We start from the raw sequence: 110968 nt of genomic DNA, 5'->3' as shown, positions 1-110968 counted from the left end.
GGCGGATGGAACTGCACGAGCTGAGCATGGAGGCCGTCGCGCAGGAGGCCGGCGTCGGCAAGCCGGTGCTCTACACCGTGTTCAAGACCCGCGCCGAGCTCGTCGAGGCGCTGCTGGAACGGGAGCGGGAACGCGGCCTGGAACAGATCGCCGACACCCTGCCCGCGGACCTGCTCGACACCGAGCCGCTCGCCGCCGCCTCGGCGACGGTGGAGGCGTTCGTCGGTGTGGCACTGGCGAATCCGACCCGCTGGCGGCTGATCCTGGCGACTCCGGCGAGCGCGCCGGACGAATACCGCGACGCGCTGCGGACGGCGCGCGCCGATATCCTCGCCCGCGCGGAATCGCTGGTCCGCGTCGGTATCGCGATGTCGCCGCGCTGGTCGTCGATGGACGCGGGACTGCTCGCGAACTCGACCCTCACCGTCGCCGAGATGCTCGGCAGGCTCGCGGTCAGCGAGCCCGAGGAGTATCCGCGCGAACGGCTCCAGGACTACGTGCGATCGATCATGACGCTGCTGGCCGGGACGACGAGGGACTGAGAAAGCCTGGGTGTCAGCGGTTCTCGCGGGCCAGCCGCATGGTTTCGGTGAGCAGCTTGGACACCGCGGCGGCCTCGGTGAGGAAGCCGTCGTGCCCGTCGCGCGAGTGCACGATCTCGAGCCCGGCGCAGCCCGGCAGTCCCTCGGCCAGCTCGGCCTGGGTGTGCAGCGGGTAGAGCCGATCGGAATCGACGCCGCCCACCACGACCGGCACCGTCGTCGCGGCCAGCGCCGCGGCGACCCCGCCCCGGCCGCGGCCGATGTCGTGGCGGTTCATGGCCTCGCTGAGCAGCACATAGGTGGCCGGATCGAAGCGCTGACACAGCTTCTCGGCCTGGTGCTCGAGGTAGCTCTGCACCGCGTAGCGCCCGCCCGTCCACGGATCCTCGTCGCCCTGGGGACGGTTGGTGAAGCGGTGGTCGAGCTCGCCCTCGGTGCGGTAGGTCAGGTGCGCGATGCGCCGGGCCAGGCCCATGCCGGTCATCGGCGCGCGGCCGGTGCCGTGGTAGTCGCCGTCCTGCCAGTCGGGGTCGGCCTTGATGACGGCCATCTGGGTGGTCTGGGTGCCGATCTGGTCGGCGGTGGCGCGGGCGCCGACGGCCAGCACCAGCGCGGCCGCGGCCCGGCCCGGCTGCCCGATGATCCACTCCAGCACCCGCATGCCGCCCATCGATCCGCCGACGACGGCGGCCAGCCGCTCGATCCCGAACAGATCGAGCAGCCGCGCCTCGGCGGTGACCTGGTCACGGATGGTCAGGTCGGGAAAACGGGAACCCCACGGCGCGCCGTCGGGCGCGAGTGAGGACGGTCCGGTGCTGCCCTTGCAGCCGCCGAGCACGTTCGTCGCGATCACACACCACTCGTCGGTGTCGATCGGCGCGCCGGGGCCGACCATGCCCTCCCACCAGCCGGGCTGGGCGTTGTCGGCGCTGGCGATGACGTGCGAGTCGCCGGTGAGGGCGTGCTCGACGAGCACCACGTTGTCGAGCGTGGGCGAGAGCTCACCCCAGCGCTGCACCGCCAGCCGCACATCGGGGACGACGGCGCCGTTCTCCAGCGCCACCTCCCCGATGGCGACCACGCCGAGTCGCCCGTCCGGCGGTGGCAGCAGGGCCACCCCGGTTGCGGGACGGGCGATCGGCGATTCGGTGCTCACAGTCACGTGTTCGCCGCCGCGAAACCGGCGCGCAGATCCGCCAGGATGTCGTCGATTCCCTCGATGCCCACGGCGAGCCGGACCAGCCCCGGAGTGACGCCGGAAGCCAGCTGCTCCTCGGGCGTCAGCTGCGAGTGCGTGGTGGACGCCGGGTGAATCACGAGAGAACGCACATCACCGATGTTAGCGACATGGCTGTGGAGGCTGAGCGCGTCCACGAACTTCTTGCCCGCGTCGACACCGCCGCGCAGCTCGAACGCGACGATCGCGCCCGCGCCCTTGGGCGCCAGCTGCTTGGCCCGCGCGTGCCACGGCGAGGTCTCCAGACCCGCGTAGTGGACCGCCTCGACGCCCGGCTGCTCGGCGACGAACTTCGCCACGGCCTCGGCGTTGGCCACGTGCCGCTCGACCCGCAGGCTCAGCGTCTCGATGCCCTGGGCGATGAGGAACGCGTTGAACGGCGACACCGCCGCGCCCAGGTCGCGCAGCAACTGCACGCGGGCCTTGAGCGCGAACGCGGGCGCGCCCAGGTCGGCGAAGACCGCGCCGTGGTAGCTGGGGTCGGGCTCGGTGAAACCGGGGAAGCGGGCGTTGCCGTCGGCGTCGCGCACGGTCCAGTCGAAGGTGCCGCCGTCGACGATCACGCCGGCCACCGCCGCGCCGTGGCCGCCCAGGTACTTGGTCGCCGAGTGCACGACGATGTCGGCGCCGTGGGCCAGCGGCTGGATCAGGTACGGAGTCGCGACGGTGTTGTCGACGATCAGCGGGATGCCCGCCTTGTGCGCGATCTCGGCGATGCCGGGGATGTCGAACACGGCGCTGCTCGGATTGGCGATGGTCTCGCCGTAGAACGCCTTGGTGTTGGGCCGGATGGCGGCCTGCCACTGCGCCAGGTCGTCGGGATCCTCGACGAAGGAGACCTCGATGCCGAGCTTGGGCAGCGAGTAGTGGAACAGGTTGTACGTGCCGCCGTAGAGGTGCGGGCTGGACACGATGTGGTCGCCCGCGTTGGCCAGGTTCAGGATCGCGAAGGTCTCGGCGGCCTGGCCCGAGGCCAGCAGCAGCGCCGCGACGCCACCCTCGAGCGCGGCGACGCGCTGCTCGACCGCGTCCTGGGTGGGGTTCATGATCCGGGTGTAGATGTTGCCCGGCTCGGCGAGCCCGAACAGCGCGGCGGCGTGATCGGTGTCGCGGAAGGTGTAGGAGGTGGTCTGGTAGATCGGCAGGGCCCGCGCGTTGGTGGCCGCGTCGGGGGCCTGGCCCGCGTGGATCTGCTTGGTCTCGAAGGACCAGTTCTCGGGCAGGGCAGAGTCGGTCATGAAAAGCTCCAGGGTTGTTCGCCGGGGTATCGCGTCAGATGGGTTGGATCGACGGACAACAACACATGGGGGCCTCCTGCGATGCGCGCTTGCTCCCGACCGTCGGGAGCCCGGTCATCACCCGGAGCACCCCACCGCAGCTGGAGGGTTGCCGACCAGCGAGCCGGGGCTTGGCGCTGGTACTCATGACCTTGCCGTCATGTTAACCGGCCGTTGCGTCCGCGCGGAAACTTCCCCCGGTTTCGTCGCCTGGATCACTCCGCCGCCGGTGTGCCGAGCCCTGGCGTGTCGGCCTCGGGCCTGGCGCCGCAGATGCGGCGGAGCTCGTGGTAGGCGCGCAGGATGGCGGCCTTGGTGACCTGCGCGGCGGCCTCCGGCGTCGCGCTCAGCAGCCCGTCCTCGACCGCGGCGATCGAGAGGTGACACAGCATCTGCCAGGTGCCCGCCACCAGCCGGACCGAGAAGTCGTCGGGCGTGGTGGACATCCGCTCGGCCAGCTGGGCGCAGACCGCCACGTTCTTCTTCTCGGCGTACTCGAGGGCGCGCGCGTTCACGGCCTGGCTGGACCGCATGATCCGCTGCATCTGCAGGAACTGGCGCAGGAACCGCACGCCGTCGGCGTCGGCCTCGGAATCGACGACCTGCAGGTAGGCGCCGCACAGCGCGCCGAGTTCGTCGCCGGTGCGCGGCTGCTCGCCCAGCGCCTCGGCCACGGTGAGCCCGAAATCGTCGATCGGGGCGAGCACGATGTCTTCCTTCATCGGGAAGTACCGGTTGACCGTGCGCGGGGAGACGTCGGCGCCCGCGGCGATCTGCTCGACCGTCGTTGCGTCGAATCCCTGCGCGTCGCACAGGCTCAGCCCGATCTCGACGATCGCGGCCCTGGTCTGGCGCTTCTTGCGCTCGCGCAGGCCGGTCGGGGCGTGGCGGGCCGCGAGCGGGCCTGCCGGTTCGGTCATCCGGTCGCCGGTGATCGGAGTGGTCGAGTCCAGCATCTCTCCAGCCTACCGTCCCGTCCGATTCGTCTGTCTTTTCACGACAAATGGCGCAGTCAGACATTTTGCTCTTGACGCCAATTGTCCCACGGTGCCAGGATTGAGCGCGAGCCTTCGAGTGACTAGGAGTCCGTGGTGACCGGCATCGAAACAGCAGCGAAACAGACTGATCCGCAATCGAATTCGAGACGCTGGTGGGCGCTGGCCGTGCTCGCCTCCGCACAGCTGATGGTGATCCTCGACGCCACCGTCGTGACGATCGCGCTCCCGTTCGCCCAGAAAGACCTCGGCATCAGCGAGGGCGACAAACAGTGGGCGCTCACCGCCTACACGCTGATCTTCGGCGGCCTGCTGCTGCTCGGCGGCCGGATGGCCGACTACCTCGGGCGCAGGCGGATCTTCCTGATCGGCCTGGTCGGGTTCGCCGCCGCGTCGGCCCTGGCCGGACTCGCCCAGGACGGGTTGCAGCTGTTCCTCGGCCGCGGTCTGCAGGGCGCCTTCGCCGCGCTGCTCGCGCCCTCGGCGCTGTCGCTGCTGTCGGTGACCTTCACCGACGTGAAGGAGCGAGCCCGCGCGTTCGCGGTGTTCGCCGGCATCTCGGCAGGCGGGGTCGCGTTCGGGCTGATCGTGGGCGGTGCGCTCACCGAGTACGTGTCGTGGCGCTGGACGCTGCTGATGAACACCCCGGTCGCGATCGTGGCGCTGCTCGGCGCGCTGGCGGTCATCGTGCGCGATGTGCCCGCGCCGCGCCTCGGCGGCTACGACCTGCCCGGCGCCGTCACGGTGACGCTCGGGCTGGTGTCGATCGTCTACGGATTCAGCCGGGCCGCCGAGGACGGCTGGCTCGCCGGCAGCACGCTCGGCCTGCTCGGGGCGGGCTTCGCGCTGCTGATCGCCTTCGTCGTCATCGAGGCGCGGTCGTCGAATCCGCTCCTGCCGCTGCGGATTCCGGGGGAGGTCAACCGGGGCGGCGCGCTGCTGGCCGCGCTGCTCATCCCGATCGCCATGTTCGCGATGTTCCTGTTCCTGAGCTTCTACTACCAGAACACGCTCGGCTACTCGCCCCTGAAAGCGGGCGTCGCGTTCCTGCCGTTCCCGGTGGGCATCGCGGTCTCGGCCGGCGTCACCAGCGCGCTGATGCCCAAGCTCGGCCCGCGTCCGCTGATGGTCGTCGGCGCGCTGCTCGGCACCGTCGGCCTGCTGTGGCTGGCCCAGCTCGGTTACGGCGACGGCTACGCGCTGAGCGTGCTGCCCGCGCAGCTGCTGATCGCGCTCGGCATGGGCCCGCTGTTCGTCGGCATGCAGGCCGTCGCGCTGCATCAGGTCGACGCCGAGGACTCCGGGGTGGCCAGCGCCCTGCTCAACGCCGCCCAGCAGGTCGGCGGCGCGGTCGGCACGGCGCTGCTGACGACGCTGTCGGTGCAGGCCGCGAAGAACTACGCGACCGACAATCCGACCGTCGACCACCTCGTCGAGCGTGCCTCGATCTACAGCTACGACGTCGCGTTCTACGTCGGCGCCGGCTTCTTCCTCGTCGCCGCCGTGGTGATCGCGGTGATGATCAGGGACAAGCCGGAGAACCTGATCGAAGGCGACGAGCACGCCGCCCGGGTGCCGATCGCGGTCTGAGTCCGGCGCACCGAGCCCCGCGGGCCTTTCCGGTCCGCGGGGTTTCGGCCGTCCACCGGTCGAGGCGATCGCAATTCGTTCGCAAGTGGGCGCCAATCGGTCGTGCGCACGCTCTGTTCATGACTATCGAGACCGCCGCTGAGGCGAACAACACGCATCCGGTCGACCGCGCGTCGAGCCCCGTCCCGCCGGGGAGTCGGGACCGGGGCCGGGCCCTGGTCCTGGCCGTCGGCGCGCTCCTGTGGGCCGTGGGCAACCTGATGCACCCGCTGGAACATGTCGAGTCCGCCGAGCAGGCGCCGACCTGGGCGGCCGCGCATCTCACCTTCGCCGTCGGCGCGGTGCTGATGGCGGTCGGGCTACCCGCGCTGATCCGGGCCGTCCGCGGACCGGGTGACGAGTGGCCGAGCAAGATGCTCACGCTCGCGCACGGCTTGCTGTTCGCCGGGCTGGCGGTGGTGATCCCGATCGGGGCCTATCACGAGGTGTTCGTCAGCACCCAGCTCGACCACCACGCCGCCACCGAGATCTCCGACGCCTCGGCCGCGGTGCTCGCGCCGCTGTCGCTGGCGCTGCTGCTCGGGTTCGTCCTGCTCGCGGTGTACGCGCTGATCCGGCCCGCCGCGGTGTTCGGTCGCTGGTCGGGCGTGCTGATCATCCTGGGCACGCTGGCCATGACGCTCGCGGCGATGCTGCCCGGGGTGCTGCCGGGCGCCGAAGGGTGGTGGATCATCCCGGGAACCGTCGCCCAGGGTATGGCGATCGGCATCGCGGGGGTGCGTATCGCCAGGTAAATTGACCGCATCGAACACGAGGGACCGTACGGCGGCACGCCCGCCGTACGCATCGAAGTACTCGGCCCGTTGCGGGTCGAGGTGGGGGACCGGCCCGCCGATCTGGGTGGACCGCGTCAGCGCGCGCTCCTGGCCCGCCTGGTCCTCGCCGGCGGCGAGGTGGTGTCGACCGATCGCCTGATCGACGACCTCTGGGCGGGCGACCCGCCGCCCAAGGCCCTCGGCGCCCTCCAGGCCCACATCTCCTACCTGCGCCGCGCCCTCGAGCCCGATCGCCCGCCCCGCGCCCCGGCCACCGTGCTGATCTCCGAGGCCCCCGGTTACGCCCTGCGCCTCGACCGGTCCGCGGTCGACGCGTGGCAGTTCGAACGCCTGCTGGCCGACAGCGATCGCGTCGACCCGGCGCGGCGCTACGGGGTGCTCGGCGACGCGCTGTCGTGCTGGCACGGCGAGCCGTACGCCGCCTTCGCCACGGCCCACTGGGTGCTCCCGGAAGCCGCCCGCCTGCACGAACTCCACCGTGTCGCCGTCGAACGCCGCGCCGAAGCGGCACTGGCCCTCGGCCACCCCGACGAGGCATTGGCGCTGCTGCATCCCCACGTCACCGACCACCCCGACCGCGAGCACGCCGCCCGCCTCCTGGCGCTCACCCAGTACCGCCTCGGCCGCCAGCTCGACGCCCTCGCCACTCTCCGCCGGGTCCGCGCCTACCTCGACACCGAGTTCGGCGTCCGCCCCGGCCCGGCCCTGGCCGCCCTCGAAACCGCGATCCTCACCCACGCCCCGGAACTGGACCTGCCACCGACCGCCGAGCCGCCCCACTCGACCGGCGCGAGGCACCCCGCCGATCCGGAGAAGGCGTCGACCGGCCCTGATCACCCGGCCGACCCGGTGCGACGATCGGCTGGATCAGCGCAGTCCGATCCGGCACGACCAGCGCCGGCACTGGCGCAGGCCGATGAGGTGCGGCCCTGGGCGGGACCGGTGCAGGCCGATGAGGTGCGACCCTGGGCCGGATCAGCGCAGCCCGATCCGGCGCGACCATCGGCCGGACTGGTCCAGCCCGATCCGGCGCAACCGCCTGTTGGACGAGCACAGCCCGCCGATGGTGGAGATTCGAGGGGCTCGGCGATCAATTCGGCCGAAGCCGTGCGGCCCGCCGACGACGCGGACCCGGTGACGTCGACGAGTGCACTCGCGAAGGCCGGATCGCTCACCGACCACCTCGCGGGACAGCCCACGCGACTCGTCGGCGACGCCCCGGAGGCATCGGCGAGTGCGGGAGCGGGCGCGGCGAATGCCGCCCGGGTCGGCAGCGGTTCGGATCAGCCGGGCACGCGCACGCGGTTCGGCGGGGTCGCGGTCGGCTACGACGCCGAACGGGCGGCGCTGCTCGCCGAGGCCACCGAGGTGGTGGCGCACGGGCGGGCCAGGGTGGTGTGGCTGGAAGGGGAAGCGGGCGCGGGCAAGACCACCCAGGCCGAATCGCTGGCCTGGGCACTCGCCGCCGACGGATGGACCGTCGTGAGCGCGGCGTGTCCCGAAGTCGACGGCGCGCCCGCCGCCTGGGCTTGGATACATCTGCTCGATGGGCTCGGCGCGCGGGCGTCGGCAGGTCCGGTGCCGGATGGGCTCGGCGCGCAGGCGGGGCCGTTCGCCATCGCGCAGGCGGTGGCCCTGGCGTGTGGGCAGCGACTGGCCGACGGGCCTGTGCTGGTGGTTCTCGAAGATGTCCATCGCGCCGACAGCGCTACCTTGCAGATCCTGCGGCAGCTGGTGGCCTGGCTCGCACATCGGCCGGTGCTGGTCCTGGTCACCGCTCGTGGGTCCGAGGCGGACGCGGGGGTGCGGGCTACGGCCGCGGCGCTGGCGGCCACGACCGGTCGCCGGTTGGAGCTGGGTGGTCTGGATACCGCGGCCGTGCGCGCGGTCGCGGCCCGTGCCGGGTTGGGGTCCATCGATGACGACACCGCCGAGCGGTTGCGCGAGCGGACCGGTGGAAACCCGCTGTTCGTCCGCGAGGTCGCCAAACTCGCTGCGGCGGTGGGCGACCTGCATGCCGTGCCGGATGGCGTGCGCGATGTGCTGAGCCGCCGAATCGCCCGGCTGCCCGCGGGCGCGGCCCGCGCCCTGCGCCTGGCCGCCGTCTGGGGCGACGACATCGACTTCGACACCCTGCTCGAGCTGACCGCCGAGCCGGAGGACACCCTGATCGACCTGGTCGACACCGTCACCGTCGCCGGGCTCGTCCGCATCACCGGCACCGACCGGATCACCTTCGCCCACGCCCTGATCCGCGACGCCGTCTACGGCGACATCCCCGCCCTGCGCCGCGCGAGGCTGCACTGGTCGGCCCTGGAACTCCTCGAACGCCGCACCGGCGCGACCCCGGCCGACCTCGAATCCGATACCGCCACAGTCGACCTCGACGCCATGGCGCACCACGCCATCGCCGGCGCGGGCACCGCGAACGCGACCCGTGCGCTGCGCTACGTCCGCGCCGCCGCCCGCAGGCGCACCGCCCGCCGCGCCCACCAGGACGCCGAGCCACTGTGGCGCTCCGCTCTCGAATTGCACACGCGCGCAGGACACGTCGACGCCACGGCGCCGCGTGCGGATCGCCTCGCGGCCCTGTCGACCACCTGCGCACTGGTCAACGCCCTCGCCTACGGCGGAAACGACGAACAGGCCCGCATCCTGCGCGCCGAAGCCCTGGCGACCGCCCGCACTCTCGCGCCCGGCACCGACGCGCAGCCCGTCACCGGGGACGATGCCCAGATCACCACCGATCCCGTCGTCGCGGTCCTCACCTGCTGGCGCGCCCCCACGATCTGGACCAGCCGGGAACGCGGTGCTCCCGACCGTGCCATGCGGGCCGATCTGGCCGCCGCGCTGACCCGCACGACAGCGCCGGACCTGCGAATCCGGCTGCTCGTCGCCACCGCCTTCGAAGTCGTCGGCTTCGACAACCCGCACGCCTTCGCCTGCTCCGCCGAGGCCCTGCGCGCGGCGCGCGAGCTCGGCGATCCCGAATCGCTGTGCGCCGCACTCAATGCCAGGGCGTTCGTCGCGCTCGGTCCCGATCTGTGGCCGGAACGCGGCGACCTGGCCGACGAGCTGCTGCGCGTGTCGACCGAGGCGGGTCTGCCGGAGTACCAGGCGGTCGCGCATTTCGTGCGCTTCCTCGTCGCCTCGGGTGCGGGCAGGCTCGTCGCCGCGCGGGCCGAGATCGCCAAGGCGCTCGACTGCGCCGAGGGCGGCCAGCTCGGCCCGCTGCTGGTCGTCTCCACCGCGCATCTGGCGGTGCTCGCCGCACTGCGCGGCGACTTCGCGACCGCCGGGGCCATCGATGCCGACCTCAGCGCGCAGATGATCGCGGCGGGTCACGCCAACGGCGCCGAACTGGTCCTGCTGGCCGAGATGATGACCGGCTGGGCGCGCGGCGACCTCGCACCCGGCCTCGACGGTTACGCCGCGCTGAACGCGGCCGCACCGCACGCGCTCAGGCCCGCGTACATGCTGGCCCTGCTCGACGCGGGAGACACCGAGCGAGCGGCCGCGCTGCTCGGCGAGGGTGTTCCGGTCCTGCGTGACTACTACTGGTGCGCGATGTCGGTGTTCGAGGCCAGGGTGGTCGCCCGGATCGGCACGGTCGAGGCGGCCCGGCGGCTCTATCAGGACCTGCTGCCGCGAGCGGGCACCATCGCGGGCATGGACTCCGGGTCGGTCGCCTTCGGTCCGGTCGACATCGTCCTGGCCGAACTGGCCGACCGGCTGGGCAACCACGCCGCCGCTGTCCGGCACCGCGTCGCGGCCGAGGAAGTCCTCGCCGCCGTCGCCGGAGAACTGGCCGCACTCGACAACGCGGGCGCCGCCACAGACCAGGCGGGCGACGGTTCGTCGGCGACCGCGTAGCCACACCTCGGCGACCCGCCCGCGCACGGCTGCCACCGGACCTGGCAGCGGCACTCACTCGCCCGCCAGCACCCGCTCGCGCCGCCGGTACCGAACCCCGAACACCCTCAGCATCACCCGTAACGGCAACCCGCCGTCCCCGGTCACCTCGGCCAACTCCTCGGGCGTGCAGACCGCCGCCATCCGCGGCACCTCGAAACTCAGCACCGCGCCCTTGCGGGCCGCCGCCTCGACCTGGGCCCACTGCGCGGTGGTCAGGTACTCGGTGACGACCGGGAAGACCGTCCGCTCCTCGTCGGCGATGTGCTCGTCGAGCACGGTGTGCAGCCGGGTCAGCCGCTCGGCCAGCGCGGCGGCGGCCCCCGGGCGCCGGGCGACCAGGTCGGCGCTGAGCGTCCTGATCTCGGCCAGCGCCGGGTCGAGCTGGGCGTGGTCGTCGGTGAGCTCCCTGAGCTCGATCGCGTCGCCCGCAGCGGCGGTCAGCGCGGGCCAGAGCACCTCGTCCTCGATGCGATGGTGATGGTGGATGGAGTCGCACAGCAGGCCGAGATAGTCCGCGATCGCGCGGGCACGGCGGGGTGGACACGGTGTCCGGATCGCGCCGAGCTCCCCGGCCAGAACGGCGAACCGGGCGGTATCGGCGAGCATTGCGCGATGGGCCAGGCGCATGCCGAGTAGGTTGGGAGTCGAGCGTATGTCGGTCATCACCCGACAGTGCCCGCGGTCACTTGCGACCCGTTTGCCGTCCGCTGCGCAGGCGGAGTCCCGCACAGCGGGCCCTCCCATCGCGGTGAGGTAGGGGGCAGCAGTACGCTCGTCTTGTTTGCACCACACGTCCCGCAGACAACGCGGGGCATATACGTTGTCTGTTGGAACAGCTGGGGTCCGCTCACAAGCGTGTTCGCCTGGCCGTGCAATGAGGGCACCATCCTAGGAGGACACGAAGATCCATGTCCAAGATCAAGGTTGAAGGTACCGTCGTAGAACTCGACGGCGACGAGATGACCCGGATCATCTGGCAGTTCATCAAGGACAAGCTGATCCACCCGTATCTCGACGTGAACCTCGAGTACTACGACCTCGGCATCGAGTACCGCGACAAGACAGACGACCAGGTCACCGTCGATGCCGCGAACGCCATCAAGAAGTACGGCGTCGGCGTGAAGTGCGCCACCATCACCCCCGACGAAGCGCGGGTGAAGGAGTTCGGCCTCAAGAAGATGTGGCGCTCGCCCAACGGCACCATCCGTAACATTCTGGGTGGCACCATCTTCCGCGCGCCGATCATCATCTCCAACGTGCCCCGCCTGGTGCCCGGCTGGACCAAGCCGATCATCATCGGCCGCCACGCCTTCGGCGACCAGTACCGCGCCACCGACTTCAAGGTCTACGAGGCGGGCACCGTCACGCTGACCTTCACGCCGGAGGACGGCAGCGAGCCGATCGTGCACGAGGTCGTGAAGATGCCCGAGGACGGCGGCGTCGTCATGGGCATGTACAACTTCAAGAAGTCCATCGAGGACTTCGCGCGGGCCTCGTTCAACTACGGCCTGCAGCAGAACTACCCGGTGTACCTCTCCACGAAGAACACCATCCTCAAGGCCTACGACGGCATGTTCAAGGACACCTTCCAGGAAGTCTTCGACGCCGAGTTCAAGGCCGAGTTCGACGCGGCGGGCCTTACCTACGAGCACCGCCTGATCGACGACATGGTCGCCTCCTCCATGAAGTGGGAGGGCGGCTACGTCTGGGCCTGCAAGAACTACGACGGCGACGTGCAGTCCGACACCGTGGCCCAGGGCTTCGGCTCGCTGGGCCTGATGACCTCGGTGCTGCTCACCCCGGACGGCAAGACCTGTGAGGCCGAGGCCGCGCACGGCACCGTCACCCGGCACTACCGCCAGCACCAGCAGGGCAAGCCGACCTCGACCAACCCGATCGCGTCGATCTTCGCCTGGACCCGTGGCCTGGAGCACCGGGGCAAGCTGGACAACACCCCCGAGGTGATCGGCTTCGCGCAGGCGCTCGAGGACGTCGTCATCAAGACCGTCGAAGGCGGCCAGATGACCAAGGACCTGGCGCTGCTCGTCGGCGGCGACCAGGGCTACCTGAGCACCGAGGAATTCCTCGGCGCCCTGGACGTCAACCTGGCCCGCGCGCTGAAGTGAGATAGCCGAGGCTCCGCGCCGAACCGCGGAACCCGCACGGCTGAGAAAGGCGCTCGCATCGAACCCGATGCGAGCGCCTTTTCCGTCGTGATCAACTCATCGGGTCGTTCGTTGTCGAGGGGGGATCGTGGATCGTGATCTGTTGCCATGGCCTGCGGGCTTCGGGTCCGAGCGGCCCGGTTATCCGATGGTCGCCGTGATCGCGGGGTTCTTCGTACCGGGGACTTTGCTGTTCCTGTCGGGCGTCTTCTCGGCGGTCGGCGAGTCCGATCCGCTGCTGGCCGTGTTCTGTGGGGCGGGAGCCCTGATGTGTGGGTCCGGGTTGTTCGTGCTGCCCGTGTTCCTGCGGGTGCGGCGGCGTCGCGTGCCTCGCATGACCATCACGCAGGAACCGGCGATGTACCTCCCCGCTCGGCGGAGCGCCCTGATCGCCCCGCTCGGCCTCGTGCTCGGTGGAAGCCTGTGGACATCCTGCGTGCTCGTGCTCGTGCTGACCGTTCAGGAACCGAACCGTGAACTCGACCACGTGTGGAACTACTGCGTGCTGCTCGCCGGGCTGGCCCTGAGCGGGCTCGGTGTCTACGGCGGATGGACGATCGCGCGATGGCTGCGCTATCGGCTCGGGGTACGCCTCGGACCCGAGGGTCTCGCCGTCGAGTCCGGATTCACCCACCAGACCACCAGCTGGGACGACATCGCCGCCATCGTGCCCACCGAGGAGAACCGCCATCGGGTGGTCGTGGTCCACTCGCGCGACCTCGTCACGGTCCGGCGCACCCGACTGGTGCGGCGCGGCGGCGCCACGGCCGGGCAGATCCGGGTGAACGCGACCGCGCACCGGATCGACCCGGCGCTGCTCTACCACCTGCTCCAGTTCTATCGCGCCGATGCCGATCGTCGCCGCGAACTCGGTACCGAGACCGGCCTCGACCGGGTCCAGGCGGGCGAGCTCGGCGGTGCCTGAGCCGTGGGTGGGATAACTCACGTTCGGCTCGGGTAGCGATCGGGGAGTGGGGCCCGTTGCATGGAGGCGTGACTTCTTCCGTTTCCGCGCCCGGTCTCGTCGAGACGCCGCGTACGAGCTGGCATGTGCCCGCGATGCTGGCGCTCGCGCTGGGTGGGTTCGGGATCGGGACGACCGAGTTCGTGACCATGGGGCTGCTGCCGAATATCGCGGCCGACTTCGACATCTCCGAGCCGGCGGCCGGGCACGCGGTGTCGGCCTACGCGCTGGGGGTGGTGGTCGGGGCGCCGCTGATCGCGGCGCTGTGCGCCCGGGTGCCGCGCAAGAAGCTGCTCATCGCACTGATGGCCGCGTTCACCGTGGGCAATGCGGCGACGGTGCTCGCCCCGACCTTCGGCACGCTGGTGGCGGCCCGGTTCGTCTCCGGTCTGCCGCACGGCGCCTACTTCGGTGTCGCTTCGCTGGCGGCGGCCACCCTCGCGCCGGTCGGGCAGCGGGCCAAGGCGGTGGCGGCGGTGATGCTCGGGCTGAGCGTGGCGAATGTGATCGGGGTGCCGGGCGCGACCTGGCTCGGTCAGCATCTGGGCTGGCGGGACGCCTACGTCGTGGTCGCCGTGATCGGCGTGGCCACGGTGGCCGCGCTGTGGCGGTTCGTGCCCAGCCTGACCGGCATGAAGGTCACCAACCCGCTGACCGAACTCGGCGCGCTGCGCCGCCCGCAGGTGCTGCTCACCCTGGCCGTCGGCGCGATCGGCTTCGGCGGCATGTTCGCCGTCTACACCTACATCGCCACCACGATGACCGACGTGGCGGGCATGGCGATCGGCACCGTCCCGATCGTGCTGGCCCTGTTCGGCCTCGGCATGGTGGCGGGCAACATCCTCGGCGGCGTGCTGGCCGATCGCGGCGTCGACCGCTCGATCTTCGTCGGGATGATCGCGATGGTGGTCATCCTGGCCGGCTTCGTCCTGGCCGCGCACAACCCGATCACCGCCTCGATCGGCGCCTTCCTGGTCGGCGCGTCCGGCGCGGCCCTGGCCCCCGGCCTGCAGACCCGCCTGATGGACGTCGCCGCCGACGCCCAGACCCTCGCCGCCGCCCTCAACCACGCCGCCCTCAACATCGCCAACGCCGCGGGCGCCTGGCTAGGCGGCCTCGTCATCGCAGCAGGCCTCGGCTACACCGCCCCCGCCGCCGTCGGCGCCCTCCTGGCAATCCTCGGCGTCGCCCTCTTCACCATCACCGTCTGGGCGGCTCGCCGCTCGGCCTGACCACCCGGCTGGAGGTCCCACTCCGGCGTCGTGCACAACACGCCGTACCGATTTCGGACCTCCGCTCCTCGGCTATACGGTGCGCTGCATGCCGAGCTACCTGCACGAAGGCTTGCTTGACCTCTTCCGCACAGACATCACCCTGGCTCCGTCGCTGCTGGTCGAACAATTCGGAATGCGGCTGCCCGAGCAAGCCGAGATGCGGGCGGAGCCGTGCGACTTCACCGACATCGGGCCCAAGGAGTATCGCGGCGATTTCGCGCTCAGCACCTGCGATGACCGAAATCGGCCGGTACTCGGCGTATGCGTCGAGGTCCAGCTGAGTTGCAAGGACGATCGGCGCTGGAAATGGCCCGTCTACGTCACCACGCTGCGATCGCGCTTGCGCTGCCAAGCCGTGTTGCTGGTGGTGACGCCCAGCCGACAGGTCGCGAAGTGGGCCTCGAATCCGATCGAACTCGATCCCAACGGGTCGGTCATCCACCCGCGGGTGCTCGGACCCGACCGGTTTCCCATCGTGACCGATCCCGACGAAGCCCGGCGGAGTCCAGAACGCGCGACGCTGTCGGCGATCGCGCACGGGGCCGGTCCGCAGATGGACGAGGTGCTCTCGGCCTTTCTCGCCGGGCTGATGAAAACCGACGATGAACGTGTGAAAATGTACCTTGATCTGGTCGACGACGAGTTGACCGTTGCGGCGAGCCGACGTCTGGAGGAACTTGTGAAGAGCTCTCCCGAATACCGTGGCCGCATCGCCACCAAATATGTGGCCAAAGGTCGTGAAGAAGGGCGCGAAGAAGGCCGAGAGGAAGGGCGCGCGGAGGAAGCCGCCCACGCCGTTCGCACCGTGCTGACCGCCCGCGGGCTCGAGCTGTCCGTGGCGCAACGCACCACGCTCGCCGAATGCACCGATATCGATCAGCTCAACGCCTGGTTGGTGCAGGCCGTAACCGCCACGCGGGCAGAAGAACTCTTCGACTGACGCCCCCACGGGCGCGGTGTCACACTTCGGCCCGCCACATCGTCTTCTCGGTGCGCAACATTCGGCAAGAGGAGAAGGTGTCATGTCAGTAGTGATCAGCAACCCGTCCGAGCTGCACGATCCGACGGGGTTCGGGTACAGCCATGTCGCGCGGGTGACCGGTGAACTGGTCGTCATCGCGGGGCAGTACGACTCCGACGCCGAAGGGCACACCACCAGTACCGATTTCGGTGAGCAGGTGGATCGGGCGTTCGTGAATCTGGGGATCGCCCTGCGGTCCGCGGGCGCGGACTACGCCGACGTCGCGCAGTTGCGCACGTTCATCGTCGACCACGACCTGGACAAGCTGCAGGTGCTCGGCGCCAAGATCGCCGAGATCTGGGGTGATCGTCCACCCGCGCAGACCCTGCTCGGGGTCGCCGCGCTCGCGCTGCCGGGCATGCTGTTCGAGGTAGACGCCCTCGCGGCACTGGGCTGACGCGCGTCGCGCACTCGCCGACCGCCCCGGCGGCGAGTGCGCGCACGAACCCGCCGCGGACAGGCAGTGCGGGACTCGCAGTCTCGCATACTTGACCAATCGGTCGCAATAGACGTTGGTATGCTCGGAAAGTGGCGCGTACCAAAGAATTCGACCCCGATGTGGTCCTGGACCGCGCGCTGGAGCTGTTCTGGCAGCGCGGCTACGAGACGACCTCGATCGCGGATCTGATCGAGCATCTCGGGATCGCCAGGGGCTGTATCTACGCCACGTTCGGCAGCAAACACGAACTTTTCATGATGGCGCTGCAACGCCATCTGGAACGCGTCGACGAGATGATCACCGCGGTCCTGGCCCAGCCCGGACCGGCGCTGCCCGCGATCCGCGAGCTGGTCGACCAGGTCGTGCGCGAGTCCTGCGCGCCGGACAGATTCCTCGGCTGCCTGGTGACGACCGCCGCGGTCGAGCTCGCCGCCCGCGACGCCGACGTCGCCAGGCTGGTCGAATCCAGCTGGGCGCGCACCGAAACGGCGCTGTTCTCCGCGCTGTCGCGCGCCCGCGCGCAGGAGGAACTGCCACCCGACGCGGACGCCAGGGCCATGGCCCGCTTCCTGGTCGTCTTCTTCCAGGGCGTCTGGGTGCTCGAGCGCGCGCCCAATTCCGCCACCCGCCTGCGCGACGCGGGCCGGGTGGCCGTCTCGATCCTGGGCTGAGTCCACGTCCGTATTCGTGAACGACCGGTCGGGATCGTGCGGGGCTATCGCTCGGCCGACGTACTGCCCGCCGGTCGGGCCCAGCCGACGCTGAGCTGCACCGCCCGCTGCCACCGCTCGTACTCCTCGTCGCGCACGGCGCGCTCGGCCTGCGGCACCCACTGCGCCGCCACCCGCCAATTGCGCCGCAGCCCTTGCAGATCCGGCCAGTACCCGACGGCGAGTCCGGCCGCGTAGGCCGCGCCGAGCGAGACCGTCTCGGTCACCAGCGGGCGCATCACCGGAACGCCCAGGACGTCGGCGATGATCTGCATGAGCAGATTGTTGGCCGCCATCCCGCCCGCCACCCGCAGCGATGTCGCCCGCAGTCCGGCGTCGGCGTTCATCGCCTCGACGACATCGCGGGTCTGCCAGGCCGTGGCCTCGAGCACCGCGCGCGCCAGATGGCCCTTGGTGACGTAGGAGGTCAGCCCGATCAGCAGCCCGCGCGCGTCGCTGCGCCAGTGCGGTGCGTAGAGCCCGGAGAAGGCGGGGACCAGGTAGCAGCCGCCGTTGTCGTCGACGGTGCTCGCGAGGGTCTCGATCTCGGGCGCGGTGGCGATCAGGCCGACGATGTCGCGCAGCCACTGCACCAGCGATCCGGTGACCGCGATCGGGCCCTCCAGCGCGTACACCGGGTCGGGTCCGACCTGGTAGCCGATGGTGGTGAGCAGTCCGTGCCGGGAGCGGATCAGTTCGGCGCCGGTGTTCATCATCAGGAATCCGCCGGTGCCGTAGGTGCATTCGGTCTCGCCGGGCGCGAAGCAGGTCTGGCCGAACAGCGCGGCGTGCTGGTCGCCGAGGGCGGCGCCGATCCGGACGCCGGGCGCGACCGTGCGGGCGGTCCCGAAATCGCCGGTCGATGGTTCGATGCGGGGGAGCATGGCGCGCGGAATGTCGAAGAAACGCAACAGTTCCGCGTCCCACTGCCGGGTCGCCAGGTTCATCAGCAGCGTGCGCCCGGCATTGGTGACATCGGTGACGTGCGCGCCGGTGAGGTTCCAGATCAGCCAGGACTCCATGGTCCCGAACAGCACCTCGCCGCGTTCGGCCCGCGCCCGCAGTCCGTCGACGTGGTCGAGCAGCCAGCGCAGCCGGGGCGCGGCGAAGTAGGTGGCCAGCGGCAGCCCGCTCAGCTCCGTGATCCGGTGCGCGCCGGGCATTTCCCGGAACCGCTCGACGAGTTCCTCGGTGCGGATGTCCTGCCAGACGATGGCGGGCCGCACCGGTATCCCGGTCGCGCGATCCCACACCACGGTGGTCTCGCGCTGATTGGCGATCCCGATCGCCGCCACCTGCTCGACGGTGATCCCGGCATCGCGCAGCGCCGCGGGCACGATCTTCTCGACCGTCCGCCAGATCTCCAGCGCGTCCTGCTCGACCCACCCCGAGCGCGGATAGCGCTGACGGTGGGCCCGCTGGGCCAGCCCGGCCAGCCTGGCGTGCCGATCGAAGACGATGCAGCGGGTGGAGGTGGTGCCCTGGTCGAGGGCGAGCACATACCGTTGCGTCACCGGAGCCTCCCGTTCATCGTGCCGCCCCGAGATCGCGATGCACGGCCTGGGCGGCGGCGCGCACCAGCTCCACGGGTGCGGGCCGGATCCGCAACCGGTTGTCGCACAGCCGATCCGTCGGTCCCGAGATCCCGATGGCGGCGACCACCAGTCCTCCTCGAGCCCGGATCGGTGCGGCGATGCCCGCCTCGCCGGAGCGGTATTCCTCGACCTCGCCTGCCCAGCCGGTCCGCCTGACCTCGCCGATCGCGCGGTCCAGCGCTGTCGGGTCGACGATAGTGCGGTGCGTGAATGATTGCAGTGCACCGGGATTCGTCGCGGCATCGTAGGCGAGCAGCACCTTGCCCAGTGCGGTGGCGTGCGCGGGTAGCACCTCGCCGACCGCGAGCACCTGCTCGGTGTTGTCCGGCCGGAACACGTGGTGCACCACCGTCACCCCGGCGGGCCGAGCGACCGCCATCCGCACCGACTCGCCGGTGCGCGACGCGAGCGCGTCGGCGCGGTGGATCGCTCGCGAGCGCAGTTCGTTGACATCGAGGTGATCGGTCCCGAGTTCACCCAGCGCCGGCCCGAGCAGATACCGGCCCGTCGCCGGATCCTGGTCGACGAACCCCACCCCGAGCAGGGTCCGCAGAATGCCGTGCGCGGTGGGTTTGGCCAGGTCGAGGGCGGCGGCGACCTCACCGACCGCCATCGGTCCCGATCCGCGCGCGAGCAGCCGCAGCACGGCGGCGGCTCGCTCGATCGACTGGATCGGACCCGGCACCGCCCGAACCTATCAGCCCGAGCGTTCGGCATTGTCGAACGGCAGCCGTGGCGGCGCGGTCGGGCCGTTCCTAGCGTGGTGTCGGGCTCGACGGTGAGCCCGCGCGAAAGGACCACGATGAATCGGTATGTGGGCGCGATCGACCAGGGCACGACCTCGACGCGTTTCATGGTTTTCGACCACGGCGGCGCCGTCGTCGCCCGGCATCAGCTCGAACACGAGCAGATCATGCCGCGACCCGGCTGGGTCGAACACAACCCCGACGAGATCTGGGAACGCACCCGCACCGTCGTCAAGACCGCGCTCGCCGCGGCCGATCTCACCGCCGCCGACCTGGCCGCGATCGGCGTCACCAACCAGCGCGAGACCACGGTCGTGTGGAACCGCCACACCGGCCGCCCGTACTACAACGCCATCGTCTGGCAGGACACTCGCACCGACCGGATCATCGCCGCGCTCGACGCCGCCGGTCACACCGACCTGATCCGCCGGCGCACCGGACTCCCGCCCGCGCCCTACTTCTCCGGCGGCAAGCTGCGCTGGATCCTCGACAATGTCGAGGGCGTGCGCGCCGACGCCGAACGCGGCGACGCCCTGTTCGGCACCCTCGACACCTGGCTGATCTGGAACCTCACCGGCGGTATCCGCGGCGGCGTGCACGTCACCGACCCCACCAACGCCTCGCGCACCATGCTGATGGACCTCGAGACGCTGGCCTGGGACGACGAACTGCTGCGCGTCTTCGACATCCCGCGCGGGATGCTGCCCGCCATCGCGCCGTCGTCGAACCCGGCGGGCTTCGGCACCACCGACCCCGACGGACCGTTCCAGGGCGCGGTCCCGATCGCCGGGGTGCTCGGCGACCAGCAGGCCGCGAGCGTCGGGCAGGTGTGTTTCCAGCCGGGCGAGGCCAAGAACACCTACGGCACCGGCAATTTCCTGATGCTCAACACCGGTACCGACATCGTGCGCTCGGCGCACGGCCTGCTCACCACCGTCGCCTACCGGTTCGGCGACGACAAACCCGTCTACGCGCTGGAGGGCTCGATCGCGGTCACCGGCTCGGCCGTGCAGTGGCTGCGCGACCAGCTCGGCATCATCGCGGGCGCCGCGCAGATCGAGGACCTGGCCGGCCAGGTCGAGGACGCGGGTGGGGTGTACTTCGTGCCCGCGTTCTCCGGGCTGTTCGCGCCGTACTGGCGACCCGACGCGCGCGGCGCGGTGGTCGGCCTCTCCCGCTACAGCAACAATGCCCACCTGGCCAGGGCGACCCTGGAATCCATCGCCTACCAGACCCGCGACGTGGTCGAGGCAATGCAGCGCGATTCCGGCGTGCGGCTGGCGACGCTGCGCGTAGACGGCGGCGTGACCATGAACAAGCTGGCCATGCAGATCCAGGCCGACCTGCTCGGCGTCCCGGTCTCGCGGCCGGTCGTCGCCGAGACCACCGCGCTCGGCGCCGCCTACGCGGCCGGCCTCGCGGTCGGCGTCTGGGACTCCACCGACGAACTGCTCGCGAACTGGCACGAAGACGTCCGCTGGTTCCCCTCCTGGTCCGACGAGCAGCGCGAGCGCGGCTACCGCCGCTGGCTCAAGGCCGTCGAACGCACCCTCGACTGGGCCGAACTCGACTGATGAACGATCACCTCGACAAGGAGCAAGCCGTGTCCGTTCCCCTGGACTCCCTCTACCGCGACAAGGCGATCGCGGCGCTCGGCGACCACGAGGTCGACGTGCTGGTGATCGGCGGTGGCGTGACCGGTGCCGGCGCCGCGCTCGACGCCGCCTCGCGCGGTCTCTCGGTGACCCTCGTGGAGGCCCGCGACTTCGCCGCGGGCACCTCGAGCCGGTCGTCCAAGCTCATCCACGGTGGCCTGCGCTACCTGGAACAGCTGGACTTCGCGCTGGTCCGCGAGGCGCTCAAAGAGCGTGGGCTGCTGCTGAACTCGCTCGCGCCGCACCTGGTGCGTCCGGTGCCGTTCCTGTTCCCGCTCCAGCACCGGGTCTGGGAGCGCGCCTACATCGGCGCGGGCGTCGCCCTCTACGACACCCTCGGTGGCGCGCGGGCCGTCCCCATGCACAAGCACCTGACCCGCTCCGGCGCACTGGAACTCGCGCCCGCGCTGCGCCCCGACGCGATGACCGGCGCGATCCGCTACTACGACGCCCAGGTCGACGACGCCAGGCACACCATGATGATCGCCAGGACCGCCGCCGACCACGGCGCGACCGTGCTGACCCGCACCAGGGTCACCGGCCTGGTGCGCGACGGTGTGCAAGTCGTCGGCGCGCACGTGGTCGACCTGGAAACCGGTGTCGCTCACACGATCCGGGCCCGCAGCGTGATCAGCGCGACCGGCGTGTGGACCGACGACATGATCAAGATGACCGGCGTCGACTTCCCGTTCCACGTGCGGATGTCCAAGGGCGTGCACATCCTGGTCCCGCGCGACCGGCTCGACCTGCACACCGGCCTGATCATGCGCACCGAGAAGTCCGTGCTGTTCGTGATCCCGTGGGCTGAGCACTGGATCATCGGCACCACCGACACCGCGTGGTCGCTGGACAAGAACCACCCCACCGCCACCGCCGCCGACGTGCAGTACATCCTCGACCACGTCAATGCGCTGCTGCGCGAGCCGCTGACCAGGGCCGACATCGTCGGCACCTACGCCGGGCTGCGGCCGTTGATGACCGGCGCGTCGAAGGAGACGGCCAAGCTCTCGCGCGAGCACGCCGTCGCCGAGCCCGCGCCCGGCCTGTTCGTGATCGCGGGCGGCAAGTACACCACCTACCGGGTGATGGCCGCCGACGTCGTCGACGCCGTCACCGCGCGCCTCGGCGGTGACATCCCCGCCTCGGGAACCGCGCAGTTGCCGATCGTCGGTGCGCACGGCTACCGCGAAATGCTCGCCGAGACAGCCGAACTGGCGGCCACGGTGGGGCTGCCGATCGAGGTCGTCGAGCACCTGCTCGGCCGCTACGGCTCGCTCGCCACCGATATCTTCGACCTCGTCGCCAGTGATCCCGCACTGCGGCAGCCGCTGCCGGGCGCGCCCGACTACCTGGCCGCCGAGGCCGTCTACGCGGTGACCCACGAGGGCGCGCTGCACCTGGACGACCTGCTCACCCGCCGCACCCGCATCTCCATCGAGGTTCCGGATCGCGGGCTCGCGGCCGCGCCGGAGATCGCGCGGCTGATCGCGCCGCTGCTCGGCTGGGACGACGAGACGGCCAACGCCGAGATCAACCGCTACTTCGACCGGGTGCACGCCGAGCTGGCCGCCAACCAGGCGGGCGACGACATCGCCGCGAACACCGCGCGCTTGGTCGCTGTGCGGTGACGCGGGGTGCCGCTCGTGGCGTCGCCGCACACGCGTGGCGTCGCCACGGCGGTATTCCGGTGCGACCGCGGCCTGCCGCTTACCAACAGGTCTGTATGTAAGCGGTAGGATCGGCCGATGACCAGCACCGCAGCCGACAAGCCGCCGCGCCGGACGCAGGAGCAGCGCAGCACCGAGATGCGTGTCCGCCTGCTCGACGCGACCATCGACTGCCTGGTCGAGTACGGCTACGCGGGCACCACCACGCCCCGGGTCGCCGAGCGCGCCGGCGTCACCAGGGGCGCGCAGGTGCACCACTTCGGCTCCAAGCACGACCTGGTCGTCGCCGCGATCAAGCACCTGGCCGAGCTCCGGGTGGCCGCGGCCATGAGCGAGATGGCACAGGTCAGGGTGGGCGACGACCCGGTCGGCGCCGCCCTCGAGTTCCTGTGGGACCTGCATCAGGGCCCGCTGTTCATCGCGACGGTGGAACTGTGGGTGGCGGGCCGGACCGATCCGGTGCTGGCCGCGGCGATGGAAGAGGTCGAACCGCTGGTCAACGCCGCGGTGCTGCGGGCGGTCGCGGAGGTGATCCCGGACGACCTGCGCCGCAAGGGCGCCCGCGATTTCGCCTACACGGCGATGGACGCGCTGCGCGGCATCCTCGTCGCCAATTTCGTCGTCCCCGACCCGGAACGCGCACACCGCCGCTGGCGTCGCGCCATGGTCGACCTGCGCGCGGCGGCGGCCGCCGTGATCGCCGCCGATTCCCGCTGATCCCGGGGCACGGCGAGAGGTTCCGTCGACGGGCACCGGATGACTAGCGTGAGCGCATGGAATCGCACATCGAGCCCCTGTGGGCACCGGCGGTAGCGTCGTGAGCCGGGGCACCATCGTGATCACCGGCGCCAGCTCCGGCCTCGGCGCGGAGATGGCCCGCCAGTTCGCGGCCCTCGGCTACGACCTGGGCCTGTGTGCCCGGCGCACCGAACGTCTCGACGAATTGCGCGCCGAGATCCTGGCCGCGCATCCCGACCGCGCCGTCTCGGTGAAGCGGCTCGACGTCACCGACGACGCCGCCGTGTTCACTGTCTTCGACGAGTTCGCCGCGGAATTCGGCGCGATCGACCGCGTCGTCGTCAACGCGGGACTCGGCAAGGGCGCGCCGCTGGGCACCGGCAAGCACGCCGCCAACCGCGAGACCGCCGTGGTGAACTTCCTCGCCGCGCTGGCCCAGACCGAGGCCGCGATGGCGATCTTCCGCGCCCAGGGCCGCGGCCACCTGGTGATGATCTCCTCGATCTCCGGCCTGCGCGGCATGCCCAAGACCCTGACCACCTACGCCGCCACCAAGGCGGGCGTCGCGGCCCTGGCCGAGGGCCTGCGCGCCGAAGCCGTCCCCGGCGTGGACATCTCGGTGATCTACCCCGGCTACATCCGCTCGGAGATGAACGACCGCATCAAGCACGCCCCGAAGTTCATGGTGGACACCGCGACCGGCGTCCGCGCCATGGTCGCCGCCATCGAGAAGCGCCGCGCCAAGGCCTACGTCCCCGACTGGCCCTGGATTCCCATCGCCTTCGCCCTGCGCACCCTGCCGCTCCCGGTGGTCCGCAAGCTGCTCTGAGCACGACGAAGGCCGTGCCGGGCGAAAGATGTTCGCCCGGCACGGCCTTCGTTCGCTCAGTGCTGGCGGGGCAGTAGGTGCTTGCCCTCGCGGTCGGTGGACAGGGCCAGCGAGCTGATGTACTGGATCTCGCCCTCGGGGCCGGGGATCGCCGAGGCGATCATGTCCGGACGCTCGAACTCCATGCCGGTGACGTGGCACGGCAGCAGGTCGCCCGACGGGTTGCCGTGCTCGTCGAACATCGGCAGCTCGATGCCGTCGTCGGCGCGGCGCAGGTAGTACTTGCCCTTGGTGGCGATCGCGGTGAGCGGCGTCGCCACGAAGGCCACCAGCACCGCGACCAGCGGCGAGTACGGCTTCAGCAGCTCACCGAAGAGGCCGAAGAAGGTCATGATCGACAGCACCGCGGACAGGCCGAAGCCGACCAGGCCGACCGGGTTGAAGTCGTAGAGCATGCCGCGCCGGAACTCCGGCACCTTCGGCGAGATCTTCAGCAGGTACTTGTTCACCGCGATGTCGGTGGCCACGGTGACGATCCAGGCGATGCCGCAGTTGGCGTAGAAGCCCAGGATGTTGTTGAGGAAGTCGAACATGTTCGCTTCCATCAGCACCAGCGCCACACCGAGGTTCACCACCAGGAACACCAGGCGACCGGGGTAGGTCTTGGTCACCCGGGTGTAGGAGTTGGTCCAGGCCAGCGAGCCGGAGTACGCGTTGGTGACATTGATCTTGATCTGGCTGATGACCACCAGCACCACCGCCAGCGTCATGGCCAGCCAGCCCGGCACCATATCGCGGTAGATCTCCAGGAACTGGTGCACCGGCTGGTTCGCGATCCCCTGCGCGGCAGGCAGATTGGCGATCAGGTAGACCGCGAGGAACAGGCCGACGACCTGCTTGGCCGCGCCGAAGAGCACCCAGCCCGGACCCGCGAGCAGCATCCAGCCCCACCACTTGGCCCGGTTCTCCGGCGTGCGCGGCGGCATGAACCGCAGGTAGTCGATCTGCTCGGCGATCTGGGCGATCAGCGACAGGCAGACGCCCGCGGCCAGCAGCGCGCCGGACACGCTCACGCCGCCCCCGTTCTCGCCGCCGTAGGCGAAGAACGAGCCCACCGAATCGGGGTGGCGCACCAGCAGGAAGCCGAACGGCGCCACCATCAGCAGCAGCCACAGCGGCGTGGTCCACACCTGCAGCTTGGCCAGGGTGTTCATGCCGTAGATGACCAGCGGGAAGATGATCACCGTCGACGCCAGATAGCCCATCCAGAGCGGAATTCCGAGGCCCAATTCCAGGCCCTGGGCCATGATCGACCCTTCCAGCGCGAAGAAGATGAAGGTGAACGAGGCGAACACGATATTGGTGATCACCGAGCCGTAGTAGCCGAATCCGCTACCGCGCGTGATCAAATCCAGATCGATGTTGTAGCGCGCCGCGTAATAGGCGAGCGGAAATCCGGTCAGCATCACGACGACGGCGAAGATACCGATGCCGATCAGCGCGTTTCCGGTGCCGTGCGCGATGCCGATATTGGCGCCGATCGCGAAATCGGCGAGATAGGCGATGCCGCCGAGAGCGGAGATGCCGACCACCGCCGGGCTCCATTTGCGGTAGCTCCGCGGGGCGAAACGCAGCGTGTAGTCCTCGAGTGTTTCTTTGGCAGCGGTGTCCGCTCCGGCCATTTTTCCCTCTCCCTCATCCACGCGGCCGTCGAATTCGGCGGCTCACCGACGGTGCTCGATGGATGTAGACACCAATTTTCCGAACCGTTACGCCGCTGTTACGCGGGCGGATGGTGACCGGGGTCACGGAAACCGTTGTGAAGATACATGCAGAGCTGTATGTTTGTGCGCAAGCCTGAGGATGGGAGTTCGATGACGAACAAGGTCTATGTGGTCGGCGTAGGGATGACGAAGTTCGAGAAGCCGGGCCGCAAGCTGGTCGAGGAGGCCGACGGAACCACCCGGGCCTGGGACTATCCGGACATGGCGCGGGAGTCGGGCACCATGGCCCTGGCCGACGCGGGCATCGACTACCGCGAGGTCGAGCAGGCCTACGTCGGCTACGTCTACGGCGAGTCGACCTCCGGGCAGCGCGCGGTCTACGAGCTCGGGATGACCGGCATCCCGGTGGTCAATGTCAACAACAACTGTTCGACCGGCTCCACCGCGCTCTACCTGGCGGCGCAGGCGATCCGGGGCGGGCTGGCCGAGTGCACGCTGGCGCTGGGCTTCGAGAAGATGCAGCCCGGTTCACTCGGCTCCACCTGGGACGACCGCGAACAGCCGATGGCCAAGCACGTGCTGGCGCTGGCGGAGATCTCCGAGGTGCTGTTCCCGGTGGCGCCGTGGATGTTCGGCGCGGCCGGGCGCGAGCACATGAAGCGCTACGGCACCACCGCCGAGCACTTCGCCAAGATCGGCCACAAGAACCACAAGCACTCGGTCAACAACCCGTATTCGCAGTTCCAGGACGAGTATTCGCTCGACGACATCCTGGCCTCGCGGATGATCTACGACCCGCTCACCAAGCTCCAGTGCTCGCCGACCTCGGACGGTTCCGGTGCGGCGATCCTGGCGAGCGAGGACTTCGTCGACCGGCACGATCTGTCGGAGCGCGCGGTCGAGATCGTCGGGCAGGCGATGACCACCGACTACGCCTCGACCTTCGACGGCACCGCCAAGAACCTCATCGGCTACGACATGAATGTCGCCGCCGCGCGGAAGGTCTACGAGCAGGCGGGCCTGGGCGCCGACGACTTCCAGGTGATCGAGCTGCACGACTGCTTCTCCGCCAACGAGCTGCTGCTCTACGAGGCGCTCGGACTCTGCGGCGAGGGCGAGGCCGGGAAGCTGATCGACGCGGGTCAGACCACCTACGGCGGCAAGTGGGTGGTGAACCCCTCCGGCGGCCTGATCTCCAAGGGGCACCCGCTCGGCGCGACCGGCCTGGCCCAGTGCTCCGAGCTCACCTGGCAGCTGCGCGGCACCGCGGGCAAACGCCAGGTCGGCGACGTCACCGCCGCCCTGCAGCACAACATCGGCCTCGGCGGCGCCGCCGTGGTCACCGCCTACCAGCGCGCGGTGCGCTGACCAGCACGAGGAGTACCGCAATGGGACACATCGAAGCCACCAAGACCGTCACCGCCACCCCGGAAGCGCTGTGGGCGGTCGTCTCCGACCCGCAGACCTGGGACAAGTGGTTCACCATCCACGAGAAGTTCATGGAGGAACCGCCCGCCGTGCTGGCCGAGGGCGCCGCGCTGGTCGCCAAGATCGTCATGCTCGGCATGGCCAACAAGATGGAATGGACGGTCAAGGCGGTCGAGGTGCCGAACCGGCTGACCCTCACCGGCGCCGGAATGGCCGGTGTCCGTACCGAATTCACCTTCGACATCCAGCCGTCGGGAGCGGGCAGCACCATCCTGGTCTCCGGCGACTTCGAAGGCGCGCTGATCAAGGGCGCGCTGGGCAAGGCGGTGGAGAAGGACGGCCGCACCCAGCTGGACAAATCTCTCGACCAGCTCGACGCGCTGGCCTCGGCGTAGGGGGCTTCGAATGACAGCGCACGCATCCGGCCGCATCGTCGAGTTCGACGACGCCGGCCTGGAAAAATGGAGTGACGCCGAGGAATTCGCGGTCACCGCGGACCGGATCGCGGACTACGCGGCCGCGACCAACGACCCGATCGCGGCGCACCGTGACGGCAGCGTCGCACCGCCGGTCTTCGCCATCGTCCCGGTGTTCGAGGCCATGATGATGCCGGTCATCGACGTGGCGCCGATGGACATCTTCGGCCGGGTCGTGCACGGCGAGCAGGACTTCCACTTCCACCGGCCGATCCGGCCCGGCGAGCAGCTGGTGTCGCGGGCCAAGGCGGTCGGCTACACCAGCAAGTCGACCGGGACGACCATCACCATCCTGGTCGAATGCCGGGACACCGCGGGCGAACTGGTGAACGAGCAGTACCTCACCGCCTTCTTCCGCAATATCGACGCGGGCAAGTCGGTAGGGGAACAGGCGCCGGCGCATCGCTTCGACGAAAGCCTGCGCGCGAGTGCGCCGTTCGCGGTCGTCGAGCATCACGTCGACGACGACCAGACCTTCCGGTACTCGCCCGCCTCGGGCGATCCGGTGCCGCTGCACCTGGACGAGCAGGTCGCCAAGGACGCCGGATTGCCCGGCATCATCGCGCACGGGCTGTGCACCATGGCGATGGCGTCCTGGGGCGTGCTCACCGCGACGGCGGGCTCGGATGTGCACCGGCTGCGGCGCTTCGCGGTGCGCTTCGCCAAGCTCGTCTTCCCCGGTGACGACCTGCGGACCCGGATCTGGCCGGTGACCAGCGCCGACGGCATCACCACCTACGCCTTCGAGACAGTGCGCGGCGAGGACGTCGTCCTCAGTGACGGCCTCGCCGAGATAAGGAGTCAGTCATGAGTTCCCTGGCGGGCAAGGTCGCCGTGATCACCGGCGCGGGCCGCGGCATCGGCCGCGAGCACGCGCTGCTGTTCGCGCGCGAGGGCGCGAAGGTCGTGGTCAACGATCTCGGCGGCAGCAATACCGGCGAGGGCGCCGACTCCGGGCCGGCGCAGCAGGTCGTCGACGAGATCGTCGCGGCGGGTGGTGTCGCCGTCGCCAATACCGACAATGTCGCGTCGTGGGACGGCGCGCGGAACCTGATCGCCCAGGCGGTCGGTGAGCTCGGCGGACTCGACATCGTCATCAACAACGCGGGCATCCTGCGTGATGTCTTCGTCGCCGCGATGGACGAGGCCCAGTGGGACGCGGTGATCGCGGTGCACCTCAAGGGTCATGCCGCCGTGCTGCACCACGCCGCCGCCTACTGGAAGGCGCAGAGCAAAGCGGGCAACCAGCCCAACGCCGCCGTGGTGAACACCGCGTCGGCCTCGGGCGTCACGCTGCCCAACGCGGGCCAGGCCAACTACGGCGCGGCCAAGGCGGGCATCGCCGCCCTCACCCAGGTCGCCGCCGAGGAGCTGGGCCGCTACGGCGTGCGGGTCAACGCGATCGCGCCGATCGCCCGCACCCGGCTCACCCTGGCCACGCCGGGCATGGGCGCGATGTTCGCCGCCGAGGCCGCCGCGGCCGAGGAATCCGGCGGGTTCGACGCGTTCAGCCCGGCCAATATCTCGCCGCTGGTCGCCTATCTGGCCTCGGACAAGTGCCCGATCACCGGCAAGGTGTTCGCCGTGCAAGGAGGCGCCATCTCGGAGCTGGCCGGCTGGCACGATGTGAAGACGATCGAGACCGAAGGGCCGTGGGCGATCGACGACATCGCCGTGCGGCTGCCCTGAGCGCGGGAGACGACGATGATCGAATGGTCCGAAACCGATCTGATGATCCGCGACGCCGTGCGGACCTTCATCGACAAGGAGGTCCGTCCGCATCTGGACGCCCTCGACAGCGGTGAGCTGCTGCCCTACCCGATCCTGCGGAAACTGTTCAGCCAGTTCGGGATCGACGCCATGGGCGAGGACGCGGTCACCAAGATGCTGGCCAAGGAGGCGGCCGGTCCCGGCGAGAAGTCCGGCGGTGGCGGTGGGTCCCCGTTCGCCGGGCAGCAGTCGATGATGGCGGTGCTGATCAGCGAACTGTCCGGGGTCTGTATGGGATTGGTGTCCGCGCTGGGTGTCAGCATCGGGCTGGGCGCCACCACCATCATGTCGCGGGGCACCCTGGCGCAGAAGGAGCGCTGGCTCGCCGACATCGTCACCCTGCGCAAGGTGGCGTCCTGGGCGATCACCGAGCCCGATTCCGGCTCGGATGCGTTCGGCGGCATGAAGACCCGGGTCGAGCGCGACGGCGAGGACTACATCCTCAACGGCCAGAAGACCTTCATCACCAACGGCCCGTGCGCCGACGTGATGATCGTCTACGCCAAGCTCGACGAGGGCGACGGCGCCGACAAGCGCGACCGCAAGGTGCTGACCTTCGTGCTGGACAAGGGCATGGAAGGACTCACCCAGGGCAAGCCGTTCAAGAAGATGGGCCTGCACTCCTCGCCCACCGGGGAACTGTTCTTCGACAATGTCCGGCTCGGCCGCGACCGGCTGCTCGGCGAGACCGAGGACCATCGCGGCGGCGACGGCCGCGACAGCGCCAGAGCCAGTTTCACCGCCGAGCGGATCGGCGTCGGCTTCATGGCGCTGGGCATCATCGAGGAATGCCATCGGCTCTGCGTCGACTACGCGCGCACCCGCACGCTGTGGGGACAGGAGATCGGCAGGTTCCAGCTGATCCAGCTCAAGCTGGCCAAGATGGAGGTCGCCCGGATCAATGTGCAGAACATGGTGTTCAACGTGCTCGAGCGGGGCAAGGCGGGCAAGCCGCCGAGCCTGGCCGAGGCGTCGGCGATGAAGCTCTACTGCTCCGAGGCGGCCACCGAGGTCGCGATGGAGGCGGTGCAGCTGTTCGGGGGCAACGGGTACATGAGCGAGTACCGGGTGGAGCAGCTGGCGCGCGACGCGAAGTCGCTGATGATCTACGCGGGCAGCAACGAGATCCAGGTGACCCACATCGCCAAGGGTCTGCTCGGCAAGTAGGCGAAGACGAACCCGGCCGCGCGCGTGTCGCGCGGCCGGGTTCGCGGGTGTTCAGACCGCGCGCAGGTGACCGCGGCTGGCGTAGATGTGCTCGGCGATCAGGGTGGCGATCCGGTCCGGTGCCTCCAGCATCGGCACATGACCCACGCCGTTGACCAGGATGCGGTCCGCGGATTCGGGGAGTTCGCGCAGGTAGCGGGTGGCGTAGACGTGGTTGGGGATGATCCGGTCGTACTCGGCGAGCAGCATGCGGACCGGGGTGGACAGCTCGTTCAGGTCGTCCATCGCGGGCGCGCGCAGGCCGCCGAGCAGCATCGGGATGATCGCGTCGCAGTGCAGGACGGCCGCGATGATCGTCGCGAGGTCGCGCCGGGCCACCGCGCCGGTGTGCTTGCTCAGCATCAGCGCGGCGACCTGCTGCACCACCGGGTTGTTGATCACCAGGCCGCCGAGCCGCTTGCCGACCTCGACGAACGGGACCATCGAGGCGAACTTCGCGCCGACCCGCAGCTGGGTGAACGAGGGCGTACTCCAGCCGCCCGCCGGCGCGATCGCGGTGAGCGTGCGGGCCCGCCCGCGCCGCGCCAGCTCCAAACCGACCCAGCCGCCCAGCGAGTTCCCCGCGATATGGCAGGTCCGCCAGCCCAGTTCGTCGAGCTGATCTTCGATCTGATCGGCCAGCGCGTACACATCCAGCGACCAGCCCTCGACCTTCGGCCCGCCCCAGTGCCCGGCGAACGCGGGCGCGTACACCTCACAGTGGGCCGACATCCGCCGCGCCACCTGCTCCCAGCAGTGCGGCGACAACATGAACCCGTGCAACAGCAGAACCGGGTCACCGGACCCGAGATGCAGCGCCGCGACGGGCGACGGCCGGGCAGTGGACTTGGCGGTGCGTGACGTCATCGTCAATCACCCCTTCCTGGACGACGGTGTCCGGGGGAGCATTCCTGACCTGTCATTGTACGGTCGACCGGTGGCTCTCATCCTTTCAACAGTGAACGTCAACGGCGTGCGCGCCGCGGCGACCAAGGGCATGCTGCCCTGGCTCGCCGCGACCGAGGCCGACATCGTGTGCTTGCAGGAGACCAGGGCGACCGATGCCCAGGTCGCCGCCGCGCTGGCGCCCGCGCTCGACGCGGGGTGGGTGCTCTCGCACGCCGAACCGGAGTCGAAGGGGCGCGCCGGGGTCGGCATCCTGTCGCGCCGGACGCCCGACGCGGTGCGGATCGGCTTCGGCAGCAGCGAGTTCGCCGAGTCGGGGCGCTATCTCGAGGCCGACTTCGGCGAGGTCACCGTGGCCAGCGTGTATGTGCACTCGGGGGAGGAGAACACCCCCAAGCAGGACGAGAAGTACCGGTTCATGGCCGAGTTCGGCGCGTACCTGAAGGCGCGCACCGGCGATTTCGTGGTCAGCGGTGACTGGAACATCGCGCCCGCCGAGGTCGACCTGAAGAACTGGAAGGGCAACCAGAAGTCGGCGGGCTTCCTGCCCGAGGAGCGCGCCTGGATCGCCGACCTGCTGGCGGCGGGCTACGTCGACGTGGTGCGCGCGCTGCACCCCGGCGTCGCGGGCCCGTACAGCTGGTGGTCCTACCGCGGCCGTGCCTTCGACAACGACTCCGGCTGGCGCATCGATTACCAGCTGGCCCTCGGCGAGCTGCCGGGGCGCGCCAAGCAGGCCGTCGTCGAGCGCGCCGACGCCTACGATCAGCGCTGGTCCGACCACGCTCCGGTGACGGTGCAGTACCGGTGAATCTCTCGCGCAAGACCCTCGGCCTGCTCGGCGGGCTCATCCTCATCGTGCTCGCGGTGGGCTTCACGCTGCTCACCGGGCGCGGCGGCAACGACACCACCGCGGCCACCAGCACCCGCGCGGCCGCCGGGATCACCACCACCAAGGCCGCGCCGAAACCCGGCCCGCCCGCGGGCAGTGCCAGTGCGGCGCCGGTCACCAAGGCGGCGGGCGTGCCCGATCGGGCCTACGTCACGCTCGTGGAGATCGACGCGGGCCGCTGGCCGGATTCGGCGAACGCGCCCGGCACCAAGGGCGGTGAGCAGTGGATGAACCGGGGAACCAAACTGCCGCCTAAGGATTCGGCGGGGAAAGCAGTGGTTTACCAGGAGTGGGACGTCAACCCCAAGCAGCGCAACCGGGGCCGGGACGCCGAACGCATCGTCACCGGCAGCGACGGCACCGCCTGGTACACCGGCGACCACTACGAGACCTTCACGAGGATGCGCTGATGACGACGCGAATGACGCTGTCGCAGTTCCTTGCTCGTCCCACCCTCGAGGCGCCCGCCGCCCCGCGACCGGTGCTCGGCGCCCTGCCCGTCGACCCCGCCGCGTTCAGCGGCGTGCGCTACGACGCGCCAGCGGACTACCGCGTGCGCGAACTGCGCGGCCCCAAGATGCGCACCACCGCCGAGCTCTTCGACGAGTTCGCCGCGGCCTTCCAGTTCCCGTACTACTTCGGCGCGAACAAGGACGCCTTCGACGAATGCCTCCGTGACCTCGACGATTTCGTCGGCGACGCGCCCGGCTACGTCGTCGTGGTGCGCACCGCCGCCGACCTGCTCGCCGACGACCCCACCGAGCGCGCCTGGTTCGACAGCGCCATGCGCGACTGCGCCGCCTACTGGTCGCGCCGCGACGTCGTCTTCCGCGTCGTCCTCCAGGGCGAACCGGACACCTTCGGCGCGGTGGCGCTGACCGACTGATCCGTGCCACCGGAATTGGCGGCTGCCACCACCGTGCCGGTCCGCTTAGCGTTCTCGCCGAGCGGCTGCCGAGGCCGCCGATGAGGAGAACACGATGAAGCGAGTTCTGGTGAGCGCGAGCATCCTCGCCGCGTTCCTGACCACCGCGGCGGGTCCGGCCACGGCCGACGCGCAGCCGAGCCGCGCGTCCCAGCCCATCGCCGACAGCGGGTCGTCGGTGCTGTCGCCCGAGCTGGTGGTGACGATCAATCAGGCCATCCTCTGGCTGGCCAACGGATCGTCGGAACCCTGCACCGCGCCCGTCGGTCTCTGCCCGCCGCGGTGACGTAGGTCGTCAGCGGTGGCGTTCGGCCAGGTCGTCACCGAGGAGGACGAAGACCTCGGTGACCTGGTCGATCAGTTCCTCGCGGGTGAGATCGAGATCGCCCGCGAGCCAGGTCGTGAGGGTCTGGGTCAAGCCGCCGATGAGGTAGATCGCGCGGAAGTCGACGAGCTTCTGCGGTACCTCGACCCCGTAGAAACCGGAGCCCTCGGCGGCGACCAGGCGGGAGAACGCCCGGACCGTACGGGCCGTGCGGGCGCGCAGTTCCGGCGTCGCCATGCCCGCGATCAGCGCGGCCTTCGCCTTGCGCGGATCGTCGATGAGTACCGAGATGCCCGCGTCGATCGCGGCGCGCGACTGGGACCGGCTGTCGGGGGCGGCGGTGGTCAGCGCCGTCACGATCGCGGCGGTCAGTTCCTCGGCGATCCGATCCAGCAGGGCCTCCAGCACGCTCTCGCGATGCTCGAAATTCTCGTAGTAGTAGCGCTCGTTGAGTCCGGCGCGGGCGCAGAGCCCGGCGACGGTGAGCTTGGCCTGCCCGTCTTCGGCGACGATGTCGAGCGCCGCGTCGAGGAGGGCGGTCCGGCGTTGGGCCTGTCGTTGTTCGGCCGAGACGCCACCGTAGGTGCGTTGTGCTGCCACAGCTCCCATTCTGCGTCCTGCCGTCGCGGGAAGGTTTTCTGGTAGAGACTCTTGCCAGATTATCAAATCTGGTGGATTCTATTGCCAGATGCACTCGACGAGGAGGCGCAGCATGGCCGCACGGCAGGGCGAACCCGGATATTTCGCCGACGATTCGATGATCCGACGGGTGATGAGCAAGCGGGCGGTGGGGCTGACCTACGGCGTCCGGGCACTGGTCATCGGCGCGGTGCACCCGCTGCTGTTCGTCGGCACCAGTGAGCACACCGCCCACCGCGCGACCCCGTACACCCGGCTGGCCATCACCGGCGCGCTGTTCGAGGCGGTCTTCCTCGGCAGCAAGACCGAGGCCGACCGGGCCCTGGCCTTCACCCGGCGCAAGCACGAGAAGGTGGTCGGCACGCTGCCCGAGGACGCGGGCGAGCACTATCCGGCGGGCACCGCCTACGCGGCCCACGATCCGCACCTGATGTTCATGACCATGGCCTTCACCTTCGACTCCGCCGAGGCGATGTACGACCGGCTGGTGCGCGAACTCACCGCCACCGAGCGCGAGGACCTCTACCAGGACTACGTCCGCTGGGGCGAGCTGTTCGGCATGCCGCGCGACGCCGCGCCCGCCGACTACCCGGCCTTCCGCCGCTACTTCGACGACTACCTGAACTCGGCCGAACTGTTCCTCACCGAGGAGGCCGATCTGGTCGGCTCGTATCTGGCGGGCCACCGCAAGGCCTATCGTCTGCGCCCGCCCGCCGAGCAGGTCGGCTCGGCGCTGTACCTGCTCGTCCAGGGCAGCCTGCCTGCCCGGATCCGGGACATGTACGGCATCGAGTGGGGCATCGCCGATCAGGTGGCCTACCGCACGCTGTGCCGCAGCCTGCGGACCGCGCACGTCGCCCCGCCGCTGGCGCCCCGGGTGCTCGCCGGCGCGCTGGCCGGGCCGAGCACACCCTCCTATCAGCTGCTGGCCCGTCGCGAACAGCGAATGGTCAAGGCGGGCAAGCCGAGCATGCCCGGCGTCGATCCGCGCAACTGGGTGCAGCGAAATACCGCTTGAGCGTCATGGAAAGATCGGGGGCATGTCCAGTCCTGCCCCGGCCGCGACGGCCGAACGCAAGCAGCGGGTGCTGTCGGGCATCCAGCCCACCAGCGACTCCTTCCACCTCGGCAACTACCTGGGTGCGCTGCAGTACTGGGTGACCATGCAGGACGAGTACGACGCGCTGTACTTCATCCCGGACATGCACGCGATCACCGTCAGCCAGGAGCCCAAGGCGCTGCGGGCCCGCACCAAGGCCGCGGCCGCGCAGCTGCTCGCGCTCGGCATCGACCCGAAGAAGTCGACGCTGTTCGTGCAGAGCCAGGTGCCCGAGCACGCCGAGCTGTCCTGGGTCCTGAGCTGCATCACCGGTTTCGGTGAGGCCAGCCGGATGACCCAGTTCAAGGACAAGTCGGTCAAGCAGGGCGCGGACAACGCGACCGTCGGCCTGTTCACCTACCCGGTGCTGATGGCCGCCGACATCCTGCTCTATCGCCCGCACCAGGTGCCGGTCGGCGAGGATCAGCGCCAGCACCTGGAGCTGACCCGAAACCTGGCCCAGCGCTTCAACACCCGCTTCAAGAAGACCTTCGTCGTGCCGGAGCCGCACATCGTCAAGGGCACGGCGAAGATCTTCGACCTGCAGGATCCGACCGCGAAGATGAGCAAGTCGGCCAGCACCGACGCCGGCTTGATCAACCTGCTCGACGATCCCAAGATCACCGCGAAGAAGGTCAAGTCGGCGGTCACCGACACCGAGCGCGAGATCCGCTACGACCCCGAGCACAAGGCGGGCGTGAGCAACCTGCTGGTGATCCTGAGCTCGCTCACCGAAACCCCGATCGTCACCCTCGAAGAGAATTTCGCGGGCAAGGGCTACGGTGATCTCAAGGCCGACGTGGCCGACGCGCTGGTCGAATTCGTCACCCCCGTCCAGCAGAAGGTGCAGGAATACCTGTCGGATCAGGCCGAACTGGACCGGATCCTCGCCTCGGGTGCCGAGCGGGCGCGCGAGATCGCAGGCAACACACTGGCGCAGGTGTACGACCGGGTGGGCTTCCTGGCTCGCTGACCCGGTGTGCGCCTGCGGCTTTCGGCTGAAGGGGCGCGTGCCATGCAGCTCGTCGACAACATCTCGGCCGCGGTCGAGAAGCAGATCGGGCGCAGGCCCTGGCTGGATCATCTGGTCAGGGCGGGCGGCCGATTCCAGCGCCAGCGCGGTGACTACTACGCCGCGGGCATCACGTACTTCACTGTGCTGTCGCTGTTTCCGCTGTTGATGGTGGCGTTCTCGGTGGCCGGTTTCATCCTGGCCGGGCAGCCCGAGCTGCTCACCCGGCTCCAGGACAGCGTCGTGGAGAACATCCCCGGGTCCTTCGGCACCCAGATCAACGACCTCATCGATCAGGCGATCAGCTCGCGCGGCACGGTCGGTCTGCTCGGTCTGCTCGTCGGCCTGTACACCGGGCTCGGCTGGATCGCGAATCTGCGCGCGGCGCTGACCGAGCAGTGGGAGGTGCAGAGCCCCGAGAGTCCGTGGTGGCGGAGCAAGCTGTCGGATCTGGGCGCGCTGGTCGGCCTCGGCCTGGCGTTCGTGGTCTCGCTCGGGTTGTCCGCGATCGCGTCGAGCGGGCTCGGTGCCCAGGTCCTCGCCGCACTCGGGATCGATCACCTGCCCGGCGCGACCGTGGTGCTCGCGGTGGTGTCGATCGCGCTCGGTCTGCTCGCCTCGTGGGCGGTGTTCGCCTGGATGATCGCCCGCCTGCCGCGTGAGCCGGTCTCACTGCGCAGCGCGGCGCGCGCGGCGGCGCTGGCGGCGATCGCCTTCGAGATCTTCAAGCAGATCGCCGCCATCTACCTGCAGATCGTGCTGCGGAGTCCGGCGGGCGCGACCTTCGGCTCCATCATCGGTCTGATGGTGTTCAGCTACACGACCTACCGCATCCTGCTGTTCGCCACCGCCTGGGCGGCGACCTCGTCCGACAACGACCGCGCCGCCGAGATCGCGCCGCCGAACGCGGTCGTCATCCGGCCGCGCGTGGTCGACCACAGCATCTCGACCGGCACCGGCGCCGCCTACTTCGGCGCAGGCGCGGTCGCCGCGCTGGCGCTGCTGCTGTTCGGCAGGCGCCGCTGAGTCAGCGCCTGCGCCGGTAGGACCGCCGCGCCCACAGCAGCAGCACCATGACCACGATCGGCCCGCCGATCAGGGTCGCCACCCTCGCGGCGTGATGCGGCTGCTGTTGCGGCTGGGCCTGCGTCCCGTCGGCGCGCGGCGGCGGGGTGGCCAGCGGCACGCTGGGATGTACTGCCGCACTGCCCGATTCGGGTAGCTTGCCGATCCGGGCGTCGGCGTCGAGGGCGAAACCGTAGTCGAGCAGCCGGGCGGCCTGCTCCCACGGCCGGATCGGGCGCACATCGGCCTTGAGCAGCGTGACGACCAGCCGGTGCCCGTCGCGCTCGGCGGCGGCGACGAAGGTCTGCCTGGCGTCGTCGGTGAAACCGGTCTTGCCGCCGATCGCGCCCGCGTAGTTGTAGAGCAGCTGGTTGTCGTTGGCGATGGGGAAGCCGGGATGGTCCTTGTCGTCGGGGATCTTCGGATCGGCCGGGTAGCCGGGGAAATCGGCCTGCTCGGTGTGGATGAGTTCGGCGAACAGCGGGATGCTCATCGCCTCGCGGAACAGCACCGACAGGTCGTAGGCCGAGGTGCTCATCCCCGGCCCGTCCAGGCCGGACGGGGTCGCGGCCCGAGTGTCCAACGCGCGCAACGACTTCGCCACGTCGTTCATCTTCGCGACAGTGGCCTTGTCGCCGCCGAGCTGGGTGGCGATCGCGTGCGCGGCGTCGTTGCCCGAGCACATGATCAGCGCCTGCATGAGCTGACGGTTGGTGTACTGCCCGCCGGGACCGATCCCGACCCTGGTGCCGTCGACGTCGGCGTCGGCCTGGGTGCCGGTCACCACCTTGTCCAGGTCGAGGGTGCGCAGCGCGACGATCGCCAGCGCCACCTTGATCGTGCTGGCGGGCCGGTAGCGCCCGTGCGGGTCCTTGGCCGCGAGCACCCGGCCGGTGTCGAGGTCGGAGACCATCCACGCGGTCGCCGAGATGTCGGCGGGCAGCGGAGGCGCGCCCTTGGGCAGCACGACGCCGCATTCGCTCATCCGGTCGCCGCCGATCGGGGCGTCGGGCACCGGGAGCGCGCTCGGCGTCGGTTCGCCCGGCGCTGGCACCTCGGAGGTGTCGATGGGGGCGGGCGGCTGCGTCTTCTGCGGGCAGCTGTCGGTGTTCGGCGTGGTGAACGGGGGTGTCGTCGTCGTGCTCGCGCCGTTGCCCGGCGGTGTGTCGGGGCCGGGGACGGCGGTGGCGGCGGGGGCGCAGACCAGGGTGGCGGCGATCGCGGCGGCGCCGAGAGTGCTGGCGGCGCGCACGCCGAGTTCGCGGATCTTCATCGCCACAGAGCGTAGCGAGCCGATCGAGGCGGGGTGCGGCGGCCGGGCGCAAATCTTGACAGAATCTACTAAATGAGAGTTACTAGCAAATGACTGTAACTCTCATTTTGGAGGAGATATGCGGACGGAAACCACCCGCCGCTGGCTCGCCCTCGGCGCCCTCGCCCTGGCGATGCTCACGATCGGACTCGACGTCACCGTGCTGACGGTGGCCCTGCCGACCCTCGCGGTCGACCTGGACGCGAATACCGCTGCGCTGCAATGGTTCAGCAGCGCCTACACCCTCGCGCTGGCCGCGCTGATGCTGCCCGCCGGTGCGCTGGGCGACCGCTACGGGCGCAAGAAGGTACTGCTCGGCGCGCTCCTCGTCTTCGGGGCGGCCTCGCTGGCCTGCGCGTTCGCCGGCACGGCCGGTCAGCTGATCGCCGCCAGGGTCGCGCTCGGTGTCGCGGCCGCGGCGATGATGCCGCTGTCGATGGCCGTGCTGCCGGTGCTGTTCACCGAGCTGGCGCAGCGTCAGCGCGCGCTGACGATCTGGGTCACCTCGACCGCCGTCGGCCTGCCGCTCGGCCCGATCCTCGGCGGCTGGCTGCTCCAGCACTTCTGGTGGGGCTCGGTGTTCCTGATCAATGTGCCGCTGGTGGTCGCCGGCGCGCTGGCGGTCGCGACCCTGGTCCCGGAATCGCGCGGCGACACCGGTTCTCGCATCGATCCGGCCGGTGCGGCGCTCTCGGCCGCTGGCATGCTCGGGCTGACCTACGGCTTCATCCGGATCGGTGAACGCGACTGGGCCGACGCCGTCGGCTGGCTCGCGGTGGCCGGGGGCGTCGCGCTGCTCGGCGCGTTCCTGTGGTGGCAGCGTCGCTGCGCCCACCCGCTCATCGATGTCGGCCTGTTCGCCGCGCCCGGATTCCGCTGGGGCACCGCGTTCTCCATTCTCGTCAGCTTCGCCATGTTCGGCATGTTCTTCACCGTTCCGCAGTACTTCCAAGCGGTGCTCGAGGTCGACGCGCTCGGCAGCGGGCTGCGGCTGCTGCCGCTGATCGGTGGGCTGGTGCTCGGCAGCAGACTGGTCGACGTACTGCTCCCGCGCCTCGGGGTGCGGGTGGTGCTCACCGCGGGCTTCCTGGTGCTGGCGGGCGGGATCGGGCTCGGCGCGCTGACCAGGGTGGACAGCGGCTACGGTCTCACCGCCCTGTGGACGACGGTGCTCGGTGCAGGCATGGGGCTGGTCATGCCCGCGGCCATGGGCCTGGCGATGGGGGAGCTCACCGCGGCCCGCTCCGGCTCGGGTTCAGCACTGCTGCAAGCACTTCGGCAGGCGGGCGGCACCATCGGCGTGGCGGTCCTCGGCACCGTGCTGGCCACCACCTACCGGACCGAGCTCGGCGCGCTGAACCGGGAGCCGATCGCCGACGGGGTCACCGCGGGCGTCGCCGTCGCGCACCGGGCGGGCGATCCGGCGATGCTCGCGCAGGTGCGGCACGCCTTCGTCGCGGGGATGGACACCATGCTCGGGGTGTGCGCCGTGCTGTGCCTCGGGGCGGCCGTCGTGGCGGCCTGGGTACTGCGTGGGCGAGCGGCGGCACCGGTCGCCGCGCTGGATGCGGCAGAATCGATGCATGTCGGTTGAGATGTCGCTGCGTGAGCGGAAGAAGGAGCGGACCCGTCGCACCATCCGGGTCGAGGCGTTCCGGCTGTTCCGGGAGCAGGGCTACACCGAGACGACGGTGGAACAGATCGCGGCGGCCGCCGAGGTCTCGCCCAGCACCTTCTTCCGCTACTTCCCGACCAAGGAACAGCTGGTCATCGCCGACGATCAGGACGCGCTGATGATCGAGGCCCTGGCCGCGCAGCCGCGCGGCAAGCACCCGCTGACCGCCTTCCGCAACGCCCTCGAGGCGGTGTACGCGGCCATGCCCGCCGCCGACCTGGCCTTCGAGCAGGAACGTCAGGCCCTGCTGTATCACGTACCGGAGCTGCGCCCCGCGATCGGTCTGGAATTCCAGCGCAGCATCGAACTGGCTGCGCAACTGATGGCCGAATACACCGGCCGAACCGCCGACGATTTCGAGGTGCGGATCGCCGCGGGCGCGATGATCGGCACCATGCTGGCCATCGTCACCACCACGCCGGTCAATGCCGAGAACGCCGGTCACGCCCTGCGATTCCTGCAGGCCGGGCTGCCGTTCGGTCCGGACGACGGACCGAACGGCAGCGACCGGAGCTGACCTATTCGGCCTTGCCGTGCTGCACGGGGCAGCCGTGCGCCAGCGGGCCGAGCAGCTTGTTGTTGTCGTAGAAGTGCTCGAGCTCGAGAATGCGCAGGTCGTCGCTGACCCGGGCGATGGTGACGCCGAACATCTCGATCTGCTCACCGGTGGGCTGGTGGCCCTTGTACTCGCCCTCGTACCTGCCCCAGTGCCGCCAGCGGAAGCTCACGGTCGGGGGACCGGACAGTACCTCGATGACCTCCCAGAAGAAGCCGCCGGGAAACGCGGTGTGGAAGACGTGGTGCGAGGACTCGAAGGTCTCGTTCGCCGCCTCGTAGTAGGGATTGTCGCCGATCAGGATGTTGTAGCTGCCGATCCGCGCGAATTCCTCGGCGTCCTGCCATTCGCCGCCGTTGACCCGGCCGCGGTATTGCTCGGCGACCACCGACAGCCAGGTGGCCGGATCGCCCTTGTGCGAGACCTCCATCTCGAAGACCTTCACCAGGTCCTCGACGATCGCCTCGAGCGAGCCGGGGGCGTGCTCGGTGGTGCGCTCGCGCGGGATGACTTCATGGCTCAATTCGTAGTCCGGGACATTGCCGCGCCATTCGGTCGGCGCGGCCGCGGCGATCACCGCTTCGCGGCCCTGCAGCCACAGCGGGGCCTCCGGCTCGGGATTCTGATCGGCTTGCGTATCTGTCACATCCACAGTCATTTTCGGTCTACCCGACCCTTTCGGAAAAGCTCGTAGAACCGGTCGAAGGTAACAGCGACCGCTCCGCCGCGCCTGTCGCGTCTCAGCAGATGAGAATCGCGAAATGCCGAACTGTGTTCTGTGACAACGTTTTCGGAAACGCTATGCGACGGGGTGTGGATGGTGTCCGAGCCGGGCCGGGGTCTCGTCATCCATGGTCGCGAAGAATTCGCCGAGCACGCCGACGATCTGATCCACCGATTCCGCGCAGAACAGCACCGGCTGGTAGTGGGTGATGTCGTAGTCGATCGTGCCCATCGCGGCGACGTCGAGCGGACGTAGCCGGGCGTGCCGGAATTCATCGATCTCACCGTAGGAAGACAGCAATCCGGCGCCATAACAACGGATCTCGCCGGCCTCACGGACCACTCCGAACTCCAAAGAGAACCAGAAGACGTCGGCCAGGAATTTCAGCGCCGTCTCGGTCTCCAGCCGGGCGACCGCGGCGCCGACCGTCTCGTACAGCGCGGCGAATTTCGGGCTCGCGATCTGATTCGCGTGGCCGATGATCTCGTGGATCGCGTCGGGCTCGGGGGTGTAGAGCGGGGCCGAGTGGTGGCGGATGTACTGGGTGGAGTGGAAGGTGCGCTCGGCGAAGGAACCGAAGAACTCGCGCAGCGGGACGAGCCCGGCGGCGGGCACGTAGCTGAAGCCGGTCAGCGGGGCGAGCAGGCGCGACACCTCGTCCAGCTGCGGGATGTGATCGCGCGGCAGGGCAAGCGCCGCCGCCGCGTCGCGGACCTCGCCGCAGGCGTAGATCTCGTGCTTGCGGGCCAGTTCCGCCGAGGCGATCCGCCACACCCGCTGCTCGTCCTCGGTGTAGGCGATCTGCGGGACACGGCCGCCCGGCCGGTAGTCGAGCGCCATCGCGGCGATGGCGTTGCGGCGGGTGCGGTAGTCCTCGTCGTTCACACCGGGGTGATCCGCGCTCAGATGCACGGTCACATCGCCGTCGCGCTCGCGCGTCACCGGCGAGTACAGCTGGGCCTCGGTGAACATGCCTCCAGGCAAGCACCGCGCGTTCCCGTCGACAACAACGACGCGCACAACTGCGCAAACTGCACAGTTATCGTGGCGAAAATACGCTGATTCCGGCGATCATCAGGGTTTTCTGTGCGCTTGCTGGCGACCGATCGCGGTGCTCGCCGCCGGTCGCTGTGCGGACTTGCGAACGCGGGTATTCGGTAACGACGCGGTGAATCGGCGGACGCGCCCGGCGCGAATAACGCAAGATTGCGATCGACGAAGGAGGACGATTGCGATCCCTGCGGATAGATCTCGATCAGCACCTGCTGGCCGCGGCGGCCGACATCATGGGCACCGCCGACAGCAACGCGACCGTCAACGAGGCGTTGCGGCGCATCGTCGTGCACGAGCGGCAACTACGCAATCTCGAACGGCTGATGGCCGATTCGATCTTCAGCACCCCGCGGGAGGACGAGCAGGCGCCGATCATGGCCGCGGACGGGGTGGCCGAAGGATAGCTCGGGCGCGAATGTGTCGGTACCCGCTGGAATCATCGGTCCCGTCGCCGATCCGCAGGGGGAACGATGTCGGTACCGATCGCGAATCTGCCCGCCGCCCAACGCCCGCGTGAGCGCTTGCTGCTGCTCGGCCCGCACGCGCTCAGCGATGTCGAGCTGCTCGCGTTGCTGCTCGGGCAGGGCACGCGCGGGCAGTCGGCGCTGGAGCTCGCCGCGCAGCTCCTCGGCGAGTACGCCGGATTGGCCGAGCTCGCCGCCGCCCGGCCGGAGGAGCTGGCGCGCAGGGCGGGCATCGGTCCGGCCAAAGCGGCGACGGTGATCGCCGCGTTCCATCTCGGCACCCGCTCGCGGATCACCGAATCGGTGCCGCGGCTGAGTTCACCTGCCGATATCGCCCGCGTCGCGGTGCCGCTGTTCGCCGGCGCCAGGGTCGAGCGCCTGCTCGTGCTGATCTGCGACACCCAGCATCGCCTGCGCCACCGCGCCTTCGTCGCCGAGGGCGCCATCGACCACGTGGCCGTCCCGGTCCGGGAAATCCTCAACACCGTCCTGCGCCACGACGGCCGCGCCTTCGCCGTCGTGCACAACCACCCCTCCGGCGACCCGACGCCCAGCGCCGACGACCGCCGCGCGGGCACCCTGCTGGCCCGCGCCGCCGACCTCGTCGGCCTGCGCTACCTCGACCACCTCGTCATCGCCGGCGAAACCTGGTCCACCGCCCCACCCCTGGACTGACCCCTACTGCTCGATGTCGGCGGCGCGGAGGCGGGCCAGCGCGGTGGGGTCGGGCCAGTGGCGGGCTTCGAAGCGGGTGGGCTCGATGGTGGGAAGGGGAGTGAGGCCGAGGATCTCGACGACCGTGGGGAAGGGGACGGTGCAGAGCAGTTCGACCTCGTCGTTGTCGTCGCGGCGCAGGAAGCGCACGACGTCGGTCTCCGGAAGCAGGTATTCCACCCCTTCGCCCCAGACCACCGAGGTGAAGGCGCCGTCGGAGGACTCCTCGTAGTTGACCGTGGCCGCGTAGGCGGGGGCGATGTCGAGGTCGGGCAGCTCCAGGTACTCCTCGAACAGGTCGTTCAAATGGTCTGTCTGGATGCTGTATTCGGTCGCGGCCAGGCCGGCGCGCGCCCGCAGCGCCAGCGGCATCGACGGGTGCGGGCCCGCCTCGTCGAAGGGGACGACGGTGCCGTGCTCGTCGACCGTGTAGCCCTGCGGCGAGACCGGACGGGCCGCGTCGCGGTACTGCTGCTCGATCATCTCGAACACCTCGACGAGCAGCTCCGGATCGTCGGGAACGACCAGCAGGGAATCGTTCTCGGCGATGAACGCGACCGGTCTGGCCTCGCCACCGGCGTACCCGGCCAGCCAGCCCGGCACCAGCAGCCAGGAGGCGAAGTAGGAATCGCCGTCGTCGACGAAGCGCAGGATCTGTAGTTCGGCGGGGGAGCCGGGCTTGCTCAGCGCCGTGAGGTTGTCGCGCGCCGCGGCGAAGACCTGCTCGGCGTCCACACCCCAGCTCGCGACCTGATCGACGGAGACGAACGACCTGGTCCGCGGCAGATCGACGACGACGATCTCGTCGATGAACGGGAACGCCGCGCGGTGCAGCGGCCGCGGGCCGTCCTGGCCCAGCGTCACCGGACGCAGGACCGAACGCAGCATCGGGCGCACCGATTCCCAGTCGCCCGGCACATCGTCGGATCCGGTCATCGCCGCGATGAACGCGGTGATGCGCTCTTCCCGCTCCGCCGCGCCGAGCTGCTGGCACTCACGAAAGATGTTGTCCAGGAAGATCACCCGGCCGTCACTGTGATGCACGCTGAAGTCCTCGGCCGAGTACTCGGCATCGCCGATCCCGTGCGCGCGCACAGTCGTCATCACGGTTTCCACGAACTGCTCGCGTTCCATCGCCGCGTCACTCCCCGTCCCTGTCGGTTACCGTCGATCTTGACCGACGGCACCGACACTGTCGAGGCGTTGGTCTTTCAGTCGGCGAAACCGGTGGTCCTGGCCAGGTCGGCGAGCATGGCGTCGAACATGATCTCCGGGTCGGCCAGCGGGATGGGGTAGTTGCCGAACACCTCGAGGGTGACGTGGCCGAACAGCCTGGCCCAGATCTGCACCATCAGATAGGTGACGCCAAGATCCAGCTTCTCGGCCGGGAACTTCTGGCCGGACTCCGAGAGCATCGCCAGCAGATCGGTCTGGAAGGCGACGAGATCCTCGCGCAGCGCGGGCGGGATGGTCTCGCCGGGCGGGGTGGCGATCTCGAAGCCGACCAGCAGCCTGCCCGCCGCGGCGAGGAAGATCCGGCCGAAGGGTTCGTCGAACCGGCGCATCATCGACCGGCCCGAGGTGGGCGAGGCGAAGACCAGGGTGAACTCCCGGGGATTCGCCAGCGCCCACCGCCGGAAACCGCGGCAGATGGCCAGGAACTGCACCGCGCCGTCGTCGGACAGCACGGCGATCTCGGTCGAGAGGAACGCGGCCAGATCGGTGCAGAACTCCACCCGCAACCGCTCGATCAGCTCGTCGCGCGAGGCGTAGTGCCGATAGAGCGCGGGCGCGGTGACGCCCAGCTCGCGGGCGATCGCGCGCAGGGTGACCGCGTCCGGTCCCTGCGCGGCCAGCTGCGCCCTGGCGACCCGCCGGATATCGGCGTCGGTCACCACGGGCGCGCGCCCACGCGCCTTGCCCGTCACCCGGCCACCCCCTCGATCATGTTTCGGGTCAAGCGTATTCGACCTCCCAGCGCTTGATGCCGTTGAGCCAGCCGCTGCGCAGCCGCACCGGGTCGGCGACCTGGCGCAGGTTCGGCATCGCGTCGGCAATGGCATTGAACATCAGGTCGATCTCCAGGCGGGCCAGATTCGCCCCGACGCAGTAGTGCGTGCCGGTGCCGCCGAAGCCGACATGCGGATTCGGGTTGCGCAGCACGTCGAACTCGAACGGGTTGGTGAAGGCCTCCTCGTCGAAGTTGGCCGAGCTGTAGAACAACCCGATCCGCTGGCCCTTCTCGATCTGCTGCCCGCCCAGTTCCAGGTCGCGGGTGGCGGTGCGCTGGAACGCGGTCACCGGGGTCGCCCAGCGCACGATCTCGTCCGGCGCGGTGCGCGGGCGCTGCTCCTTGTAGAGCTCCCACTGGGCGGGGTTGTCGACGAAGGCCTTCATGCCGTGGGTGATCGAGTTGCGGGTGGTCTCGTTGCCCGCGACGGCGAGCAGGATGACGAAGAAGGCGAACTCGTCGGAACCCAGGTGCTCGCCGTCGACGTCGGCGTTGACCAGCTGGGTGACGATGTCGGCGGCCGGACACCCCCGGCGCTGCTCGGCCATGTTCCAGGCGTAGCCCATCACTTCGGCGGTGGCCACGTGGTGGTTGCCCTCGAACTCCGGATCGTCGTAGGAGATCATCTGGTTGGTCCAGTCGAAGATCTTGCGACGGTCCTCCTGCGGGACGCCGAGCAGTTCGGCGATCGCCTGCAGCGGCAGTTCGACGGCCACCTGCTCGACGAAGTCGCCCCGCCCGGATTTCTTGGCCTCCCAGACGATCCGTTCGGCCCGCTCGGTGAGCGCGGCGCGCAGGTTCTCCACCGCGCGCGGGGTGAAGCCCTTGGACACGATGCGGCGGATCTTGGTGTGCTGCGGCGGATCCAGGTTCAGCATCAGCATGTTGCCGAGCATGTCGATCTGCTCGCGGGTGGTCTCCTCGTTGAACCGGATGATCGCGCCGTTCTCGTGCGAGGAGAAGTCGTCGGGGTTCTTGGAGATCTCCTTGATGTCGGCGAGCTTGGACACCACCCAGTAGCCGCCGTCGTCGAATCCGCTGGCGCGGTCCGGCTGGGCGCACCACCAGACCGGGGCGGTGCGCCGCAGCTGCGCGAACTCCTCGATCGGCAGTCGGCTTGCGAGCAGATCGGGATCGGTGAAATCGAACCCCGCGGGGATGTTGGTGCTGGTCACGGCTGTCTCCTCCGGTCCGGTGCGCGGACGTCACAACGTGATGTGGAACACGTTCGTGATGATGAAACCACGTCCGACCCGTTTATGAACAGTGTTTAGTAATACCCGTTTATAAAACCTGCCGAGAAGAATCGGGCGGTTTGCCGACCACGATCCCCGCCCGCTGGGCAAGATGGCCGCGTGGACCTGCCGTTTCTGTGCGCGAACCCGCATCTGCTGCCGACCTTTCTCGCGCACCAGCGGCTGCGCACGACGCCCGTGCCCGGCGGCTCGATCAGCGTCGCCGAGCGGATCGGGCTCGACGACGGCACCCAGGTGTTCCTCAAGACCTGGCCGGGCGGTGTGTCCGCCGCGCCGACGGCCGAGGCCACCGCCGCGCCCGCCGGTCTCTTCGCGGCCGAAGCGGACGGGCTGCGCTGGCTGCGCGCGGCGGGCGGGGTCGCGGTGCCCGAGGTGTACGCGGTCACCGGCGAACTGCTGCTCCTGGAGTGGATCGAGCACGCCGAGCCGAGTGCCTCCGCCGCCGAGCGTTTCGGGCGCCGACTCGCCACCACCCATCGAGCGGGCGCGCACTGCTTCGGCGCGGCGGTGTCACTCCACACCGCCCCGTCGGGTCCCGGGCAGCCCTCCCGCACGCCCGATGCCGCCGTGCCGGCCGGATTCCTCGCGGGCCTGCCCCTGGACGACACCCCGGGCGAGGACTGGCCGACCTGGTTCCGTGCGAATCGCATCCTGCCGCTGCTGGAACTCGCCGTCGACGCGGGCGGTCTCGACCCCGCCGACGCCGCGCTCGTCGCAACGATCCGCATCGAGGCGCCATCGGAACCCCCGGCCCGGATCCACGGCGACCTGTGGCCCGGCAACATCGTCTGGGGACGCGACGACACCCCCTGGCTGATCGATCCCGCCGCCCACGGCGGCCACCGCGAAACCGACCTGGCCACCCTGACGCTCTTCGGCGGTGCCCCCCACCTGTCCCGAATCATCGCCGCCTACAACGAGATCCACCCCCTCGCCCCGGGCTGGAAGGACCGCATCGCGCTCCACACCCTGCCGATCCTGCTGGTCCACGCCGTCCTGTTCGGCCGCTCGTATCGCACAGCGGTCCTCGACGCCGCGCGGCGTTATCGATAGCGAGTCGATCGCCGCTGCCCGGATAGACTGGCTGAGCAGGCTCGATGGATCGAGGTGGCCGCCATGTCCAGCCATCGCGGCGGTGCTCGCCGGGTGCGTGCGGGCGAGGTCGGCTTGGAGGTGATCATCGGTGGCGCCGGGGCGCCGCTCGTCCTGATCCAAACCGGGCTGCTCGCCGAGGAGTGCGCGCCACTGGCGACCGCGCTCGGCCGCGACTTCACCACGATCCGCTACCACCGTCGCGGGTACGCGGGCAGCGACCCGGTGTCGGGCCCCGGCTCGATCGGCCGCGACGCGCGGGACTGCGCGGCCCTGCTGACCGCGCTGGGCATCGACTCCGCGCACGTGCTCGGGCTCTCCTACAGCGGGGCCGTCGCTCTCCAGCTGGCGGCCGACGCGCCGGAGCGGGTCCGCTCGCTCGTCCTGATCGAGCCGCCGCCGGTCCACGTCGCCGAATTCCGTTCCGTCAACGCCGAACTCCAGCGGGAGTACCGCGAGGCGGGGAGCGCCGTCGCCCTCGGCCACCTGATGGGCATTGTCAGCGGATCGGGCTGGCGTGACGTCCTGGATCGGCAGCTGCCCGGGGCGCGGGAGCAGGCGACGGCCGACGCCGGAACCTTCTTCGCCACCGATCTGCCCGCGCTGCTGACCTGGACCTTCACCGCCGCCGACGCGGCCCGTGTCCAGGCGCCGGTGCTCTACCTCGGCGGGACGGCGAGCGGCCCCTGGTTCGCCGAGGTCGCCGAGCTGATCACCACCTGGTTCCCGCGGGCCGAAGCGGTGCTGTTCGCCGACGCCGACCACGGCCTCGCCCTCACCCATACCGCCGGTCTCGCCGCGGCGATCACCGCCTTCGTGGCGGATCGGTAGCGCGTCGTGACGCCCCTGGATTCAGGATTACAGATTTACGTCTCCTGTAACGATTGGATGTAGAGGTTCCCGAGTGTCGGCCGCGAAGGTGGGCGCATGATCAAAATGCCTCATGTTCAAACGACTGGCACTCGCCGCTCTGTGCGGTGCGGCCGCACTGCTCCCCGTAGCTCCCGCCGGCGCCGCGCCACACGCGGGCCCTCCGGCGAAGATCGCCTCCTACAACGTCTTCATGCTGCCGGAGGCGCTCTACCCCAACTGGGGGCAGGAGCAGCGTGCCGATCTGATCGCGCAGCAGAATGTGCTGGCCGATCAGGACGTGGTGGTGCTCCAGGAGCTGTTCCACAACGAGGGCGGTGACCGGCTGCTGAACAATCTGCGGCGGACCCACCCGAATCAGACGTCGGTGGTCGGCCGGTCGCGCTCGGGCTGGGACGCGACCCAGGGGTCGTACTCCGCGACCACGCCCGAGGACGGCGGTGTCGCCATCGTCAGCCGCTGGCCGATCAGCCGCAAGGTGCAGTTCGTGTACAAGGACGCGTGCGGCGCGGATTGGTTCTCCAACAAGGGCTTCGCCTACGTGAAGCTGGCCGCGCCGGGCGGTGCCATCCACGTGATCGGCACGCACATGCAGTCCGAGGACGACGGGTGCAGTGCGGGCCAGCCGGGTCAGGTGCGGGCGAAGCAGCGCGCGCAGATCGCCGCCTTCCTCGCCGCCGAGCGCATCCCCGCCGGGGAGCCGGTCTATGTGGCAGGCGATATGAACGTCATCGAATCCAGTGCCGAATATCCCGCCATGCTCGCCGAACTCGGCGCCGTCGGTCCCGAGCACACCGGGCACCCGCACTCGTGGGACTGCGCCGACAACTCGGTCTGCCTCGACCAGTACGGCCCCGAATACGCCTCCGAGCACCTCGACTACGTGCTGCCCATCAACGGCCACCCCGTCCCCAAGCGCTACGTCAACGAGACCCGCCGCGTGAAGAGCCCCTCCTGGAGCGTCACCGCCACGGGCACCACCTACACCTACACCGACTACAGCGACCACTACCCGGTCTTCGGCTCCAACGGCTGACCGACGACGAAGGCCGCCTTCATCTCGAAAGATGAAGGCGGCCTTCGTGGACCGGGGAGGGTCAGCGGGTGAAGAGCAGGGCCCGCTTGACTTCCTGGATGGCCTTGGTGACCTCGATGCCACGGGGGCACGCGTCGGTGCAGTTGAAGGTGGTGCGGCAGCGCCACACGCCCTCGACGTCGTTGAGGATGTCGAGACGCTCGCGGGCGGCCTCGTCACGGCTGTCGAAGATGAAGCGGTGCGCGTTCACGATCGCGGCCGGGCCGAAGTAGCTGCCGTCGCTCCAGTACACGGGGCAGGAGGTGGTGCAGCAGGCGCACAGGATGCACTTGGTGGTGTCGTCGAACCGAGCACGGTCGTGCTGGCTCTGGATGCGCTCGCGGGTGGGCTCGTTACCCGAGGTGATCAGGTACGGCTTGACGGCACGGAACGCGTCGAAGAACGGCTCCATGTCGACCACGAGGTCCTTCTCCACGGGCAGGCCGCGGATCGGCTCGACGGTCATGGTGAGGGTCTTGTCGCCCTTGGGTAGCAGGTCCTTCATCAGCACCTTGCAGGCCAGCCGGTTCACGCCGTTGATCCGCATCGCGTCCGAACCGCACACACCGTGGGCGCAGGAGCGCCGGAAGGTGAGGGTGCCGTCCAGGTAGGACTTGATGTAGATCAGCACGTTGAGGAAACGGTCGGTCGGCAGGACCGGCACCTGGAACGAATCCCAGTGCGCGCCCTTGTCGTCCTCGGTGCTGAACCGGGCCACCTTGACGGTGACCATGACCGAGCCCTCGGGAACGGGAGCCGGCTTCTGCGTGGTGGGTTCGGCTACAGCAGTCATCAGTACTTACGCTCCATCGGCTCGTAGCGGGTCTGCACCACCGGCTTGAAGTCGAGGCGGATCTCGGAGAGGAGCTCCGGACCCTCCTTGTAGGCCATCGTGTGCCGCATGAAGTTGACGTCGTCGCGGTCCGGGTAGTCCTCGCGGGCGTGGCCGCCACGCGATTCCTTGCGGTTGAGCGCGCCGACGACGGTGACCTCGGCCAGCTCGAGCAGGAAGCCCAGCTCGACGGCCTCGAGCAGGTCGCTGTTGTAGCGCTTGCCCTTGTCCTGCACCGTGATCCGGGTGTAGCGCTCCTTGAGCGTGTGGATGTCGGTGAGGACCTTCTTGAGGGTCTCCTCGGTGCGGAACACGCCCGCGTTGGCATCCATCGTGGCCTGCAGCTCGGTGCGGATGTCGGCCACGCGCTCGTTGCCGTGGTCGGACAGGATCAGCGCCAGCCAGTCCTGCACCATCTTGGCCGGGTCCTCGGGCATCTCGACGAACTCGGTGCGCTGGGCGTACTCGGCGGCGGCGATACCGGCGCGCCTGCCGAACACGTTGATGTCGAGCAGCGAGTTGGTGCCCAGGCGGTTCGCGCCGTGCACGGAGACACAGGCGCACTCACCGGCGGCGTACAGGCCGGGGACCACGTCGGTGTTGTTGCGCAGCACCTCGCCACGGATGCGGGTGGGGATACCGCCCATCACGTAGTGGCAGGTCGGCATGACCGGCACGAGCTCCTTGACCGGGTCGACGCCCAGGTAGGTGCGCGCGAACTCGGTGATGTCGGGGAGCTTCTCCTCGAGCACGTCCTCGCCGAGGTGGGTCACGTCGATGTAGACGTAGTCCTTGTTCGGGCCGGCGCCGCGGCCCTCGGCCACCTCGAGCACCATCGAGCGGGCGACGATGTCGCGCGGCGCGAGGTCCTTGATGGTGGGGGCGTAGCGCTCCATGAAGCGCTCACCGGAGGCGTTGCGCAGGATGCCACCCTCACCACGAACCGCCTCGGAGATGAGGATGCCCAGGCCGGCCAGGCCTGTCGGGTGGAACTGGTGGAACTCCATGTCCTCGAGCGGCAGGCCCTTGCGGAACACGATCGCCATGCCGTCACCGGTCAGCGTGTGCGCGTTCGAGGTGGTCTTGTACATGCGGCCCGAGCCGCCGGTGGCGAACACGATCGACTTCGCGTGGAAGACGTGGATCTCGCCGGTGGCCAGCTCGTAGGCGACGACGCCGGTGGCGACGGGGCCACGCTCGGTGTCGGTCATCACCAGGTCGAGCACGTAGAACTCGTTGTAGAACTCGACGTCGTGCTTGACGCAGTTCTGGTACAGCGTCTGCAGGATCATGTGACCGGTGCGGTCGGCGGCATAACACGCGCGACGCACGGGCGCCTTGCCGTGGTCACGGGTGTGGCCACCGAAACGACGCTGGTCGATCTTGCCCTCGGGCGTGCGGTTGAACGGCAGGCCCATCTTCTCCAGGTCCATCACCGCGTCGATGGCCTCCTTGGCCATGATCTCCGCAGCGTCCTGGTCGACCAGGTAGTCACCACCCTTGACGGTGTCGAAGGTGTGCCATTCCCAGTTGTCTTCTTCGACGTTGGCCAGCGCGGCGCACATGCCGCCCTGGGCCGCGCCGGTGTGGCTGCGCGTCGGGTACAGCTTGGTCAGGACCGCGGTGCGAGCCCGGGGACCGGCCTCGATCGCCGCGCGCATACCCGCGCCACCGGCGCCGACGATGACGACGTCGTAGCGATGCTCCTGAATCGGACGGGATTCACTCATGCGAGGTGGCCTGTTCCTAACCGGTGATGTTGGGGTCGAAGGTGAAGATGACGTACGTGCCGACGCTCATCACCAGGATCATCGAGACCGCGAGAATGGTCTTGAGCCAGAACCGGGTGGAGTCCTTGCGGGAGTAGTCATCGATGACGGTCCGCAGACCGTTGCCGCCGTGCAGCTGGGCCAGCCAGAGCATGGTCAGGTCCCAGAACTGCCAGAACGGGCTGGACCAGCGACCGGCCACGAAGGCGAAGTTCAGCCGGTTCACGCCACCGTCGATCATCAGCATGATGAACATGTGGCCGAGCACCAGCACGATGAGCAGCAGGCCGGAGAAGCGCATGAACAGCCACGCGTACTTCTCGAAGTTGCCGTTCGCCTTGGCCCGGGGGGAGCGGGGAGCGTCGAGGCTGGCCGGGCGGTCGTAGGACTTGCCGAGGACAGGTGCAGACATATCAGTGCTCCGTCAGCAGGTAGAAGAACTGGCGGCCGACGCCGGCGGCGGAGACCAGAACCCAGATGGTCAGCACGATCCACAGCATCTGCTTCTGGAAGCGCGGGCCCTGCGACCAGAAGTCGACCAGGATGACGCGGACGCCGTTGAGAGCGTGGAACAGCACGCAGACGACGAGACCCATCTCCATGAGCGCGACGAGCGGGTTCTTGTACAGCTCGATCGCTTCGTCGTAGGTGACCGGGTTGACCCGGACCAGTGCCGTGTCCAGCACGTGCACGAAGAGGAAGAAGAAGATCGTGACACCGGTGATCCGGTGCAGCGCCCACGACCACATGCCAGGGTCGCCGCGGTACAGCGTCTTCCGCTTCGGCTGGGCCGGAGCCGGAGCTTCTATCGTGGTCATAGAGTGCGGTGCCTCCAACGTCGTTGATGGACCCGGTCACAGATCCGACGCCGGCGTGCGTGGAGAGGCAAATGCCCAGGTGGCTGCGCTGTGTTCGCGAGCGCTGGCCCGCCGCCGGGAACCTGAACCGATCTTCGGCTGACTCTAATCCTCTCTGTTTCGCGGAACTAATTCGGCGTGCCGTGCGTTGCGTGCGAATCGGCCGAGTTAGGTTTACCTTTCTCCTTGCCGGATACTGGTGCGAAGGCCCGTTTGTCGACGCGTTCGGCGGGATCGGCTGGAGGTTCGCGATGCCCGAAATCGACTGGAATACCTTGCATGACATGGCAATTCGCGCTATGGGGTCGGCGTATGCCCCGTACTCGGGTTTCCCGGTCGGTGCGGCGGCTCTCACGGCGGACGGCCGAATTGTGAGCGGTTGCAATGTGGAAAATGTCTCATATGGGCTAACGCTGTGTGCCGAATGTGTACTCGTCGGTAACTTATTCGCCTCGGGTGGCGGCCGTCTTGTGGCTGTCTCGGTGACCGATTCCCGGGGCGAAATCCTGATGCCGTGTGGGCGCTGCCGTCAGCTGTTGTTCGAGCACGGCGGCGCGGAGTTGCTCGTCGACCATGCCGCGGGGCCCAAGCCGCTGAGCGAGCTGCTGCCGTACGCGTTCGGGCCGGACGATCTGGCGGCCGGGCGCCGGTAGCCCTCCCGCGCTGCCCGTGTCCCGCCGCGGTGCCAGACTTGGCGCATGACGGCACTGGATGCGGTATCGGTCATCACAAGTAAGCGCGATGGGGGTGAGCTCTCCGACGCGCAGATCGACTGGGTGGTGGATGGCTTCACCCGGGGGATCGTCGCCGACGAGCAGATGTCGGCGCTGGCCATGGCGATCGTGTGGCGGGGGATGACCCGGCGCGAGACCGCCCGCTGGACGGCGGCGATGATCGGCTCGGGCAGCCGGATGGACTTCACCGACCTGCCCCGGCCCACCGTGGACAAGCATTCGACCGGCGGGGTCGGCGACAAGATCACGCTGCCGCTCGCCCCGCTGGTGGCGGCCTGCGGTGCCGCGGTGCCGCAGCTGTCGGGCCGTGGGCTCGGGCACACGGGCGGCACACTCGACAAACTCGAGTCGATCCCGGGCTGGCGCGCCGATGTCACGGTGCCGCGGATGCGCGAGATCCTGGCCGACCCCGCGATCGGCGCGGTGGTGTGCGCGGCGGGTGCCGATCTGGCGCCCGCCGACAAGCGGCTCTACGCGCTGCGCGATGTCACCGGCACGGTGGAGTCGATCCCGCTGATCGCGAGCTCGATCATGAGCAAGAAGATCGCCGAGGGGACGGCGGCGCTGGTCCTGGATGTGAAGGTCGGCTCCGGCGCCTTCCTCAAGACCGTCGAGGGTGCCAGGGAACTGGCGACGGCGATGGTCGAGCTCGGCCGGGACGCGGGCGTGCGGACGGTCGCGCTGCTCACCGCGATGGACACCCCGCTCGGCCGCACCGCGGGCAACGCGCTCGAGGTCGCCGAGTCGGTGGAGGTGCTCGCCGGCGGCGGCCCGGCCGACGTGATCGAGCTGACCCTCACCCTGGCCCGCGAGATGGTCGCCCAGGCCGGACTGCACGTCGACCCGGCCGACGTCCTCGCCGACGGCCGGGCCATGGACCACTGGCGCGCGATGATCCAGGCGCAGGGCGGCGACCCCGACGCGCCGCTGCCGGTCGCCCGGCACACCGAGGTCGTCCGGGCCGAGTCCTCCGGCGTCCTCACCCGGCTCGACGCGATGGGCGTCGGCATCGCCGCCTGGCGCCTCGGCGCCGGCCGCGCCCGGCAGGGCGAGCAGGTCCAGGCGGGCGCCGGCATCGAGATGCACGCCAAACCCGGCGACGCCGTGACCGCAGGCCAGCCCCTGCTCACCCTGCACACCGACACCCCGGAAGCCTTCGACGGCGCGCTGGCCGCCCTCGTCGACGCGGTGGCCGTCGCGCCGACCGCCGAGACGAAGCCGGGAGACCTGGTCATCGACCGGATCGGCTGAGAACGCCGGGCGCGGAGGGCCGGATTCGGGCGAAGGAGCCGACCGGTCGAGCCGTCGTGTCGGGCCGGAACCGCCCGGCCGAGGTCCGCGCGGGTGACCCGCAATAGTCCGTAGCAGGGCGGATAATCAACGAGACGGTTGCCACGGGGCGAGTTCGCTGCCGGAAGCCGCGCGCCCCGCTACCGTCGATACATGACTGGACCGGCGCCCCTAGACCTTGCTTCGATCCGACGCGCACCGAAGGCCTTGCTGCATGATCACCTCGATGGTGGTCTGCGGCCCGAGACGGTGCTAGAGCTCGCCGCCGACTGCGGCTATGACGAATTACCCGCCCATGATGCCGAGAGTCTCGGGGCGTGGTTCCGCGATGCCGCCGACAGCGGATCGCTGGAGCGCTACCTGGAGACCTTCGCCCACACCGTCGCCGTGATGCAGACCCCCGAGGGCCTGCGGCGGGTCGCCCGTGAGTGCGCGATCGACCTCGCCGCCGACGGCGTGGTCTACGCCGAGGTGCGGTTCGCGCCCGAACAGCACCTGGAGAAGGGCCTGACCCTCGACGAGGTCGTCGAGCACACCATCGCCGGCTTCCGCGAGGGCGAGGCGATCGCGGCCGAGCGGGGCGACCTCATCCGGGTGACCTGCCTGCTCACCGCGATGCGGCACGCGGCCAGGTCCCGGGAGATCGCCGAGCTCACGGTCCGCTTCCGGGATCGCGGCGTCGGCGGCTTCGACATCGCGGGCGCCGAGGCCGGCTTCCCGCCCACCCGCCACCTCGACGCCTTCGAATACCTGCGAGCCAATCACGCGCACTTCACGATTCACGCGGGTGAGGCGTTCGGGTTGCCGTCGATCCACGAGGCGCTGGCGTTCTGCGGCTGCGATCGACTCGGCCACGGCGTGCGGATCACCGACGACATCACCGTGCCCGGCAATATCGAGGACGCCCAGCTCGGCCTGGTCGCCAACTACGTGCGCGACATGCGCGTCCCGCTGGAGCTGTGTCCGTCGTCGAATGTGCAGACCGGCGCGGTGCCCTCGCTGGACAAGCATCCGTTCGACCTGCTCGCGCGGCTGCGCTTCCGGGTCACCGTCAACACCGACAACCGGCTGATGAGCGACACCACCATGAGCGCGGAGATGCTCAAGCTGGTGGACACCTTCGGCTACGGCTGGAGCGACCTGGAACGCTTCACCATCAACGCGATGAAGTCGGCGTTCATCCCGTTCCCGGACCGGCTGAAGATCATCGACGAGGTGATCAAGCCGGGCTACGCCGTGCTCATCGGCTGAAACGCGAACAGGGCGGTGCCGTCTCGGCACCGCCCTGTTCCGTCGAGCTCGTTACTGCTGCGTGAGCCGCGCTTCGAACGCGCGCTGCAGGTCGCGGAACTGCTGGGCCTCCGCGGCGAACGGCGGGTTCGGCGCCATCCGGTTGGGGTCCGGGTTCAGCAGGTAGGAGACGTACCAGCCGAGCGGATTCGACTGCGCCAGTGCCTGTTCCACGCTGTCGTCGTCTGCGTAGTCGGCGGCGTCGCTGAACAGTTCGACGGCCAGGTCGAGCTGTTCGATGTCGACGGCCTCCGGGCCCTCGGCCAGATCGTCGACCAGACCGGTGAGCACGTAGACGTTCTCGTCGGTCACCTCGACCTCGAGCGAACCGTCCACCGCCGCGGTCTGCACCTCGGCGAAGGTGGAGACCCGGGCCAGCTCGTGCTCGTGATCGTCGGCCAGGTAGCGGGCCAGCGCGCGCTCGGAACCGAACACCGTGATGGTGCGGCCGTCGCCGAGGAAGATCGGCTCGTCGTCGAGGTAGCAGCGCAGGGTGAAGTGCTCGCCGTCGGAGGTGACGATCTTGACCGGGTCGATGCCGACCTCGTGCCAGAAGGAGTCGTCCTCGTCCTCTTCGTCGTCGTCCTCGGCGTCGAGGTCGACGTTCTCGAACTCCTCGTCCTCCTCGGCGGCGTCGTCGGCGTCGACCTCGTTCTCCTCGGCCGCCAGCAGTTCGGCCTCGGCGACGGCGACCGCGGCCGCGTCGACCTCGGGCGTGCTGACGACACTGTCGATCGCGTCGAGCACGTCGTCCCAGCCCTTGACGATGGCCGCGCCGACCTGGTCCCACAGCTCCTCGCCGTCGCGGCCGACGAAGGTGTTCGCCCCGCTGGCCAGCGCGCCGAGCACCGGGTTGGACCCGAAGAACTTGGTCACCACGTCGAGCTCGCACACCTCGCCGATGTTGCGCACCATCGCCAGGGTGTCCTCGAGCTCGCCGACGACATCGACGTCCGGGTCGCCCGCGGCCAGCTCGGGCACGGCGACCAGATCGAAGCTGAAGTTCTCCTCCGGCTCCAGCTCGGCGGCCGAGAGACCGGCGATGATCGCCCAGGACGGGTGGTCGACGAGGTCGTTGTCGGAGTTGGTGCGGATGAACGCCGCCAGCTCCGCAACGGACTCGAATCCGTAGAGGTCGTCCTCGTGACCGAGGAACGCCTCCCACTCGTCGTCACCGTCGCGCCAGCGCGGTGCCCACAGGGTGACGAGATCGCCATCGGTCAGACCGAGCTCGATCGGGACGATGTCTCCAGAAGCCATGACGCGAAGCCTATCGACCTTCAGCGCCGGGCACTATCCGGCCCGGGTGCTAATTGCTCCGACCCCTGCGGGGCGGACCCGGTGAGCGATTCGTTCAGTGTCGCAATGATGTTGGAACGCGCCGCACCGGCGGTCTCGGTGGCCTGTTTGCAGGCCGTCAGGATGAGCTGCGCGGCCTCGGTGGGGGCCAGTGCGGTGATCCCCTCGTCCAGGGACAGCGCGACCAGGGCGCCGTCGCTGTTGACCTCGGCGGTGACGAGTCCGTCTTCGGTCGTGAATCGCCCGTTGACCTGCTTCAACCCGTACAGCGCCGCCTCCAGCGCCTCCAGCTTTCCGGTCACCCCGGCGACCAGGGCATCCATTTCCGCGCTCACAGTGGCCTCATCCAACTCGTCTGACCGGTGTCGGCGTCGTCGATGCGATCGAGCTCGTCGACCGCCTGGCGCCGGGTGGGCAGGTTCATCCGGTCCAGCAGGTGGTCCGGGATCTCGGCCTGCTCGCTGTAGATCTCGCGCAGGCGGGCCGCGGCGGCGATGGTCGAACGCCTGGTCAGGCGGAGGATCTCATCGGCGAGCGCCTGGGCACCGTACTGGTATTCGCTGCGTTCGAACTTGATCGCGATCGGCAGGCCCATGCTGGTCGCGCGGACCGAGATGGTGCCGGACCGGTTGGTGCTGACCGCGGACTCCACATTGGGAACCTCGGGGATCGGCGTGCCGGTCATGCGGTAGGCCTGTAGAAGCCGTAGAACTCCATGCCACTGTTCTCCGTTCGGATGGAACTGATCGAGACGGGATCGCCTGCCTCGACGAGCTGCCCGTTGCCGACGACCATGGCGACATGGCCGTCCCACACGGCCAGATCGCCCGGCATCAGGTCACCGGGGGACACCTGAGGATGTCCGATGTGCTGTTCCTGGGCGAGCCGGGGCAGGTCGACCCCCGCCTCGCCGTAGGCGTACTGGGTGAGCCCACTGCAGTCGATGCCGGAGCCCGGGCTGTTGCCGCCCCACACGTACGGGGTGCCGACGGCGCTGATCGCCGAGCGCACCGCCGTCGCGGCCTCCTCGTTGGGCGCCTCGACGGTGCTGCCGTCGGGCAGGGTGATCTTGACCCCGGTGCCGGTCGACCCGGTCGACGATCCCGACGAGGACCCGGTCGAGGTCTTGCTGCCGTTGTTCGTCGTGCCGGTGGTGGTCGACTTCGAGCTGCTCGAGGTGCTGCTCAGCGCGCTCGACAGTCCCGAGGTGACGGCGCTCAGCACCGAGCCGCCGGTGCCCGAGAGCAGGCTCGAGGCCGAGGACGCCAGGCTGGAGATGCCCGAGGACGTGCTCGCCAGTGAGGTGCTCGACGGTGCAGGGGTGAGTTCCTGGATCGCCGCGGTCTGGGTGCCCAGCTCCTCCTCGACCCGGCTGACGACGCCGAGCCCCTGACCGATGTGGTCGATCGCCGAGCTGACCACTGCGGCCAGGCCGACGGGCGTGGCCAGGGTGGGGCTCAGCGCCGACACGTCGGCGAGGAAGGAGTTGACGATGGTGTCGAGATCCTTCTGCCCGGTCTCCACGTAGGCCGCGGCCTGGTCGACGACCGTCGCCATCTCGTTGCCGGTGTCGGACAGGGTGGCCGAGGAGGTCTGCACACGCAGCGCCTTGGAGGTGGCCGCGTCGACCGCCATGCCGTCCCAGGCGGTGTTCACGTTGTTGATGCTGTTGCGGCCGAGCTCGTAGATCTGGTCGAGATTGGTCGAGGTGGAGCGCAGCCCGTCGGACGTGCCGTCGGTGCCGAGCACGCCGGTGCCGAAGCTGGACAGCAGATCGAGCAGGGGCTGGGCCAGTCCGCTGAGGTCGATCATGCGTCGGTGCCGATCTCGCCCGCCGAGCCGAGCCCGCCCGCGAAGTCGGCGTCGGTGTCGACCAGAGTGGTGGCCGCGCTCGCGGTGGCCGCGCTCATGCTCGCCATGACCGCGGAGAGCTGGCCGATCGCGGCCACGTGACCGGCGTGCGCCGCCGAGTACGCGGCGACGAAATCGCCGCCGATCAGACCCATGATCGGGCCGAGCAAGCCGGGCGCGGAGGCTACCGATCCGGCGACCGCCGTCGCCAGGTCGGTGGACATGACCCCAGCGGTCGCGCTGTAGGCGACGATGCCCTCCGCATCGGCCGACATCTTCGTCATCGAACTTCCCCCATCCTCGAGTTCCCGGGCAGAGTACGTCACTCCATTGCTTGGACGCACCGAGGCCGCATTCGGTTCCCTCGACCGCGAAAATTTCCCCAGCAGCCGTACCCGGAGCGCCTGGTGACCCTATCGTTTTTTCATGCGCACCGACACCGTCGACCACCCGCTGGCCGCGACCCTGCTGAGCACCATGCGGGACGCCCGTACCGACAACGCCGCCTTCCGCACGGCATTGCGCGACCTCACCGGCATTCTGATGTACGAGGCGCTGCGCGACGCGCCCGTCGTGCGTGCGCCGATCGACACGCCGGTGGCGGTCACCGAGGGTGTCCGGCTGGCCGCGCCGCCGCTGCTGGTTCCGGTGCTGCGCGCCGGCCTCGGCATGGTCTACGCCGCCGCCGATCTCGTGCCGCAGGCCCGGGTCGGTTTCGTCGGCATCGCCCGCGACGAGGAGACCCACCAGCCGGTGCCCTATCTGGAATCGCTGCCCGCCGACCTGACCGGCCTGCCCGTCTTCGTCCTCGACCCGATGCTCGCCACCGGCGGCTCGATGCGCCACACCCTCGAGCTGCTCGTCGCCCGCGGCGCCACCGACATCACCGCCGTCTGCGTGGTCTCCGCTCCCGAAGGCATTGCGGCCCTGGCCGACTCCGGTCTGCCGGTTCGGCTGGTCACCGCCGCCGTCGACGAGAAGCTCAACGAGAACGCCTACATCGTCCCCGGCCTCGGCGACGCGGGTGACCGCCAGTTCGGCCCCCGCTGAAATCCCGTCGCCGACCGGGCGATCTGTGTCATCCTGCCTCTATGGGGAGTGTGGACGAACCGGTCGATCCGGTGTACGCCAACGTGATGGAGTGGGTGTCCGGGTATTTCGTCAAGCTGGCCGGCGACACCGTGGGATACCGGCCGGGTGAGCAGGTGCACTGGTGCCCCGAATGGTGGCGACATACCGGTGCCGTGGTCCGGCTCGATGCCCTGTGGCAAGCCTGGGAGGACCTGCGCCGGGGCGGTGGGTTCGGTATGAGCGTGTGGTTGCTCGACCACATGGATCCCCATGTCCGCGTGCTGCTCTCGTCGTCGGGGCCGTTCCGGCACTGCTCGATCGAGCGTGGCCATCGCGCGACCGAGCCGTTGCCGGTGGCCGAGCTGCCTGCGGTGGATCGGGGAATCTTCGATGAACCGGAGATCCGCGTCACCCCGTGACGCGCAGGCGTGCGGTTACCCGGTCCTCGTGTCGAGCGAGCGGCAGTACGCTGCCAGCTCGGCGAGGCGGTCGGCGGCCGCTGCCCGCGCCCGTGGGAGGGCGGCGGCTTCCCCGACCGAGGCGAAGACCTCCAGGTAGCACTTGAGTTTGGGTTCGGTGCCCGACGGCCGGACGACGATGCGGAAGTCGTCGGCGTCGAAGATCAGGGCATCGGTGCGCATCCGGCCGCGGACCTGGGCCTGGTCGGTGAATTTCACCGGTGTTCCGGCGATCTCGCTGGGCGGGTCCGCGCGCAGGGCGGCGGCGAGCGCGCCCGCCGCGGCCTGATCCGGCAGGCGCAGCGAGACCTGGTCGCCCGCGTGCAGGCCGAATTCGACGGCGTAGGAGTCGAGTTCGTCCTGGAGGGTGCGGTGCCGGGCCTTCAGCAGGGCGACCAGGTCGGCGGCCGAGACGGCGGCGGAGATGCCGTCCTTGTCGCGGACGGTGGCCGGATCGACACAGTGGCCGATCGCCTCCTCGTAGGCGTAGACGAGTCCCTCGCCCGCCCTGGCCAGCCATTTGAAGCCGGTGAGGGTCTCGGCGTAGCGGGCCGAGCGGGCCGGGGCCAGCTTCGACAGCAGGCGCGAGGAGACGATGGTGGTCGCGACGAGGGGGTCGGCGGTGGCGGTGCGCAGCACGTAATCGGCCAGCAGGACACCGGTCTCGTCGCCGCGCAGCATGTGCCAGCCCCGCGCGCCGCGCACGCCGAGGGCACAGCGATCGGCATCGGGGTCCAGCGCGATCGCCAGGTCGGCGTCGACCCGCTCGGCCAGGGCCAGCAGCAGGTCGGCCGCGCCGGGCTCCTCGGGATTCGGGAAGGCGACGGTGGGGAAGTCGGGGTCGGGGGCGAATTGCTCGTCGACGACGTGCACATCGGTGAACCCGGCCGCAGCCAGTGCCCGCACCGCGAGCTCCCCGCCGACGCCGTGCAGCGCGGTCAGCGCGATCCGCACCGGAGCGCGCTCACCCGCGCCGCCGAGCACCTCGGGCAGCTCGGCGACCCGCGCGAGGTAGCGGTCGACCAGTTCGGCGCCGGAGGGGGAAACAGATTCCCGCGCAATGGGTTCCACGACGGCTTCGATGCACCGTTCGATCTCGGTGTCGGCGGGCGCGATCAGCTGGGAACCGCCGTCGAGGTACACCTTGTAGCCGTTGTCGGCGGGCGGATTGTGCGACGCGGTGATCTGCACCCCGGCCACCGCGCCGAGCTGCCGGACCGCGAACGCCACCACCGGCGTCGGCACCGGATCGGGCAGCAGCGTCACCGGAAAGCCCGCCGCCGTGAAGATCTCGGCGGTGGCGGTGGCGAACTCGGCCGAGCCGTGCCTGGCATCGCGCCCGACGACGACCGCGCCGCCACCGAGGCACCGTTCACGCAGCCAGGCCGCGACACCGGCGCTCGCCCGCGACACGGTGGTCACGTTCATGCCGTCGGGGCCCTCGCGCAGCGGTCCACGCAGGCCCGCGGTCCCGAAGCGCAGCATCTACACGCGCTCCAGGATCCCGCGCAGCAGCTTGCCGAGCCGGGGCGCGGCCGCCTGCCCCTCGGCGAGCACTTCCGCGTGCGAAAGATGCTGGCCGGTGACCCCGGCCGCCAGGTTGGTGACCAGCGAGATGCCGAGCACCCGCGCGCCGCGCGAGCGCGCCTCGATCGCCTCGAGCACCGTCGACATGCCGACCAGGTCGGCGCCGATCGTGGCCAGCATGCGGATCTCGGCGGGGGTCTCGTACTGCGGTCCGGTGAGCCCGGCGTAGACGCCCTCGGTCAGGCTGGGGTCGATCTCCCTGGCCAGTGTGCGCAGTTCGGGGTCCCAGGCGTCGACCAGGTCGACGAAGCGGGCGCCTTCCAGCGGCGTGCGCGCGGTGAGGTTGAGGTGGTCGGCGATGAGCACCGGCTCGCCGACCTGCAGGCCGGGCCTGATCCCGCCCGCGGCATTGGTGAGCAGCACGATCTCGGCGCCCGCCGCGATCGCCGCCGTCACCGGGTGGACCACCTGCTGCGGTGTGTAGCCCTCGTACAGGTGCTGACGGCCCATCAGCAGCAGCACGTCGTTGTCGTCGACGGTGACCGAATGCACCATGCCGCCGTGGCCCTGCGCGCTGGGTTTCCCGAAGCCGGGTAACTCGGGCATGGGGATCGAGGCCTGCGGCGCGCCGATCTCGGCGGCGGCCTCCTGCCACCCCGATCCCAGCACCACGGCCACGCGATGACGCGGCACTCCCGTACGTTCGGCGATCGCCTGAGCGGCCTGTTCGGCAAGCATGAGGTGAGTCTATGCGGCGCGGGCGCCGCGTGTTCGCGGCACCGGAGGGCCACGGGGCGGGCCGGGGGCTACCCGCAAGTAGGTAGCTGCCGAGCTGCGGTTTATCCTTCCCGTCATGCCGTATTTGGAGCGCTCCGGTGATGTGTTCGTCCTGTACCTCGGAAACGAGGGGGAGACCGACAACGAGAACCGTTTCTCGCCGGGCTGGATCGACGCCTTCCACGCCGCCCTCGACGAGGTCGAGGCGTCCGAGGGCGCTGCCGCGCTGGTCACGGTCGCGACCGGCAAGTACTACAGCAACGGTCTCGACACCGACTGGGTGTTCGGCAACCTGGACAAGATCCACGGCTACCTCGACCGCGTGCACACCCTGTACACCCGGCTGCTGACCTTCCCGATGCCCACCGTCGCCGCGATCAACGGCCACGCGTTCGGCGCGGGCGCGATGCTGGCCTCCTCGCACGACTTCCGGGTGATGCGCGGCGACCGCGGCTTCTGGTCGCTGCCCGAGGTGCACCTGGGCATGCCGTTCACCATCGGCATGAACGGCCTGCTCAAGGGCCGGTTGAGCAACCAGGTGTGCGTGCAGGCGATGACGACCGGTCATCGCTTCGCCGCCGACGAGGCGATCGCCGCAGGCATCGTCGACGCGAAGGCCGACGCCGAGCAGGTGCTGTCCGCCGCGATCGAGCGCGCCGCCGCGCTGACCAGCCTGCGCAAGCCGATCACCCCCGTCATCAAGACCGCGCTGTACGCCGAGACCCTCGCCGCGCTGGCCACCCCGGTCACCGCCGAGAACCTCCCGTTCGGGAACTGAGCCGCTCGCCGGTGCGCCGCTGACACCCCCTGATGCGAGACTGGGGGTATGGCACCCTCGCGCACCGGCGAACTCTCGGCCACCGCATCCGATGCCGCGATCACCGCGGCGGCGGATGAACTGATCGGGCTCTCGCACGCGATCCACGCCGAACCCGAGCTCGCCTTCGCCGAGACGCGCAGCGTCGCCAAGATCCTCGCGTCGCTGGCCGAGCGCGGTTTTCTCGTCACCACCGGCGTGGCGGGCCTGCCGACCGCGTTTCGCGCCGTCTACGGCAGCGGCCCGCTCACGGTCGGTATCTGCGCCGAATACGACGCCCTGCCCGAGATCGGGCACGCGTGCGGGCACAACATCATCGCCGCGTCGGCCGTCGGCGCCGCGATCGGGCTGGCCGAGGTCGCCGACGAGCTCGGCCTGACCGTCGTCGTGCTCGGCACGCCCGCCGAGGAGAGCGGCGGCGGCAAGGTGCTCATGCTGGAGGCGGGCGCCTTCGACGACATCGCGATGGCGATGATGGTCCACCCCGGCCCCGCCGACATCGTCGGCGCGCGCTCACTGGCCCTGGCCGACCTGTCGATCGTCTTCCACGGCCGCGAGGCACACGCGAGCGCCGCGCCGGAACTCGGCCGCAACGCCGGCGACGCGGTGACCCTGACCCAGGTTGCCGTCGGCTTGCTGCGCCAGCATCTACGCCCTGGCCAGCAACTGCACGGTATAGTCGCTGACGGTGGCGTAGCCCCCAACATCGTGCCCGGACGAGCGGAGTTGCTGTACTACCTCCGCGCGGCCGATTCCGCGTCACTCGACGACCTGATGCGACGAGCGAAGGCGTGTTTCGAGGCGGGCGCCCTGGCAACCGGCTGCACTCACGACATACGGACGCTCGCGCCCACCTATACCGAGCTCACCCCCGATCCGGTTCTTTCGGCTGTCTACCGCGCGCAGATCACCGGATTGGGCAGGGTGCCGATCGCGCCCGAGCTCGAGGTGCTGCGTCCGCTCGGGAGCACCGACATGGGCAACGTCACCAACGTGATCCCCGGTATCCACCCGGTGATCGGCATCGACGCCGGTGGCGCGGTGACCCATCAGCCGGACTTCGCCGCCGCCGCGGTGAACGCCTCGGCCGATCGTGCGGTACTCGACGGTGCCCGCGCACTGGCGCGTACCGCTGTCGCGATAGCGCGCGATGAAGTACACAGGGACAGGTTGTTGCAACGGCTGGTCGAACGACAGGAGGACATTCGGTGAGCATTTCCGGCTATTCGGGCACCGCGCGCGCAGGCGCCGACGCGCTATCGATGGGCGTGGGAGCCCACTCGATGATGCGTGAGAACGCGGTCTGTCCGACCATGCCGGACACCGAACGAACCGATATGCCAGGAGCGGAGATCGTCGACGCGTGGCTGGCCGAGCACACCGCCGACCTCGTGCAATGGCGGCGGCACATCCACGCCAACCCCGAATTGTCGCGCGCGGAGTTCGCCACCACCGAGTTCGTCTCGGGGTGGCTGACCAAGGCCGGGCTGAGCTGGGAAGTGCTGCCCGGCGGCACCGGCCTGACCTGTGATCTCGGGCCGACCGACACCCAGCGGATCGCCCTGCGCGCCGACATGGACGCGCTGCCGATGCAGGAGTTCACCGGCCTGAGCTTCGCCTCGACCGTGCCCGGCGTGTCGCACGCCTGCGGGCACGACGCGCACACCACGGTGCTGCTCGGCACCGCGCTCGCGCTGGCCGAGGCCGAGCACACGCTGCCGGTCGGGGTGCGGCTGGTGTTCCAGCCCGCCGAGGAAGTGATGCCGGGCGGCGCGCTCGACGCCGTCGCCGCGGGGGCGATGCGGGGTGTCGACCGGATCTTCGCGCTGCATTGCGATCCCCGGCTGGAGGTCGGCAAGGTCGGGCTGCGGACCGGGGCGATCACCTCGGCCGCCGACACCGTCGAGCTGGTGCTCGACTCACCGGGCGGGCACACCTCGCGCCCGCACCTGACCAGCGACCTGGTCTACGCGATCGGCACGGTCATCACCGGCCTGCCCGGTCTGCTGAGCCGCCGCGTCGATCCGCGCACCAGCACCGTGATGGTGTGGGGCGCGGTCAGCGCGGGCAAGGCGCCGAACGCGATCCCGCAGACCGGCATGCTCACCGGCACCGTCCGCACCGGCGACCACGCCACCTGGCTGCTGCTGGAGCCGCTGGTCCGCGAGATCGTCGACGGCCTGCTCGCCCCGACCGGGGTGCGCTACCAGCTCAACTACAAGCGCGGCGTCCCGCCGGTGGTCAACGACGCGACCTCGGCCCTGATGTTCGAGAACGCGGTCCTGGCCATGGGCCCCGACGCCCTGGCCGACACCCCGCAGTCCGGCGGCGGCGAGGACTTCTCCTGGTACCTGGAGGAGGTCCCCGGCGCGATGGCCCGCCTCGGCGTCTGGTCCGGCACCGGCGACCAGCTCGACCTGCACCAGCCCACCTTCGACATCGATGAACGCGCCCTGGCCGTAGGCGTCCGCACCTTGACGAACATCATCCTGCAGGCATAGCGAGAACATGGGTAACTCACCGGGCACGGGCTGACCCGACCCACTCCTGACCGCCGGCCGCCGACGCAACGTCAGCGGCCGGCGAGTCCGGCCAAAATACGCGGAGAGGCGGTCAAGCGCCGGGGCCTACGTTCTTGCTGTTGCGGGTGCGCAGGGCATGGACGTAATCCTCGGGGGCGCCTGCCTTTTCGGCCGCGTCGGCGATGACGCCGATGTACCGCGCCGAGGGCAGCCCGCCCTCGTAGGCGTCGAGGACGTAGAGCCACGCCAGCCGCGACTCGCCCTGGGTGCCGGTGACCCGGATCCTGATCTTCTTGTGGATGCCGAAGTCCGAGCCTTCCCAGCGGTCGAGGCGTTCCTCGTCCTCGGGGGAGACGTCGTAGAGGACGACGAACACCCGGGAGCCCGGATCTTCGACGACGGTGGCCAACGGCCCTTCCCAGCCGATGTCGTCACCGGCGAAGGTCAGGCGCCAACCTTCCAGCCACCCGGTCCCCGACATGGGCGAATGCGGGCAGCGTTCCAGCATCTGCGTCGAGTCCATGTTGGACCCGTAAGCGGCATAGATCGGCACCTGACGAACTGTAGCCAATAACAGCAGCGGAATTCCTGTCTCCCACCCAGATCGGCTGACGGTCACAGTTGTGGCGGGTCCCGACACGCCGAACATGTTCACCGATCCGACCCCGGACCGTCACAACGCACCTGAAATGATGGAGCGACAGTACGGACGGGTCCCCACAAGGGACGCGGCCGATCAGGCGAATACAGGGAGCGTGGCTGTGGCACGGATTGCGATCATCGGTGGCGGACCGGCGGGATATGAGGCAGCCCTGGTGGCCGCCCAGCACGGGGCCTCGGTGACCCTGGTCGACGCCGACGGCATCGGCGGCGCGTGCGTGCTCTGGGACTGCGTTCCGTCCAAGACCTTCATCGCCTCCACCGGTCTGCGCACCGATCTGCGCCGCGCCCGCGATCTGGGCATCACCCTCGACGCCAGCCAGGCCCAAGTGCATCTGCCCGAGGTGAACGGCCGCGTCAAGGCGCTCGCGCTGGCCCAGTCCGCCGACATCCGCGCCAAGTTGCAGGCCGCCGGGGTGCAGCTGCTGGCGGGCCGGGGCGAATTGGTCGGTCCCGCGACCGGTTTGGCGCATCGGGTCAAGGCGACGCTGGCCGACGGCAGCACCGAGGAGTTCGAGGCCGAGGTCGTGCTCATCGCCACCGGCGCCAGCCCGCGCGTGCTGCCCGGCGCCGAGCCGGACGGCGAGCGCATCCTGAACTGGCGCCAGCTCTACGACCTGCAGGAACTGCCCGAGACGCTGGTGGTGGTCGGGTCCGGTGTCACCGGCGCCGAGTTCGTCTCCGCCTACACCGAGATGGGTGTGCGGGTGAAGCTGGTCTCCAGCCGCGACCGCGTGCTGCCCGGCGAGGACGCCGACGCGGCGCTGGTGCTCGAGGAAGCGCTGGCCGAGCGCGGAGTGGAGCTGGTCAAGCACGCCCGCGCCGACGCGGTGGAACGCACCGCCGACGGCATCGTGGTGAAGCTGTCCGACGGCCGTACCGTGACGGGTTCGCACGCGCTGATGACCGTCGGCTCGACGCCGAACACCGACAGCCTCGGCCTCGACCGGGTCGGCATCGAACTCGATCGCGGCGGATACCTTCGCGTCGACCGGGTTTCGCGTACCTCGGTGCCCGGCGTCTACGCCGCGGGCGACTGCACCGGCCTGCTCCCGCTGGCCTCGGTGGCCGCCATGCAGGGCCGCATCGCGATGTATCACGCGCTGGGCGAGGGCGTGAGCCCGATCCGCCTGAAGACGGTGGCCTCGGCGGTGTTCACCCGGCCGGAGATCGCGACCGTCGGGGTCAGCCAGACCGCGATCGACAACGGCGAGGTGCCCGCGCGCACGGTGATGCTGCCGCTGAACACCAATCCGCGCGCGAAGATGTCGGGGCTGCGGCGTGGTTTCGTCAAGATCTTCTGCCGTCCGGCGACCGGCGTGGTGATCGGCGGCGTGGTCGTCGCGCCGATCGCCTCGGAGCTGATCCTGCCGATCGCGCTGGCGGTGCAGAACAACCTCACCGTCACCGATCTCGCGCAGACGTTCTCGGTGTATCCGTCGCTCACCGGCTCGGTCACCGAAGCCGGGCGTTTGCTGATGCGCCACGACGACCTGGACTGAGCGACGCGCCGAAAAATGTGAGTCGGATCACTGATCGGCGAGGTTTCGAATTGTCTTGTTCGACAACGGTGGTCGTGGATTCCCGATGGTGATCCCGGAGGGCGTTTCCGCAGGCGGAGCGGCGGCGGTGTGAAACTTACTGCTGCGTTGCCTGTCCCGCGCTCATGTGGTTGACTCACGGCCGAGGCGCGATCAGATTGTGGTCGCGCGGTGGAGCTGTGGGGGACTCCCTCCGGGAAAGGGATTAGCGAAAAGTGAAGCATCGTAAGCCGAGTCGGGCGCAGCGAGCGATGGCCAGCACGTCGTTGCCCCTGGCCGCTGCGGCCGCCGTGGCAACCATTCTCGCGGCTCCGGCCGGCGCGGTCCCCAGCGACCAGCCGACCACTCCCGCGACTCCGGCGCCTGCGCAGCCGGGCACCCAGCAGCCCTCGGAGGAGGCGCCGGAGACCGGCGGCCCCGAGCAGACGCAGCCGGAGACGCCGGAGAACGTGAAGCCGGGCGAGAACAAGCCCGGACAGACCAAGCCGACCCCGGCCCAGCCGGGCGTCACCAGCCCCGCGCCGGGTCAGCCGGGTCAGGCCACGCCTGCCACCCCGACCCCGAGCCAGCCGGGTGTCACCAGCCCGCGTGTCGCGCCGCTGCCGGTGCCGGGTCAGACCGGCCAGGGCAGCCAGGCGCAGCCGGCCGTCCAGCCGGAGCGCGCTGGCACCACCCCGCAGCAGGAGACCACTCCCGGCCAGCAGGGCACCACCCCGGGTCAGCCGGGTACCACGCCCGGTCAGCAGTCGCAGGGTCAGCCCGCGCAGCCGTCGCAGACCCAGCCGAGCGTGCCGTCCGATCAGGGCACTGCCACCGAGGGCGAGGGTTCCGACCAGCTCGTGCAGACGCCCACCTGGACGGCGCCGCACTTCACCGACGCTCCGGCCGCGCCGGTCGTCGAGATGGAGGGCCCGCACCAGGAGGTCGGTGTCTCCATCGACGGCGGCGGCGTGCTGCCCGGTGTGGTCAACACCCACCACTACAACAACGCCTCCGGCTACGTCGGCACCGTCGGCTACCGCACGCCGACCGGTTTCGGTGACGCGGGCGTCTCGGTCGAGTACGTCGGCGAGAACTCGGTGAAGGTCACCACCTACAACGGTGGCGACGGCCGGGCCGACAACACCACCGTGACCGTCCTCGACACCACCCAGGCCAACCTGGCCAAGGCGGCGGTCGAGAACTGGATCAAGGCGCAGCCGGGTGGCGCCGCCGCGATGGAAGCGGCCGCGAAGGCTACACTTCCGGTGCCGGGGGAGCTGCTTCAGACGGTGAACGTCGCAGGTGTCACCACCCAGTGGGGTGGCTCGCTCCAGTACTGACACGCAGTACGTCGTGTGGGGCGGTCGGATGGCGACCGCCCCACACGTGTGTCCTGGGGAAAGGATTGGATTTGGGCACCGACGGTGACGACAACGAGCGCGGCGACAAGCAACCCGCCGCCGGATTCGGTCCTCCCGTAGGCGATTTCGGGCCGCCTGTGGACGACGCGGCCACCGGTTTCGGTGGCCCGCTCGCCGCGGCGCCGCCGCCCGCGCCGCCCGGCGGTCACCCGGAGATGGGCTGGCGCCCGGCTGCCGCGCCGTCGTCCGCGCCCGGCCCGTTCGGCGCGCCGATCGCCGGGCAGCCGCCGGTCCCGCCGCCGCCCGGTCCGCCGACCATGCCCCCACGCCCGCCGGTCCAGCCCGCCGCGCCCACCTCCGTCTTCGGTGACGCCGTGGCCACCCCGCCGCAGTCCTCCTCGCCGTTCGGCGCCCCCGATCCGCGCATGAGCGCGCCGTCGGAGGACCAGACGGTCCGCTTCACCGGCGAGCTGCCGCGCCGGGAGGGTTCGCCGTTCGGCGACTCGGTCCCGGTCAACTCGGGCCGGGAGCACACCGAGGTGATCCGGCGCGAGCGGCCGACACCCCGCGCCCAGGCGCCCGCCGACACCCCCGCGCCCGAGACCGTGCGGGTGCCCGCGCCGGAGACGGTGCGCGCGCCGATCGCCGAGGAGCCCAGGTCCGACGACAAGGCCTGGTGGAACAGCCCCGACGAGGGCGGCGCGGTCCCGAAGCCGCCGTCAGAGCCCGGACTGTCCTGGGCCGACGACCCGATCGCCCGTCGCCTCGCGCCGAAGACCCCGGTGACGCCGGTCAGCGAGAAGCAGGACACCGACAAGCGCCGCCTGCGCTGGATCATCGGCGGCGCGGCGGCCGCGGTGCTGCTCGTCGTCGCCCTGATCCTGACGATCGCCCTGGTCAAGCGCGGTGGCGGCAGCGATCCCGGCGTGACCGCCGCCCCGATCCCGTCGATCGCCTCGCCCACCGAGTGCAAGTCGGTCTCCGAGGCGGCCGTCACCGTCGGCAACGGCCCCGGCGACACCTCGTCGGGTGCGAAGGCGATCCTGGGCTTCCAGTACGCCTTCTATGTCGACCGGTCCGGCGCGAAGGTGCGCGACTACGTGGCGCCGGACGCGGAGAACATCTCCACGGCCGAGACCATCCAGAAGGCGATCGACGAGCTCATCCCCGCCGGTTCCAAGCACTGCGTGAAGATGCGCGAGACCGCCACCGGCCGCTACGACGTGGAACTGCGCGAGTGGCATCCCGACGGTTCGGCGATCGTCTACAAGCAGGAGATCGTCACCACCAACACCGATGGGAAATGGCAGGTCAAGTCGATCACGGCGCGATAGAAGTCTCACTATCTGAGACCTCTATTTCACATTCTGGCGAGCGGTATGTAATCGTGGGATGATTGCGGTTCCGTGGCGTTCCCGGGAGGTTTCCATGTTGTCGACAACTCCAGCATTGGCGAGCAAGCTCGCGAGCCTGCAGAGCTCGGCGATCAGGGACCTGCTCAAGCTCACCGCGCGCGCCGACATCATCAGCCTCGCGGGCGGGCTGCCCGACGCGGCGCTGATGCCCCGCGAGCGGATCGCCGCCGCCGCGCAGAACGCGCTGGCGGACGCGGCGGTGCTGCAGTACACCGAGTCGCCCGGCTGGCCCGCGCTGCGCGCGGTGATCGCGGCGCGGGAGTCCGCGCGGATCGGGCGTGCGGTGCCGCTGGAGGACGTGTTCATCACCCATGGGTCGCAGCAGGCGCTGTCGCTGCTCGCCGAGGTGCTGCTCGATCCGGGCGCGTTGGTGATCGTCGAGGACCCCGCGTATGTCGGTGCGCTGCAAGTGTTCCGGGCCGCGGGCGCGCGGATCGTCGCGGTGCCGCTGGACGGCGACGGCATGCGCGTCGACGCACTGGAGGAGCTGCTCGCCGCGGGGGAGCGGCCCGCCGTCGTGCACACCGTCTCCAACTTCCACAACCCGGGCGGGGTCACCCTGGCGCCCGAACGCCGTCGCCGCCTCGCCGAACTCGCCGAGGCGCACGGCTTCTGGGTGATCGAGGACGACCCGTACGGCGAGCTCTGGTTCGACCGGCCCGCGCCCGACCCGGTCGCGAGCTACTCGCCCCAGGTGATCCGGCTCTCCAGCACGTCCAAGATCCTGGCGCCCGCCCTGCGGGTCGGCTGGATGGTCGCCCCCGACCACGTCTGTCGCGCCGTCGAACTGCTCAAGCAGGGCGCCGATCTCTGCGGCTCCGCGCTCACCCAGCAGATCGCCACCGAGCTGCTGACCGACACCGATTGGCTTGCCGCCCACGTCGATTCGGTCCGGGCCGCCTACGGCAGCCGGGCCCGCGCGCTGGTCTCGGCGGTCCGCGACACCTTCGGCGAGCGGGTGCGCAGCACCGACGCGACGGGCGGCATGTTCGTCTGGGTCGACTTCACCGACGGCACCGACACCACGGATCTGCTCCCCGCGGCCCTCGAGGCAGGCGCGGCCTACGTCCCCGGCGCGGCCTTCGCCGTCGCCGACGCCTACCGCTCGTCGATGCGGCTGTGCTTCACCACCTCGGACGAGGCGACCCTGGCCGAGGCCGTGGCCCGGCTGGGTCGCGCGCTCTGAGTCGTCAGACCCAGCCGTAGGTGCGTTCGACCGCCTTGTTCCACTCGGTGTAGCGCAGGATGCGCTCGTCGTCGGACATGGTGGGTGTCCAGGTGTGGTCGGCGGTCCAGTTGGCGCGCAGGTCGTCGAGGCCGGACCAGTAGCCGACGGCCAGGCCGGCCGCGTAGGCGGCACCGAGGGCGGTGGTCTCGCGGACCACCGGGCGGACCACGGGGACGTCGAGGATGTCGGCCTGGAACTGCATGAGCAGGTCGTTGCCGGTCATGCCGCCGTCGACCTTGAGGGTGGTCAGTTCCAGATCGAGCTGCTGGGCGGCGGCGTCGGCGCGCATGGCGTCGACGACCTCGCGGGTCTGGAACGCGGTGGATTCCAGTGCGGCCCTGGCCAGATGGGCCTTGGTGACGAACCGGGTCAGGCCCGCGATGACGCCGCGGGCGTCGGGCCGCCAGCGCGGCGCGAACAGCCCGGAGAACGCCGGGACGAAATAGGCGCCGCCATTGTCCTCGACGCTGCGGGCCAGCGGCTCCACCTCCTCGGCCGAGGCGATGATGCCGAGATTGTCGCGCAACCACTGCACCAGCGAACCGGTGACGGCGATCGATCCCTCCAGCGCGTAGACGGCGGGCTGGTCGCCGAGCTGATAGCACGCGGTGGTGAGCAGCCCGTGCTTGCTGATCACCGGCGTGGTCCCGGTGTTGAGGAGCATGAAATTGCCGGTGCCGTAGGTGTTCTTGGCCTCGCCCGGCGACAGGCACGCCTGGCCGAAGGTGGCGGCCTGCTGATCGCCGAGGATGCCGGCCACCGGCGCGCCCGCGAACGGTCCGCGGGTGATCTCGGCGTAGACCTCCGAGGAGCTGCGGATCTGCGGGAGCAGCGACATCGGGATGTCGAACTCGGCGCAGATCCGCGGATCCCATTGCAGCGTGCGCAGATCCATCAGCATGGTGCGCGAGGCGTTGGTGACGTCGGTGCGGTGCTCGCCGGTCAGGTTCCACAGCACCCAGCTGTCCATGGTGCCGAAACAGAGGTCACCGGCCTCGGCGCGGGCGCGCACACCGGGGACGTTGTCGAGGATCCAGCGCAGCTTCGGGCCCGCGAAATAGGTCGACAGCGGCAGGCCGGTGCGCTCGGCGTAGCGCTGCGGGCCCTGATCGCCCGCGAGTTCGGCGCAGAGCTGATCGGTGCGGGTGTCCTGCCAGACGATGGCGTTGTACACCGGTTCGCCGGTGGCGCGATCCCAGACGACGGTGGTCTCGCGCTGATTGGTGATGCCGATGGCGGCCAGGTCGCCCGCCGAGCAGCCCGCGTGCCCCAGCGCCGCGCCGAGCGCCCATTCGGTGTTGCGCCACACCTCCGCCGGCGCGTGCTCGACCCAGCCCGGTTTCGGGAAGATCTGGCGATGCTCCCGCTGCGCGGTCCCGACGATCCGGCCCTGCCGGTCGAAGACGATGCAGCGACTCGAGGTCGTGCCCTGATCGATGGCGGCCACATAGCGACGCATTGATGCAGGCTACCGAACCCCGGACCGGCGCTGCGCCGGCTTCGTCGGATGACACCACCGCGCCGACGCTCGCTGGTTTTCCGCACCGAATTCGCTGCCACGCCCCGCCACGGTCGGCCCGCGCGCCGCGCAGGCACTACGTTGAGGTTGTACGCAGCGGCGCCGGGACCGTGGACGGCGTCGACCCACTGTCGGCTGATTCCGACCGAGCGCGGTCGGCGGCGAGGAGTCGAGCATGTCGCAGACACCGGAGTTTCCGTTCCTGCACCCGGGGGAACTGGTCGCGGGCGGCCAACGGCTCGGGCCCGGTCAGCTCGGCCCCGACCAGCGCCGCGCCGCCTGGGAACGCCTCGGCAAGGACCAGTTCGACGTGCTGGTCGTCGGCGGTGGCGTGGTCGGCGCCGGGATCGCGCTGGACGCGGCAACCCGTGGCCTGTCGGTCGCGCTGGTCGAGGCCCGCGATCTGGCCTCGGGGACCTCGAGCCGGTCGTCGAAGATGTTCCACGGCGGCCTGCGCTACCTCGAGCAGCTCGAGTTCGGGCTGGTCCGGGAGGCGCTGAAGGAACGCGAACTGGCGCTGTCGACGCTGGCGCCGCACCTGGTGAAGCCGCTGCGCTTCCTGTACCCGCTGACCCACCGGGTGTGGGAGCGTCCGTACGTGGCCGCCGGTCTCACTCTCTACGACACCATGGGCGGCGCGAAATCCGTTCCGGGACAGCATCATCTGACCAGGCACGGCGCCATGCGGCTGGCGCCGGGGTTGCGCAGGGACGCGCTGATCGGCGGTGTCACCTACTACGACACCGTCGTCGACGACGCCCGCCACACCATGACCGTGGCCCGCACCGCCGCGCACTACGGCGCGGTCATCCGCACCTCCACCCAGGTCGTCGGGTTCCTGCGGGAGGCCGACCGGGTCGTCGGGGTGAAGCTGCGCGACACCGAGGACGGGCGCACCGGGGAGGCGCGCGCGAATGTGGTGATCAACGCGACCGGGGTCTGGACCGACGAGGTGCAGAGCCTGTCGCGGCAGCGCGGCCGGTTCCATGTGCGCGCGTCCAAGGGCGTGCACATCGTGGTGCCGCGCGACCGGATCGTCAGCGATGCCGCGATCATCCTGCGCACCACCAGCTCGGTGCTGTTCATCATCCCGTGGGGCGCGCACTGGATCATCGGCACGACCGACACCGACTGGAACCTCGACCTCGCCCACCCCGCCGCCACCAAGGCCGATATCGACTACCTGCTCGACCGGGTGAACGAGGTGCTGGTCACCCCGCTCACCCCCGCCGACATCGACGGCGTCTACGCGGGCCTGCGGCCGCTGCTGGCCGGGGAGAGCGACGAGACCTCCAAGCTCTCGCGCGAACACGCCGTGGCCCGCGTCGCGCCCGGCCTGGTGAGCATCGCGGGCGGCAAGTACACCACCTACCGGGTGATGGCCGCCGACGCGATGGACGAAGCGGCACAGGACATTCCGGCCCGGGTCTCGCCGTCGATCACCGAGAAGGTCGCGCTGATCGGCGCCGACGGCTACTTCGCCCTGGTGAACCAGACCGTGCAGCTGGCCGAGCACTACGGCGTGCACCCCTACCGGATGACCCACCTGCTCGACCGCTACGGCTCGGTGGTCGACGAGGTGCTGTCGCTGGCGGCGGGCAGACCCGAACTGCTGCAACCGATCACCGACGCCCCCGCCTACCTCCAGGTCGAGGCGGTGTACGCGGCCGCCGCCGAGGGCGCGCTGCACCTCGACGACATCCTGGCCCGGCGCACCCGCATCTCGATCGAGTACGCCGATCGCGGCGCGCACTGCGCCGAACAGGTCGCGCACCTGGTCGCCCCCGTGCTGGGCTGGGACGCCGACGAGATCGACCGCGAGGTGACCACGTACCAGGCGCGGGTGCGCGCCGAGATCGAATCGCAGACCCAGCCCGACGACATCTCCGCCGACGCGCTGCGGGCGGCGGCGCCGGAGCCACGGCCCCAGCTGCTGGAGCCGGTACCGCAGGACCGGTGAGCGGCCGCTAGACGGTCGCCCGCTGCAGGGCGGCCAGTTCGACGGCGTTGTGCGCGCAGAACACCTCGACCTCGTCGCCGTGGCCGCGCAGCAGTTCGCGCAGTCGCTCCTGATTGTCGATCCGGGCAGGCCCGACGGTCTGCATCAGGCGTTCGAACAGCGCGGCGGCGGGTGGCTGGTGCGGGTGCTCGAGATCGAGCTGACCGGGGTGGAAGTAGGCGTCGCCGACGGCGAACTTCCAGCCCGCCCCGGTGTCGATCGCGATGCCGGCGTGGCCCCGGGTGTGCCCGGCCAGCGGGATGATCAGTAGTTCGGCCGGCAGGCCGCGCAATTGGCGCACCGCGCCGAAGCCGAACCACGGCTCGCCGAGCTCGTCGTAGCTCTGCCAGCGCGGCTGATGCGCGAATTGCGCTGCGCGATAACGGAACTTCTCGCGCGGTCCGTACTGCCCTTCCAGTGCGCGCAGTTCCTCGTGGTAGATGTGCACGGTGGCCTGGGGGAATTCGGCGAGCCCGCCCGCGTGGTCGAGATCGAGGTGGGTGAGCACGATGTCGGTGACGTCCTCGCGGCGGTAACCGAGCGCCTCGATCCGGCGGGCGATGGTGCCCTCGAGCTCGAGCACGGGGCGGGTCATCCGGATGAAGCGGCGGCCGAGCCATTCGTCGGGACGCCGGACCGCGCCCTCGCCGATGCCGGTCTCGATCAGGACCAGCCGGTCGTCGAGTTCGACGAGGACGCAGTGGCAGACCATTTCGGCGCGGCGGGTGAGGCCGCCGACGCCGTCGAGCAGACGGCCGCCGAAGGGACGCATGGTGCCGCCGTCGAGGTGGTGCAGACGCATCAGGAGAGCTCCTGTTCGAGAGTGGCGCGCAGGTGGTCGGCCACCGCGCGCAGGGGGGTGAGGTCACGTCGGGTGCGGGCGAGCAGCAGTCCACCCTCGAGCATGGCCAGTGCCACGGTGGACAGCTCGTCGGCGCGCTCGTCGGGAATTCCCTTGGCGCGCAGGAATTCGTCGATGGCGGTGCGCCAGGAGTCGAAACCGGTGACGCAGGCTTCGCGGATCGGTTCGCTGTCGCCGCCCGCGTCGAGGGCGATGGTGGCGATCGGGCAGCCGCGCTGGAAGTCCGAGTCGGTGAGCATCGCGCCGAGGGCGGCGAAGACGCCGTCCAGATCGCCAGCCTCGAGCGCGGCGGTGAGCAGCGCGCGCAGGCTGTCGGCCGACTGGACGATGGCCTCGGCGGCGAGTTGTTCCTTGCCGCCGGGGAAGTGGAAGTAGAACGAGCCCTTGGGCGCGCCGCCCGCGCTGACCAGCTGGTTGACGCCGGTGGCGTGGTAGCCCTGGGTATGGAACAGGTCGGCGGCGGCGTCGAGGAAACGCTGCCGGGAGTCCGTGCGTGGGGTCACCGGCTCAGCGTAGCTCGAGTATGACGACCGGTCTAGTTAGTTGGTTCGGGTTGGCAGCGGGGACAGAAGTAGATGCCGCGTTCGCGCTGGGTGATGCGATCGGCGGGGTCGTCCTCGCCGAGCAGGCGCGAGACGATCGCGGTTCCGCAGCGTGGGCAGGGGCGGCGGGTGCGGCCGTAGGCCATCGGCCGCCAGGGTGGCTGGTGCGCGGCCTTGCCGAGCACCCGATGGGCCTCGTCGACGAGGGCGGGCAGGTCGCCGATGTCACCGACCGGCGTCGCGGGGTGGACGCGGCGCAGGAAGCAGATCTCGCTGCGGTAGATGTTGCCGATGCCCGCCAGATTGCGCTGATCGAGCAGGGCAAGGCCGATGGGGCGGCGCGGGTACTCGTCCAGCCTGCGCAGGGCCTCGGCGGCGTCCCAGTTCGGGCCGAGCAGATCGGGACCGAGGTGATCGATCACCGTGTGTTCCTCGGCGCGGGGCAGCACCTGGACCTTGCCGAGGGCGAAGCCGACCGCCTCGACCTCGTCGTTGGCCAGCACCACGCGCGCGGTGACCCGCGGCTTCGTCCAGCGCTGGCCGCAGTGGAACACCCGCCACTCGCCCTCCATCTTCAGGTGGGTGTGGATGCTCACCCGATCGGTCCGGACGAACAGGTGCTTGCCGTAGCTGCCGACCTCGGTCACCAGATCGCCGACCAGGTCGACCGTCGCGTACCGGGGGACGCGGAAGTCGCTGCGGGTGAGGGTCTTCCCGGCCAGGGCGGTGCGCAGGCGCTCGGCCGTGCGGAAGACGGTGTCGCCCTCGGGCATTCGGTTACACCTGCCTGCGCAGCCGCAGCCCGCGCGGGGTCATCGAGAAGCCGGACTCCACCAGGACGTCGGCGAAGGTGTTGCCGTGCACGGTCTCCCCGTTGATCTTGTCGATCACCAGGCCGTCGACCCGGCGGTCGTGCACCAGCCCGGCCAGCGCGGTCGCGGCCAGCCGCCGCAGCCCGGGGTCCTCGGTGAAGCTGAGCAGCGTCTTGCCGCCGCGCTCCACGTACAGCACCAGCTCGCCGCCGACCAGGACCACCAGGGCGCCCGCTTTGCGGCCGGGCCGGTGGCCGCCCTCGGCGTCGCCCTTCGGCCACGGCAGCGCGGCGCCGTACGGGTTGGCCGGATCGCAGGCGGCCAGGGCCAGGGCGACGCCGGGCTGGGCGGCGGTGCGGTCGGTGTCGAAGGACCGCAGCCGGTCGACGGTGTCGGTGGTGGAGAACTGGGCGCCGCCGAGGGTGTCGACGAAATAGCCACGGCGGCACCGGCCCCGGTCCTCGAACTCGGTGAGGACCCGGTACATGAGCGCGAAACCGCCGGGCACGCCTTCGTTCTGGACCGAGCCGCGGGTCAGCACGCCGTAGCGCTCGATGAGCTGGTCGGCGGTGGCGTGGGCGCGCAGGGTGTTGTCCCGCACCCGTTCCGGCAGGATCGACCAGCGCCCGGCCAGGGTCGGCGGGCCGGAGCGGGTCGGCATCGAGGGGCGCGGGAGGTAGGCGCGGCCGCGCGGGGCTCGGCGCGGGGTGCGGTGGGCGGTGGTGCTGCGGGCGGTGCCGGAGAGCAGGGCGCGCACGGGGGCGAAGGTGTCGCCGGAGACGTACCCGGCCCACACCAGTTGCCAGAGCGCGTCACCGACGGCCTTGTCGTCGAGCAGGCCGGTGGCGTCGGCGAGCTGGCGGAAGAAGTATGCGCCGCCGCCGTGCAGGGTGGGCGGGAGGCTGCGGGGGTTGTCCTGGCCCGCGGTCGCGGCGGCGGCCGAATCGCGGGCGGAGCTGCCGTTTCCGCGAGCCTTGCGGGCGGTGTCACCGTTGGGGGTGAGGGGAGCGGTGGCACCGTTGGTCGGCGCCGCCTCGGATTCGGCAGGCCCGGACGCCGCCGGCGCGTCGAGGTCGACCGTGGGCGGTTGCGGGGTGCGCGGTGGCCATGGCTCCAGCTGTGCGCCGAGGGCGGCCAGGAGGCCGAGCTGGATGTCGGTGGGGTCGATATCGTCGGGCGGCGGCAGCGTGAAGGGAGCCTGGTCGGCGAGGTGCAGGGCGATCCAGCCGTCGCGGGCGGTGATCGCGCCGTGCCCGGACCAGATCACCTCGCCGCTCGCCATCAGTTCGTCGAGCATGGCGGGGGTGTAGTCGCGCACCCGCATCGGCAGGATCAGCGACTCCCACGCCGAGGCCGGAATCGGTACGCCCGCAAGCTGTTCCACCACCGTGGCGACGCCGTCGATCCCGCGCAGCTCACCGGAGCCGACATGCTGCCAGGCGGGTAGGAAGCGGCCGAGGGCGGCGGTCGACACCGGCTCCACCTCGTGCCGGGCGGCGGCCAGCGAGCGGCGGCGCAACCGGCGCAGTACCTGCGCATCGCACCATTCGGTACCCGCCGTCGCGGGCGTGAATTCGCCTTCCACCACGCGCTTCTCGGCCAGCAGCCGATGCAGTGCGGTGGCGGCGACGGCCGCGCCGAGGCCGAACCTCGCGGCGACGTCGGCGGTGCCGAACGGCGCGTGGGTCCGCGCGTAGCGGCCGACGAGGTCGCCGAGCGGGTCGGGGACCGGTTCGATGAACGCGGCGGGCACACCGATCGGCAGCGGCACACCCAGGGCGTCGCGCAGGCGCGCGGCGTCCTCGATCGCCACCCACCAGGTGCGGCCGGCGAACGAAACTTCCAGTGCGCGATGGGCATCGCGCAGGTCGGCGAACCAGGCGGGCGCGTCGGAGTCGGCGAGCACGTCGGAGTTGGCGAGCACGTCGGAGTTGGCGAGCGCAGCGGAGTCGGCGGGCGCGTCGGAGCTGGCGAGCACGTCGGACAGGTGCTCGGCGGTGTCGTCGTGGCCGCGCGCGTCCGCGATCGGCGATCGGCGATCGGCCGTCTCGCTCTCGGCCGCGGCGGTGTCTGTGCCAGGGGGAGGACCGTCGGCTGCCGGATCGTGCGGGCCGCCGAGCGCGGCGTCGCGGTCCCGAGATTCGGCGTCGGGCGCGGCGCCACCGCGCCGCACGCAGCGGGCGGCGGCCTCGGCAGGGGTCAGCGGCCCGAGCAGGCGCAGCAGATCGGCCAGGCCCTCGGCGTCGCGGGCCCAGCGTTCCGGGGTGAGGCGCTGGAGTTCGCGTTCGGTCAGGGCGATGACGGCGGGGTCGAGGAGCTCGCGCAGTTCCACGCGACCGAGGAGTTCGGCGAGCAGGCTCGAGTCCAGTGCCAGGGCGGCGGCGCGGCGTTCGGCCAGCGGGCTGTCGCCGTCGTAGAGGAACTGGCCGATGTAGGAGAACAGCAGGGCGTTGGCGAACGGGGACGGGCTGGCCGTCTCGACGTCGATCAGCCGCACCTCGCGGCGGGCGACCTTGGTGAGCAGGTCGCGCAGCGAGGGCAGGTCGTAGACATCGCGCAGGCATTCGCGCACGGTTTCCAGCAGGATCGGGAAGTCCGGGAACTTGCGTGCCACATCCAGCAATTGGGCCGAGCGCTGACGTTGCTGCCACAGCGGTGCGCGCTTGCCCGGATCGCGGCGCGGCAGCAGCAGGGCCCTGGCCGCGCACTCGCGGAACCGGGAGGCGAACAGCGCCGAACCGCCGACCTGCTCGGTGACGATGTCGTCGATCTCGTCGGGTTCGAAGGCGAACAGCTCGGCGCCGGGCGGGTCGTCGGTGGTGTCGGGCAGGCGCACCACGATGCCGTCGTCGGACGCCGTCGGGGCCGCGTCGATGCCGAAGCGTTCCTGGAGCCGCGCGCCGACGGCCAGGGCCCACGGCGCGTGCACCGGGGTGCCGTAGGGGGAGTGCAGGACCAGGCGCCAGTCGCCGAGTTCGTCGCGGAAGCGCTCGACGACCAGGGTGCGGTCGGTGGGCAGCCTGCCGGTGGCGGCGCGCTGTTCCTCGAGCAGTCCGACCATATTCGCGGTCGCGTTCTGGTCCAGGCCCGCGGTCCGGACGAGCTGTTCCAGCCGTGCCGCAGCGGCGTCCGGGCTCTCCGCGCGTTTCGACGAGCGAGTCTTGGTGGTTTTCCCCGCGTTCCCATCCGGCACCGACTCGGCGCTCCGAATACCGGCAGTTGTCATCGAATTGTCCTGTGACGCAACCGATCCGGGGCGCACTCCCATGTCCGCGACGATCCGGGACAGCTCGTCGGCCGACACCTGACCCGCCGTCCGCACGAATTCCCCCAGGGCGGTGCCCAATTCGGCCGGGCGGCCCAGGCTGTCGCCGTGCCAGAACGGCAGCCGGCCGGGGAGTCCGAAGGCGGGCGAGACCAGCACCCGGTCGAAGGTGATCTCCTCGATCCGCCAGCTGGTGGCGCCGAGCGCGAACACGTCGCCCACCCGCGACTCGTAGACCATCTCCTCGTCGAGTTCGCCCACCCGGGAAGCCTTCTCGCCCACCATGAACACCGCGAACATGCCGCGATCGGGGATGGCGCCGCCGGAGGTGACGGCGAGGCGCTGTACGCCGGGGCGGCCGGTGAGGGTGCCCGCATCGCGGTCCCAGACCACCCGGGGACGCAGTTCGGCGAACTCGTCGGACGGGTAGCGGCCGGCGAGCAGGTCGAGCACGGATTCGTAGGCCGAGCGGGGCAGGTTCGCGTAACTGCCGGTGCCGCGGACGATGTCGAACCAGCCGTCGACATCGATCGGTTCGAGCGCGCACGCCGCCACCGTCTGCTGGGCCAGGATGTCGAGGGGATGCGCGGGGATCTGCAGCAGTTCGATCTCGCCAGCGAGCATGCGCTGGGCGGCGACGGTGCAGTGGATGACATCGGTGCGGTGCTTCGGGAACAGCACGCCGCGCGAGACCTCACCGACCTGGTGCCCGGCCCGGCCCACCCGCTGCAACCCGCTGGCCACCGAGGGTGGCGCCTCCACCTGCACCACCAGGTCGACCGCGCCCATATCGATGCCCAGTTCGAGGCTGCTGGTGGCGACCACACAGCGCAGGCGCCCGCTCTTGAGGTCGTCCTCGATGATCGCGCGCTGCTCCTTGCTGACCGAGCCGTGATGGGCCCTGGCCAGCAGCTGCTCGGCACCGTGGATCACCTCGGTGGACGGGCCCAGCTGGGCGGGCGGCGCGTGCTCGGTGTCCACCGGCTCGCCCAGCCGGGCCGCGTAGGCCTCGTTGAGCCGCGCGGTCAGCCGTTCGGCGAGCCTGCGCGAGTTCGCGAACACGATCGAGGACCGATGCTCGAGCACCAGGTCGACGATGGCCTCGTCGACATGCGGCCAGATCGACCCCGGCTGCTCGGAATCGCCGGGATCGGTCATATCGGCCACCGGGACCCGCACCGAGAGGTCGAAGGTCTTCGGCGCGGGCGGGCGCACGATGGTGATCGGCGCCGCGCCCACCAGGAACCGGCCGACCTCCTCGGGCGGGCGCACCGTCGCCGACAGGCCGATCCGCTGCGCGGGCCGCTCGGTGAGCTGGTCCAGCCGGGCCAGCGACAACGCCAGGTGCGCGCCGCGCTTGGTGCCGGCGATGGCGTGCACCTCGTCGACGATCACCGTGCCGACCTGGGCCAGGCTCTCCCTGGCCGCCGAGGTGAGCAGCAGGAACAGCGACTCCGGCGTGGTGATGAGGATGTCCGGCGGCGTCCGCTGCATCGCGCGCCGCTGCGCGGGGGTGGTGTCGCCGGAGCGCACCCCCACCGAGATCTCCGGCGGGTCCAGCCCCAGCCGCTTCGCCGTCTGCGTGACCCCCACCAGCGGCGCCCTGAGGTTGCGCTCGACGTCCACCGCCAGCGCCTTGAGCGGCGAGACGTAGAGCACCGACGTCCCGCGCGGGGTCCCCGGCTCCGGCGCCGGCCGGGTGGCCAGCTGATCGATGGCCCACAGGAACGCCGAGAGCGTCTTGCCCGACCCGGTGGGCGCGACGACCAGTGTGTGCTCCCCGTCCGCGATCGCCTGCCACGCCCCGAGCTGGGCCGACGTCGGGCCGGCGAAGGCCCCGTCGAACCACTGCGCGGTAGCGGGCGAGAACCGATCCATAGCGTTCAGTGTGCACCGGCCCACCGACAACCCTCGTCGACGCGCGGCCCGCGCCCCCACCACACCGAGCCCGGTGGCGGGCTGGTGGCAGCGTGAATGTGACGAACGCTACTCTGGGCTCTCGTGCAAACGGTGCTCAGAGTCGACCTCGTCGGCCACAGCCTGACCGAGGCGGTACGTAAGGCGCGATTCCCTGTCGACGAACCACTGGACGAGTCGGGGCGAGACGCGCTGCGCGCGTATTCGGTGCCCGACGGCGCGCAGGTGCGGACCGGGCCGGAACGCCGGGCCAGGGAGACCGCCGAGGCGCTGGGCGTGGTCGGCGAGCTGGACGCGCGATTACGGGATCTCGACGCGGGGTCGTGGCGCGGGACCGAGATGAGCGGGCTGGCACAGGATCAGCTGTTCGCGTGGCTCACCGACCCCGAATTCCGGGGACACGGTGGCGAATCGGTGACCGATCTGGTGGAGCGGGCGCGGTTCTGGCTGGCCGAGATCGCCTCGGCGGGCCGTGACACGGTGGCGGTGACCCATCCGGCGGTGGTCAGGGCGGTGCTGCTGGTGGTGCTCGACGCGCCGTCGAAGTCGTTCTGGCGCATGGATGTTCCGCCCGCCAGCGTCACCCGGCTGCACTATCGCGGCAACTGGACCCTGCGCCTGGGCGGTTCGTAGAAACGGCGAAAGCCCCGGAGTCGAAACTCCGGGGCTTTCGTCTAGTAGCGGGAACAGGATTTGAACCTGCGACCTCTGGGTTATGAGCCCAGCGAGCTACCGAGCTGCTCCATCCCGCGTCGTAAACACCACTGTACACGGCGCGGCGTGGATGACGAAATCGGTTTCTGATCAGCCGAAATGTATCCCCTGGGCCAGTGGCAGCTCGGCCGAGTAGTTGATGGTGTTGGTGGCCCTGCGCATGTAGGCCTTCCACGAGTCGGAGCCGGATTCGCGTCCGCCACCGGTCTGCTTCTCGCCGCCGAACGCGCCACCGATCTCCGCGCCCGAGGTGCCGATGTTGACATTGGCGATGCCGCAGTCCGACCCGGCCAGGAAGCGCTCGGCCTCGCGCTGGTCGAGTGTGAAGATCGACGAGGAAAGTCCCTGTGGCACATCGTTGTTGAGGGCGATCGCGTCGTCGATGTCGTCGTAGACGAGGACGTAGAGAATCGGCGCGAAGGTCTCCTCGCGCACCAGCTCGGTCTGCGCGGGCATGCGCACGATCGCGGGGCGCACGTAGTAGGCGTCCGGCCCGACCAGCTCGACCCGCGCACCGCCGCAGACGATCTCGCCGCCGGTGTCCTCGGCCTGCAACAGCGCCTTCTGCATCGAGATGAACGCGCGCTCGTTGATCAGCGGGCCGACCAGCACGCCGTCGTCGAGCGGATTGCCGACGCGCAGCTGGGCGTACGCGGCGGTGAGCCGGTCGACCAGCTGATCGACGACGGACCGGTGCGCGATCACCCGGCGCAGGGTGGTGCACCGCTGACCCGCCGTGCCCGCCGCCGAGAAGACGATCCCGCGCACCGCCAGCTCCAGATCCGCACTGGGCGCGACGATCGCGGCATTGTTGCCGCCCAGTTCCAGCAGGCAGCGGCCGAACCTGGCGGCCACGCGCGGGGCGACGGTGGCGCCCATCCGCACCGAGCCGGTGGCGCTGAGCAGCGCGACCCGCGGGTCGTCGACCAGGGCCTCGCCGACCGCCGCGTCGCCCTGGATCAATTGGTGCACTTCGGGATCGGCGCCGACGTCGACGGCGGCGCGGCGCAGCAGGGTGTGGCAGGCCAGCGCCGTGAGCGGGGTGGTCTCCGAGGGCTTCCACACCACGGTGTCGCCGCAGACCAGCGCGATCGCGGTGTTCCACGCCCATACCGCGACCGGGAAGTTGAACGCCGAGATCACTCCTACAACGCCGAGCGGGTGCCAGGTCTCCATCAGCCGGTGGCCCGGCCGCTCCGAGGGCATGGTGGCGCCGTAGAGCTGGCGGGAGAGCCCGATCGCGAACTCGCAGACGTCGATCATCTCCTGCACTTCGCCCAGCGCCTCCGGCCCGATCTTGCCCGCCTCCAGGGTGACCAGTTCGGCGAGTTCGCCCTGGTGGGCGACCAGCAGCTGGGCCAGTCTGCGCACCAGCGCCGCCCGCGCGGGCGCGGGCACCGTGCGCCAGTTCAGGAACGCGGTGGCCGCCCGTTCGATCGCGGCGTCGACGCCGTCGGTGGTGTCGGCGGTGAGCTGCGGCAGGGCGCCGCCGGAGATGGGGGTGCGGGCGCGCAGGTCACCTGACTCGGGTAAGTCGGCGCCGAGTCCGTGCAGCAGCGCCCTGGCCCGCAGTGCCAGCTGCTCGGAGAAGTGCTCGGTCACGGTGTCGGTCATCGCTGCTCACCTTCTGCTGTTTGGTAGGGCTCACGGAAAAGTTCGGTGGAATTCGGTGGGGGAACAGAAAGAAGTTTTCCGCGCGCAACCCCCGTGCTGCGTTAGCCTTCGCTGATGGCGGATACACCGGCTAGACCCCAGCTCGACGACATCGACCGACTATTGATCAAAGAACTGATGAGCGATGGTCGCGCCACGTTGTCGAACCTGGCGGAGAAGGCCAGCCTCTCGGTCTCGGCAGTGCAGTCTCGGGTGCGCAGGCTCGAAGCGCGCGGAGTGATCCGCGGGTACGCGGCGCACGTCGATCCCGAAGCGCTCGGGCACCTGCTGTCGGCGTTCGTCGCGATCACTCCTCTCGACCCGTCCCAGCCCGATGACGCGCCCGCATTGTTGCAGCACATCCCCGGCATCGAGGCGTGCCACTCGGTGGCGGGCGAGGAGAGCTACGTCCTGCTGGTCCGGGTGGCCTCCCCGCGGCACCTGGAACAGCTGCTGCAGGAGATCAGGGCCACCGCGAATGTGCGGACGCGCAGCACCATCATCCTGCAGACATTCTACGACAGGTAACGATTCCTCGTAATTGTTCCGCGATTCCGTAGAGGTTCCGTAAATATTTGCGTACCCTCGGTTTTGTGACCATCGAACTGGAGCGCCCCGGCGCGGCGGTCACCCCCGCCAACCGGGTCCACGAAATCCTGTCCTCGCACATCCTCGCGGACGGCTTCGACCTTGTGCTCGACCTGCACAAGTCGCACGGCCGGACACTGATCGACGAACGAGACGGCACCGCCTACCTCGACATGTTCGGCTTCTTCGCCTCCAACGCGCTCGGGATGAACCATCCCGCGCTCGCGGCGGACGAACGCTTCCGTGCCGAGCTGGCCACCGCCGCGCTGAACAAACCGAGCAACTCCGACATGTACACCGTGGAGATGGCCCGCTTCGTCGAGGCCTTCGTCCGCGTCGTCGGTGACCCCCGCCTGCCGCACCTGTTCTTCGTCGACGGTGGCGCGCTGGCGGTGGAGAACGCGCTCAAGGTCGCGTTCGACTGGAAGAGCAGGCACAACGAGTCGCACGGCCGGTCACCGGAACTCGGTACCAAGGTGCTGCACCTGACCGGCGCCTTCCACGGCCGCAGCGGCTACACGATGTCGCTGACCAACACCGACCCGGTCAAGACCGCGCGGTTCCCGAAGTTCGACTGGCCACGCATCGACACACCGCACACCTTCGCGGGCCCGGACATCGCCGCGCTGGAGGCCACCGCCATCGCGCAGGCCGCCCAGGCCTTCGCCGACCATCCGCACGACATCGCCTGCTTCATCGCCGAGCCGATCCAGGGCGAGGGTGGCGACCGGCACCTGCGGCCGCAGTTCCTCGGCGCCATGCAGCGCCTGTGCCACGACAACGACGCGCTGTTCGTTCTCGACGAGGTGCAGACCGGGGTCGGGATGACCGGAACCACCTGGGCCTACCAGCAATTGGGGGTCGAGCCCGATGTCGTCGCCTTCGGCAAGAAGACCCAGGTGTGCGGCATCATGGCGGGCGGTCGCGTCGACGAGGTGCCCGACAACGTCTTCCGGGTGAGCTCGCGGCTGAACTCCACCTGGGGCGGCAACCTCACCGACATGGTGCGCACCCGGCGCATTCTCGAAGTGCTGGAACGGGATCGGCTGATCGCGAAGTCGGTGCCGCTGGGCGCCTACCTGCTCGACCAGCTCGGCCAGCTCGCCGCCGCGCACCCGGACAAGGTGAGCGAACCGCGCGGGCGCGGCCTGATGTGCGCGATCACGCTGGCCACCCCGGACCTGCGGGACCGGGTGGTGACGGCGCTACGCGAACGTCAGCACGTGCTGCTGCTCGGCACCGGGACCAGCGGCATCCGGTTCCGGCCGCCGCTGACGGTCACCGAGGAGGAACTGGAGCGGGCGGTCGACGCGCTGGACGCGGTGCTGATGCGAGAGCAGCTGTAGCGCAACGGGTGCCGCCCATAGCCGGTTCACCGTGTGTCGACCGACGACGCACCGGGGCTGTGGGCGGCACACTGTCCGAATTGCTAGATTTTCGCTGGGCTTGCTTCTAGGCTTCCCTTCCATGTCATTCGGGCTTCATCCCGGCGTGGAACGGTGCAGCGCGTGAACCGCCGAACCGAGCGAATCGGACAAATTGCTGCCGCCTTGCTGCTCGCCGTGACCGCGGGCTGTTCCAACAGCGAGGCCGTGACGGTCGAGACGCCCGTCGCGCCGCCCACCTCGACCACCACGCCGACCGCGATGCCGCCGCACATGACCGACCTGCTGCCCGGCATGCCGCCGCCGCTGTCCCCGGTCGACATCTACGCCGCCAACCGGGAACTGAGCCCGTCGGTCGCCGATCATCGGCCGCTGGTCTACGTGCCCAACAGCAAGTCCAACACCGTGACGGTGATCGACCAGAACACCTTCCAGGTGCTCGACACGTTCTCCTCCGGCGGCGCCGAGCCGCAGCACGTGGTGCCGTCGTACGACCTGCAGACGCTCTACGCCACCAACGATCTGCCGATCGGCGGCGGCAGCCTGTTGCCGATCGACCCGCGCACCGGAGCGCCCGCGGGCCCGGCGTTCCCGGTCCGCGATCCCTACAACATGTATTACACGCCCGACGGGCAGTTCGCCCTCGTCGTCGCGGAGGCGGACAAGTCGCTGGACTTCTACGATCCGGTGACCTGGCGGAAGCTGCACGCGCTCGCGGTGCCCGACTGCGCGGGCGTCGACCACATGGACTTCACCGCCGACGGCCGCTTCGCCGTGGCCAGCTGCGAATTCATCGGGCGGATGGCGGTTTTCGACGTCGCGCAACGCACCCTGATCAAGATGATCGACTTGCCGGGCGGACGCGGCGGCATGCCGCAGGACGTGAAGCTCTCGCCCGACGGGCACGTCTTCTTCGTCGCCGACATGATGGCCGACGGCATCTACACGATCGACGCGCACACCTTCGAGAACACCGGCTTCATCCCCACCGGCAAAGGGACACACGGGCTCTACATCACCCGCGACTCGCGGCAGATGCTGATCACCAACCGGCACGAGGGCAGCATCTCGGTGTGGGATTTCGGCACCAACGGGCTGGTGCACAAGTGGTTCATCCCCGGCGGCGGCAGTCCCGACATGGGCAATATCTCCGCCGACGGGCGGGTGTTCTGGGTGTCGGGGCGGCACAACAACGAGGTGTACGCGGTCGACATCGCGAACTGGACGCTGTTGGCGCGCATCCCCGTCGACCACGGGCCGCACGGGTTGACGGTGTGGCCGCAGCCGGGGCGCTACTCCACCGGGCACACGGGGGTCATGCGGTAGCGCGCGTCAGGCGGGGACGGCGGTCAGCCCCAACGCGCCCGCGACGAACCGGTGGACCGAGGCCAGGCCCGCCGCCAGCGCCTCGTCCTCGCCGGGGCGGGCCCAGCCGGTGACGGAGGCGGTGTCGCCGGGGCCGGGCGTCACGCCGATCTCGGCGACCAGCTCGGCGGTCGTCGGGACGCAGACGGCCCAGGAGAAGTGGGTTTCGTCGGCCCACTGCGCGGAACGGGTGGCCACGTAGCCGGGATCGGTGATGCCACCGTCGGCCAGGGCGGGGCGGTCGTCGATGCGCTCGTCGGCCCGCAGGGCGCGCAGGTACCAGGCGCCCGCGTTGATCTCGATCGGTTCCACTCCGGCAGCGTACTGCGACGGCTACCGGTAGTAGGGCGTGGCCTGCACCCAGTGGAATCCGCGTGCGACGGCCGGGAACCGGTCCAGGTCGACCTGATCCAGCCGCATCCGGACCGGACGACCGCCGAGCGTGCCCTCCAGAATCAGCTGACCGGGCTGTGCGTGGGTGTAATCGAACGTCGCGAGCTTCCACTGGTGCGCGGTGTCGCGCGACAGCGTGATGGTGCGCTGATCGGTGTCGATCCGGGCGGGGAAGGAGACGATCGAATCGTCGAGCCGCTGCGCGGTCATGCCCTGCGGGATATCGAAGATGATGCGGCGGAAGCGTTCGGTGGCGCTGGGTGGCTTGCCCTCGGTGGGTGCGCGGAAGTCGACGAGCGCCGGGACCTGCTCGCCCGCGATCGAGTACTCGGTGACGTCCCAGATGCCGTAGAGCGGGGACTTCGGGCGGGCACTGCCGTAGGTGTGCCAGCCGTCGTAGGCCTCGACGGTCGTGGCGACCAGCAGCCACAACCCCAGCAGCACCTGGGCTCCCACCAGGAGCCGGTCGCCGCGCGGCGGAGTCCGCGCGGGGACGTCGTGTCCGAGCAGCGCCCGCACGATCCGGACGATCTCGGGGGCGGCCAGCACCATCGCGTACAGCAGAATCTGCAGGGCGAACAGCTTCACCGGCACATCGAAGGTGAGGTTCACCAGCACCACCTGCAGGGCGACGAGCACCGCGAGCACGGACCCGAGCCCCGCGGTCAGCGGCACGATCAGCAGCAGGCCGGCGGTGACCTCGGCGGCGCCGAGCGCGATTTCGTAGGGTTCGGACAGCGCGGACTGCGCCCACAGCACCGCCATCGGGCTCATGTACCCGTACGGTTCGACCAGTCGCTCCAGATTGAACGACATCTGGGTCGGCAGGATCTTGATCATCCCGTACAGCAGCAGCGCGCTGACCAGGGCGAAGCGCAGCAGGAGCCGGAACAGGACGACCAGGCGCACGTAGTGCGTGCGGCGGCGGTCGAACACCGACCAGACGGCGGTGACCGGCACCGCGACCACGATCATGGTGAACGCGGCCAGCCATTTGGCGGCGGTGTCGCCGCTACCGGTGACGGTGTAGTCGATCCGGACGTCGAAGATGGTCGTGCCGAGCCACTCGGTGAGCGGGTACAGCGTCGTCCACTTGTCGATCGCGGTCACGGTCTCCAGTGACAGGCCCAGCGTGCGCAGCAGCGCGTGCAGCAGCCACGTCCCCGCCATCCCGAGGCCGACGGACACGAATCCGAACCGGAACAGGATGCGGGTGGCCGGGTGCCATCGGATCGTTTCCGGCGCGGGGCCGGGACCGGTGACCTCGGACTCCGGTCGAGTCAACACCTCTGTACGCACCCATCACTCCTCCGTCGGCCGTCGTGCCGGTGAAACGCTAGGGGAGCGTGGGGAACTGGGGAATCCGGAAATGTTGGTGCCCCGACAACTCGGGGGCGGGGTCAGGCCAGCCGGGGTTGGGCGCCGAGTAGGGAGTGGACGGCGGTGCGGCCGATGTCGAGGGCGCGGGTGAGCAGGTCGGTGTCGCGGGCCGCGCTGTCGATGGCGGGGGAGTCGGCGGGCGGGTGGACCTGGAGGACCCGGTCGCCGAGGCCGGCGAGGAAGTCGTCCTCGACGGCCTGCTGGCCGGGGCGCTGCGACCACGCGCGGAAGGCGCCCGGGGCGATGGCGCGCATGTAGCCGCCGCCGACGATGCGGTGCAGCAGCGGCGCGGGCGGGCGGACCTCGTCGGTGCGGCGGGTGCGCAGCACCAGCGCGTGCGTGGTGCCCGCGGCGACGGCGCTGCGGATCGGGACGGTCTCGGACAGGCCGCCGTCGAAGTAGCTGCGGCCGCCGAGGTCGACGGGGGGACCCGCCAGCAGGGGCAGGCCCGCGGAGGCCCGTAGCGCGGTCATCAGGGTGGTTTTGTCGACGATGTGTGGTCCGAGGTCCACCGACTGCCCGGTATGGACGTCGGTGGCGATCGGGTGGAACGTGGTGGGGTTGGCCAGGATGGCCGGGAAGTCCATCGGCTCGATGCCGTCGTAGACCTGGTGCACCAGGTAGCGCAGGTCGAACACCGGGCGGCCGCGGAAGATCCGGACCGGGTCGACCACGCGGCGCATGATCGTCGAATCGGTCCAGGACCGCATGCCCGTCGCCGCGCGCCCGCACAGCAGCCACGCGCCGTTGATCGCGCCCGCCGAGGTGCCGTACACGGCGTCGAACACCGCGGACAGGCCGAGCTCCTCGAGCGCCTGCACCATGCCGCTGGAGTAGACCCCGCGGCTGCCGCCGCCCTCGATCACCAGCGCGAGGCGATGGCCGTCGTCCCTGGTCCCGGCGTGTCTGCGGGACTGGATCACCTCGGCGACCGTGGCCGGACCCGGTGCCGCCGAGGGGTCCTGATCGATACGCGCAGTGCTGGTCACCCGATCCACGATACGACAGGTGCCCGGGGTCCGGCCTGGTCCGAAACTCGATCTTCGCCGCCCGTTCACCCGGATCGCGGTGCTCGTTCCCGCGGTGCCGGAAACGACGACGGGCGCCGGTCGTGATCGACCGGCGCCCGTCTCCGACTGCCTGCTTACTTGATTTCCGCCAGGACGGTGCCCTGGGTGATCGCGGCGCCCGCCTCGACGGCCAGGCCGGTGACCACGCCCGCCTTGTGCGCGTTGACCGGGTTCTCCATCTTCATGGCCTCGAGCACCACGATCAGGTCGCCCGCCTCGACGGTCTGGCCCTCTTCGACCGCGACCTTGACGACGGTGCCCTGCATGGGCGCGGTGACCGCGTCACCGGAGGCCGCACCGGCACCCGCGCCGCCACGCTTGCGCGCCTTCGGCTTCTTGCGGATGACACCGGCACCGTTACCGGCCGAACCGGCGGCGCCACCACCGAGGGTGAACTGACCGGGCAGCGACACCTCGACGCGACGGCCACCGACCTCGACGACGACCTTCTGCCGGGGCAGATCCTCGTCCTCGTCGTCGGCGGGAGCGCCGGCCGTGAACGGCTCGACGGTGTTCTTCCACTCGGTCTCGATCCACTTGGTGTAGACCTCGAACTTCTCGCCGTCACCGACGAAGGCCGGGTCCTCGACGATCGCGCGGTGGAACGGGATGACCGTCGCCAGGCCGTCGACCTCGAACTCGGCCAGCGCGCGGCGGGCGCGCTGCAGGGCCTGGTCGCGGTTCTCGCCGGTGACGATCAGCTTGGCCAGCATCGAGTCGAACTGACCGCCGATGACGCTGCCCTCGACGACGCCGGAGTCCACGCGCACACCGGGGCCGGTGGGCTCGCGGTAGACGCTGACCGGGCCGGGGGCGGGCAGGAAGCCGCGACCGGCGTCCTCACCGTTGATCCGGAACTCGAAGGAGTGGCCACGCGGGGTGGGGTCTTCCTTGATCGAGAGCTCTTCGCCGTTGGCGATCGCGAACTGCTGACGCACCAGGTCGATGCCCGCGGTCTCCTCGGTGACCGGGTGCTCGACCTGCAGGCGGGTGTTCACCTCGAGGAAGGACACGGTCTCGCCCTGCACCAGGTACTCCACGGTGCCTGCGCCGTAGTAGCCCGCCTCGCGGCAGATGCGCTTGGCCGAGTCGTGGATCTTGGCGCGGACGTCGTCGGACAGGAACGGCGCGGGCGCCTCCTCGACGAGCTTCTGGAAGCGACGCTGCAGCGAGCAGTCGCGGGTACCGGCGACGACCACGTTGCCGTGCTGGTCGGCGATGACCTGGGCCTCGACGTGGCGGGCCTTGTCCAGGTACTGCTCGACGAAGCACTCGCCGCGGCCGAAGGCGGCGATGGCCTCACGGGTCGCCGACTCGAACAGCTCGGGGATCTCCTCGATGGTGTGGGCGACCTTCATGCCGCGGCCACCGCCACCGAAGGCGGCCTTGATGGCCACCGGGACGCCGAACTCCTTGGCGAACGCGACGACCTCGTCGGCGTTCTTGACCGGGTCCTTGGTGCCCGCGGCCATCGGCGCGTTGGCGCGCTCGGCGATGTGGCGCGCGGTGACCTTGTCGCCCAGGTCGCGGATGGACTGCGGCGAGGGGCCGATCCAGATGAGCCCGGCGTCGAGGACGGCCTGGGCGAAGTCGGCGTTCTCGGAGAGGAAGCCGTATCCCGGGTGGATGGCGTCGGCGCCGGACTTGGCGGCGGCGTCGAGGATCTTGTCGAACACGAGGTACGACTCGGCCGAGGTCTGACCGCCGAGGGCGAACGCCTCGTCGGCGAGCTTTACGAAGGGAGCGTCGGCATCGGGCTCGGCGTACACCGCGACGCTGGTGATCCCCGCGTCCTTGGCAGCCCGGATCACGCGGACCGCGATCTCGCCGCGGTTAGCTACGAGTACCTTCGTGATCCGTGCGCTGGCATGGCTGGGCACTGAGCCTCCTGTGTGCAATCTTTGGTCGCTTCGGGGGACGGGTCGCCGTGTAGGCCCCGTGCCCGGTATCGACAACTTTCGTCTCGGGCGAGTGTAGGCAGTCTGCCAATTGGACCCGAACTCGGCTAGCCCTACTGTCGAGTAGGTCGCAGGTCACAGTACTCGGCGCGCTGTGATGTGAACACGTTTCAATTGATCCGGTTCGCGCTGCCCGGTTCGAGGCCCCGGCTGATCGGCAGCCGCACCGAATTGCCCCATTCGATCCAGGAGCCGTCGTAATTGCGCACGGACCTGCGGCCGAGCAGGAAGGTCAGGACGAACCAGGTGTGGCTGGACCGCTCGCCGACCCGGCTGTAGACGACCAGATCCTCGGCGGGCAGCGCGCCGTAGATCTCGTCCAGCTCGCTCCTGGACCGGAACCGGCCGTCGGTGGCGCAGGCGTGCGCCCACGGAATGTTCACCGCGGTCGGCACGTGTCCGCCGCGCAGCGTCGCGTACTCCTGGTCGAGCGGCTTGTCCTCGTTCTCGCCCGAGTACTCCTGGGCCGAGCGCACGTCGACCAGCGGGCTGCCGAGGCGGGTCAGCACCTCCTCGCGGAACGCGCGGGCGGCGGTGTCGTCGCGCTCGACGTCGGGATAGTCGCTGGGCGCCGGGTAGGGCAGGTCGAAGGTGGTGTCGCGTTCCTCGGAGATCCAGGCGTCGCGGCCGCCGTCGAGCAGGCGGACGTCCTCGTGGCCGAAGAGGGTGAAGATCCAGGCGGTGTGCGCGGCCTGCGCGTTGTCGCGGTCGCCGTAGATCACGATGGTGTCGTCGCGCCGGATGCCCTTGGCGCGCATCAGCTCGGTGAACCGGGCGCCGTCGATGTAATCGCGGGTGACCGGGTCGCTCAGGTCGCCACGCCAATCGATTTTGACCGCGCCGGGCACATGGCCGATGTCATAGAGGAGGATGTCATCGTTCGACTCGATGATCTTCAAACCGGGTACACCGATGTTTGCGGACAGCCATTCTGTGGTTACCAATCGGTGCGGGACTGCGTAGGAACCGAAGGCGGGGTGCGGATCCGGGGCGACGGGCACGGTGTGGTCCTTCACGCGAGAGTATGGGCGGGTGCGACAGTGTGCTGGGGTCGTAGCCGATGGTATGTCTGTGTTGGCACATCACGAATCGACACAATGGTCGAATAAAGCGCAGAGCTGTCCGATAAAGTCTCTGGAGAGGAGGGGTGAGCTATGTCCGATTCTTGGCCGCGACGGCGACTGCTCGCGATCCTACGTGGCGCCACCGAGCCCCTCGACGCCCAGGAACTGGCCAGAATCACCGGACAGCATGTCACCACCGTCCGATTCCATCTCGATGTCCTCACCCGCGAATCCCTCGTCCGGCAGTTCCAGCAGCCGCCCCGCGGCCGTGGCCGTCCCCGCATCGGGTACCGCGCCGTGCAGCGCTCGGTGGGCTATCAGGAGCTCGCGCAGGTCCTCGCCGACCATCTCGGCCCCGATCCCGTCACCCGCTCGGCCGCCGCGGTAGCCGCCGGTCGCGCCTGGGGTGCCCGGATGGACATCGGCACGCACCCGGTGGAGACGCTGGCCGACGCCAGGGACATCACCATGTCGCTGATGTCGGAACTCGGCTTCGCGCCGGAGAAGGACCCGGTCGGCGAGACGGCCGAGCACGTGCAGATCAACCTCACCGCCTGCCCGCTGCGGGAACTGGCCCGCTCGCACGCCGAAGTGGTGTGCGGGGTGCACATGGGGCTCATGCGGGAGGTGCTCGAGCGCAACGGCGCGCGCGGACGGGTCGACGTGCAGCTGCACCCGTTCGTCGAGCCGGAACTGTGCACGGCCCGCCTGGAACTCACCCTCGGCGCGGAGAACTCCGCGCCGGAGCGGGCCGCCGGACCGGTCGCGACCGGGGAGCAGCCGGTGATCGCGCCGTCAGGCCCGCGCGTCCCGCCACAGCTGCGTGACACCGACGCCGACGTCTTCGAGCAGCCTGCGCAACAGCGGTAGGCCGATCCCGATCACGCTGGACGGATCGCCCTCGATCCGGTCGACGAACCAGCCGCCCAGCCCGTCGAGGGTGAACGCCCCCGCGACCTGCAGCGGCTCGCCCGTGGCGATGTAGGCGTCGAGCTCGTCGGGAGCAGGCTTGGCGAAATGCACCGTGGTGCTGCTGCACTCCGCCGACTCGGCGACGACGGCGCCGTCCCGCAGCCGCAGCACGCAGTGCCCGGTGATCAGATCGGCGCTGCGACCGGCCATGCCGGCCCAGCGGGCACGCGCCACCTCGGGCGTGTGCGGTTTGCCCTGCAGCTGCCCGTCGACGAGCAGCATGGAATCGCAGCCGACAACGACACAGTCGGCGGCGAGTTCGGGAATCGACGCGGCGACGTCGACCGCCTTGGCGCGAGCCAGGGCGACGACGACGTCGTGCGAGGAGGTGTCAGGGGGCAGCGCGGCCGAGACCGCGTCCTCGTCGACGCCCGAGACGCGTACGACGGGATCGATACCCGCCGTACGCAGGATCCCGAGGCGGGCCGGGGACGCGGAGGCCAGAACCAGCCGGGTCACCGGTGCATCAGCGCAGGTGCGACAGCAGCGGGTACGCGTACGGCGAGAACGGGGACGTGCCCCGGTGCATCAGCGTCGCCCTGCCCCAGTTGTCGGTCGGACCGGTCGCGCCGCCCGCGGGGGCGTTCGCGGCCGCCGCGCTCAGCACGGCGACCAGCGCCGCGATGTCCTCATCGGTCGGCGAGCCCTTCACGATGCGGAACATCGGCTCACCGAGGCTCTCCGCGGGCTCGACGGCAACCGCGCTTGCGGACAGTTCGACCTCGTCGACGAGTGGTTCGACGGCGAGCTCGAGCTCGGCGGCGGTCAACACGTCTTCTTCTGCCACAGTTGTCACAGTGCCAGATCCTTCCTGCCTCGTCCGGGAGATCTTCCCCGGTGGCGAAGCTGTGGTACTCCGATGTCCTACAGCGCGGTAGACGCGATCATTCCCGGTAGGGACGCGACGATCAATAGTTGCGTCATAGCAACAAGTGTGCGCGGCCTACCGGGGATATCGCGCTTTCAGAGCGGAATGTTGCCGTGTTTCTTCGGCGGCAGGGTCACCATCTTGCGCTCGAGCAGTCGCAGCGCCGACACGATCTGGCCACGGGTGTGCGAGGGCGGGATGACCGCGTCGACGTAACCGCGCTCGGCCGCCACGTACGGGTTCACGAGGGTGTCCTCGTACTCGTTCTGCAGCTCGAGGCGCAGAGCGTCCACGTCGGCGCCGTTCTTGGCGGCCTCGGACAGCTGCTTGCGGTAGACGAAGCCGACGGCGCCGGAGGCACCCATGACGGCGATCTGCGCGGTCGGCCACGCCAGGTTCACATCGGCGCCCATGTGCTTGGAACCCATGACGTCGTAGGCGCCGCCGTAGGCCTTGCGGGTGATGATCGTGATCTTGCCCACAGTGGCCTCACCGTAGGCATAGAGCAGCTTCGCGCCGCGCCGGATGATGCCGTTGTACTCCTGGCCGGTGCCGGGCAGGAAGCCGGGGACGTCGACCAGGGTGATGATCGGGATGTTGAAGGCGTCGCAGGTGCGCACGAAGCGCGCGGCCTTCTCCGAGGCGTCGATGTCGAGGCAGCCGGCGAACTGGGTCGGCTGGTTGGCGACGATGCCGACGCTGCGGCCGTCGACGCGACCGAAGCCGCAGATGATGTTCATCGCGCGCTCGGCCTGGACCTCGAGGAACTCGTCGTCGTCGAGCAGCCGGGTGATGACCTCGTGCATGTCGTACGGCTGGTTCGGCGAGTCCGGGATGATCGTGTCGAGCTCGAGGTCCTCGTCGGTGAGCGAGTCCTCGATCGCGCCGTTGATCGGGTCGCTCGGCGCGTGCCGCGGCGCCTCGGCGCGGTTGTTGCTCGGCAGGTAGCTGAGCAGGTCCTTGACGTAGTCGAGGGCGTCCTGCTCGCCGGAGGCCACGTAGTGGGCGACGCCGGACTTGGTCATGTGGGTGTGCGCGCCACCCAGGTCCTCCATGGTGACCTCTTCACCGGTGACGGTCTTGATCACGTCGGGACCGGTGACGAACATCTGCGAGGTCTGGTCGACCATCACCACGAAGTCGGTGAGCGCGGGGGAGTACACGTGGCCACCGGCGGCGGGGCCCATGATCAGCGAGATCTGCGGGATCACGCCGGAGGCCTGCACGTTGCGGTGGAAGATCTCGCCGTAGAGGCCCAGGGAGACGACGCCCTCCTGGATGCGCGCGCCCGCGCCCTCGTTGATGCCGACCAGCGGGCGGCCGGTCTTGATGGCCAGGTCCATGACCTTGACGATCTTCTCGCCGTACACCTCGCCGAGCGAGCCACCGAACACGGTGACGTCCTGCGAGAACAGGCACACGTCGCGGCCGTCGATGGTGCCGTAACCGGTCACCACGCCGTCGCCGAGCGGGCGGTTGTTCTCCAGGCCGAAGTTCACGCTGCGGTGCTTGGCGAGGGCGTCGAGCTCGACGAAGGAGCCCTCGTCGACCAGGGCGAGGATGCGCTCGCGGGCGGTCATCTTGCCCTTGGCGTGCACCTTGTCGACCGCGGCCTCACCCATCGGGTGTTGCGCTTCTTCCAGCCGATTCCGCAGGTCAGCCAGCTTCCCGGCGGTCGTGTGGATATCGGGGGTGCCCGCCGAATCCGATGCGGGCTGCTGCTGGACACTCGTCATGGGTTGCGAGTGTAACGAGTGACACCACGTCGCACTACGGCAGTCTCGCCTACCGGCCAGTACAGAAACCCCAGCTAGGTACGGTCACAATGTTGCCCCTACGCGGCCGAGTAGCGTTCCCGGAATGAACAGGGCACCGATCGACGCGCCACGTCTGCGCAGCTCTCTCGCCACCCCGGCACCGGCGTTCTACGACCGGATCGACGTGGTCGAATCGACCGGATCGACCAATGCCGACTTGGTGGCCCGTGCCGCGGATCCGGCCGTCGACCGGCAGGCGCTGCTGGCCGAGGAGCAGGTGCGCGGCCGCGGCAGGCACGCCCGCACCTGGGTGAGCCCGCCGCGCGCGCAGATCTCGCTGTCGATCCTGGTCCGCCTGCCCGGCATCGACCCCGGCGCGCTGGGCTGGCTGCCCCTGCTGACCGGGATCGCGGTCGTCGACGCGGTGCGCGGCACGGCCGGAGTCGCGCCGGAACTGAAGTGGCCCAACGACGTTCTGCTCGACGGCCGCAAGCTCTCCGGCATCCTGGCCGAGGTGGCCGCGACCGGCGTCGCGCCCGCCGTGGTGGTCGGGATCGGTCTCAATGTCGACCTCGACGAGGCGGAACTGCCTGTCCCGCACGCGACGTCGCTGCGGCTGGCCGGTGCCGCGAACCTCGACCGGACCGCGCTGGTCGCGGCGATCCTCACCGAGTTCGCCCGCCGCTTCACCGCGTGGGAGCGGGCCGGGTGGGCGAGCGACGAGCTCGCGGCGGCCTATCGGGAGCGCTGCGCCACCCTCGGCGTCGAAGTACGGGCCGAGCTGCCCGGCGGCAAGACCGTCACCGGGGTCGCGACCGGCATCGACGACACCGGCCGGCTGCTGATCGGCGCCGAGGCGGTGTCCGCGGGCGACGTGAGCCACCTGCGCGGCCAGTACTGAGGTGAGCGGTCCCGGCGGGCCGGGACCGCTCGGCCCCGATCAGCGCGCGGCGACGCTCGCGTTGCGCTCGGCCACCTCGCGCTCGCGCGCCAGCAGCCGGTCGCGCTGCTCCTCGAAGCGCAGCACGTCCTTCTCCAGCTTGTCGATGAACTGCGCCAGATCGTCGCGCGCCGCCTCGCCCGCCGCGCCGAAATCGGTGCGGTCGAAGATGTTCCACTGCTTGAGCACCGGCTGGACGACCTCGTCGAGGTGCTGGCGCAGGTCGTAGATGCCGTGCTTGGCCATCAGCACGCCGTTGCGCCGCCAGTTCGGCATGCCGGCGCCGGGCATCTGGAAGTTGGTGAGCACCTTGGTGATCGCGGGCATCGCCTGATCGGGGACCAGGTCCAGGGCCGCGCCGCAGAGGTTGCGGTAGAAGATCATGTGCAGGTTCTCGTCGGTGGCGACGCGGGCCAGCATGCGGTCGGCGACCGGGTCGTCGCAGACGCGGCCGGTGTTGCGGTGGCTGACCCGGGTGGCCAGCTCCTGGAAGGTCACGTACGCGACGTTGACCAGGAACCCGCCCCAGTTGTCCGGCGCGTGCGCGCCCTGGGTCATGTGGATCATCCTGGCCTCTTCCAGGGCGACCGGGTCGACGCCGCGGGTGACGACCAGATAGTCGCGGATCACGATGCCGTGCCGGTTCTCCTCGGCGGTCCAGCGACCGACCCAGGTGCCCCAGGCGCCGTCCTGGGAGAAGTTCTCGGCGATCTCCCGGTGGTAGGACGGCAGATTGTCCTCGGTGAGCAGATTGGTGATCATCGCCGCCTTGGCGACGTCGGAGAGCCTGGATTGTTCCGGCTCCCAATCGATTCCGCCCATCGCGGCGAAATTGCGGCCTTCCTCCCACGGGACGTAATCGTGCGGATTCCAGTCCTTGGCGATCGAGAGGTGCCGGTTGAGATTCTGTTCGGCCACCGGTTCCAGGGCCGTCAGGATTTCGAGCTGAGTCAGAGCTTTGGTCACGCGTGCCTCCACTGTCGGGTGTCGAGCAAGCAGATATGGGCAAAACCTGGCATCTAGCGTGGAAGCCACAGTATCGCCTCGGCCGTGGCATCGGGAAATGCGGCGTCCCAACGGGGTATCGTTCGGCCATGGGGTACCCGGAGGACGTTCTCGCGCCCGACGAACAGCTGATCCTGCACCGCCATCCGCACTGGAAGATGCTGGTGTGGCCGGTCGTCACACTCATCGCCGGAACCGCTGTCGCAGGCTTCCTCGGCGGCCTCGCCTGGCGCAACACCGAGGGGCACGTGCGCACCGTGTTGCTGCTGCTCATCGGGCTGATCTGGCTCGGGTTGATCCTGTGGCGCTGCGTCGGCAAGGTGATCGCCTGGAAGTCCACCCATTTCATCATCACCGACCGCCGGGTGCTGGTCCGCCAGGGCGTGCTCACCCACACCGGCATCGATATCCCGCTCAGCCGCATCTCCAGCGTGCAGTTCCAGCACGGGGTGTTCGACCGGATGCTCGGTACCGGCACGCTGATCATCGGCTCGTCATCGGAGGAACCGCTCGAATACGACGACATCCCCCAGGTGCAGCAGGTGCACGCGCTGCTCTACCACGAGGTCTTCGAGGCGGGCAGCAGCCGCCGTGACCAGACCTGGGGCGGTTATCGGTGAGCTCCCGGCCCACCGGGACCGGTATCCGTAATCTGAGCACATGACCGCCGTACTGCTCGCCGAAGACGATGAGGCGATCGCCGCGCCGCTGTCCCGGGCCCTCGGCCGCGAGGGCTACACCGTCACCGTCGAACGGTTCGGTCCCGCGGTGCTGCGCCGCGCCCTCGAGGGCGATCACGACCTGCTGATCCTCGACCTCGGCCTGCCCGGCATGGACGGGCTCGAGGTGTGCAGGCAGGTCAGGGCCAGCGGCGCCGATCTGGCGGTGCTCATGCTCACCGCGCGGACCGACGAGGTCGACTTCGTCGTCGGGCTGGACGCGGGTGCCGACGACTACGTCGGCAAGCCGTTCCGGCTGGCCGAGCTGCTGGCCCGGGTGCGCGCCCTGCTGCGCCGCAGCGGCATCGGTGACGACGCGGTGGAGGTCGGCGGGATCCGGCTCGAACCGGCCGCGCGCCGGGTGCTGGTCAACGGCGCCGAGGTGAACCTGGCCAACAAGGAGTACGAGCTGCTCAAGGTGCTCATCGACCGGGCCGGGCAGGTGGTGCCGCGCGAGACCATCCTGCGCGAGGTCTGGGGCGACGCCGACCTGCGCGGCTCCAAGACCCTGGACATGCACATGTCCTGGTTGCGCCGCAAGATCGGCGACGAGGGCCCGATGGCCGAGCGTCGCATCGTCACGGTGCGCGGTGTCGGGTTCCGGCTCAACACCGACGGGCCGTCGAGCGCGGGCCGAGGCTGATCAGGGCCGTGCGCCGCCGCATCCTGCGCTCGATCCTGACCGTGCTGACCATCACCACGGTGGTGCTCGGCGTTCCGCTGATCTACACGGCCTGGCTCTGGGTCGAGGACATCACCCGCAACGACCTGCAGAGCCGCCTGGACCGGGTGGCCGCCGAGGTGATCGCCCAGGAGCGTGGCGACGGCACCGTGCACGACGGTCTGGACGTGCGCGCCATGCGAGCGCTGGTGCCCGAGGGCGGCAAACTGACGATCGTCTACCCGACGCCGCTCGACAATGCCGCGCGCACCGATATCGGTGTCGACCACGTCGACGATCCGCTCGTCGAGTCGCTGTCGATGGGCACCTCCGGGTCGCTGCGGCTCGAGGTCCCCGCCGGGCCCATGCACGCCCGGCAGGAGCAGGCGGTCGCCGCGGTCGCGCTGGCCGTGCTCGCCTCGCTCGGCGCCGCGTTCTCGGTCGCGGTGGTGACCGCGCGCCGGGTCGCCGACCCGCTGCGCGACGTGGCCGCCCGCGCCGCCCGGCTGGCCATGGGCGATTTCCGCCCCGACCCGCGCAGGCACGGCATCGCCGAGCTGGACCGCGTCTCCGACGTGCTCGATTCGGCGACCGTCGAGATCGCGGGCAGGCTGCAACGCGAACACGCGCTGGTCGCCGACGTCTCCCATCAGCTGCGCAGCCGCCTGACCGCGGTGCGCCTGCGCCTGGACGAGCTGTCCACCCACGCCGACCCCGAGGTAGTACACGAGGCCGAGGAGGCGATGGCGCAGGTCGACCGGCTCACCGAGGCCATCGACGACCTGGTCCGGGCCTCCCGCGACGAGGACGCCGCCGACCGCGATCCGGTCCCGGTGATGGCCGAGCTGCGCGGGGTCATGGCCGAATGGGCGCACCCGTTCACCGAGGAGGGCCGCGAACTGCGCCTGATCGGCGACGAGTCCCTGCGTGCCCCGATCACCGGCTCCCGGCTGCGCGAGGCCGTCGCGGTGCTCGTCGACAACGCCCTGATGCACGGCGGCGGCACCTGCACGGTGTCGGTGCGCACGGTGCCGACGATGAGTTCGCGTGATCCGCTGATCTGCGTGGAGGTGGCCGACGAGGGCGAGGGCGTGCGCGACGAGCTCGCGCCGCACATCTTCGACCGCGGCTTCTCGGCCGGTGGCTCGACCGGTGTCGGCCTGGCGCTGGCGCGGGCACTGGTGGAGGCCGACGGTGGCCGGCTGGAACTCCAGCGTCGCCGCCCGGCCCTGTTCGCGGTGTTCCTCGGCTCGAAGGTCAACCGGTCGCCGAACGCGACCCTCACCGAGCCGCGCTGACTCAGCTGCGGCCGAGCGGTTCCTGTTCCTCTTCGATGAGGTCCTCGAGCTCGGCGACGATCTCGTTCATCTCGTCCGGGAAGACCCAGCGGCGCATCGCCCAGAATCGGAACGCCATCTGCAGCAGGTTGCCGATGATGAACGCGCTGACGAAGTCGGCGACGTTCTCGACCAGGAAACTCACATCGGGCTGGCGCAGATCGAGGACGTAACTCGAGATCCACAGGGGAATGTTGCTCAGGATGACGCCGATGCCGCTGACACCGAAGAACAGCAACGCCTCGTGATGCTTCTCTCGGCCGCCGCGATTCTTGAACGACCATTCCCGGTTGAGAATGTAGGACGCGATCACTGCCACGACCCCGGAGATGATCTTGGCGGTGACCGGTTTCTCGGCCAGAACCGTCCATTTCAGGAGGTAGAACAGGCCGCTGTCGATCACGAACGTGGTGGCACCGACGATGGCGAACTTGATCAGCTCTTGATGCCGGAACGCTAGCTCGCGCAGGCGCGGGGGAAGGACGCTGACCACGTCGTCGACGATTGACACGAGTTCCGAGTGTACCGGTAGCAAAGATTCGCTTTCGACATGACAACATTGCACGACGTGAGTGCACGTTCGTTCGATCCGTCTGCCATGCCCACCGTCACGATGGTCGGTGGTGGCCAGCTCGCGCGCATGACGCATCAGGCCGCCGTCGCCCTCGGCCAGCGTCTCCGGGTGCTCGCCGAGCGCCCAGAGGACCCTGCCGCGCAGGTGACCCCCGATGTCGTCCTCGGCAGCCACGACGATCTGTCCGCCTTGCGCAAGGCCGCGGTCGGGTCGCACGCGCTGACCTTCGATCACGAGCACGTGCCGACGGCACACCTCGAGATCCTGGTCGCCGAGGGCGTCAACGTGGCCCCGCCGCCGCAGGCGCTGATCTTCGCCCAGGACAAGCTGGCCATGCGGACCAAGCTGTCCGAGCTCGGGCTACCGGTGCCCGCGTTCACCGAGGTCACCGCGCCCGCCGACGCGATCGCCTTCGGTGACGAGCACGGCTGGCCGTTCGTCCTCAAGGCCGTGCGCGGCGGCTACGACGGCCGTGGCGTGTGGATGCCCGCCGACGCGGCCGAGGCCGAGCGGCTGGTCACCGACCAGCTCGCGCACGGCGTGCAATTGCTCGCCGAGGCGAAGGTCGACCTGAAGCGGGAGCTGTCGGCGATGGTCGCGCGGTCGCCGTTCGGTCAGGCCGCGACCTGGCCGGTGGTGGAGACCGTGCAGCGCAACGGTCAGTGCGCCGTCGTGATCGCGCCCGCCCCCGACCTGCCCGAGGACCTGGGCGCCCAGGCCGAGACGATGGCGCTGGAGCTGGCCGCCGGCCTCGGCGTCGTCGGCGTGATGGCCGTCGAGCTGTTCGAGACCCATGACGGCGCGCTGCTCGTCAACGAGCTCGCGATGCGTCCGCACAACTCCGGCCACTGGGGCATGGACGGCGCCCGCACCGGCCAGTTCGAGCAGCACCTGCGCGCGGTCCTGGACTACCCGCTCGGCGACACCACCCCGCTCGCCCCGGTGACGGTGATGGCCAACATCCTGGGCGCCCCCGAGGCGCCCGAGATGCCGATGGACGAGCGCCTGCACCACCTGTTCGCCCGCCTCCCGGAGGCGAAGGTCCACCTCTACGGCAAGGGCGAACGCCCCGACCGCAAGATCGGCCACATCAACATCCTCGGCGAGGATGTCACCGAGGTCCGCGAGAAGGCCGAACGCGCCGCCCACTGGATGTCACACGCCGTCTGGACCGACGGCTGGGACCCCCACGGCGCCTGACCGACAACACCGACCCCGACCCCACAACGTGACCACCACGTTTTCGGCGAGGTCACGAGGCCGAAAACCCGCGGCGCCAGCCGCCATGAACCCAGGAGCGCACGTGAGCAACATCGGTCCCCAGGTCGGCTTGATCATGGGCAGCGATTCCGACTGGCCGACGATGGAGGCCGCCGCCGAGGCGCTGGCCGAGTTCGGCATCCGGTTCGAGGTGGGCGTGGTGTCCGCGCACCGCACCCCGCAGCGCATGCTCGACTACGCGCGCGACGCCGCGGGCCGTGGCCTGCAGGTGATCATCGCGGGCGCGGGCGGCGCCGCCCATCTGCCCGGCATGGTCGCCTCGGCCACCGCGCTGCCGGTGATCGGCGTTCCGGTGCCGCTGAAGTATCTCGACGGCATGGACTCGCTGCTGTCGATCGTGCAGATGCCCGCGGGCGTCCCGGTCGCCACCGTCTCCATCGGCGGTGCCCGCAACGCCGGTCTGCTGGCCGTGCGCATCCTGGCCGCCCATGATCCCGCCCTGCGCGCCCGGATGGAGCGGTTCCAGGCGGGACTCGAGCAGATGGTCCTCGACAAGGACGAGGCGCTGCGCACCAAGCTGCTGGGCTAGCCCTGGCGGGCCGCGGTCAGCGCGGTCTCCGGGTTGGCCGCCGCGTAGCGCTTCGCCCAGGGGTAATCCGCCTTGCCGCTGGGCTGGCGCCGGATCTCGTCCACGATCCAGAAGGTGCGTGGCACTTTGTATCCCGCGATCTTGGTGCGAACGTGGGCGCCCAGGGCCGCCACATCGACCGTCGCGCCGGCGCGCGGCTGCACGAGGGCGGCCACCGCCGCGCCGAACCGCTCGTCCGGCACGCCGATGACCAGCGCGTCGACGATCTCGGGGGCCGACTTCAGCGCGCCCTCGACCTCCTCGGGGAACACCTTCTCCCCGCCGGTGTTGACGCATTCCGAACCGCGTCCCAGCAGGGTGACCATGCCGTCGGCCTCGTAGCGCGCGTAGTCGCCCGGCACGACATGGCGCACACCGTCGATCTCGACGAAGATCGTCGCGCTCTTTCCCGGGTCCTTGTAGTAGCCCAGCGGCACCGGACCGCTGCGGGCCATCCGGCCGACGGCTCCGGGCACCGGGTCGACCGGGGCGCCGTCGTCGTCGATCAGCACGGCCTGCTTGCTGAAGCGCACGCGCGGCCCCGCCGAATGATCGGTGTCCGCGCTCAGCTGGCCGATCCCGGTCAGCCCGCTCTCCGAGGCGCCAACGGTATCGGTGATGATCAGGGTGGGGAACGCCTCGACGTAGCGGGCCTTGAGCGACTGGGAGAACAGCGCCGCGCTGCTGTTCATGGTGAGCAGCGACGACACGTCGTAGTCGCCCGCCAGGTAGGCCTCCAGCAGCGGACGGGCCATCGCGTCGCCCGCGATCTGGAGCATGTGCACCCGGTGCCGCTCGATGGCGCGCCAGATGTCGTCGGGGTCGAACCGCGGCGCGAGCACGAGGGTGCCGCCGGAGTTCAAGGCGATGAACGCCGTCCACTGCGCCGCACCGTGGATCAGCGGCGCGACCGGCAGCCAGGTCATCACGTAGTCGGTGGCCGCGGCCTGGTTCGCGAATTGGTATTCGTCGGTGATGTACTCGCCGGTGAGGTGCTGGATGCCGCCGCCCTGTGCCCGCCAGACGTCCTCGTGGCGCCACATCACGCCCTTCGGATATCCGGTGGTGCCGCCCGTGTAGAGGACGTAGCGGTCCTCGGCGCCGCGTTCGCCGAAATCGCGGGCGGGCGAGTGGGCCGCCAGCGCGGCCTCGTATTCGACACCGCCGTAGCGGGCGTAGTCCGCGTCCGATCCGTCCTCGACGACGATCGCGTGCGCGAGCTTCGGGAGCCGGGGCGCGACCTCGGCGACGATGTCGGCGTATTCGCGCTCGTGGATCAGCGCGACCAGGTCGGCGTTGTCGGCGAGGTACCGGACCTCGTCGGCCACATAGCGATAGTTCACGTTCACGGGTACCGCGCGCAGTTTGAAGGCCGCGTACATGGCCTCCACCGCCTCGATCGAGTTCCGTGCGTACACGCCCACGTGGTCGTCCCTGCCGACGCCACGGGCCGCCAGGTGATGCGCCAAGCGGTTGGCTCGATCGTCCAGCTCCCGATAGGTGAGCCGGCGTTCGCCGCAGATGATCGCGGTGCGGTCGGGCACGGCGTCGACGGCGTGTTCGAAGAGGTCGGCGAGGTTGAAAGCCATGCAGCACAAGGTAGAACGAGTATCAGTTGTCGGCAATAGACCGCACTGGGAGCTGGGTTCACCCACTTGCGTTGCGACGGAACGTGTTCTACTGAGGTGCACCGACCGCGCCGGGGCGGGCACGGGCGCACCCGGTGACCATGGACCCGGCGGTTCCCTCCGCCGGAACAACCGGCGTCATCGGCCGTCGTGGCCGGTGACTACGGTGGTCGGGTGGCACACGACGATGCGGCGCAGTTCCGGCTCACGGTGGTGGATCAGGCGTTGCGGTTGTTCGCCGAGCGGGGGTACGAGGCGACGACGGTGGACGAGATCGCGGTGGCGGCGGGCATCTCCCGCCGGACCTTCTTCCGGCAGTTCCGGTCCAAGGAAGACGTGATCTTCGCCGATCACGAGTTCCAGCTGGCCCTGGCCGAGGAGTCGTTGCGCCGGGCCGAGGGCGACCCGTGGGAGGCGGTGTGCGAGGCCGTGATCGGGGTGTTCGAGCGGTTCACCCAGTGGCGCGATATCGCCGCGCGCCGGTATCAGGTGGTGCGGCGGGTGCCCGCGCTGCGCGAGCGCGAGATCGTGACGGTGTTCCGGTACGAGCGCCTGTTCACCGATTACCTGCGCGAGCAGCTGCCCGATGTGCCGGACCTGGTCCGGGTGCAGTTCACCGCCGCGGTGACCGCGACGCACAACTATCTGCTGCGCCGGATGGTGCGCGGCGAGTCCGCGGCCGCGGTCGCCGATCTGCGCACCGAACTGGCCATGATCCCGCGCGGCAGGCGGGAGCAGTCGCCGCGCGAGGAGCTGGTCGTCGCGGTCTTCCCGCGGGACATGCCGCCGCGCAAGGTGGCGGACCTGATCACCGCCCAGCTCGGTAACCTGTGAGCGCCGCTCCGGCGGCTACAGCTTGAGGTGACACTGAGTGCCACCGGTATATCCCCATGTGGGGGTAGAGTGCCGGGCGTATAATCAAGTCCGATTGGCACTCGGTGCCGATGCAGGACGCGCTGTCGACCGCAGCGATCACCACCACGACCAGGAGAGTGCCCGATGGCGGGAAACCCGGATTTCAACCTGTTCCAGCTCGAGGACTTCCACGATGAGCTCCGTGGCGCCATCCGTGGCCTCGCCGAGAAGGAGATCGCGCCCTACGCCAAGGACGTCGACGGCAACGCCCGCTTCCCCGAGGAGGCGCTGACCGCCCTCAACGCCGCCGGCTTCAACGCCGTGCACGTGCCCGAGGCCTACGGCGGCCAGGGCGCCGACTCGGTCGCCACCTGCATCGTGATCGAGGAAGTCGCCCGCGTCTGTGGTTCGTCCTCGCTGATCCCCGCCGTCAACAAGCTCGGCACCATGGGCCTGATCCTCAACGGCTCCGAGGAGCTGAAGCAGAAGGTCCTCGCCGACCTGGTGGACGGCAAGATGGCCTCCTACGCGCTGTCCGAGCGGGAGGCCGGCTCCGACGCCGCCTCGATGCGCACCCGCGCCAAGGCCGACGGTGACGACTGGATCATCAACGGCTCCAAGTGCTGGATCACCAACGGTGGCAAGTCCGAGTGGTACACCGTGATGGCGGTGACCGACGCCGAGAAGGGTGCCAACGGCATCTCCTCGTTCATGGTCCACAAGGACGACGAGGGCTTCGTCGTCGGCCCGCTCGAGCACAAGCTGGGCATCAAGGGTTCGCCCACCGCCGAGCTGTACTTCGAGAACTGCCGCGTCCCCGGCGACCGCATCATCGGCGAGCCCGGCACCGGCTTCAAGACCGCGCTGCAGACCCTCGACCACACCCGCCCGACCATCGGCGCGCAGGCCGTCGGCCTGGCCCAGGGCGCGCTCGACGCCGCGATCGCCTACACCAAGGACCGCAAGCAGTTCGGCAAGACCATCGCCAGCTTCCAGAACACCGAGTTCATGCTGGCCGACATGGCGATGAAGATCGAGGCCGCCCGCCTGATGGTCTACACCTCGGCCGCCCGCGCCGAGCGTGGCGAGAAGAACCTCGGCTTCATCTCCGCCGCCGCCAAGTGCTTCGCCTCCGACGTGGCCATGGAGGTCACCACCAACGCCGTCCAGCTCTTCGGTGGCGCCGGCTACACCACCGACTTCCCGGTCGAGCGCATGATGCGTGACGCCAAGATCACCCAGATCTACGAGGGCACCAACCAGATCCAGCGTCTGGTGATGGCGCGCCAGATCCTGCGCTGATCGCGGCGCACCAGCGCGACACCCCCCGTGGGGGCCCCCGCCCCCCCCCCCCGGGCCCCCCCCGGGGGGGGGGGGGGGGGGGGGGCGGGGGGGGGGGGGGTGTGGGGGGGGGGGGGGGGGGGGGGGGGGGGGGGGGGGGGGCGCGGGGGGGGGGGGGGGCGCGGGGGGGGGGGGGCCGCGGGGGGGGGGGGGGGGGGGGGGGGCCCCGGGCGGGGGGGGGGGCGGCGGCAGGTCGGGGAGCTGACGCTGCTGCTGGCCCGGGCCGAGCGG

Annotated in this window: 103 protein-coding genes, 1 tRNA gene and 1 riboswitch (1 of these 105 cut by a window edge); of the genes, 59 read left to right on the top strand and 45 right to left on the bottom strand. The window is 70.0% G+C overall.

The annotated features are described in order from the left end of the window. Window positions 1–542, top strand: the 3' portion of a protein-coding gene (locus ACFYWJ_RS00520; protein WP_355271537.1) for a helix-turn-helix domain-containing protein. 103 nt of this gene lie to the left of the window's left edge; the window shows 542 of its 645 coding nt (coding positions 104–645); its start codon lies beyond the left edge, outside the window; it ends in the stop codon at window positions 540–542. Window positions 543–555: 13 nt separating this feature from the next. Here ACFYWJ_RS00520 and ACFYWJ_RS00515 read toward each other — a convergent pair whose 3' ends face one another. The 3 genes from ACFYWJ_RS00515 to ACFYWJ_RS00505 all read right to left on the bottom strand — a co-directional run bounded on the left by ACFYWJ_RS00515 (window position 556) and on the right by ACFYWJ_RS00505 (window position 4012). Continuing rightward, on the bottom strand, window positions 556–1704 hold the full coding sequence (locus ACFYWJ_RS00515; protein ID WP_355271538.1) for a homoserine O-acetyltransferase: 1149 nt from the start codon (window positions 1702–1704) through the stop codon (window positions 556–558). Next, entirely contained in the window at window positions 1701–3017 is a 1317-nt protein-coding gene (locus ACFYWJ_RS00510; protein WP_355271540.1) for a bifunctional o-acetylhomoserine/o-acetylserine sulfhydrylase, read from the bottom strand. Before ACFYWJ_RS00510 ends, ACFYWJ_RS00515 begins: the two co-directional genes overlap by 4 nt. An 80-nt stretch (window positions 3018–3097) precedes the next feature. Further along, a riboswitch (SAM riboswitch) is annotated at window positions 3098–3208 on the bottom strand. Window positions 3209–3271: 63 nt separating this feature from the next. Then, window positions 3272–4012, bottom strand: coding sequence for a TetR family transcriptional regulator (locus ACFYWJ_RS00505; RefSeq protein ID WP_355271542.1), 741 nt, complete (start codon window positions 4010–4012; stop codon window positions 3272–3274). A 135-nt stretch (window positions 4013–4147) separates the two neighbouring features. Between ACFYWJ_RS00505 and ACFYWJ_RS00500 the strand changes: the two genes are divergently transcribed. The 3 genes from ACFYWJ_RS00500 to ACFYWJ_RS00490 all read left to right on the top strand — a co-directional run bounded on the left by ACFYWJ_RS00500 (window position 4148) and on the right by ACFYWJ_RS00490 (window position 10350). Next, the gene (locus ACFYWJ_RS00500) at window positions 4148–5641 is read left to right on the top strand and encodes an MFS transporter (protein WP_355271544.1); all 1494 of its coding nucleotides are present in this window, start codon (window positions 4148–4150) and stop codon (window positions 5639–5641) included. Window positions 5642–5760: 119 nt separating this feature from the next. Next, complete coding sequence (locus tag ACFYWJ_RS00495) at window positions 5761–6435, top strand: hypothetical protein (protein ID WP_355271546.1); 675 nt, start codon at window positions 5761–5763, stop codon at window positions 6433–6435. A 69-nt stretch (window positions 6436–6504) separates the two neighbouring features. Beyond that, a complete protein-coding gene (locus ACFYWJ_RS00490) occupies window positions 6505–10350 on the top strand; it encodes a BTAD domain-containing putative transcriptional regulator (RefSeq protein WP_355271548.1) in 3846 nt (1281 codons plus the stop codon). Window positions 10351–10404: 54 nt separating this feature from the next. Here the strand turns inward: ACFYWJ_RS00490 and ACFYWJ_RS00485 are convergent, their stop codons facing one another. After that, on the bottom strand, window positions 10405–11055 hold the full coding sequence (locus ACFYWJ_RS00485) for a hemerythrin domain-containing protein (protein ID WP_355271550.1): 651 nt from the start codon (window positions 11053–11055) through the stop codon (window positions 10405–10407). Between the two features lie 245 nt (window positions 11056–11300). Here ACFYWJ_RS00485 and ACFYWJ_RS00480 point away from each other — a divergent pair, with 245 nt between their 5' ends. The 6 genes from ACFYWJ_RS00480 to ACFYWJ_RS00455 all read left to right on the top strand — a co-directional run bounded on the left by ACFYWJ_RS00480 (window position 11301) and on the right by ACFYWJ_RS00455 (window position 16926). Further along, window positions 11301–12518, top strand: a complete 1218-nt coding sequence (locus ACFYWJ_RS00480; protein WP_218717647.1) for an NADP-dependent isocitrate dehydrogenase — start codon at window positions 11301–11303, stop codon at window positions 12516–12518. A 127-nt stretch (window positions 12519–12645) separates the two neighbouring features. Beyond that, window positions 12646–13482: a hypothetical protein gene (locus tag ACFYWJ_RS00475; protein ID WP_387160440.1), complete on the top strand. Its 837-nt coding sequence runs from the start codon at window positions 12646–12648 to the stop codon at window positions 13480–13482. A 134-nt stretch (window positions 13483–13616) separates the two neighbouring features. Next, window positions 13617–14753 carry an MFS transporter gene (locus tag ACFYWJ_RS00470; protein WP_355271741.1) on the top strand — a complete coding sequence of 379 codons (1137 nt, stop codon included), beginning with the start codon at window positions 13617–13619 and terminating at the stop codon, window positions 14751–14753. Between the two features lie 88 nt (window positions 14754–14841). Continuing rightward, entirely contained in the window at window positions 14842–15735 is an 894-nt protein-coding gene (locus tag ACFYWJ_RS00465; protein WP_355271553.1) for a hypothetical protein, read from the top strand. A gap of 82 nt (window positions 15736–15817) precedes the next feature. After that, a complete protein-coding gene (locus ACFYWJ_RS00460; RefSeq protein WP_355271555.1) occupies window positions 15818–16213 on the top strand; it encodes a Rid family hydrolase in 396 nt (131 codons plus the stop codon). Between the two features lie 131 nt (window positions 16214–16344). Beyond that, the gene (locus ACFYWJ_RS00455) at window positions 16345–16926 is read left to right on the top strand and encodes a TetR family transcriptional regulator (protein WP_355271557.1); all 582 of its coding nucleotides are present in this window, start codon (window positions 16345–16347) and stop codon (window positions 16924–16926) included. 44 nt (window positions 16927–16970) lie between these two features. Here the strand turns inward: ACFYWJ_RS00455 and glpK (ACFYWJ_RS00450) are convergent, their stop codons facing one another. Both glpK (ACFYWJ_RS00450) and ACFYWJ_RS00445 read right to left on the bottom strand, forming a co-directional pair. Further along, window positions 16971–18479 carry a glycerol kinase GlpK gene (glpK, locus tag ACFYWJ_RS00450; RefSeq protein WP_355271559.1) on the bottom strand — a complete coding sequence of 503 codons (1509 nt, stop codon included), beginning with the start codon at window positions 18477–18479 and terminating at the stop codon, window positions 16971–16973. 13 nt (window positions 18480–18492) lie between these two features. Then, window positions 18493–19245, bottom strand: coding sequence for an IclR family transcriptional regulator (locus tag ACFYWJ_RS00445; protein WP_355271561.1), 753 nt, complete (start codon window positions 19243–19245; stop codon window positions 18493–18495). Window positions 19246–19362: 117 nt separating this feature from the next. Here ACFYWJ_RS00445 and glpK (ACFYWJ_RS00440) point away from each other — a divergent pair, with 117 nt between their 5' ends. From glpK (ACFYWJ_RS00440) to ACFYWJ_RS00425, 4 genes are all read left to right on the top strand, one after another. Further along, window positions 19363–20880, top strand: coding sequence for a glycerol kinase GlpK (gene glpK / locus ACFYWJ_RS00440; protein WP_355271562.1), 1518 nt, complete (start codon window positions 19363–19365; stop codon window positions 20878–20880). A 29-nt stretch (window positions 20881–20909) separates the two neighbouring features. Beyond that, window positions 20910–22589 (top strand): glycerol-3-phosphate dehydrogenase/oxidase, encoded by a 1680-nt coding sequence (locus ACFYWJ_RS00435; protein WP_355271564.1) that lies wholly within the window; start codon window positions 20910–20912, stop codon window positions 22587–22589. Window positions 22590–22706: 117 nt separating this feature from the next. Beyond that, window positions 22707–23345 (top strand): TetR/AcrR family transcriptional regulator, encoded by a 639-nt coding sequence (locus ACFYWJ_RS00430; RefSeq protein ID WP_355271566.1) that lies wholly within the window; start codon window positions 22707–22709, stop codon window positions 23343–23345. A gap of 100 nt (window positions 23346–23445) precedes the next feature. Next, window positions 23446–24195 (top strand): SDR family oxidoreductase, encoded by a 750-nt coding sequence (locus ACFYWJ_RS00425; protein WP_355271568.1) that lies wholly within the window; start codon window positions 23446–23448, stop codon window positions 24193–24195. Between the two features lie 56 nt (window positions 24196–24251). On the opposite strand, the gene ACFYWJ_RS00420 is transcribed toward ACFYWJ_RS00425, so the two are convergent. After that, on the bottom strand, window positions 24252–25877 hold the full coding sequence (locus tag ACFYWJ_RS00420; protein WP_355271570.1) for a hypothetical protein: 1626 nt from the start codon (window positions 25875–25877) through the stop codon (window positions 24252–24254). Between the two features lie 192 nt (window positions 25878–26069). Between ACFYWJ_RS00420 and ACFYWJ_RS00415 the strand changes: the two genes are divergently transcribed. The 5 genes from ACFYWJ_RS00415 to ACFYWJ_RS00395 are packed head-to-tail and all read left to right on the top strand — an operon-like array spanning window position 26070 to window position 30760. After that, window positions 26070–27287, top strand: coding sequence for a lipid-transfer protein (locus ACFYWJ_RS00415; RefSeq protein WP_355271571.1), 1218 nt, complete (start codon window positions 26070–26072; stop codon window positions 27285–27287). 20 nt (window positions 27288–27307) lie between these two features. After that, a complete protein-coding gene (locus ACFYWJ_RS00410; RefSeq protein ID WP_355271572.1) occupies window positions 27308–27742 on the top strand; it encodes an SRPBCC family protein in 435 nt (144 codons plus the stop codon). Window positions 27743–27752: 10 nt separating this feature from the next. Continuing rightward, window positions 27753–28634, top strand: a complete 882-nt coding sequence (locus ACFYWJ_RS00405) for a MaoC/PaaZ C-terminal domain-containing protein (protein WP_355271574.1) — start codon at window positions 27753–27755, stop codon at window positions 28632–28634. Continuing rightward, window positions 28631–29512: an SDR family oxidoreductase gene (locus tag ACFYWJ_RS00400; protein ID WP_355271575.1), complete on the top strand. Its 882-nt coding sequence runs from the start codon at window positions 28631–28633 to the stop codon at window positions 29510–29512. The genes ACFYWJ_RS00405 and ACFYWJ_RS00400 overlap by 4 nt, the downstream gene beginning before the upstream one ends. A gap of 15 nt (window positions 29513–29527) precedes the next feature. Next, window positions 29528–30760, top strand: coding sequence for an acyl-CoA dehydrogenase family protein (locus ACFYWJ_RS00395; RefSeq protein ID WP_355271576.1), 1233 nt, complete (start codon window positions 29528–29530; stop codon window positions 30758–30760). A 51-nt stretch (window positions 30761–30811) separates the two neighbouring features. Here ACFYWJ_RS00395 and ACFYWJ_RS00390 read toward each other — a convergent pair whose 3' ends face one another. Beyond that, window positions 30812–31666, bottom strand: coding sequence for an alpha/beta hydrolase (locus ACFYWJ_RS00390; protein WP_355271577.1), 855 nt, complete (start codon window positions 31664–31666; stop codon window positions 30812–30814). 70 nt (window positions 31667–31736) lie between these two features. On the opposite strand from ACFYWJ_RS00390, the gene ACFYWJ_RS00385 reads away from it, so the two are divergent. The 4 genes from ACFYWJ_RS00385 (at window position 31737) to ACFYWJ_RS00370 (ending at window position 33808) form a co-directional block, all read left to right on the top strand. Further along, window positions 31737–32516 carry an exodeoxyribonuclease III gene (locus tag ACFYWJ_RS00385; protein WP_355271578.1) on the top strand — a complete coding sequence of 260 codons (780 nt, stop codon included), beginning with the start codon at window positions 31737–31739 and terminating at the stop codon, window positions 32514–32516. After that, entirely contained in the window at window positions 32513–33007 is a 495-nt protein-coding gene (locus ACFYWJ_RS00380; RefSeq protein WP_355271580.1) for a ribonuclease domain-containing protein, read from the top strand. Before ACFYWJ_RS00385 ends, ACFYWJ_RS00380 begins: the two co-directional genes overlap by 4 nt. Further along, complete coding sequence (locus ACFYWJ_RS00375; protein ID WP_355271581.1) at window positions 33007–33483, top strand: barstar family protein; 477 nt, start codon at window positions 33007–33009, stop codon at window positions 33481–33483. The genes ACFYWJ_RS00380 and ACFYWJ_RS00375 overlap by 1 nt, the downstream gene beginning before the upstream one ends. 94 nt (window positions 33484–33577) lie before the next feature. Continuing rightward, window positions 33578–33808, top strand: a complete 231-nt coding sequence (locus ACFYWJ_RS00370) for a hypothetical protein (protein WP_355271583.1) — start codon at window positions 33578–33580, stop codon at window positions 33806–33808. Window positions 33809–33817: 9 nt separating this feature from the next. On the opposite strand, the gene ACFYWJ_RS00365 is transcribed toward ACFYWJ_RS00370, so the two are convergent. Beyond that, window positions 33818–34456: a TetR/AcrR family transcriptional regulator gene (locus tag ACFYWJ_RS00365; RefSeq protein ID WP_355271584.1), complete on the bottom strand. Its 639-nt coding sequence runs from the start codon at window positions 34454–34456 to the stop codon at window positions 33818–33820. Between the two features lie 103 nt (window positions 34457–34559). Here ACFYWJ_RS00365 and ACFYWJ_RS00360 point away from each other — a divergent pair, with 103 nt between their 5' ends. From ACFYWJ_RS00360 to yhjD, 3 genes are read left to right on the top strand one after another with little or no spacing between them, the layout of a single operon-like run. Then, window positions 34560–35504, top strand: a complete 945-nt coding sequence (locus tag ACFYWJ_RS00360) for an oxygenase MpaB family protein (RefSeq protein ID WP_355271586.1) — start codon at window positions 34560–34562, stop codon at window positions 35502–35504. Window positions 35505–35526: 22 nt separating this feature from the next. Further along, on the top strand, window positions 35527–36558 hold the full coding sequence (trpS, locus tag ACFYWJ_RS00355) for a tryptophan--tRNA ligase (protein WP_355271588.1): 1032 nt from the start codon (window positions 35527–35529) through the stop codon (window positions 36556–36558). A 42-nt stretch (window positions 36559–36600) separates the two neighbouring features. Then, window positions 36601–37623, top strand: a complete 1023-nt coding sequence (yhjD, locus tag ACFYWJ_RS00350; protein WP_355271590.1) for an inner membrane protein YhjD — start codon at window positions 36601–36603, stop codon at window positions 37621–37623. A gap of 1 nt (window position 37624) precedes the next feature. Here yhjD and ACFYWJ_RS00345 read toward each other — a convergent pair whose 3' ends face one another. Further along, on the bottom strand, window positions 37625–38935 hold the full coding sequence (locus ACFYWJ_RS00345) for a D-alanyl-D-alanine carboxypeptidase family protein (protein WP_355271592.1): 1311 nt from the start codon (window positions 38933–38935) through the stop codon (window positions 37625–37627). Between the two features lie 118 nt (window positions 38936–39053). Between ACFYWJ_RS00345 and ACFYWJ_RS00340 the strand changes: the two genes are divergently transcribed. Beyond that, the gene (locus ACFYWJ_RS00340) at window positions 39054–40568 is read left to right on the top strand and encodes an MFS transporter (protein WP_355271593.1); all 1515 of its coding nucleotides are present in this window, start codon (window positions 39054–39056) and stop codon (window positions 40566–40568) included. Then, window positions 40558–41166: a TetR family transcriptional regulator gene (locus ACFYWJ_RS00335; protein WP_355271595.1), complete on the top strand. Its 609-nt coding sequence runs from the start codon at window positions 40558–40560 to the stop codon at window positions 41164–41166. The genes ACFYWJ_RS00340 and ACFYWJ_RS00335 overlap by 11 nt, the downstream gene beginning before the upstream one ends. A 1-nt stretch (window position 41167) precedes the next feature. On the opposite strand, the gene ACFYWJ_RS00330 is transcribed toward ACFYWJ_RS00335, so the two are convergent. After that, window positions 41168–41851, bottom strand: a complete 684-nt coding sequence (locus ACFYWJ_RS00330) for an ester cyclase (RefSeq protein WP_355271597.1) — start codon at window positions 41849–41851, stop codon at window positions 41168–41170. A gap of 153 nt (window positions 41852–42004) precedes the next feature. After that, entirely contained in the window at window positions 42005–42901 is an 897-nt protein-coding gene (locus tag ACFYWJ_RS00325; protein ID WP_355271599.1) for a phenylalanine 4-monooxygenase, read from the bottom strand. Window positions 42902–43158: 257 nt separating this feature from the next. Between ACFYWJ_RS00325 and ACFYWJ_RS00320 the strand changes: the two genes are divergently transcribed. Next, a complete protein-coding gene (locus ACFYWJ_RS00320) occupies window positions 43159–43386 on the top strand; it encodes a type II toxin-antitoxin system VapB family antitoxin (RefSeq protein WP_355271601.1) in 228 nt (75 codons plus the stop codon). A 66-nt stretch (window positions 43387–43452) separates the two neighbouring features. After that, window positions 43453–44121 (top strand): DNA repair protein RadC, encoded by a 669-nt coding sequence (locus ACFYWJ_RS00315; RefSeq protein WP_355271603.1) that lies wholly within the window; start codon window positions 43453–43455, stop codon window positions 44119–44121. Between the two features lie 3 nt (window positions 44122–44124). Here ACFYWJ_RS00315 and ACFYWJ_RS00310 read toward each other — a convergent pair whose 3' ends face one another. The 3 genes from ACFYWJ_RS00310 to ACFYWJ_RS00300 all read right to left on the bottom strand — a co-directional run bounded on the left by ACFYWJ_RS00310 (window position 44125) and on the right by ACFYWJ_RS00300 (window position 47346). After that, window positions 44125–45264: a hypothetical protein gene (locus tag ACFYWJ_RS00310; protein ID WP_355271605.1), complete on the bottom strand. Its 1140-nt coding sequence runs from the start codon at window positions 45262–45264 to the stop codon at window positions 44125–44127. Between the two features lie 107 nt (window positions 45265–45371). Further along, on the bottom strand, window positions 45372–46088 hold the full coding sequence (locus ACFYWJ_RS00305) for a TetR/AcrR family transcriptional regulator (protein WP_355271607.1): 717 nt from the start codon (window positions 46086–46088) through the stop codon (window positions 45372–45374). A gap of 28 nt (window positions 46089–46116) precedes the next feature. Next, window positions 46117–47346, bottom strand: a complete 1230-nt coding sequence (locus tag ACFYWJ_RS00300) for a cytochrome P450 (protein WP_355271609.1) — start codon at window positions 47344–47346, stop codon at window positions 46117–46119. A gap of 180 nt (window positions 47347–47526) precedes the next feature. On the opposite strand from ACFYWJ_RS00300, the gene ACFYWJ_RS00295 reads away from it, so the two are divergent. The 3 genes from ACFYWJ_RS00295 (at window position 47527) to sph (ending at window position 50425) form a co-directional block, all read left to right on the top strand. Next, window positions 47527–48480, top strand: coding sequence for a fructosamine kinase family protein (locus tag ACFYWJ_RS00295; protein ID WP_355271611.1), 954 nt, complete (start codon window positions 47527–47529; stop codon window positions 48478–48480). A 63-nt stretch (window positions 48481–48543) separates the two neighbouring features. Continuing rightward, window positions 48544–49350 carry an alpha/beta hydrolase gene (locus tag ACFYWJ_RS00290; RefSeq protein ID WP_355271613.1) on the top strand — a complete coding sequence of 269 codons (807 nt, stop codon included), beginning with the start codon at window positions 48544–48546 and terminating at the stop codon, window positions 49348–49350. Window positions 49351–49462: 112 nt separating this feature from the next. Continuing rightward, complete coding sequence (sph, locus tag ACFYWJ_RS00285) at window positions 49463–50425, top strand: sphingomyelin phosphodiesterase (protein ID WP_355271614.1); 963 nt, start codon at window positions 49463–49465, stop codon at window positions 50423–50425. A 61-nt stretch (window positions 50426–50486) separates the two neighbouring features. Here sph and ACFYWJ_RS00280 read toward each other — a convergent pair whose 3' ends face one another. From ACFYWJ_RS00280 to sdhC, 4 genes are read right to left on the bottom strand one after another with little or no spacing between them, the layout of a single operon-like run. Then, on the bottom strand, window positions 50487–51257 hold the full coding sequence (locus tag ACFYWJ_RS00280) for a succinate dehydrogenase iron-sulfur subunit (RefSeq protein ID WP_355271616.1): 771 nt from the start codon (window positions 51255–51257) through the stop codon (window positions 50487–50489). Continuing rightward, on the bottom strand, window positions 51257–53026 hold the full coding sequence (gene sdhA, locus ACFYWJ_RS00275; RefSeq protein ID WP_355271618.1) for a succinate dehydrogenase flavoprotein subunit: 1770 nt from the start codon (window positions 53024–53026) through the stop codon (window positions 51257–51259). The genes ACFYWJ_RS00280 and sdhA overlap by 1 nt, the downstream gene beginning before the upstream one ends. Before the next feature lie 16 nt (window positions 53027–53042). Further along, complete coding sequence (locus tag ACFYWJ_RS00270; RefSeq protein WP_355271620.1) at window positions 53043–53477, bottom strand: succinate dehydrogenase hydrophobic membrane anchor subunit; 435 nt, start codon at window positions 53475–53477, stop codon at window positions 53043–53045. A gap of 1 nt (window position 53478) precedes the next feature. Beyond that, a complete protein-coding gene (sdhC, locus tag ACFYWJ_RS00265; RefSeq protein ID WP_355271621.1) occupies window positions 53479–53883 on the bottom strand; it encodes a succinate dehydrogenase, cytochrome b556 subunit in 405 nt (134 codons plus the stop codon). 290 nt (window positions 53884–54173) lie between these two features. Between sdhC and ACFYWJ_RS00260 the strand changes: the two genes are divergently transcribed. The 3 genes from ACFYWJ_RS00260 to ACFYWJ_RS00250 all read left to right on the top strand — a co-directional run bounded on the left by ACFYWJ_RS00260 (window position 54174) and on the right by ACFYWJ_RS00250 (window position 57197). Then, entirely contained in the window at window positions 54174–54575 is a 402-nt protein-coding gene (locus tag ACFYWJ_RS00260; protein WP_355271622.1) for a cytidine deaminase, read from the top strand. A gap of 45 nt (window positions 54576–54620) precedes the next feature. After that, window positions 54621–55907 (top strand): thymidine phosphorylase, encoded by a 1287-nt coding sequence (locus ACFYWJ_RS00255; RefSeq protein ID WP_355271624.1) that lies wholly within the window; start codon window positions 54621–54623, stop codon window positions 55905–55907. 192 nt (window positions 55908–56099) lie between these two features. Continuing rightward, a complete protein-coding gene (locus ACFYWJ_RS00250; RefSeq protein WP_355271626.1) occupies window positions 56100–57197 on the top strand; it encodes an adenosine deaminase in 1098 nt (365 codons plus the stop codon). Between the two features lie 51 nt (window positions 57198–57248). Here the strand turns inward: ACFYWJ_RS00250 and ACFYWJ_RS00245 are convergent, their stop codons facing one another. Genes ACFYWJ_RS00245 through ACFYWJ_RS00225 form a run of 5 tightly spaced genes read right to left on the bottom strand, consistent with a single transcriptional unit; the run spans window position 57249 to window position 60670 of the window. Continuing rightward, window positions 57249–58496 (bottom strand): primosomal protein, encoded by a 1248-nt coding sequence (locus ACFYWJ_RS00245; protein ID WP_355271627.1) that lies wholly within the window; start codon window positions 58494–58496, stop codon window positions 57249–57251. A 20-nt stretch (window positions 58497–58516) separates the two neighbouring features. Continuing rightward, on the bottom strand, window positions 58517–58858 hold the full coding sequence (locus ACFYWJ_RS00240) for a YbaB/EbfC family nucleoid-associated protein (protein ID WP_355271629.1): 342 nt from the start codon (window positions 58856–58858) through the stop codon (window positions 58517–58519). A gap of 8 nt (window positions 58859–58866) precedes the next feature. Continuing rightward, window positions 58867–59220: a hypothetical protein gene (locus ACFYWJ_RS00235; protein ID WP_218717692.1), complete on the bottom strand. Its 354-nt coding sequence runs from the start codon at window positions 59218–59220 to the stop codon at window positions 58867–58869. After that, window positions 59217–60347, bottom strand: a complete 1131-nt coding sequence (locus ACFYWJ_RS00230) for a C40 family peptidase (RefSeq protein WP_355271631.1) — start codon at window positions 60345–60347, stop codon at window positions 59217–59219. The genes ACFYWJ_RS00235 and ACFYWJ_RS00230 overlap by 4 nt, the downstream gene beginning before the upstream one ends. Further along, window positions 60344–60670, bottom strand: coding sequence for a type VII secretion target (locus ACFYWJ_RS00225; RefSeq protein ID WP_355271633.1), 327 nt, complete (start codon window positions 60668–60670; stop codon window positions 60344–60346). The genes ACFYWJ_RS00230 and ACFYWJ_RS00225 overlap by 4 nt, the downstream gene beginning before the upstream one ends. 142 nt (window positions 60671–60812) lie before the next feature. Here ACFYWJ_RS00225 and upp point away from each other — a divergent pair, with 142 nt between their 5' ends. Together upp and ACFYWJ_RS00215 are read left to right on the top strand one after the other, a co-directional pair. Beyond that, window positions 60813–61436, top strand: a complete 624-nt coding sequence (gene upp / locus ACFYWJ_RS00220; protein ID WP_355271635.1) for a uracil phosphoribosyltransferase — start codon at window positions 60813–60815, stop codon at window positions 61434–61436. Between the two features lie 41 nt (window positions 61437–61477). Continuing rightward, window positions 61478–61876 (top strand): DUF4913 domain-containing protein, encoded by a 399-nt coding sequence (locus ACFYWJ_RS00215; protein ID WP_355271637.1) that lies wholly within the window; start codon window positions 61478–61480, stop codon window positions 61874–61876. A 15-nt stretch (window positions 61877–61891) separates the two neighbouring features. Here the strand turns inward: ACFYWJ_RS00215 and ACFYWJ_RS00210 are convergent, their stop codons facing one another. Then, a complete protein-coding gene (locus tag ACFYWJ_RS00210) occupies window positions 61892–63400 on the bottom strand; it encodes a phospho-sugar mutase (protein ID WP_355271639.1) in 1509 nt (502 codons plus the stop codon). Continuing rightward, complete coding sequence (locus ACFYWJ_RS00205; RefSeq protein WP_355271641.1) at window positions 63401–64180, bottom strand: purine-nucleoside phosphorylase; 780 nt, start codon at window positions 64178–64180, stop codon at window positions 63401–63403. It lies immediately after the preceding gene. Window positions 64181–64295: 115 nt separating this feature from the next. Between ACFYWJ_RS00205 and ACFYWJ_RS00200 the strand changes: the two genes are divergently transcribed. The 3 genes from ACFYWJ_RS00200 (at window position 64296) to ACFYWJ_RS00190 (ending at window position 67537) form a co-directional block, all read left to right on the top strand. Further along, window positions 64296–64997 carry an enoyl-CoA hydratase-related protein gene (locus ACFYWJ_RS00200; RefSeq protein ID WP_355271643.1) on the top strand — a complete coding sequence of 234 codons (702 nt, stop codon included), beginning with the start codon at window positions 64296–64298 and terminating at the stop codon, window positions 64995–64997. Between the two features lie 48 nt (window positions 64998–65045). After that, window positions 65046–66248, top strand: coding sequence for a M20 family metallopeptidase (locus ACFYWJ_RS00195; protein ID WP_355271644.1), 1203 nt, complete (start codon window positions 65046–65048; stop codon window positions 66246–66248). Window positions 66249–66373: 125 nt separating this feature from the next. After that, window positions 66374–67537, top strand: a complete 1164-nt coding sequence (locus ACFYWJ_RS00190; protein ID WP_355271743.1) for a M20 family metallopeptidase — start codon at window positions 66374–66376, stop codon at window positions 67535–67537. 112 nt (window positions 67538–67649) lie between these two features. Here the strand turns inward: ACFYWJ_RS00190 and ACFYWJ_RS00185 are convergent, their stop codons facing one another. Continuing rightward, window positions 67650–68111, bottom strand: a complete 462-nt coding sequence (locus ACFYWJ_RS00185; protein ID WP_218717701.1) for a gamma-glutamylcyclotransferase — start codon at window positions 68109–68111, stop codon at window positions 67650–67652. Between the two features lie 208 nt (window positions 68112–68319). Between ACFYWJ_RS00185 and ACFYWJ_RS00180 the strand changes: the two genes are divergently transcribed. From ACFYWJ_RS00180 to ACFYWJ_RS00165, 4 genes are all read left to right on the top strand, one after another. Next, the gene (locus tag ACFYWJ_RS00180) at window positions 68320–69720 is read left to right on the top strand and encodes an NAD(P)H-quinone dehydrogenase (protein ID WP_355271646.1); all 1401 of its coding nucleotides are present in this window, start codon (window positions 68320–68322) and stop codon (window positions 69718–69720) included. A gap of 290 nt (window positions 69721–70010) precedes the next feature. Continuing rightward, a complete protein-coding gene (locus ACFYWJ_RS00175) occupies window positions 70011–71081 on the top strand; it encodes a hypothetical protein (RefSeq protein ID WP_355271647.1) in 1071 nt (356 codons plus the stop codon). A 71-nt stretch (window positions 71082–71152) separates the two neighbouring features. Beyond that, window positions 71153–72436 (top strand): hypothetical protein, encoded by a 1284-nt coding sequence (locus tag ACFYWJ_RS00170; protein ID WP_355271649.1) that lies wholly within the window; start codon window positions 71153–71155, stop codon window positions 72434–72436. A gap of 94 nt (window positions 72437–72530) precedes the next feature. Next, window positions 72531–73703, top strand: coding sequence for a PLP-dependent aminotransferase family protein (locus ACFYWJ_RS00165; RefSeq protein WP_355271651.1), 1173 nt, complete (start codon window positions 72531–72533; stop codon window positions 73701–73703). Window positions 73704–73707: 4 nt separating this feature from the next. Here ACFYWJ_RS00165 and glpK (ACFYWJ_RS00160) read toward each other — a convergent pair whose 3' ends face one another. Next, window positions 73708–75204, bottom strand: coding sequence for a glycerol kinase GlpK (gene glpK / locus ACFYWJ_RS00160; RefSeq protein ID WP_355271653.1), 1497 nt, complete (start codon window positions 75202–75204; stop codon window positions 73708–73710). Window positions 75205–75439: 235 nt separating this feature from the next. Between glpK (ACFYWJ_RS00160) and glpD the strand changes: the two genes are divergently transcribed. Beyond that, on the top strand, window positions 75440–77224 hold the full coding sequence (gene glpD, locus ACFYWJ_RS00155) for a glycerol-3-phosphate dehydrogenase (protein WP_355271655.1): 1785 nt from the start codon (window positions 75440–75442) through the stop codon (window positions 77222–77224). A gap of 7 nt (window positions 77225–77231) precedes the next feature. Here the strand turns inward: glpD and ACFYWJ_RS00150 are convergent, their stop codons facing one another. The 4 genes from ACFYWJ_RS00150 to ACFYWJ_RS00135 are packed head-to-tail and all read right to left on the bottom strand — an operon-like array spanning window position 77232 to window position 84622. Further along, the gene (locus ACFYWJ_RS00150; protein ID WP_355271657.1) at window positions 77232–78065 is read right to left on the bottom strand and encodes an MBL fold metallo-hydrolase; all 834 of its coding nucleotides are present in this window, start codon (window positions 78063–78065) and stop codon (window positions 77232–77234) included. Next, a complete protein-coding gene (locus ACFYWJ_RS00145) occupies window positions 78065–78628 on the bottom strand; it encodes a TetR/AcrR family transcriptional regulator (protein ID WP_355271658.1) in 564 nt (187 codons plus the stop codon). Before ACFYWJ_RS00145 ends, ACFYWJ_RS00150 begins: the two co-directional genes overlap by 1 nt. Window positions 78629–78660: 32 nt before the next feature. Continuing rightward, on the bottom strand, window positions 78661–79440 hold the full coding sequence (locus ACFYWJ_RS00140; protein ID WP_355271660.1) for a DNA-formamidopyrimidine glycosylase family protein: 780 nt from the start codon (window positions 79438–79440) through the stop codon (window positions 78661–78663). A gap of 4 nt (window positions 79441–79444) precedes the next feature. After that, entirely contained in the window at window positions 79445–84622 is a 5178-nt protein-coding gene (locus ACFYWJ_RS00135; RefSeq protein ID WP_355271662.1) for a DEAD/DEAH box helicase, read from the bottom strand. A gap of 123 nt (window positions 84623–84745) precedes the next feature. On the opposite strand from ACFYWJ_RS00135, the gene ACFYWJ_RS00130 reads away from it, so the two are divergent. Next, window positions 84746–85294 carry a histidine phosphatase family protein gene (locus ACFYWJ_RS00130; protein WP_387160407.1) on the top strand — a complete coding sequence of 183 codons (549 nt, stop codon included), beginning with the start codon at window positions 84746–84748 and terminating at the stop codon, window positions 85292–85294. Between the two features lie 45 nt (window positions 85295–85339). Here ACFYWJ_RS00130 and ACFYWJ_RS00125 read toward each other — a convergent pair. Both ACFYWJ_RS00125 and ACFYWJ_RS00120 read right to left on the bottom strand, forming a co-directional pair. Then, window positions 85340–85413: transfer RNA gene (locus ACFYWJ_RS00125), tRNA-Met, on the bottom strand. 52 nt (window positions 85414–85465) lie between these two features. Next, window positions 85466–86989, bottom strand: coding sequence for an aldehyde dehydrogenase family protein (locus ACFYWJ_RS00120; RefSeq protein WP_355271666.1), 1524 nt, complete (start codon window positions 86987–86989; stop codon window positions 85466–85468). A gap of 114 nt (window positions 86990–87103) precedes the next feature. On the opposite strand from ACFYWJ_RS00120, the gene ACFYWJ_RS00115 reads away from it, so the two are divergent. From ACFYWJ_RS00115 to ACFYWJ_RS00105, 3 genes are all read left to right on the top strand, one after another. Then, window positions 87104–87556 (top strand): Lrp/AsnC family transcriptional regulator, encoded by a 453-nt coding sequence (locus ACFYWJ_RS00115; protein ID WP_071926582.1) that lies wholly within the window; start codon window positions 87104–87106, stop codon window positions 87554–87556. Window positions 87557–87621: 65 nt separating this feature from the next. Further along, window positions 87622–88962, top strand: coding sequence for an L-lysine 6-transaminase (gene lat / locus ACFYWJ_RS00110; RefSeq protein WP_355271668.1), 1341 nt, complete (start codon window positions 87622–87624; stop codon window positions 88960–88962). 162 nt (window positions 88963–89124) lie between these two features. Next, entirely contained in the window at window positions 89125–90327 is a 1203-nt protein-coding gene (locus tag ACFYWJ_RS00105; RefSeq protein WP_355271669.1) for a YncE family protein, read from the top strand. Between the two features lie 6 nt (window positions 90328–90333). Here ACFYWJ_RS00105 and ACFYWJ_RS00100 read toward each other — a convergent pair whose 3' ends face one another. The 5 genes from ACFYWJ_RS00100 to ACFYWJ_RS00080 all read right to left on the bottom strand — a co-directional run bounded on the left by ACFYWJ_RS00100 (window position 90334) and on the right by ACFYWJ_RS00080 (window position 96168). After that, window positions 90334–90678: a hypothetical protein gene (locus ACFYWJ_RS00100; RefSeq protein ID WP_355271671.1), complete on the bottom strand. Its 345-nt coding sequence runs from the start codon at window positions 90676–90678 to the stop codon at window positions 90334–90336. A 21-nt stretch (window positions 90679–90699) separates the two neighbouring features. Then, the gene (locus ACFYWJ_RS00095) at window positions 90700–92058 is read right to left on the bottom strand and encodes a hypothetical protein (RefSeq protein WP_355271673.1); all 1359 of its coding nucleotides are present in this window, start codon (window positions 92056–92058) and stop codon (window positions 90700–90702) included. A 101-nt stretch (window positions 92059–92159) separates the two neighbouring features. Further along, window positions 92160–93128, bottom strand: coding sequence for a patatin family protein (locus tag ACFYWJ_RS00090; protein ID WP_355271675.1), 969 nt, complete (start codon window positions 93126–93128; stop codon window positions 92160–92162). A 155-nt stretch (window positions 93129–93283) separates the two neighbouring features. Next, the gene (locus ACFYWJ_RS00085; RefSeq protein ID WP_355271677.1) at window positions 93284–95089 is read right to left on the bottom strand and encodes an acetyl/propionyl/methylcrotonyl-CoA carboxylase subunit alpha; all 1806 of its coding nucleotides are present in this window, start codon (window positions 95087–95089) and stop codon (window positions 93284–93286) included. 188 nt (window positions 95090–95277) lie between these two features. Beyond that, window positions 95278–96168 carry a sulfurtransferase gene (locus tag ACFYWJ_RS00080; RefSeq protein ID WP_355271745.1) on the bottom strand — a complete coding sequence of 297 codons (891 nt, stop codon included), beginning with the start codon at window positions 96166–96168 and terminating at the stop codon, window positions 95278–95280. A gap of 153 nt (window positions 96169–96321) precedes the next feature. Between ACFYWJ_RS00080 and ACFYWJ_RS00075 the strand changes: the two genes are divergently transcribed. Further along, window positions 96322–97101: a transcriptional regulator gene (locus ACFYWJ_RS00075; RefSeq protein WP_355271678.1), complete on the top strand. Its 780-nt coding sequence runs from the start codon at window positions 96322–96324 to the stop codon at window positions 97099–97101. Here ACFYWJ_RS00075 and ACFYWJ_RS00070 read toward each other — a convergent pair. The 3 genes from ACFYWJ_RS00070 to ACFYWJ_RS00060 all read right to left on the bottom strand — a co-directional run bounded on the left by ACFYWJ_RS00070 (window position 97027) and on the right by ACFYWJ_RS00060 (window position 99807). Beyond that, window positions 97027–97662, bottom strand: coding sequence for a nucleoside triphosphate pyrophosphatase (locus tag ACFYWJ_RS00070; RefSeq protein ID WP_355271679.1), 636 nt, complete (start codon window positions 97660–97662; stop codon window positions 97027–97029). The two genes, ACFYWJ_RS00075 and ACFYWJ_RS00070, sit on opposite strands and share 75 nt — an antisense overlap. A 7-nt stretch (window positions 97663–97669) precedes the next feature. Further along, entirely contained in the window at window positions 97670–97999 is a 330-nt protein-coding gene (locus ACFYWJ_RS00065; RefSeq protein WP_355271681.1) for an acyl-CoA carboxylase epsilon subunit, read from the bottom strand. A 167-nt stretch (window positions 98000–98166) separates the two neighbouring features. Then, the gene (locus tag ACFYWJ_RS00060; RefSeq protein WP_355271683.1) at window positions 98167–99807 is read right to left on the bottom strand and encodes an acyl-CoA carboxylase subunit beta; all 1641 of its coding nucleotides are present in this window, start codon (window positions 99805–99807) and stop codon (window positions 98167–98169) included. A 124-nt stretch (window positions 99808–99931) separates the two neighbouring features. Between ACFYWJ_RS00060 and ACFYWJ_RS00055 the strand changes: the two genes are divergently transcribed. Next, window positions 99932–100729 carry a biotin--[acetyl-CoA-carboxylase] ligase gene (locus tag ACFYWJ_RS00055; RefSeq protein WP_355271685.1) on the top strand — a complete coding sequence of 266 codons (798 nt, stop codon included), beginning with the start codon at window positions 99932–99934 and terminating at the stop codon, window positions 100727–100729. 39 nt (window positions 100730–100768) lie between these two features. Here the strand turns inward: ACFYWJ_RS00055 and ACFYWJ_RS00050 are convergent, their stop codons facing one another. Next, window positions 100769–101734, bottom strand: coding sequence for an acyl-ACP desaturase (locus ACFYWJ_RS00050; RefSeq protein ID WP_355271687.1), 966 nt, complete (start codon window positions 101732–101734; stop codon window positions 100769–100771). A gap of 128 nt (window positions 101735–101862) precedes the next feature. On the opposite strand from ACFYWJ_RS00050, the gene ACFYWJ_RS00045 reads away from it, so the two are divergent. From ACFYWJ_RS00045 to ACFYWJ_RS00035, 3 genes are read left to right on the top strand one after another with little or no spacing between them, the layout of a single operon-like run. Continuing rightward, entirely contained in the window at window positions 101863–102393 is a 531-nt protein-coding gene (locus ACFYWJ_RS00045; protein ID WP_355271689.1) for a PH domain-containing protein, read from the top strand. Between the two features lie 40 nt (window positions 102394–102433). Then, on the top strand, window positions 102434–103135 hold the full coding sequence (locus ACFYWJ_RS00040; RefSeq protein WP_019045310.1) for a response regulator transcription factor: 702 nt from the start codon (window positions 102434–102436) through the stop codon (window positions 103133–103135). Between the two features lie 8 nt (window positions 103136–103143). Further along, complete coding sequence (locus ACFYWJ_RS00035; protein WP_355271691.1) at window positions 103144–104451, top strand: HAMP domain-containing sensor histidine kinase; 1308 nt, start codon at window positions 103144–103146, stop codon at window positions 104449–104451. 1 nt (window position 104452) lies between these two features. Here the strand turns inward: ACFYWJ_RS00035 and ACFYWJ_RS00030 are convergent, their stop codons facing one another. Further along, the gene (locus ACFYWJ_RS00030; RefSeq protein WP_355271693.1) at window positions 104453–105001 is read right to left on the bottom strand and encodes a GtrA family protein; all 549 of its coding nucleotides are present in this window, start codon (window positions 104999–105001) and stop codon (window positions 104453–104455) included. Between the two features lie 39 nt (window positions 105002–105040). On the opposite strand from ACFYWJ_RS00030, the gene ACFYWJ_RS00025 reads away from it, so the two are divergent. Together ACFYWJ_RS00025 and purE are read left to right on the top strand one after the other, a co-directional pair. Further along, entirely contained in the window at window positions 105041–106264 is a 1224-nt protein-coding gene (locus tag ACFYWJ_RS00025; protein ID WP_355271695.1) for a 5-(carboxyamino)imidazole ribonucleotide synthase, read from the top strand. Between the two features lie 103 nt (window positions 106265–106367). Next, window positions 106368–106874, top strand: a complete 507-nt coding sequence (gene purE / locus ACFYWJ_RS00020) for a 5-(carboxyamino)imidazole ribonucleotide mutase (protein WP_378829974.1) — start codon at window positions 106368–106370, stop codon at window positions 106872–106874. Here purE and ACFYWJ_RS00015 read toward each other — a convergent pair. After that, window positions 106871–108502: an acyl-CoA synthetase gene (locus tag ACFYWJ_RS00015; RefSeq protein WP_355271699.1), complete on the bottom strand. Its 1632-nt coding sequence runs from the start codon at window positions 108500–108502 to the stop codon at window positions 106871–106873. The genes purE and ACFYWJ_RS00015 overlap by 4 nt on opposite strands. 213 nt (window positions 108503–108715) lie before the next feature. Between ACFYWJ_RS00015 and ACFYWJ_RS00010 the strand changes: the two genes are divergently transcribed. Both ACFYWJ_RS00010 and ACFYWJ_RS00005 read left to right on the top strand, forming a co-directional pair. After that, window positions 108716–109375: a TetR family transcriptional regulator gene (locus ACFYWJ_RS00010; RefSeq protein WP_355271700.1), complete on the top strand. Its 660-nt coding sequence runs from the start codon at window positions 108716–108718 to the stop codon at window positions 109373–109375. A gap of 165 nt (window positions 109376–109540) precedes the next feature. After that, a complete protein-coding gene (locus ACFYWJ_RS00005; RefSeq protein ID WP_355271701.1) occupies window positions 109541–110698 on the top strand; it encodes an acyl-CoA dehydrogenase in 1158 nt (385 codons plus the stop codon). Window positions 110699–110968: the final 270 nt, after the last annotated feature.

This window comes from Nocardia sp. NPDC003269, assembly GCF_042888005.1.
GTDB lineage: Bacteria > Actinomycetota > Actinomycetes > Mycobacteriales > Mycobacteriaceae > Nocardia.
Note: the sequence above shows the minus strand (reverse complement) of the source record. Positions and strands in the feature narration are given on the sequence as shown.

Bases quoted from the DNA above. Each gene is read 5' to 3' on its own strand.
- ACFYWJ_RS00510 (WP_355271540.1), bottom strand. From the start codon at position 3,017: ATGACCGACTCTGCCCTGCCCGAGAACTGGTCCTTCGAGACCAAGCAG.
- ACFYWJ_RS00505 (WP_355271542.1), bottom strand. From the start codon at position 4,012: ATGCTGGACTCGACCACTCCGATCACCGGCGACCGGATGACCGAACCG.
- ACFYWJ_RS00495 (WP_355271546.1), top strand. From the start codon at position 5,761: ATGACTATCGAGACCGCCGCTGAGGCGAACAACACGCATCCGGTCGAC.
- ACFYWJ_RS00485 (WP_355271550.1), bottom strand. From the start codon at position 11,055: ATGACCGACATACGCTCGACTCCCAACCTACTCGGCATGCGCCTGGCC.
- ACFYWJ_RS00480 (WP_218717647.1), top strand. From the start codon at position 11,301: ATGTCCAAGATCAAGGTTGAAGGTACCGTCGTAGAACTCGACGGCGAC.
- ACFYWJ_RS00470 (WP_355271741.1), top strand. From the start codon at position 13,617: ATGCTGGCGCTCGCGCTGGGTGGGTTCGGGATCGGGACGACCGAGTTC.
- ACFYWJ_RS00465 (WP_355271553.1), top strand. From the start codon at position 14,842: ATGCCGAGCTACCTGCACGAAGGCTTGCTTGACCTCTTCCGCACAGAC.
- ACFYWJ_RS00460 (WP_355271555.1), top strand. From the start codon at position 15,818: ATGTCAGTAGTGATCAGCAACCCGTCCGAGCTGCACGATCCGACGGGG.
- glpK (WP_355271562.1), top strand. From the start codon at position 19,363: ATGAATCGGTATGTGGGCGCGATCGACCAGGGCACGACCTCGACGCGT.
- ACFYWJ_RS00430 (WP_355271566.1), top strand. From the start codon at position 22,707: ATGACCAGCACCGCAGCCGACAAGCCGCCGCGCCGGACGCAGGAGCAG.
- ACFYWJ_RS00420 (WP_355271570.1), bottom strand. From the start codon at position 25,877: ATGGCCGGAGCGGACACCGCTGCCAAAGAAACACTCGAGGACTACACG.
- ACFYWJ_RS00415 (WP_355271571.1), top strand. From the start codon at position 26,070: ATGACGAACAAGGTCTATGTGGTCGGCGTAGGGATGACGAAGTTCGAG.
- ACFYWJ_RS00410 (WP_355271572.1), top strand. From the start codon at position 27,308: ATGGGACACATCGAAGCCACCAAGACCGTCACCGCCACCCCGGAAGCG.
- ACFYWJ_RS00405 (WP_355271574.1), top strand. From the start codon at position 27,753: ATGACAGCGCACGCATCCGGCCGCATCGTCGAGTTCGACGACGCCGGC.
- ACFYWJ_RS00400 (WP_355271575.1), top strand. From the start codon at position 28,631: ATGAGTTCCCTGGCGGGCAAGGTCGCCGTGATCACCGGCGCGGGCCGC.
- ACFYWJ_RS00395 (WP_355271576.1), top strand. From the start codon at position 29,528: ATGATCGAATGGTCCGAAACCGATCTGATGATCCGCGACGCCGTGCGG.
- ACFYWJ_RS00390 (WP_355271577.1), bottom strand. From the start codon at position 31,666: ATGACGTCACGCACCGCCAAGTCCACTGCCCGGCCGTCGCCCGTCGCG.
- ACFYWJ_RS00375 (WP_355271581.1), top strand. From the start codon at position 33,007: ATGACGACGCGAATGACGCTGTCGCAGTTCCTTGCTCGTCCCACCCTC.
- ACFYWJ_RS00370 (WP_355271583.1), top strand. From the start codon at position 33,578: ATGAAGCGAGTTCTGGTGAGCGCGAGCATCCTCGCCGCGTTCCTGACC.
- ACFYWJ_RS00365 (WP_355271584.1), bottom strand. From the start codon at position 34,456: ATGGGAGCTGTGGCAGCACAACGCACCTACGGTGGCGTCTCGGCCGAA.
- ACFYWJ_RS00360 (WP_355271586.1), top strand. From the start codon at position 34,560: ATGGCCGCACGGCAGGGCGAACCCGGATATTTCGCCGACGATTCGATG.
- trpS (WP_355271588.1), top strand. From the start codon at position 35,527: ATGTCCAGTCCTGCCCCGGCCGCGACGGCCGAACGCAAGCAGCGGGTG.
- yhjD (WP_355271590.1), top strand. From the start codon at position 36,601: ATGCAGCTCGTCGACAACATCTCGGCCGCGGTCGAGAAGCAGATCGGG.
- ACFYWJ_RS00345 (WP_355271592.1), bottom strand. From the start codon at position 38,935: ATGAAGATCCGCGAACTCGGCGTGCGCGCCGCCAGCACTCTCGGCGCC.
- ACFYWJ_RS00340 (WP_355271593.1), top strand. From the start codon at position 39,054: ATGCGGACGGAAACCACCCGCCGCTGGCTCGCCCTCGGCGCCCTCGCC.
- ACFYWJ_RS00335 (WP_355271595.1), top strand. From the start codon at position 40,558: ATGTCGGTTGAGATGTCGCTGCGTGAGCGGAAGAAGGAGCGGACCCGT.
- ACFYWJ_RS00325 (WP_355271599.1), bottom strand. From the start codon at position 42,901: ATGTTCACCGAGGCCCAGCTGTACTCGCCGGTGACGCGCGAGCGCGAC.
- ACFYWJ_RS00315 (WP_355271603.1), top strand. From the start codon at position 43,453: ATGTCGGTACCGATCGCGAATCTGCCCGCCGCCCAACGCCCGCGTGAG.
- ACFYWJ_RS00310 (WP_355271605.1), bottom strand. From the start codon at position 45,264: ATGACGACTGTGCGCGCGCACGGGATCGGCGATGCCGAGTACTCGGCC.
- ACFYWJ_RS00290 (WP_355271613.1), top strand. From the start codon at position 48,544: ATGTCCAGCCATCGCGGCGGTGCTCGCCGGGTGCGTGCGGGCGAGGTC.
- sph (WP_355271614.1), top strand. From the start codon at position 49,463: ATGTTCAAACGACTGGCACTCGCCGCTCTGTGCGGTGCGGCCGCACTG.
- ACFYWJ_RS00280 (WP_355271616.1), bottom strand. From the start codon at position 51,257: ATGACTGCTGTAGCCGAACCCACCACGCAGAAGCCGGCTCCCGTTCCC.
- sdhA (WP_355271618.1), bottom strand. From the start codon at position 53,026: ATGAGTGAATCCCGTCCGATTCAGGAGCATCGCTACGACGTCGTCATC.
- ACFYWJ_RS00270 (WP_355271620.1), bottom strand. From the start codon at position 53,477: ATGTCTGCACCTGTCCTCGGCAAGTCCTACGACCGCCCGGCCAGCCTC.
- sdhC (WP_355271621.1), bottom strand. From the start codon at position 53,883: ATGACCACGATAGAAGCTCCGGCTCCGGCCCAGCCGAAGCGGAAGACG.
- ACFYWJ_RS00260 (WP_355271622.1), top strand. From the start codon at position 54,174: ATGCCCGAAATCGACTGGAATACCTTGCATGACATGGCAATTCGCGCT.
- ACFYWJ_RS00255 (WP_355271624.1), top strand. From the start codon at position 54,621: ATGACGGCACTGGATGCGGTATCGGTCATCACAAGTAAGCGCGATGGG.
- ACFYWJ_RS00250 (WP_355271626.1), top strand. From the start codon at position 56,100: ATGACTGGACCGGCGCCCCTAGACCTTGCTTCGATCCGACGCGCACCG.
- ACFYWJ_RS00245 (WP_355271627.1), bottom strand. From the start codon at position 58,496: ATGGCTTCTGGAGACATCGTCCCGATCGAGCTCGGTCTGACCGATGGC.
- ACFYWJ_RS00240 (WP_355271629.1), bottom strand. From the start codon at position 58,858: ATGGATGCCCTGGTCGCCGGGGTGACCGGAAAGCTGGAGGCGCTGGAG.
- ACFYWJ_RS00235 (WP_218717692.1), bottom strand. From the start codon at position 59,220: ATGACCGGCACGCCGATCCCCGAGGTTCCCAATGTGGAGTCCGCGGTC.
- ACFYWJ_RS00230 (WP_355271631.1), bottom strand. From the start codon at position 60,347: ATGATCGACCTCAGCGGACTGGCCCAGCCCCTGCTCGATCTGCTGTCC.
- ACFYWJ_RS00225 (WP_355271633.1), bottom strand. From the start codon at position 60,670: ATGACGAAGATGTCGGCCGATGCGGAGGGCATCGTCGCCTACAGCGCG.
- upp (WP_355271635.1), top strand. From the start codon at position 60,813: ATGCGCACCGACACCGTCGACCACCCGCTGGCCGCGACCCTGCTGAGC.
- ACFYWJ_RS00215 (WP_355271637.1), top strand. From the start codon at position 61,478: ATGGGGAGTGTGGACGAACCGGTCGATCCGGTGTACGCCAACGTGATG.
- ACFYWJ_RS00210 (WP_355271639.1), bottom strand. From the start codon at position 63,400: ATGCTGCGCTTCGGGACCGCGGGCCTGCGTGGACCGCTGCGCGAGGGC.
- ACFYWJ_RS00205 (WP_355271641.1), bottom strand. From the start codon at position 64,180: ATGCTTGCCGAACAGGCCGCTCAGGCGATCGCCGAACGTACGGGAGTG.
- ACFYWJ_RS00200 (WP_355271643.1), top strand. From the start codon at position 64,296: ATGCCGTATTTGGAGCGCTCCGGTGATGTGTTCGTCCTGTACCTCGGA.
- ACFYWJ_RS00195 (WP_355271644.1), top strand. From the start codon at position 65,046: ATGGCACCCTCGCGCACCGGCGAACTCTCGGCCACCGCATCCGATGCC.
- ACFYWJ_RS00190 (WP_355271743.1), top strand. From the start codon at position 66,374: ATGCCAGGAGCGGAGATCGTCGACGCGTGGCTGGCCGAGCACACCGCC.
- ACFYWJ_RS00175 (WP_355271647.1), top strand. From the start codon at position 70,011: ATGGCCAGCACGTCGTTGCCCCTGGCCGCTGCGGCCGCCGTGGCAACC.
- ACFYWJ_RS00165 (WP_355271651.1), top strand. From the start codon at position 72,531: ATGTTGTCGACAACTCCAGCATTGGCGAGCAAGCTCGCGAGCCTGCAG.
- glpK (WP_355271653.1), bottom strand. From the start codon at position 75,204: ATGCGTCGCTATGTGGCCGCCATCGATCAGGGCACGACCTCGAGTCGC.
- glpD (WP_355271655.1), top strand. From the start codon at position 75,440: ATGTCGCAGACACCGGAGTTTCCGTTCCTGCACCCGGGGGAACTGGTC.
- ACFYWJ_RS00150 (WP_355271657.1), bottom strand. From the start codon at position 78,065: ATGCGTCTGCACCACCTCGACGGCGGCACCATGCGTCCCTTCGGCGGC.
- ACFYWJ_RS00140 (WP_355271660.1), bottom strand. From the start codon at position 79,440: ATGCCCGAGGGCGACACCGTCTTCCGCACGGCCGAGCGCCTGCGCACC.
- ACFYWJ_RS00135 (WP_355271662.1), bottom strand. From the start codon at position 84,622: ATGGATCGGTTCTCGCCCGCTACCGCGCAGTGGTTCGACGGGGCCTTC.
- ACFYWJ_RS00120 (WP_355271666.1), bottom strand. From the start codon at position 86,989: ATGACCGACACCGTGACCGAGCACTTCTCCGAGCAGCTGGCACTGCGG.
- ACFYWJ_RS00115 (WP_071926582.1), top strand. From the start codon at position 87,104: ATGGCGGATACACCGGCTAGACCCCAGCTCGACGACATCGACCGACTA.
- ACFYWJ_RS00075 (WP_355271678.1), top strand. From the start codon at position 96,322: ATGTCCGATTCTTGGCCGCGACGGCGACTGCTCGCGATCCTACGTGGC.
- ACFYWJ_RS00060 (WP_355271683.1), bottom strand. From the start codon at position 99,807: ATGACGAGTGTCCAGCAGCAGCCCGCATCGGATTCGGCGGGCACCCCC.
- ACFYWJ_RS00055 (WP_355271685.1), top strand. From the start codon at position 99,932: ATGAACAGGGCACCGATCGACGCGCCACGTCTGCGCAGCTCTCTCGCC.
- ACFYWJ_RS00045 (WP_355271689.1), top strand. From the start codon at position 101,863: ATGGGGTACCCGGAGGACGTTCTCGCGCCCGACGAACAGCTGATCCTG.
- ACFYWJ_RS00040 (WP_019045310.1), top strand. From the start codon at position 102,434: ATGACCGCCGTACTGCTCGCCGAAGACGATGAGGCGATCGCCGCGCCG.
- ACFYWJ_RS00025 (WP_355271695.1), top strand. From the start codon at position 105,041: ATGACAACATTGCACGACGTGAGTGCACGTTCGTTCGATCCGTCTGCC.
- ACFYWJ_RS00015 (WP_355271699.1), bottom strand. From the start codon at position 108,502: ATGGCTTTCAACCTCGCCGACCTCTTCGAACACGCCGTCGACGCCGTG.
- ACFYWJ_RS00005 (WP_355271701.1), top strand. From the start codon at position 109,541: ATGGCGGGAAACCCGGATTTCAACCTGTTCCAGCTCGAGGACTTCCAC.